This window comes from Pararhizobium mangrovi (assembly GCF_006516965.1).
In the GTDB taxonomy this organism is placed as follows: domain Bacteria; phylum Pseudomonadota; class Alphaproteobacteria; order Rhizobiales; family Rhizobiaceae; genus Pararhizobium_B; species Pararhizobium_B mangrovi.
The window spans coordinates 57,672-171,196 of sequence record NZ_VHLH01000005.1; the positions used below are offsets into that span (position 1 = coordinate 57,672).

Annotated in this window: 100 protein-coding genes and 1 riboswitch (2 of these 101 cut by a window edge); of the genes, 40 read left to right on the forward strand and 60 right to left on the reverse strand. The window is 65.8% G+C overall.

The window, feature by feature from the left end:
- Positions 1–1,294 carry the start of a pyruvate, phosphate dikinase gene (ppdK, locus tag FJU11_RS04290; protein ID WP_141165792.1) on the reverse strand. 1,400 nt of this gene lie to the left of the window's left edge, so only the first 1,294 of its 2,694 coding nucleotides appear in the window; it begins with the start codon at positions 1,292–1,294; its stop codon lies beyond the left edge, outside the window.
- A gap of 248 nt (positions 1,295–1,542) precedes the next feature.
- On the opposite strand from ppdK, the gene FJU11_RS04295 reads away from it, so the two are divergent.
- Positions 1,543–2,688 (forward strand): DegT/DnrJ/EryC1/StrS family aminotransferase, encoded by a 1,146-nt coding sequence (locus tag FJU11_RS04295; RefSeq protein ID WP_141165793.1) that lies wholly within the window; start codon positions 1,543–1,545, stop codon positions 2,686–2,688.
- Positions 2,689–2,691: 3 nt separating this feature from the next.
- Positions 2,692–3,693, forward strand: a complete 1,002-nt coding sequence (locus FJU11_RS04300) for a KpsF/GutQ family sugar-phosphate isomerase (protein ID WP_141165794.1) — start codon at positions 2,692–2,694, stop codon at positions 3,691–3,693.
- Between the two features lie 32 nt (positions 3,694–3,725).
- Here FJU11_RS04300 and FJU11_RS04305 read toward each other — a convergent pair whose 3' ends face one another.
- A complete protein-coding gene (locus tag FJU11_RS04305; RefSeq protein WP_141165795.1) occupies positions 3,726–4,919 on the reverse strand; it encodes an aminotransferase class V-fold PLP-dependent enzyme in 1,194 nt (397 codons plus the stop codon).
- A gap of 89 nt (positions 4,920–5,008) precedes the next feature.
- On the opposite strand from FJU11_RS04305, the gene FJU11_RS04310 reads away from it, so the two are divergent.
- The gene (locus FJU11_RS04310; RefSeq protein ID WP_141165796.1) at positions 5,009–5,791 is read left to right on the forward strand and encodes an IclR family transcriptional regulator; all 783 of its coding nucleotides are present in this window, start codon (positions 5,009–5,011) and stop codon (positions 5,789–5,791) included.
- A 34-nt stretch (positions 5,792–5,825) separates the two neighbouring features.
- On the opposite strand, the gene FJU11_RS04315 is transcribed toward FJU11_RS04310, so the two are convergent.
- Genes FJU11_RS04315 through FJU11_RS04345 form a run of 7 tightly spaced genes read right to left on the reverse strand, consistent with a single transcriptional unit; the run spans position 5,826 to position 12,870 of the window.
- The gene (locus tag FJU11_RS04315) at positions 5,826–6,323 is read right to left on the reverse strand and encodes a RidA family protein (protein ID WP_141165797.1); all 498 of its coding nucleotides are present in this window, start codon (positions 6,321–6,323) and stop codon (positions 5,826–5,828) included.
- Positions 6,324–7,292: an ABC transporter ATP-binding protein gene (locus FJU11_RS04320; RefSeq protein ID WP_141165798.1), complete on the reverse strand. Its 969-nt coding sequence runs from the start codon at positions 7,290–7,292 to the stop codon at positions 6,324–6,326.
- A complete protein-coding gene (locus tag FJU11_RS04325) occupies positions 7,289–8,347 on the reverse strand; it encodes an ABC transporter ATP-binding protein (protein WP_141165799.1) in 1,059 nt (352 codons plus the stop codon). Before FJU11_RS04325 ends, FJU11_RS04320 begins: the two co-directional genes overlap by 4 nt.
- Complete coding sequence (locus tag FJU11_RS04330) at positions 8,344–9,483, reverse strand: amidohydrolase/deacetylase family metallohydrolase (RefSeq protein ID WP_235890805.1); 1,140 nt, start codon at positions 9,481–9,483, stop codon at positions 8,344–8,346. Before FJU11_RS04330 ends, FJU11_RS04325 begins: the two co-directional genes overlap by 4 nt.
- A 4-nt stretch (positions 9,484–9,487) precedes the next feature.
- Entirely contained in the window at positions 9,488–10,348 is an 861-nt protein-coding gene (locus tag FJU11_RS04335) for an ABC transporter permease (protein WP_141165800.1), read from the reverse strand.
- Between the two features lie 3 nt (positions 10,349–10,351).
- Positions 10,352–11,293: an ABC transporter permease gene (locus FJU11_RS04340; protein WP_181408041.1), complete on the reverse strand. Its 942-nt coding sequence runs from the start codon at positions 11,291–11,293 to the stop codon at positions 10,352–10,354.
- A gap of 50 nt (positions 11,294–11,343) precedes the next feature.
- Positions 11,344–12,870: an ABC transporter substrate-binding protein gene (locus tag FJU11_RS04345; RefSeq protein WP_141165888.1), complete on the reverse strand. Its 1,527-nt coding sequence runs from the start codon at positions 12,868–12,870 to the stop codon at positions 11,344–11,346.
- Positions 12,871–13,264: 394 nt separating this feature from the next.
- Between FJU11_RS04345 and FJU11_RS04350 the strand changes: the two genes are divergently transcribed.
- From FJU11_RS04350 to FJU11_RS04385, 8 genes are all read left to right on the forward strand, one after another.
- On the forward strand, positions 13,265–14,470 hold the full coding sequence (locus FJU11_RS04350; protein WP_141165801.1) for an amino acid ABC transporter substrate-binding protein: 1,206 nt from the start codon (positions 13,265–13,267) through the stop codon (positions 14,468–14,470).
- Between the two features lie 116 nt (positions 14,471–14,586).
- A complete protein-coding gene (locus tag FJU11_RS04355) occupies positions 14,587–15,444 on the forward strand; it encodes a branched-chain amino acid ABC transporter permease (protein WP_235890806.1) in 858 nt (285 codons plus the stop codon).
- Positions 15,445–16,386 carry a branched-chain amino acid ABC transporter permease gene (locus tag FJU11_RS04360; RefSeq protein WP_141165802.1) on the forward strand — a complete coding sequence of 314 codons (942 nt, stop codon included), beginning with the start codon at positions 15,445–15,447 and terminating at the stop codon, positions 16,384–16,386.
- Positions 16,383–17,129 carry an ABC transporter ATP-binding protein gene (locus FJU11_RS04365; RefSeq protein WP_235890807.1) on the forward strand — a complete coding sequence of 249 codons (747 nt, stop codon included), beginning with the start codon at positions 16,383–16,385 and terminating at the stop codon, positions 17,127–17,129. The genes FJU11_RS04360 and FJU11_RS04365 overlap by 4 nt, the downstream gene beginning before the upstream one ends.
- On the forward strand, positions 17,126–17,839 hold the full coding sequence (locus tag FJU11_RS04370) for an ABC transporter ATP-binding protein (RefSeq protein ID WP_141165803.1): 714 nt from the start codon (positions 17,126–17,128) through the stop codon (positions 17,837–17,839). The genes FJU11_RS04365 and FJU11_RS04370 overlap by 4 nt, the downstream gene beginning before the upstream one ends.
- A 109-nt stretch (positions 17,840–17,948) precedes the next feature.
- Positions 17,949–19,460, forward strand: a complete 1,512-nt coding sequence (locus FJU11_RS04375; RefSeq protein ID WP_141165804.1) for an aldehyde dehydrogenase (NADP(+)) — start codon at positions 17,949–17,951, stop codon at positions 19,458–19,460.
- A 350-nt stretch (positions 19,461–19,810) separates the two neighbouring features.
- A complete protein-coding gene (locus tag FJU11_RS04380) occupies positions 19,811–21,439 on the forward strand; it encodes an FGGY-family carbohydrate kinase (protein ID WP_141165805.1) in 1,629 nt (542 codons plus the stop codon).
- A 365-nt stretch (positions 21,440–21,804) separates the two neighbouring features.
- Positions 21,805–22,278: a DUF992 domain-containing protein gene (locus FJU11_RS04385; protein WP_141165806.1), complete on the forward strand. Its 474-nt coding sequence runs from the start codon at positions 21,805–21,807 to the stop codon at positions 22,276–22,278.
- 90 nt (positions 22,279–22,368) lie between these two features.
- Here FJU11_RS04385 and FJU11_RS04390 read toward each other — a convergent pair whose 3' ends face one another.
- From FJU11_RS04390 to FJU11_RS04405, 4 genes are all read right to left on the reverse strand, one after another.
- Positions 22,369–23,766, reverse strand: coding sequence for an NAD(P)(+) transhydrogenase (Re/Si-specific) subunit beta (locus FJU11_RS04390; RefSeq protein WP_141165807.1), 1,398 nt, complete (start codon positions 23,764–23,766; stop codon positions 22,369–22,371).
- 12 nt (positions 23,767–23,778) lie between these two features.
- Positions 23,779–24,222: an NAD(P) transhydrogenase subunit alpha gene (locus FJU11_RS04395; RefSeq protein ID WP_141165808.1), complete on the reverse strand. Its 444-nt coding sequence runs from the start codon at positions 24,220–24,222 to the stop codon at positions 23,779–23,781.
- 13 nt (positions 24,223–24,235) lie between these two features.
- Positions 24,236–25,696, reverse strand: a complete 1,461-nt coding sequence (locus tag FJU11_RS04400) for a Re/Si-specific NAD(P)(+) transhydrogenase subunit alpha (RefSeq protein WP_141165809.1) — start codon at positions 25,694–25,696, stop codon at positions 24,236–24,238.
- A 189-nt stretch (positions 25,697–25,885) separates the two neighbouring features.
- The gene (locus FJU11_RS04405) at positions 25,886–26,110 is read right to left on the reverse strand and encodes an aa3-type cytochrome c oxidase subunit IV (RefSeq protein WP_141165810.1); all 225 of its coding nucleotides are present in this window, start codon (positions 26,108–26,110) and stop codon (positions 25,886–25,888) included.
- Positions 26,111–26,481: 371 nt separating this feature from the next.
- Here FJU11_RS04405 and FJU11_RS04410 point away from each other — a divergent pair, with 371 nt between their 5' ends.
- Positions 26,482–27,120 (forward strand): TRAP transporter small permease subunit, encoded by a 639-nt coding sequence (locus tag FJU11_RS04410; protein ID WP_141165811.1) that lies wholly within the window; start codon positions 26,482–26,484, stop codon positions 27,118–27,120.
- Positions 27,117–29,096, forward strand: a complete 1,980-nt coding sequence (locus tag FJU11_RS04415; RefSeq protein ID WP_141165812.1) for a TRAP transporter large permease — start codon at positions 27,117–27,119, stop codon at positions 29,094–29,096. The genes FJU11_RS04410 and FJU11_RS04415 overlap by 4 nt, the downstream gene beginning before the upstream one ends.
- A gap of 100 nt (positions 29,097–29,196) precedes the next feature.
- On the opposite strand, the gene FJU11_RS04420 is transcribed toward FJU11_RS04415, so the two are convergent.
- Positions 29,197–30,318 (reverse strand): TRAP transporter substrate-binding protein, encoded by a 1,122-nt coding sequence (locus FJU11_RS04420; protein ID WP_141165813.1) that lies wholly within the window; start codon positions 30,316–30,318, stop codon positions 29,197–29,199.
- A gap of 207 nt (positions 30,319–30,525) precedes the next feature.
- On the opposite strand from FJU11_RS04420, the gene FJU11_RS04425 reads away from it, so the two are divergent.
- Positions 30,526–31,296 (forward strand): gamma-glutamyl-gamma-aminobutyrate hydrolase family protein, encoded by a 771-nt coding sequence (locus tag FJU11_RS04425; protein WP_141165814.1) that lies wholly within the window; start codon positions 30,526–30,528, stop codon positions 31,294–31,296.
- Between the two features lie 69 nt (positions 31,297–31,365).
- Here FJU11_RS04425 and FJU11_RS04430 read toward each other — a convergent pair whose 3' ends face one another.
- The 4 genes from FJU11_RS04430 to FJU11_RS04445 all read right to left on the reverse strand — a co-directional run bounded on the left by FJU11_RS04430 (position 31,366) and on the right by FJU11_RS04445 (position 35,489).
- On the reverse strand, positions 31,366–31,809 hold the full coding sequence (locus tag FJU11_RS04430) for a hypothetical protein (protein WP_141165815.1): 444 nt from the start codon (positions 31,807–31,809) through the stop codon (positions 31,366–31,368).
- Positions 31,810–32,087: 278 nt separating this feature from the next.
- On the reverse strand, positions 32,088–33,065 hold the full coding sequence (locus FJU11_RS04435) for a 2-hydroxyacid dehydrogenase (RefSeq protein WP_141165816.1): 978 nt from the start codon (positions 33,063–33,065) through the stop codon (positions 32,088–32,090).
- Positions 33,062–34,111, reverse strand: coding sequence for a LacI family DNA-binding transcriptional regulator (locus tag FJU11_RS04440; RefSeq protein WP_141165817.1), 1,050 nt, complete (start codon positions 34,109–34,111; stop codon positions 33,062–33,064). The genes FJU11_RS04435 and FJU11_RS04440 overlap by 4 nt, the downstream gene beginning before the upstream one ends.
- 145 nt (positions 34,112–34,256) lie before the next feature.
- Positions 34,257–35,489, reverse strand: a complete 1,233-nt coding sequence (locus FJU11_RS04445) for an FAD-binding domain-containing protein (RefSeq protein ID WP_141165818.1) — start codon at positions 35,487–35,489, stop codon at positions 34,257–34,259.
- 98 nt (positions 35,490–35,587) lie between these two features.
- Here FJU11_RS04445 and FJU11_RS04450 point away from each other — a divergent pair, with 98 nt between their 5' ends.
- The gene (locus tag FJU11_RS04450) at positions 35,588–36,676 is read left to right on the forward strand and encodes a CobW family GTP-binding protein (RefSeq protein ID WP_141165819.1); all 1,089 of its coding nucleotides are present in this window, start codon (positions 35,588–35,590) and stop codon (positions 36,674–36,676) included.
- A 55-nt stretch (positions 36,677–36,731) separates the two neighbouring features.
- Positions 36,732–37,718, forward strand: a complete 987-nt coding sequence (locus tag FJU11_RS04455; protein ID WP_141165820.1) for a WD40 repeat domain-containing protein — start codon at positions 36,732–36,734, stop codon at positions 37,716–37,718.
- Positions 37,719–37,732: 14 nt separating this feature from the next.
- Here the strand turns inward: FJU11_RS04455 and FJU11_RS04460 are convergent, their stop codons facing one another.
- The 3 genes from FJU11_RS04460 to odc2 all read right to left on the reverse strand — a co-directional run bounded on the left by FJU11_RS04460 (position 37,733) and on the right by odc2 (position 40,691).
- Entirely contained in the window at positions 37,733–38,713 is a 981-nt protein-coding gene (locus FJU11_RS04460; RefSeq protein ID WP_141165821.1) for a DUF6414 family protein, read from the reverse strand.
- 160 nt (positions 38,714–38,873) lie between these two features.
- On the reverse strand, positions 38,874–39,443 hold the full coding sequence (locus FJU11_RS04465; protein ID WP_141165822.1) for a GNAT family N-acetyltransferase: 570 nt from the start codon (positions 39,441–39,443) through the stop codon (positions 38,874–38,876).
- A 114-nt stretch (positions 39,444–39,557) separates the two neighbouring features.
- Complete coding sequence (gene odc2, locus FJU11_RS04470; protein WP_141165823.1) at positions 39,558–40,691, reverse strand: ornithine/lysine decarboxylase; 1,134 nt, start codon at positions 40,689–40,691, stop codon at positions 39,558–39,560.
- A 521-nt stretch (positions 40,692–41,212) separates the two neighbouring features.
- Between odc2 and FJU11_RS04475 the strand changes: the two genes are divergently transcribed.
- Both FJU11_RS04475 and FJU11_RS04480 read left to right on the forward strand, forming a co-directional pair.
- Complete coding sequence (locus FJU11_RS04475; RefSeq protein WP_210242838.1) at positions 41,213–41,782, forward strand: YgjV family protein; 570 nt, start codon at positions 41,213–41,215, stop codon at positions 41,780–41,782.
- A gap of 4 nt (positions 41,783–41,786) precedes the next feature.
- Positions 41,787–42,686: a LysR family transcriptional regulator gene (locus FJU11_RS04480; RefSeq protein ID WP_141165824.1), complete on the forward strand. Its 900-nt coding sequence runs from the start codon at positions 41,787–41,789 to the stop codon at positions 42,684–42,686.
- 37 nt (positions 42,687–42,723) lie between these two features.
- Here FJU11_RS04480 and FJU11_RS04485 read toward each other — a convergent pair whose 3' ends face one another.
- Together FJU11_RS04485 and FJU11_RS04490 are read right to left on the reverse strand one after the other, a co-directional pair.
- Positions 42,724–42,933 carry a hypothetical protein gene (locus FJU11_RS04485; RefSeq protein ID WP_141165825.1) on the reverse strand — a complete coding sequence of 70 codons (210 nt, stop codon included), beginning with the start codon at positions 42,931–42,933 and terminating at the stop codon, positions 42,724–42,726.
- Positions 42,930–43,622 carry a GNAT family N-acetyltransferase gene (locus FJU11_RS04490; protein WP_141165826.1) on the reverse strand — a complete coding sequence of 231 codons (693 nt, stop codon included), beginning with the start codon at positions 43,620–43,622 and terminating at the stop codon, positions 42,930–42,932. Before FJU11_RS04490 ends, FJU11_RS04485 begins: the two co-directional genes overlap by 4 nt.
- A 149-nt stretch (positions 43,623–43,771) precedes the next feature.
- Here FJU11_RS04490 and FJU11_RS04495 point away from each other — a divergent pair, with 149 nt between their 5' ends.
- On the forward strand, positions 43,772–44,965 hold the full coding sequence (locus FJU11_RS04495) for a pyridoxal phosphate-dependent aminotransferase (protein ID WP_141165827.1): 1,194 nt from the start codon (positions 43,772–43,774) through the stop codon (positions 44,963–44,965).
- On the opposite strand, the gene FJU11_RS04500 is transcribed toward FJU11_RS04495, so the two are convergent.
- The 6 genes from FJU11_RS04500 to FJU11_RS04525 form a co-directional block, all read right to left on the reverse strand.
- Complete coding sequence (locus tag FJU11_RS04500; protein ID WP_141165828.1) at positions 44,946–46,733, reverse strand: SLC13 family permease; 1,788 nt, start codon at positions 46,731–46,733, stop codon at positions 44,946–44,948. The two genes, FJU11_RS04495 and FJU11_RS04500, sit on opposite strands and share 20 nt — an antisense overlap.
- Positions 46,734–46,845: 112 nt before the next feature.
- Entirely contained in the window at positions 46,846–48,627 is a 1,782-nt protein-coding gene (locus FJU11_RS04505; RefSeq protein ID WP_141165829.1) for an SLC13 family permease, read from the reverse strand.
- A gap of 55 nt (positions 48,628–48,682) precedes the next feature.
- Positions 48,683–49,549, reverse strand: coding sequence for a MipA/OmpV family protein (locus FJU11_RS04510; RefSeq protein WP_235890818.1), 867 nt, complete (start codon positions 49,547–49,549; stop codon positions 48,683–48,685).
- Positions 49,550–49,692: 143 nt separating this feature from the next.
- Positions 49,693–50,430 (reverse strand): tellurite resistance TerB family protein, encoded by a 738-nt coding sequence (locus tag FJU11_RS04515; protein WP_141165831.1) that lies wholly within the window; start codon positions 50,428–50,430, stop codon positions 49,693–49,695.
- A gap of 213 nt (positions 50,431–50,643) precedes the next feature.
- Entirely contained in the window at positions 50,644–51,297 is a 654-nt protein-coding gene (locus tag FJU11_RS04520) for a 2-dehydro-3-deoxy-phosphogluconate aldolase (protein ID WP_141165832.1), read from the reverse strand.
- A gap of 91 nt (positions 51,298–51,388) precedes the next feature.
- Positions 51,389–52,270: an N-acetylmuramidase domain-containing protein gene (locus FJU11_RS04525; protein ID WP_141165833.1), complete on the reverse strand. Its 882-nt coding sequence runs from the start codon at positions 52,268–52,270 to the stop codon at positions 51,389–51,391.
- Positions 52,271–52,427: 157 nt separating this feature from the next.
- Here FJU11_RS04525 and trhO point away from each other — a divergent pair, with 157 nt between their 5' ends.
- Both trhO and FJU11_RS04535 read left to right on the forward strand, forming a co-directional pair.
- Positions 52,428–53,375, forward strand: coding sequence for an oxygen-dependent tRNA uridine(34) hydroxylase TrhO (trhO, locus tag FJU11_RS04530; protein WP_141165834.1), 948 nt, complete (start codon positions 52,428–52,430; stop codon positions 53,373–53,375).
- A 106-nt stretch (positions 53,376–53,481) separates the two neighbouring features.
- The gene (locus tag FJU11_RS04535; protein WP_141165835.1) at positions 53,482–54,540 is read left to right on the forward strand and encodes an Atu2307/SP_0267 family LLM class monooxygenase; all 1,059 of its coding nucleotides are present in this window, start codon (positions 53,482–53,484) and stop codon (positions 54,538–54,540) included.
- Positions 54,541–54,543: 3 nt separating this feature from the next.
- On the opposite strand, the gene FJU11_RS04540 is transcribed toward FJU11_RS04535, so the two are convergent.
- Positions 54,544–55,911, reverse strand: coding sequence for a GH1 family beta-glucosidase (locus tag FJU11_RS04540; protein ID WP_141165836.1), 1,368 nt, complete (start codon positions 55,909–55,911; stop codon positions 54,544–54,546).
- 318 nt (positions 55,912–56,229) lie between these two features.
- Between FJU11_RS04540 and gltX the strand changes: the two genes are divergently transcribed.
- Positions 56,230–57,699 carry a glutamate--tRNA ligase gene (gene gltX, locus FJU11_RS04545; RefSeq protein ID WP_141165837.1) on the forward strand — a complete coding sequence of 490 codons (1,470 nt, stop codon included), beginning with the start codon at positions 56,230–56,232 and terminating at the stop codon, positions 57,697–57,699.
- Between the two features lie 23 nt (positions 57,700–57,722).
- A complete protein-coding gene (gene lysS, locus FJU11_RS04550) occupies positions 57,723–59,231 on the forward strand; it encodes a lysine--tRNA ligase (protein WP_141165838.1) in 1,509 nt (502 codons plus the stop codon).
- 24 nt (positions 59,232–59,255) lie between these two features.
- Here the strand turns inward: lysS and FJU11_RS04555 are convergent, their stop codons facing one another.
- The 4 genes from FJU11_RS04555 to ribB form a co-directional block, all read right to left on the reverse strand.
- Positions 59,256–59,936, reverse strand: a complete 681-nt coding sequence (locus FJU11_RS04555) for a hypothetical protein (RefSeq protein WP_141165839.1) — start codon at positions 59,934–59,936, stop codon at positions 59,256–59,258.
- A 69-nt stretch (positions 59,937–60,005) separates the two neighbouring features.
- Positions 60,006–60,683: a transaldolase family protein gene (locus FJU11_RS04560; RefSeq protein ID WP_141165840.1), complete on the reverse strand. Its 678-nt coding sequence runs from the start codon at positions 60,681–60,683 to the stop codon at positions 60,006–60,008.
- Positions 60,680–61,624, reverse strand: coding sequence for a carbohydrate kinase family protein (locus FJU11_RS04565; RefSeq protein ID WP_141165841.1), 945 nt, complete (start codon positions 61,622–61,624; stop codon positions 60,680–60,682). Before FJU11_RS04565 ends, FJU11_RS04560 begins: the two co-directional genes overlap by 4 nt.
- Positions 61,625–61,757: 133 nt before the next feature.
- A complete protein-coding gene (ribB, locus tag FJU11_RS04570) occupies positions 61,758–62,885 on the reverse strand; it encodes a 3,4-dihydroxy-2-butanone-4-phosphate synthase (RefSeq protein WP_141165842.1) in 1,128 nt (375 codons plus the stop codon).
- 275 nt (positions 62,886–63,160) lie between these two features.
- Here ribB and FJU11_RS04575 point away from each other — a divergent pair, with 275 nt between their 5' ends.
- Positions 63,161–63,736 carry a biliverdin-producing heme oxygenase gene (locus FJU11_RS04575; protein WP_181408043.1) on the forward strand — a complete coding sequence of 192 codons (576 nt, stop codon included), beginning with the start codon at positions 63,161–63,163 and terminating at the stop codon, positions 63,734–63,736.
- Positions 63,733–66,276: an HWE histidine kinase domain-containing protein gene (locus FJU11_RS04580; protein ID WP_141165844.1), complete on the forward strand. Its 2,544-nt coding sequence runs from the start codon at positions 63,733–63,735 to the stop codon at positions 66,274–66,276. The genes FJU11_RS04575 and FJU11_RS04580 overlap by 4 nt, the downstream gene beginning before the upstream one ends.
- A gap of 22 nt (positions 66,277–66,298) precedes the next feature.
- Here FJU11_RS04580 and FJU11_RS04585 read toward each other — a convergent pair whose 3' ends face one another.
- From FJU11_RS04585 to osmF, 4 genes are read right to left on the reverse strand one after another with little or no spacing between them, the layout of a single operon-like run.
- Entirely contained in the window at positions 66,299–67,054 is a 756-nt protein-coding gene (locus FJU11_RS04585) for an ABC transporter permease (RefSeq protein ID WP_141165845.1), read from the reverse strand.
- Positions 67,051–67,992 carry an ABC transporter ATP-binding protein gene (locus tag FJU11_RS04590; protein ID WP_141165846.1) on the reverse strand — a complete coding sequence of 314 codons (942 nt, stop codon included), beginning with the start codon at positions 67,990–67,992 and terminating at the stop codon, positions 67,051–67,053. Before FJU11_RS04590 ends, FJU11_RS04585 begins: the two co-directional genes overlap by 4 nt.
- Positions 67,989–69,209, reverse strand: coding sequence for an ABC transporter permease (locus tag FJU11_RS04595; RefSeq protein ID WP_141165847.1), 1,221 nt, complete (start codon positions 69,207–69,209; stop codon positions 67,989–67,991). The genes FJU11_RS04590 and FJU11_RS04595 overlap by 4 nt, the downstream gene beginning before the upstream one ends.
- 37 nt (positions 69,210–69,246) lie before the next feature.
- The gene (osmF, locus tag FJU11_RS04600) at positions 69,247–70,161 is read right to left on the reverse strand and encodes a glycine betaine ABC transporter substrate-binding protein OsmF (protein ID WP_141165848.1); all 915 of its coding nucleotides are present in this window, start codon (positions 70,159–70,161) and stop codon (positions 69,247–69,249) included.
- Positions 70,162–70,499: 338 nt separating this feature from the next.
- On the opposite strand from osmF, the gene FJU11_RS04605 reads away from it, so the two are divergent.
- Together FJU11_RS04605 and dxr are read left to right on the forward strand one after the other, a co-directional pair.
- The gene (locus FJU11_RS04605) at positions 70,500–71,351 is read left to right on the forward strand and encodes a TorF family putative porin (RefSeq protein ID WP_141165849.1); all 852 of its coding nucleotides are present in this window, start codon (positions 70,500–70,502) and stop codon (positions 71,349–71,351) included.
- Positions 71,352–71,510: 159 nt separating this feature from the next.
- Positions 71,511–72,674 carry a 1-deoxy-D-xylulose-5-phosphate reductoisomerase gene (gene dxr / locus FJU11_RS04610; protein ID WP_141165850.1) on the forward strand — a complete coding sequence of 388 codons (1,164 nt, stop codon included), beginning with the start codon at positions 71,511–71,513 and terminating at the stop codon, positions 72,672–72,674.
- Between the two features lie 11 nt (positions 72,675–72,685).
- Here dxr and FJU11_RS04615 read toward each other — a convergent pair whose 3' ends face one another.
- Entirely contained in the window at positions 72,686–74,089 is a 1,404-nt protein-coding gene (locus tag FJU11_RS04615; protein ID WP_141165851.1) for an MFS transporter, read from the reverse strand.
- A gap of 97 nt (positions 74,090–74,186) precedes the next feature.
- On the opposite strand from FJU11_RS04615, the gene soxR reads away from it, so the two are divergent.
- From soxR to FJU11_RS04630, 3 genes are all read left to right on the forward strand, one after another.
- Complete coding sequence (gene soxR, locus FJU11_RS04620; RefSeq protein ID WP_328591717.1) at positions 74,187–74,651, forward strand: redox-sensitive transcriptional activator SoxR; 465 nt, start codon at positions 74,187–74,189, stop codon at positions 74,649–74,651.
- A 96-nt stretch (positions 74,652–74,747) separates the two neighbouring features.
- Entirely contained in the window at positions 74,748–75,152 is a 405-nt protein-coding gene (locus tag FJU11_RS04625; protein WP_235890808.1) for a DUF4112 domain-containing protein, read from the forward strand.
- The gene (locus FJU11_RS04630) at positions 75,152–75,733 is read left to right on the forward strand and encodes a glutathione S-transferase family protein (RefSeq protein WP_141165854.1); all 582 of its coding nucleotides are present in this window, start codon (positions 75,152–75,154) and stop codon (positions 75,731–75,733) included. The genes FJU11_RS04625 and FJU11_RS04630 overlap by 1 nt, the downstream gene beginning before the upstream one ends.
- Before the next feature lie 134 nt (positions 75,734–75,867).
- On the opposite strand, the gene hemA is transcribed toward FJU11_RS04630, so the two are convergent.
- The 8 genes from hemA to FJU11_RS04670 all read right to left on the reverse strand — a co-directional run bounded on the left by hemA (position 75,868) and on the right by FJU11_RS04670 (position 86,945).
- Positions 75,868–77,082, reverse strand: a complete 1,215-nt coding sequence (gene hemA, locus FJU11_RS04635; RefSeq protein WP_141165855.1) for a 5-aminolevulinate synthase — start codon at positions 77,080–77,082, stop codon at positions 75,868–75,870.
- Positions 77,083–77,429: 347 nt separating this feature from the next.
- A complete protein-coding gene (locus tag FJU11_RS04640) occupies positions 77,430–78,224 on the reverse strand; it encodes an FAD binding domain-containing protein (RefSeq protein ID WP_141165856.1) in 795 nt (264 codons plus the stop codon).
- A gap of 13 nt (positions 78,225–78,237) precedes the next feature.
- Positions 78,238–80,601 carry a xanthine dehydrogenase family protein molybdopterin-binding subunit gene (locus FJU11_RS04645; protein WP_141165857.1) on the reverse strand — a complete coding sequence of 788 codons (2,364 nt, stop codon included), beginning with the start codon at positions 80,599–80,601 and terminating at the stop codon, positions 78,238–78,240.
- 273 nt (positions 80,602–80,874) lie between these two features.
- The gene (locus FJU11_RS04650) at positions 80,875–81,363 is read right to left on the reverse strand and encodes a (2Fe-2S)-binding protein (protein ID WP_141165858.1); all 489 of its coding nucleotides are present in this window, start codon (positions 81,361–81,363) and stop codon (positions 80,875–80,877) included.
- A gap of 127 nt (positions 81,364–81,490) precedes the next feature.
- Entirely contained in the window at positions 81,491–82,513 is a 1,023-nt protein-coding gene (locus FJU11_RS04655) for an aldose epimerase family protein (RefSeq protein WP_141165859.1), read from the reverse strand.
- 168 nt (positions 82,514–82,681) lie between these two features.
- Entirely contained in the window at positions 82,682–84,769 is a 2,088-nt protein-coding gene (locus tag FJU11_RS04660) for an ATP-binding cassette domain-containing protein (RefSeq protein WP_141165860.1), read from the reverse strand.
- Between the two features lie 184 nt (positions 84,770–84,953).
- Positions 84,954–86,207 carry a sugar ABC transporter substrate-binding protein gene (locus FJU11_RS04665; RefSeq protein WP_181408044.1) on the reverse strand — a complete coding sequence of 418 codons (1,254 nt, stop codon included), beginning with the start codon at positions 86,205–86,207 and terminating at the stop codon, positions 84,954–84,956.
- 282 nt (positions 86,208–86,489) lie between these two features.
- Positions 86,490–86,945 (reverse strand): GNAT family N-acetyltransferase, encoded by a 456-nt coding sequence (locus FJU11_RS04670; RefSeq protein WP_141165862.1) that lies wholly within the window; start codon positions 86,943–86,945, stop codon positions 86,490–86,492.
- A gap of 179 nt (positions 86,946–87,124) precedes the next feature.
- Here FJU11_RS04670 and otsB point away from each other — a divergent pair, with 179 nt between their 5' ends.
- The 3 genes from otsB (at position 87,125) to FJU11_RS04685 (ending at position 90,838) form a co-directional block, all read left to right on the forward strand.
- Complete coding sequence (gene otsB / locus FJU11_RS04675) at positions 87,125–87,868, forward strand: trehalose-phosphatase (protein ID WP_141165892.1); 744 nt, start codon at positions 87,125–87,127, stop codon at positions 87,866–87,868.
- 74 nt (positions 87,869–87,942) lie between these two features.
- Entirely contained in the window at positions 87,943–89,361 is a 1,419-nt protein-coding gene (locus FJU11_RS04680; RefSeq protein WP_141165863.1) for an alpha,alpha-trehalose-phosphate synthase (UDP-forming), read from the forward strand.
- Positions 89,362–89,593: 232 nt separating this feature from the next.
- Entirely contained in the window at positions 89,594–90,838 is a 1,245-nt protein-coding gene (locus tag FJU11_RS04685) for an MFS transporter (RefSeq protein ID WP_141165864.1), read from the forward strand.
- Positions 90,839–90,855: 17 nt separating this feature from the next.
- Here the strand turns inward: FJU11_RS04685 and FJU11_RS04690 are convergent, their stop codons facing one another.
- Positions 90,856–92,676, reverse strand: coding sequence for an ABC-F family ATP-binding cassette domain-containing protein (locus FJU11_RS04690; RefSeq protein ID WP_141165865.1), 1,821 nt, complete (start codon positions 92,674–92,676; stop codon positions 90,856–90,858).
- 10 nt (positions 92,677–92,686) lie between these two features.
- A complete protein-coding gene (locus FJU11_RS04695; protein ID WP_141165866.1) occupies positions 92,687–93,340 on the reverse strand; it encodes a thiamine diphosphokinase in 654 nt (217 codons plus the stop codon).
- Positions 93,341–93,455: 115 nt separating this feature from the next.
- Positions 93,456–93,570, forward strand: a riboswitch (TPP riboswitch).
- Positions 93,571–93,651: 81 nt separating this feature from the next.
- Between FJU11_RS04695 and thiB the strand changes: the two genes are divergently transcribed.
- The 4 genes from thiB to FJU11_RS04715 all read left to right on the forward strand — a co-directional run bounded on the left by thiB (position 93,652) and on the right by FJU11_RS04715 (position 98,722).
- The gene (gene thiB, locus FJU11_RS04700) at positions 93,652–94,662 is read left to right on the forward strand and encodes a thiamine ABC transporter substrate binding subunit (RefSeq protein WP_141165867.1); all 1,011 of its coding nucleotides are present in this window, start codon (positions 93,652–93,654) and stop codon (positions 94,660–94,662) included.
- Positions 94,663–94,675: 13 nt separating this feature from the next.
- Positions 94,676–96,304 carry a thiamine/thiamine pyrophosphate ABC transporter permease gene (gene thiP, locus FJU11_RS04705; protein ID WP_141165868.1) on the forward strand — a complete coding sequence of 543 codons (1,629 nt, stop codon included), beginning with the start codon at positions 94,676–94,678 and terminating at the stop codon, positions 96,302–96,304.
- Between the two features lie 5 nt (positions 96,305–96,309).
- A complete protein-coding gene (gene thiQ, locus FJU11_RS04710) occupies positions 96,310–97,035 on the forward strand; it encodes a thiamine ABC transporter ATP-binding protein (RefSeq protein WP_141165893.1) in 726 nt (241 codons plus the stop codon).
- 226 nt (positions 97,036–97,261) lie between these two features.
- Positions 97,262–98,722, forward strand: a complete 1,461-nt coding sequence (locus FJU11_RS04715; protein ID WP_141165869.1) for a M48 family metalloprotease — start codon at positions 97,262–97,264, stop codon at positions 98,720–98,722.
- A gap of 354 nt (positions 98,723–99,076) precedes the next feature.
- Here the strand turns inward: FJU11_RS04715 and FJU11_RS04720 are convergent, their stop codons facing one another.
- The 7 genes from FJU11_RS04720 to FJU11_RS04750 all read right to left on the reverse strand — a co-directional run bounded on the left by FJU11_RS04720 (position 99,077) and on the right by FJU11_RS04750 (position 108,134).
- Positions 99,077–99,937, reverse strand: coding sequence for an RNA polymerase factor sigma-32 (locus FJU11_RS04720; protein WP_141165870.1), 861 nt, complete (start codon positions 99,935–99,937; stop codon positions 99,077–99,079).
- Positions 99,938–100,277: 340 nt separating this feature from the next.
- The gene (locus FJU11_RS04725) at positions 100,278–100,847 is read right to left on the reverse strand and encodes a CarD family transcriptional regulator (protein WP_141165871.1); all 570 of its coding nucleotides are present in this window, start codon (positions 100,845–100,847) and stop codon (positions 100,278–100,280) included.
- Between the two features lie 446 nt (positions 100,848–101,293).
- Positions 101,294–101,632, reverse strand: a complete 339-nt coding sequence (gene fdxA / locus FJU11_RS04730; RefSeq protein WP_141165872.1) for a ferredoxin FdxA — start codon at positions 101,630–101,632, stop codon at positions 101,294–101,296.
- 179 nt (positions 101,633–101,811) lie between these two features.
- Positions 101,812–102,219, reverse strand: coding sequence for an RNA-binding S4 domain-containing protein (locus tag FJU11_RS04735; RefSeq protein WP_235890812.1), 408 nt, complete (start codon positions 102,217–102,219; stop codon positions 101,812–101,814).
- Entirely contained in the window at positions 102,216–105,554 is a 3,339-nt protein-coding gene (locus tag FJU11_RS04740; RefSeq protein ID WP_141165873.1) for a helicase-related protein, read from the reverse strand. Before FJU11_RS04740 ends, FJU11_RS04735 begins: the two co-directional genes overlap by 4 nt.
- A 543-nt stretch (positions 105,555–106,097) precedes the next feature.
- Positions 106,098–106,823: an acetoacetyl-CoA reductase gene (gene phbB / locus FJU11_RS04745; protein ID WP_141165874.1), complete on the reverse strand. Its 726-nt coding sequence runs from the start codon at positions 106,821–106,823 to the stop codon at positions 106,098–106,100.
- 129 nt (positions 106,824–106,952) lie between these two features.
- Positions 106,953–108,134 (reverse strand): acetyl-CoA C-acetyltransferase, encoded by a 1,182-nt coding sequence (locus FJU11_RS04750; protein WP_141165875.1) that lies wholly within the window; start codon positions 108,132–108,134, stop codon positions 106,953–106,955.
- Positions 108,135–108,516: 382 nt separating this feature from the next.
- Between FJU11_RS04750 and phaR the strand changes: the two genes are divergently transcribed.
- Positions 108,517–109,170, forward strand: a complete 654-nt coding sequence (gene phaR / locus FJU11_RS04755; RefSeq protein WP_141165876.1) for a polyhydroxyalkanoate synthesis repressor PhaR — start codon at positions 108,517–108,519, stop codon at positions 109,168–109,170.
- A gap of 15 nt (positions 109,171–109,185) precedes the next feature.
- Here phaR and ggt read toward each other — a convergent pair whose 3' ends face one another.
- Positions 109,186–110,772 (reverse strand): gamma-glutamyltransferase, encoded by a 1,587-nt coding sequence (gene ggt / locus FJU11_RS04760; RefSeq protein ID WP_141165877.1) that lies wholly within the window; start codon positions 110,770–110,772, stop codon positions 109,186–109,188.
- Positions 110,773–110,900: 128 nt separating this feature from the next.
- Here ggt and FJU11_RS04765 point away from each other — a divergent pair, with 128 nt between their 5' ends.
- Entirely contained in the window at positions 110,901–111,332 is a 432-nt protein-coding gene (locus FJU11_RS04765; protein ID WP_141165878.1) for a GlcG/HbpS family heme-binding protein, read from the forward strand.
- 196 nt (positions 111,333–111,528) lie between these two features.
- On the opposite strand, the gene rpmF is transcribed toward FJU11_RS04765, so the two are convergent.
- The 3 genes from rpmF to mtgA all read right to left on the reverse strand — a co-directional run bounded on the left by rpmF (position 111,529) and on the right by mtgA (position 113,331).
- Positions 111,529–111,714, reverse strand: coding sequence for a 50S ribosomal protein L32 (gene rpmF, locus FJU11_RS04770; protein WP_141165879.1), 186 nt, complete (start codon positions 111,712–111,714; stop codon positions 111,529–111,531).
- Between the two features lie 175 nt (positions 111,715–111,889).
- The gene (locus tag FJU11_RS04775; RefSeq protein ID WP_141165880.1) at positions 111,890–112,540 is read right to left on the reverse strand and encodes a glutathione S-transferase family protein; all 651 of its coding nucleotides are present in this window, start codon (positions 112,538–112,540) and stop codon (positions 111,890–111,892) included.
- Positions 112,541–112,626: 86 nt separating this feature from the next.
- Positions 112,627–113,331 carry a monofunctional biosynthetic peptidoglycan transglycosylase gene (gene mtgA, locus FJU11_RS04780; RefSeq protein WP_141165881.1) on the reverse strand — a complete coding sequence of 235 codons (705 nt, stop codon included), beginning with the start codon at positions 113,329–113,331 and terminating at the stop codon, positions 112,627–112,629.
- A 174-nt stretch (positions 113,332–113,505) separates the two neighbouring features.
- Here mtgA and FJU11_RS04785 point away from each other — a divergent pair, with 174 nt between their 5' ends.
- A protein-coding gene (locus tag FJU11_RS04785) for a polyprenyl synthetase family protein (RefSeq protein ID WP_141165882.1) crosses the window boundary here: on the forward strand, positions 113,506–113,525 show its start. Its footprint extends 892 nt past the window's final position; 20 of the gene's 912 nt are visible here — the first part of the coding sequence; it begins with the start codon at positions 113,506–113,508; its stop codon lies off the right edge, out of view.

The following is a 113,525-nucleotide window of genomic DNA, read 5'->3' on the forward strand; positions in this document are numbered from 1 at the left end:
CCCTCGCCATCGCCTCTTCGCTGGTAAAGACGATCTCGCCGGCAGCCGCCCCCGGCGAAGCGGGCAGGCCGGCGGCGACGACGTCGACGGCCCCGTTGGGATCGACCATCGGGTGAAGCAGATGCTCCAGCGATGCGGGATCGACCCTCGATACGGCTTCTCGCTCGTTGATCAGTCCCTCGTCCACCATCTCGACGGCGATGCGAAGCCCCGCCTGCGCCGTACGCTTGGCGCGGCGCGTCTGCAGGATCCAGAGGCGCCCCTCCTCGATCGTGAATTCGACCTCCTGCACGTCGCGGTAATGCCGCTCGAGCCGGTCGCAGGCCGCCGCAAACGCCTTGAAGGTCTCCGGCATGGCGCGCGCCAGCGAGCGTCCCGCCGGCCGTTCGGCGGAAGAAGGCGCGGCGTCGGTGAGCGCGAGCGGAGTGTGCGTTCCCGCGACCACATCCTCGCCCTGCGCACCCGGCAGGTATTCGCCGTAAAGGCGGCGTTCGCCCGTCGAAGGGTCGCGCGTGAACGCGACGCCGGTCGCCGAATGCCGGCCGCGATTGCCGAAGACCATCGCCTGCAGCGTCACGGCCGTGCCCGGCATCTCGGGAATATCGTTCAGCCGGCGATAGGCGATCGCCCGCGACGACATCCAGCTTGAAAGCACCGCGGAGATCGCGCCGGAAAGCTGTGTATGTGCATCCTGTGGAAAGGGCATGCCGGCTTCGGCCTCGATCGCCGCTTTGAACCGTGCGACCAGGCTCTTCAGCGCGGAGGCGGCAAGCCCCGCTTCGCTCTCGACACCCGCGTCGTGGCAGGCTTCGCGGACGATCTCCTCGAAGACGCCCTGGTCGACCCCCATCACGGTGTCGCCGTAGCGCTGCAGCAGCCTTCGGTAGCTGTCGAAGGCGAAGCGCGGGTCTCCGCTGTTTGCGCCGAGGGCTACGACGGTCTCGTCGTTGAGGCCGATATTCAGCACCGTGTCGAGCATGCCCGGCATCGAGCGCGCGGCGCCGGAGCGCACGGAAAGAAGCAGCGGCGCGGTCGTGCCGGCGAAGCGCTGGCCGGTCTGGGCACCGAGCGTTGCCAGGCCCGCCTTGACCTGGCCCATCAGGCCCGCCGGCAGAACGTGCCCGCCTTCGTAGAACTGGCGGCACACGTCACTCGTCAGCGTCAGCCCCGGCGGCACGGGCAGGCCGATGCGGCTCATCTCGGCGAGCGCCGCTCCCTTGCCGCCAAGCAGCGCGGTCTGGCGGGCGTCCCCCTCCGCCCGACCCCTGCCGAATGCGTAGATCAGCTTCGTCACGCCGGTCTTCCTGTCTCCTCCCGCCCTTCCCTTTTCGCAATAGCGAAAAAGCGCGTCGGGATAAATGGCCGAAATCGCCACCGAACGGCCCCGTTCGTCGTGCATGAAACGGCGTCATGGCACCATATCACGCACCCCGCGGTGGAGCCGCATCGCTGGACCGCGTTCGGCGATGGCGTTAACAGGGGAAACGATGGTCGGCGCGCCCATTCGATCGCGCCCATGAAGTAGCCGCGTGAAAGGACCGTATGTCGAGCGAACCGCCTGCCCCCATCCGCTTCGTCGATCTCGTACGCCAGCAGGAAATCCTGCGCGACAGGATCGATGCCGCGCTCGCCCGCACGCTCGAACACGGCCAGTACGTCATGGGTCCGGAAGTCGGCGAGCTGGAAGCGGCCCTTGCCGCGCACACCGGTGCGAAGCACGCCGTGGCCACCTCCAGCGGAACGGATTCGCTCGCCCTCGTGTTGATGGCCAAGACGGTGCGGCCCGGCCAGGCAATCTTCTGCCCGGCCTTCACCTTCGTCGCGACGGCCGAGGTCGTCGCCTGGCTCGGCGCGACGGTCTTCTTCGTCGACGTTCTCGAAGACACGTTCAACATGGACCCGGCCTCGCTCGAGCGCGCCGTGGAAGAGGCACGCCGCACGGGCCTCGAGCCGGCCGGAATCATCCCGGTCGACCTCTTCGGCTTGCCGGCCGACTACGCCGCGATCGAACCGATCGCCGAACGCGAGGGCCTGTGGGTGCTCTCCGACGCGGCGCAGAGCTTCGGTTCGCGCCACCACGAGCGCCACGCCGGCACGCTCGGCGACGCGGCGGCGACGAGCTTCTTCCCGGCCAAGCCGCTCGGCTGCTACGGCGACGCCGGCGCCGTCTTCACCGACGACGACGACCTCGCCGACACCGTTCGCTCGCTGCTCTTCCACGGCAAGGGCGAGAACCAGTACGACAACGTCCGCGTCGGCATGACCGGCCGCATGGATTCCATCCAGGCCGGCATCCTGCTCGCCAAGCTGTCGATCTTCGACGAGGAGATCGCCGCGCGCAATGCCGTCGCCGCACGCTACAGCGAAGCGCTTTCCGGCGTCGTCGCGACGCCAGGCGTGCCCGAAGGCCTGCATCCGGTCTGGGCGCAGTACACGGTTCGTGCGCCGGAAGGCCGCCGGGAGACGATCGTCAACCATCTGCGCGAAAGCGGCGTGCCGGTGGCGATCTACTACCCGACCCCGCTCAACCGGCAGACGGCCTATCGCGACTATCCGGTCGTCGGCAACGGCGTGCCCGTTTCCGAGCGCCTCTGCCAGAGCGTCTTCAGCCTGCCCATGCACCCCTATCTCGACGAGGAGACGCAGGCCTATATCGTCGAAAAGCTTATCGAGGCGGCGAAGGCCTAGACGATGGCGCCTCCATCCGTCAGCCACGCCGAAAGCAGCGATGAAGCCGCCATCCTTGAGCGCGGCCGCACCGTGCTTCGCCTGGAAGGCGAAGGCCTTGAACGCCTGCGCGACAGCCTCGACGGGAATTTCGTCGCCGCGGTGGCTGCACTTCTCGAACTCGACGGGCGGGTGATCGTCTCCGGCCTCGGCAAGTCCGGCCATGTCGCCGCCAAGCTCGCCGCCACGCTCGCCTCGACGGGAACGCCGGCCTCCTTCGTCCATGCCGCCGAAGCCTTGCACGGCGACATGGGCATGATCTCGCCGCACGACCTCGTGATCCTGATCTCGAACTCCGGCGAGACGGCCGAGTTCATGCCGATCGTGCGACACCTGCGTGCGCTCGGCGTGCCGATCGTCGCCATCTCTTCGGCCGCGCAGTCGAAGCTGATGCGCGGCGCCGATATCGCGCTCGCGCTGCCGGCCGCGGCGGAAGCCTGCCCCGTCGGCATCGCGCCCACGACCTCCACGACGATGATGCTGGCACTCGGCGACGCGCTCGCCATGGCGGTGATGGAAGAGCGCGGCTTCACGCGCGAGGACTTCAAGCGCCTTCACCCCGGCGGCAATATCGGCCTGAAGCTGACCGCGGTCGGCGAACTCATGCACACCGGCGAGCGCCTGCCGCTCGTTCGCGAAGGCACGGCAATGGCCGACGTGATCGTGACGATGACGGCAAAGAGCTTCGGCATCGCCGGCGTCGTCGATGCCGGCGGCGCACTCCTCGGTGCCATTACCGACGGCGACCTTCGACGCCACATCGACGCGCTGTCGAGCGCGACGGCCGGCACGGTGATGACGCGGCCCGCCAAGACCATCGATCCGTCGATGCCCGCCGAGGACGCACTGAAATTCCTCAACCGCGAAAAGGTGACGGCCCTCTTCGTCATCGACGAAACCGACGGCACACGGCGCCCCGTCGGCATCGTCCACGTCCACGATTTCCTGCGCCTCGGCCTGACCTAAGCCCGAAGCCTTTCAAATCCGTAGCCGTTCGCTCAGTCGGGCCAGTTCATATAGGCCCGCACACCCGCATCCCCGTCGTATTTCGGCTCTTCGAGACCTGAACGGGCCGCACGTTCGAGTGTTTCCCTGAGACGCTGCGCGACGATTTCCGCCTGACCGTCGATCAGGTTGCAGGGATCGAGCTGGATCCAGCCGAGCTCGCTCTCGTGCGCCCGCACGATGACGGGCGGATCGCCGGCGGCCATTGCGTGCGCCAAGGCCTTGACCGACGCGCCGGCTTCCCTCGGGTTCATGTGGATGCGCAGGCGGTCGAGCGGGTTGTTCGTCGGATCGGGCACGATCTCGGCCAGAACGCCGGCGAGCCCGGAGGCTGCCTCCTTCCACTGCTCGAGCGCTGCCTGCTCACGGGCACGCACCGCCGCATGGTCGCGCCGTTCCCACGCTTCGAGCGCGGCAATGGTGCCGTAGATGCTTTCCTTGCCGACCTTCATGCCGCGGGCGATCCCCATATTCTGCATGTAGCCGGCCCGGACGAGGTCCTTGCGGCCCGCGACGATGCCGGCCGTCGGGCCGGAAAGAAACTTGTGGGCGGAATAGACGACGATGTCGGCACCGGTCTCGAGGAAGCCCCCGAGATCGTATTCCGAGGCCGCGTCGACGATCACCGGCACGTTGCGCGCATGGCAGATCGCGACGAACCGGTCGAGTGGGATCTGGCCGTATTCGACGACGTGATGCGACACGACGTAAAGCGCGGCCGCGGTTTTTTCGGTGATGGAGCCAGCAAGGCTGTATTCCTGTGCGAGCGTCGAGGTGCCGACGGGCACGACCCTGGCACCCGCAAGCCGGACGGCCTGTTCGACGGGCGCGCCGTAGTGGCACATGTGGCCGAGCTGCATGACGACTTCGTTGGCCATCCCCTCGCTCGAAGGCAGTCGTTCGACGAGGCTCGGCTCGCAGCCCGTCATGGTCGCGGCGACCATCTGCGTGACGCCCGCACTCGCCGAGCAGGTCACGAAACCCGCCTCGCCTCCCGTCAACCGGGTGATCGCTTCGCTCGCCTTGGCCTGAAGAGCGTGCATGTTGACGAAGCGCGGCAGAATCGACGCCATCGCCTCGGCCACTTCCGGGCGCGCGATCGACGCGCCGAGGCCGGTCATCGTGCCGGACGCGTTGATGACGGGCGGAAGACCGCTTTCGGTATAGAAATCCTGCCAGTGCGCCATGGTGGGCCGAGCCTCCTTCAGGTTCCGGTCGGTTGCCGTGTACGGGCTTCCATTGTAAGAGAATAATGACGATGAACGCGCGAGGGACCATGGTGAGAAACGCATCCGCGACGACGCGAAGCCGTACGAGCGGGGTCGATCGCACGCTCCAGATCCTGGACATGCTGAGCGCGCGCGGTACGCCGAGCAGCGCCTACGATATTGCCAAGACGATCGGTGCGCCGGTCTCGACGATCTACGCGCTGGTGGACGATCTCGCAGCGCGCGGCATGCTTTCCAAGCCCGACGACAAGCGGGTCTGGCTCGGTCCGCGTCTCATGCGCTACGGCCTTGCCTACGAAAGCGGTATGGACCTGCTGACGGAGGCCAAGCACGAGATGAACCGGCTCGCGCGCCGGCTCGGCGAGACCATCCAGGTCTGCTACCGCGACGAGGGCGACATGGTCGTCGCCGCCATGGCCGACGGCGACGGGCATTTCCGTATCTCTTCCGACGTCGGTGCGCGCGTGCCCCTGAACTGGACGGCCTCGGGCCGCCTGCTCCTCGGCCATCTGCCGGAAGACGAACGCCTCGCCATTTTCCGCAAGATCGCCCAACCGTCCCATACCGGGCTTGCTGAAACCGATCCCGAACGGCTTTGCGAGCATGCCGCCCGGGACTTTCGCGCGCGGCTCGCCGTTCAGCTCGGCGCATCGGATTTCGCCGTTGCCTGCATCGCCGCGCCGATCCGCGATGCGAGCGGGGCATGCGTGCTGACGATCTCGATCGTGCTTGCCGAGCCGAAGGCGCGCGCCAACCTCGATCGTTACGGCCGGGCCGTGCAGGAAGCCGCAAGCGCGGTCGAGCAAGCCCTCGGTCGTTCGGCCGCCTGAAATACGCTCCGTTCGCCGCATGACCGGCGCCTTCCTACTTGGTGGCGATCTCGACGATCGCCTCGATCTCGACCGTGATGTCGTTCGGCAGCGAGCCCATGCCGACGGCCGATCGCGCATGGATGCCGGCGTGCGAGAGCACCTCGCCGAAGAGATCGGAACACCCGTTCACGACCTTCGGATGATCGGTAAAATCAGGCGCGGCGTTGACCATGCCGAAGATCTTCACCACCCGCTTGATCCGCGAGAGGTCACCGACTTCCTGGCGTATGACGGCAAGGAGGTTGAGCCCGACGAGGCGCGCATGCTCGTAGGCGTCCTCCACCGAAACGGTGCCGCCGACCTTGCCGGTCAGGAGCGTGCCGTCGGTGCGCACCGGTCCCTGCCCGGAAACGAAGAGCAGATCGCCCACCCTGACGGCATTGACGAAGTTGCCGATCGGGGACGGCGCGGAAGGCAGGCTCAGGCCGAGCCGTTCGAGCGCCTCTTCCGGCGTTGCGACGGAAGCGGTGGCGCTGGTCGGGGAGTGCATTCAGATTTCTCCGAGTCGTAGACAGGCGGCGTGATGCCGCGACGATATGGAATGCGGTTCCGGGACCTTCTCAGCGCAGGCATCGATCGCATGCGGGCAGCGGGTGCGGAAGACGCAGCCCGAAGGCGGGGAAAGCGGGCTCGGTATGTCGCCGGCGAGGATCTGGCGCGCCTGCCGGCCTTCGGGATCGATCGTCGGAATCGCCGAAAGGAGCGCTCGTGTATAGGGGTGGCCGGGCAATCGGTAGACGTCGTCGCTCGGCCCGGTTTCGGCAACGCGGCCGAGATAGAGAACGACCATTTCGTCGCACAGATATTCAACGACGCTGAGATCGTGCGCGATGAAGAGGATCGTCAGGCCGCGCCGGTCCCTGAGATCCTGCAGCAGGTTGAGGATCTGCGCCTGGACCGAGACGTCGAGCGCGGAGACCGATTCGTCGGCAATGATGAATTCCGGCTCCACCGCCAGTGCACGAGCGATCCCGATGCGCTGGCGCTGCCCGCCGGAGAATTCATGTGGGAAACGTCCCATATGATCGGCCGAAAGCCCGACCTCCTCGAGGAGCCCCGCAACGATGTCGTCGCGCTCCCGCCGGTTCCGGCCGATGCCGTGTGCGACGAGCGCTTCGCCGACGATCTGGCGAATGCGCATACGCGGATTGAGGCTCGAAAACGGGTCCTGGAAGATGATCTGCATGCGCTTGCGCATGGCCTTCAGTCCGCGCTGGTCGAGGGCCGTGATGTCGGTGCCGTCGAAGACGACGCGCCCGGCGGTCGGTTCGACGAGGCGCAGAAGGCAGCGACCGAGCGTCGTCTTGCCGGAGCCGGACTCGCCGACGAGGCCGATCAGCGACCCGCGCTCGATATTGAAGGTGACGTCGGAAAGCGCCTGCACGTCGCCGGCCGACGTCGGGAACGTCTTGCCGAGCCCTTCGATACTGACGAGCGGTCCTTCGGATCGGGCGTTCATGCCTGCCTCATCTTCCAGCAGCGCGAAAGGTGGTCCGGTCCGCACGGTTCGAGCGAGACGGGCTCGAGACAGGCTTCCTCGCGCCAGGCGCAACGGGTTTCGAACGGACAGCCGGGCGGCAGGTCGTAAAGCGAGGGGACCGTGCCGGGAATGGCGGTCAGGCGCACGCGCTGCCCCTTGTCGTCCCGCTCGCGATTGGCTTCGGGGATCGAGGCGAGAAGCCCGCGCGTATAGGGGTGGTTCGGTGCATCGAAGAGGCGGCGAACCGGCGCCTGCTCCACCGCGACGCCGGCATACATGACAGCCACGTCGTCGGCGATCTCCGCGACGACGCCCATGTCGTGCGTGATGAAGAGGATCGACATGTCGAGTTCGCCCTGCAGCCTTCGCATCAGGTCGAGGATCTGCGCCTGGATGGTGACGTCGAGCGCGGTCGTCGGCTCGTCGGCGATCAGGAGGCTTGGATCGCAGGCGAGCGCCATGGCGATCATCACCCGCTGACGCATGCCGCCCGACATGTGATGCGGATAGTCGTCGATGCGCCGTTCGGCACCGGGAATCTCGACGAGGCGAAGCAGGTCCACGGCCCGCTTGCGAGCGTTCGCCCGGTTCGTCGCCATATGCAGCCAGATCATCTCGGCAATCTGATCGCCAACGGTCTGCAACGGGTTCAGCGAACTCATCGGCTCCTGGAAGATCATCGAGATCTCGCGACCGCGAATGCGACGCATCGTCCGCTTCGATGCGCCCGTCAGGTCGACCGCCTCTCCGGAGGAAAGCCGGTAGAGAATGCGGCCGTCGACGACGCGTCCCGGTTCGGAAAGCAGACCCATGATCGACAGCGAGGTGACCGACTTGCCCGAGCCCGATTCGCCGACGATGGCGAGCGTGCGTCCCTTCTTCAGCCGGAAGCTCACATCGCGAATGACCTTCGCCGTGCGGTTCTTGTAGACGAAATGCGTGCTCAGCCGCTCGACGGCGAGCACTTCGTCCGGCGCGAGCCCCTGCCCGTTCGCCGAAATCCTGTCCGTCGTCGCTTCGTCGCTCCGGCTCATACGGCACCCGCCTTTCGTCCCGCACGCGCCGCCTCGAAAGCCTCGTCGCCGATGACGGCGAAGCGCGGTTCGAAGAAGCGCTTCACACGAAGCGTATGGCCGAGGCTGTCGGTTACGACCTCGTCCGCATCGACGAGGTCGAAGACGGTAAGATCGGCCTTCTCGCCGATTTCCAGACCGTTTCGCGCCGGAAGGCCGAGAAAGCCGCGCGGCGCGCCGCAGATCGCTTCGACACAGTCCTCGAAGCCGAGACCCGCCGCATGCACCTTGGAGACCGTGGTCGCGAGATCGTAGACCGGACCGTGAACGTTACGCCGATGCAGGTCGGTCGAAATCGAGAACGGCTTGAGCCCGTCGGCGATCGCGCGCTCGGCGACCGCGAAGCTGTAGGAGGCCGCGCCATGGCCGATGTCCATGCGCACGCCGCTGGCCGCAAGCTGTTTCGCCATTTCCATGAGCTGCGGCGTATCGGCGATCGAGCCCGACTTCTTGCCGTTGAAACAATGGGTGACGACATCGCCCGGCGTCAGGATGTCGAGCACCTCGTCGATCATCGGCGGCGGCTCGCCGATATGCACCATCAGCGGCAGTTCGGCGATCTCCGCGACGCGCTTGGCGATCTTCACGGGCGTGATGCCCCAGGCGCCGACGATGACGCCGCTCGCGCGTACCTTGATGCCGCAGATCACGTCGCGATTGGCCTCGATCACCGCGAGCGTCCGGTCGACGTCGATCGAGCGCATGTCGATGAGTTCGGACACCCGGTTGCAGGCGACGAGGCCGATCGAGCCGATGTTGAGGAAGGCGCGCACCGTCTCGCGCTGCTTCTCGATCACGTATTCGCGCAGGCCGTGAAAGCTCGCTTCGCCGGCCGAGCCGGCATCGGCCATGGCGGTGACGCCGCCGCTCACCCCCGCCTCGTCGGCACGGATCGAAATGTCGGTGCCACCGTGCCAGACATGGACGTGAAGGTCCGCCCAACCGGGCGACACATAGGCGCCCCCGCAGTCGATCACACGCGCGGCTTCCGGTGCTTCGGCAGCGATACGACCCGCACCGTCGATGCAGATTTCGCCGGTTTCGGTGCCGCCATCGAAACCGATCGGAGAGACGTTCGTGAGAACCAGCCCGGACACGGGTTCAAAGCTCCTTGGAAAGATTGGGATCGAGCGCGTCACGCAGGCCGTCGCCGACGATCTGCAGGGCAAGGACGCACAGCGTGATGGCGATACCGGGAAAGAGGATCATCCAGCCGGCCGACGAGACGTATTTGCGCCCCTCGTTGATCATCGTGCCCCAGGTCGGCGTCGACGGATCGACGCCGACGCCGAGAAAGGAAAGCCCGGCTTCGGCGAGCATCGCATAGGCGAAGGTGAAGGTCGCCTGCACGATGAGCGGCGAGACAATGTTGCGAAGCACGTGGTTGGCGAGAATGCGCCACGTGGAAACGCCGAGCGCGCGCGCCGCCTCGACATAGGTCAGCTCACGGATGACCAGCGTGGAGGCCCGCGCGACGCGTGCTACTCGCGGCGTATAGACGACCGAAAGGGCGATGATGACGTTCAGCACCGAACCGCCGAGAGCGGCGACGAGCGCGATTGCCAGCAGGATGTCGGGAAACGCCATCATGGCGTCGACGACGCGCGAGACCGGCGCATCGAGCCGCCTGAAAAATCCGCCCATCAGGCCGAAGAAGACGCCCGCGACGGTGGAAAACGCCGCCACGCAGAGACCGACGGTCAACGATACGCGGCCGGCGAAGATCACGCGCGAAAAGATGTCTCGACCGTATTCGTCCGTTCCGAAAAGATGCGCCCAGCCCGGCGGCGTAAGACGGCTGGCGATCGCCAGCTTGTTGGGGTCGGCGGGTGCGACGACCGGCGCCAGGATCGCCGCGGCGCCGAGGACGAAAAGGATCGCCAGCCCGATCACCACCGATTGGCGCTGGGCGAGCAGCTTGACGAGGCCGGGGCCGCCGGCATGGGCTGGAGCGTTCGCCATCGGCTAGTATTTCACCCGTGGATCGATGGCGAGATAGAGCATGTCGATGAGGAAATTGATGAGCACGTAAAGCCCGGCGATGACGACGAGCACGCCTTGGATCACGGGATAGTCGCGCCGCAGCACTGCGCCGACGACGAGCGAACCGAGACCAGGAAGATTGAAGACGCGCTCGGTGACGATCGCGCCGGAGATAAGCAGAGCGAAGGTCAGCCCGACGACGGTGACGATCGGGATCAGCGCGCTCTTCAACGCATGGCGAATGACGACGCGCCATTCGCTCATCCCCTTGGCACGCGCGGTACGGACGAAATCGTCGTTGAGCACGTCGAGCATCGCCGCACGCGAAAAACGGATGATGAGCGCGGAATTGACGATGCCGAGCACGATCGAGGGCAGGATGATGAAATGCACACGCTCGAAAAACGTGGCGCTCGGCGATCCGAAGCCCGATACCGGAAACCACCCGGCACCGGTGGCAAGGTACTGCTGGAAGATGAGCCCGAGCCAGAAGCTCGGCACCGAAGCGGCGAGCATCGCCGTCGAAAGCGAACCCTGGTCGAAGAGGCTGCCGCGCGTATAGGCGGAAAGGATACCGACCGGCAGGGCGATCGCGACCGCGATGACGATCGAAAAGAGCGTCAGGAGAACCGTCGGCTCTGCTCGCGCGGCAATGACCTGGGTAACCGGCTGGTTGAAGAAGATGGACTGGCCAAGATTACCGGTCGCGATCTGGCCGAGGAACGAGAAGTATTGCACCACGACCGGCTGGTCGAGGCCCATCCGCGCGCGAAGCGCGACGACGTCGGCCGGCGTCGCCTCGGGGCCGAGCATCAGCGAGGCCGGATCGCCTGGTGCCAGACGCACGATGATGAAGACCGTGGTGAGCACGATGAACATCACCACGATCATGCCGAGGACGCGTTTTGCGACGTAGCGGGCCAAGGGCGCTTCCCTTCGCGAATGGAGGGGCCGGCGAGCCGGCCCCCGTCACCCTACTGGCTGAACTGCGCGTTCCAGAAGAACGGCCATGGTGTCTGCGGAACACCGCTCATCTTCGGGTTTTCGGCCGAAAGAGCACTGAACGAGCCGACCTTGTAGAAGGGCACCTGCTGCCAGACCATCTTCTGAAGCTTGGCGAAGAGCTCCTCACGCTTCTTCTGGTCGGTCGTCGAGGTGAAGTCGGCGAGCAGCTTGTTCTTCTCGGGATCGTCCCAGCCGAGCCTGGAGCTTGCGCTGTACAGGCTCGTCAGCGCCGGCTCCGGCAGGAAGGGCGAGTGCGTGATATAGATGTCCCACAATTTCGGGTTGTCGCGCCGTTCCGTCAGCGTCGCCCAGTCGACGACGTCGAGCTTTACCTTGAAGCCGGCCTGTTCGAGATAGGCCTTGGCGACCTGCGCCATCTGGTAGTGAAATTCGTACTGGTGCGATGTGAGAATGCGAAGCGGCGTGCCGTCGTAGCCGGCCTCCTTCAAAAGCTTGGCCGCCTTTTGCGGATCGGCCTGAGCGTAGAGATCGGATCCCTCTTCATTGTGCCAGACGTACTTCTTCGGGAAGAGCGCAGCGTCGGTGCCGAAGAACTTCTTGTCGCCGAACGCGGCAAGCAGCATGTCGTTCGGCGCAAGTGCGGCTTCCACCGCCTGGCGCATTTTCAGGTTCGTCATCAGCCCGGCCTTCAGGTTGAAGGCGAAGATCGGCCAGCCGAAATTGTTCAGGAGCACCGGCTTGATCTTGTCGCTCTTCTCGAGCCGGTCGTAGGCTTCGGTGGAAAGCCCGTCCGCGTAGTCGTACTGACCCGCGACGGCACCTTCGATGCGGGTATTGCCGTCGGGCACCGGAACGAAGTCGATCTCCGCCGGAATCTGCTTGCGCTCGCCGAACGTGCCGTCGGCCGGCTCCGTGCGCGAGGTATAGCCATCGAAGCGCGTCAGCTTGATGTACTGGTCCGGCTTGTGCTCGGCGAGCTTGTAGGGACCGGTACCGATGAGCTTGGTCAGCTTTTCGCCGTCGATATCCTCCTGAGGCACGATCGCAGCGGCGGAATTCGAAAAGGCGAGAAGCGAAAGCAGCGGCGCATACGCCTTCTTGAGCTTGATGACGACCGTATTGTCGTCGGAAGCCGTCACACTCTCGATCGTATCGGCCACACCCTGGCCTCGGGTCGCGACCTTTTCCCAGAGCTTCAGCGACGCGACAACGTCGTGGGCGTCCATCTTCGAGCCGTCCTGAAAGGTCACGCCCTCACGGATCGGAATGGTGTAGGTTCGTCCGTCGTCGGTGATCTTCGGCATCGACTTGGCGAGCAGCGGACGGACCTTCCAGTGCGAATCGAAGGTGTAGAGGGTCTCGAAGAAGTGCTGCGTGACGATGCTGACGACATCGGCCGTCGAAAGCATGGGATCGAGCGTCGGCGGCTCGCCGATGATGGCGACGGTAACGACGTCGTCTCCCTTCTTCGCGTCCTGGGCGTACGCTTGCATTGCGGGCAAAGCCGTCACGGCCGCCGCAGCGAGAGAAAACATGGCTGCGATACGCATCAGAAGACCCCTTTGTTCCCTTATAACGGAATGTCGCTTATTATTATGGAATGATTGACGCCTTCGCTCGGCCTGTCAAGCGCCATCCGGCCTGAAGAGCGTGGCAGTCCGCATCGCTTTCGTGCCGGACTGGGCGGCTTTTCGGGTCGAGCGAACGTATCGGATCGCTCGCATCCCGACGAACGATACCGACACGACGGAGCGCCGATCGCAAGAAAACCGCGAAGAAGTCTCATTTTGAGTTGCATCGGCGGTGCGAATTTCTGATCTTGCCCGCGAGCAGTCGCGACACGTCGTCTTCAGGGAGGGTCGCGAAGGCAGTTGGCGGCGCCTTGCCGGTTCGGCGAAGGGCGACGTCGCGTCAATCGGGAGGAATTCGATGAAGACATCCGCGCTTCTGGCAACAGTCGCATTCGCGCTAGCCGCTTCGGGCGGCACGGCAACGGCTGCCGACAACGTCGTCAAGCTCGGCGCTTCGGTGCAGCTGACCGGCACCAACGCCAATACCGGGCGCTACTACCAGGACGCCTACCGGCTGACGGTCGACAAGATCAACGATGCCGGCGGCATCAAGATCGGCGACAAGACCTACAAGCTGCAGCTCGACATCCTCGACAACCAGTCCGACGTCAATCTGAGCGTTCGCCAGTACGTGCAGCTCCTGAAGTCCGACAATGTCGACTTCCTGCTCGGCCCGTTCGCCTCGAACTTCGCGCTCAACGACAGTTCGGTCGCGGAGAAGTATCAGGTGCCGATGGTGCAGGGTGGCGGCGCTTCGGGGCAGATCTACAGCCGCGGCTACAAATACATCTTCGGCACCCTGCCGCCGGCCGACGACTACTTCGCCTCGACGATCGACATGCTTGGCAAGGTCGATCCGACGCCGAAGACCGTCGCCCTCGTCGCGGCCGACGATTCCTTCGACGTCTCGGTCGCCGAGGGCACGCGCAAGCACATCAAGGACGCCGGCATGAAGCTGGTGCTCGACAAGCAGTTCCGCGACGGCGGCGGCGAGTTCTCGTCGATCCTCTCGCAGATCAAGTCGAGCGACGTCGACGCCGTGCTGTGGACCGGCCACGAGACGGACGCGCTGAACTTCATCCGCCAGGCGAAGAGCCTCAACGTCAATCCGAAGGACTTCTACTCCTTCACCGTCGGCGTGCCGACGGCGGATTTCCGCCAGGCGCTCGGCAAGGATGCGAACTATGCCTTCGGCATGACGTCCTGGCTGCCGAACGAGTCGCTGAAGGACAAATGGTTCGGCGATGCCAAGTCGTTCGCCGATGCCTACCAGAAGAAGTACGGCTACGCGCCGGATTACCACGCCGCTTCGGGTGCGGCCGACGTGGAGACCTTCGCCTACGCACTGGAAAAGGCCGGCTCGACGAAGCCGGACGCCGTGCGCGACGCGATCGCGAAGTCTGACTTCGACAGCCTCTACGCGCACGTGAAGTACGGCGAGAACGGCCAGATCGACCTGCCGCAGATCGTCGTCCAGATCCAGGACGGAAAGCTCGTGCCGGTCTATACCGACCACATGCTGAACAAGCCGCAATACCCGATCCCGGCGTGGGGCAAGCGCTGACCTTCGTTTCGTGAGACGCTGAGACCCGCCTTCGCGTGCGGCGGGTCTTAACGCCAACGGGGCCACGAAACGCCGCCGCGATCGAACGCGGCATCCTTGGGGGAGAAGAGACAACCGTGCTTCTGGTGCAGATCCTCGTCAACGGCGTGCTGCTCGGCGGGCTTTATGGCCTCATGGGGCTCGGCATGGCGCTCGTTTGGGGCGTGCTCAACGTCGTCAACCTCGCCCATGGCGCGCTGATCATGCTCGGCGGCTACCTGACCTATTACCTCTTCACCGGCCTCGGCATCGATCCGTTCGTGGCGCTGCCGATCGCCGCCCTCGGCATGTTCGTCATCGGCTACTGCCTGCAGCGCTTCATCCTCAACCTCATCGTCCGCTCGGCGATGCTGAACACGCTGCTCATCACCTTCGGCCTCAGCGTCGTCATCACCTATCTGGCGCAACTCCTCTTCAGTGCCGACTTCCGCACCATCAACCCGACCTATTCCGGCGCGAACTTCGCCGTCGCCGGCATCACGATCCCCGTCGTCAGCCTCGCCGCCTTCGTCATCGCCTTCGTGCTTGCCGGCGCCGTCTGGTGGCTCCTGAACGAGATGACGATTGGGCGCGCCATTCGCGCCACGGCACAGAACCTGACGGCCGCGCGGCTCTACGGCGTCGATCCGCGCAACATATACGCGCTGACCTTCGGCATCGGCGCAGCGCTGGCGGGCGTCGCCGGCGGGCTCTTCGGCATCCTCACGCATCTGACGCCCTATGTCGGCGCGACGCTGACGGCGAAATCCTTCGTCATCGCCATCATCGGCGGGCTCTCGAACCCCTTCAAGGTCATTCTGGGCGGCATCGTCATCGGCGTGGCGGAACAGCTCGCCTCGCTCTATCTCGGGCCGACATATATCGACGTCATCTCCTTCGGGCTCCTCGTCGTCGTGCTCGTCGTCAGGCCCGCCCGCTCTCTGAGGGCCGCCTAGATGATCCGCCTCGCCATCATCCTGGTCGGAGCGGCCATCCTCGCCTGCCTGCCCTTCTTCACCGGCGCGGTCTTCATGCAGTTCGCCATCAACGCGCTGATCCTCGCCGTCCTCACCCAGTCCTGGAACATCATCGGCGGCTTCACCGGCTACGTCTCCTTCGGCAATTCCACCTTCTACGGTCTCGGCATCTACGGCACAGCTGTCGCCATGGTGAAGTTCTCGTTGCCCTTCGCCGTCGGGCTCGGCTGCGGCGCGGTGCTCGCCGTGCTCGCCGCACTCCTTATCGGCATTCCGATCCTGCGCCTGCGGGGGCCCTATTTCGCCATTGCCACACTCGGCCTTGCCGCGGCGACCGGCGCCCTCGTCTCGACCATCGACCTCGCCGGCGCGAATACCGGGCTCGTCCTGCCGCTCGTGCGTGCGGACACCATGTTCTACGAACTCGCGCTCGGCCTGCTTCTCGTCTGCACGCTGACGGTGCTGTGGATCGCGACGAGCCGCTTCGGCGCCGGCCTCGTCGCCATTCGCGAGGACGAGGACGCCGCGGCGACGATGGGTGTCAACACGACCGCCTACAAGGTGATCGCGCTGATGATGTCGGCCTTCTTCACGGCGATCGCCGGCGGCATCTACGCCTACTGGATCTCGTTCATCGATCCGTCGAGCGCCTTCGACCCGACCTTGAACGTGCGCATGGTCATCATGGCCGTTTTCGGCGGGCCGGGCACGGTGCTGGGGCCCCTCGCCGGGTCCTTCATCCTTTCGGCGGTCTACGAGGTGCTTTCGAGCTGGATTTCCACCGCGGCGGCCCTTCTCTTCGGCATCGTCATCGTGCTTGCTGTCATCTTCACCCCGCGCGGCATCGCCGACGTGCTCGTCGGTGTACGCCGGCACGGCTGGCGCTACCTGACGCGCAACATCCGGGAGAACCGGCTGTGAGCGCTGCGGAACCGCCCATCCTTCAGGCCAAGGGGCTGACGAAGCGCTTCGCCGGCCTCGTTTCGGTCGACCATGTCGACTTCTCGCTCGCCAGGAACGAGATCCTCGGTCTCATCGGACCGAACGGTGCCGGCAAGACGACGCTCGTCAACATGATTTCCGGCACGCTGCGCCCGAGCGAAGGCGAGCTCGCCTTCAAGGGCGAGCGCATCGACACTCTGCCTTCCTACCGTCGCGCCCATCTCGGCATCGCACGCACCTTTCAGGTCATGAAGCCGTTTCCCGGCCTTTCGACGCTCGACAACGTGGCCGTCGGCGCGATGTTCGGAACCGGCGGCGGCGAGAAGTCGCGGGCGAAAGCGCGCGAAAAGGCCCGGGAATGGCTGGAGTTCACCGGCCTCGGAAACCGCCTCGAAGCCTCGGCGGACAGCCTCGGTGGGCCGGACCGCAAGCGCCTGGAATTCGCCAAGGCGCTCGCCATGGAACCGGAACTGCTTCTCCTCGACGAGGTGATGGCCGGCTTGACCGCCGTCGAGGTCGACCAGGTCGTGGAGCTCATCAAGAAGATCCGCGATCAAGGCGTGACGATCCTCGTTATCGAGCACGTCATCAAGGCGATCCGCAGCCTTTCCGACCGGGTGCTGGTCCTTCATCACGGCGAAGCGATCGCCGAGGGCGATCCTGCGACGGTGCTCGAAAATCCGCAGGTGGTCGAGGCCTATCTCGGCAAGAGGCGGGCATGAACGAAACGGTCCTTTCCATTCGGAAGCTGACGGCGGGCTACGGCGGCGCGCCCGTCCTCTTCGACGTCGATCTCGAGGTTCGCGCAGGCGAGATCGTCGCCCTCGTCGGCTCGAACGGCGCCGGCAAGACGACGCTGCTTCGTGCCGTCTCGCGCGTGCTTCGCGCGGAAGGCGGCATCGCGTTCAACGGCGAGGACATCCTGCCGCTGCCGCCCGAAAAGGTGTTCTCCCGCGGGCTCGTCCAGGTGCCCGAAGGTCGCCAGCTCTTCGGCGCGATGACGGTGGAGGAAAACCTGCGCATGGGCGCCTTCCGGCGCACCGACAAACGAACTCTGAAGGAAAGCTTCGAGCACGTCTACGGTCTCTTCCCCATCCTCGAGGAGCGCCGGCGCGGGCTCGCCGGCAACCTTTCGGGCGGCGAGCAGCAGATGTGCGCCATGGGCCGCGCGTTGATGGCCGAGCCGAAGCTCTTGCTGATCGACGAGATGTCGCTCGGCCTAGCGCCGGTGATCGTCGACCAGCTTCTCGATGTGCTGACGGACATCCGCTCGCGTGGCGTCACCGTCCTTCTCGTCGAACAGGACGTCTTCGCCGCCTTTTCCGTCGCCGACCGCGGCTACGTCATGGAGACGGGCCGGATTACCCGTGAAGGTCCGGTGAGCGAACTCGGCGACGATCCGGCCGTACGCGAGGCCTATCTCGGCGCCTGACACGCCGGTCAAGATCGAGGCCGATGCGTAACAATCCGTCGCGCCGATGGACACAAAGCCGGCCCTTCCGCGTCTTTACCCTGAGACCCGTTTCGAACAAGGAGGACCCATGACCTTTACCCCCCATGGCAAGCATCTGATCGCCGGCGAATGGATCGGCAGCGATTCGACCTTCCGTTCCGAGCCGGCGAGCGGCGAGGCACACACCTTCTCCATGGGCAGCAAGGCGCTCGTCGAACAGGCCTGCGAGGCCTCCGAAGACGCCTTCTGGACCTATGGCTACACGAGCCGCGAGGAACGCGCGCGCTTCCTGGAGACGATCGCCGACGAAATCGAGGCACGCGGCGAGGACATCACGGCGATCGGCACGTCCGAAAGCGGCCTGCCCGAAGGTCGCCTGCAGGGCGAGCGCGGCCGCACGACGGGCCAGCTTCGCATGTTCGCCGACCACATCCGCAAGGGCGAGTATCTCGACTTTCGCCACGATGCGGCGATGCCGGATCGCAAGCCCGCCCCGCGGCCGGACCTTCGCATGCTCGAACGGCCGATCGGCCCGATCGCCGTCTTCGGCGCATCGAACTTTCCGCTCGCCTTTTCGACCGCCGGCGGCGATACGGCGGCGGCACTTGCAGCCGGTTGCCCCGTCGTCGTCAAGGGTCACGACGCCCATCCCGGCACGGCAGAGATCGTCGCCGAGGCGATCCATGCCGCGATCGAAAAATGCGACATGCCGGCCGGCACCTTCTCCCTCGTACAGGGAGGCAAGCGCGACGTCGGCCAGGCGCTCGTCCAGCATCCGCTGATCAAGGCGGTGGGCTTCACCGGCTCGCTGGCCGGCGGCCGCGCACTCTACGATCTGTGTGCGCAACGCCCCGAGCCGATCCCCTTCTATGGCGAGCTCGGTTCGGTGAACCCGATGTTCCTGCTTCCCGAAGCGATGGGCGCGCGCAGCGCGGAGATCGCCAAGGGCTGGGCCGGAAGCCTGGCGATGGGCGCCGGCCAGTTCTGCACCAATCCGGGCATCGCGGTCGTCCTCGAAGAAAAGGCCGACGCCTTCGCGAACGCCGTCAAGGAGGCGCTCGGCGGGACCGGGTCGCAGGTCATGCTGACGGACGGCATCGCCAAGGCCTATCGCGAAGGCCAGGCGCGCATCGCCGGGGGCCCAGGCGTTCAGGAGGTGCTGACCACCAATTGCGACGCGCGCAACGCAACGCCCTATCTCTACCGCGTCGGCGGGAAGGACTGGCTGGATAATGCCGAACTTTCCGACGAGGTCTTCGGCCCGCTCGGGCTTCTCGTCACGGCGCGCGACACCGACGAGATGATCGCCATCGCCAGGAGCCTCGAGGGTCAGCTCACCGTCACGCTGCATCTCGACGATGCCGATCAGGAACTCGGCCGCAAACTGATGACCGTGCTCGAACGCAAGGCCGGCCGCGTGCTCGCCAACGGGTTCCCGACGGGCGTCGAGGTGTCCGACGCCATGGTGCATGGCGGGCCGTTCCCGGCCAGCACCAATTTCGGTGCGACGTCTGTCGGCACGCTTTCCATTCGCCGTTTCCTGCGGCCGGTGTGCTACCAGAACATGCCGGAGGCCCTGCTACCCGAAGACGCGCGCTGAACCAAAGACGGGCCGGCCGATGCCGACCGCGGATGAATGCCGCGGATGAATGCCACGGATGAACGAAAGGACCGGCCGGCGCACATCCTGTTGCCGGCCGGTTCCGTCTTTGCCTACCCTACCGTTTCGTCGGCGCTTCGGTACTCGAAACCGTCCGTGCGGGCATGGTTGGCGCTCGACATCGAGCCGGCTGCCGGGATAGCCTTCGCAAGGCCGCAAGGCACGGAGAGTCTGGTGCCGGGCGCCAAGGGAACGTGCATTCGAACGGTCCGGCGAGATCGGCCGACGCATTGCCGGCGACGCGGCGCTGCCGACTGGCAAGATGGGTGGAAAAAGGGCGGGAAAGACGCATGGCGGAGGTTTTCATCGGGGTCGACGTCGGCACGGGCAGCGCGCGGGCCGGCATCTTCACGGCTGACGGCGCGCTTCTGGCGACGGCAAAGCGCACGGTCGAGATCTGGCGCGAGCCGGGCGAGATCGTCGAGCAGTCGAGCGAGCAGATCTGGCAGGCCGTGTGTGCCAGCGTGAAGGAAGCGCTCGGCCAAAGCGGTGTCGAGGCTTCGAGCGTCGCCGGCATCGGCTTCGACGCGACGTGTTCGCTCGTCGTGCTCGACCCGGAGGGACAGCCGCTCGCCGTCGGACCTTCGAACGATCCCGCACGCAACGTCATGGTCTGGATGGACCATCGCGCCGCCCGCGAGGCTGACGAGATCAATGCGACCGGCCATCCGGTCCTTCGCTACGTCGGCGGACGCATCTCCCCGGAAATGGAAACGCCGAAGCTGCTCTGGCTCAAGCGAAACCGGCCGGACGGCTTCGCGAGCGCCGGCTATTTCTTCGACCTTGCGGACTACCTGACCTTCCGGGCGACCGGCAGCCTGTCCCGTTCGGCCTGCACCGTCACCTGCAAGTGGACCTATCTCGCGCACGAGCGCCGCTGGGATCCGGATTACTTCCGACGGATCGGCCTCGAAGAGCTTGCCGACGAAGACTTTCGCCGCATCGGAACGGACATCGTCGAACCCGGCAGCGCGCTCGGCACCGGCCTGACCGGGGAAGCCGGCCATGCGCTCGGCCTGCCGGTCGGCACCGCGGTGGGTGCCGCACTGATCGATGCGCATGCCGGCGGCGTCGGGACGCTCGGCAGTGCCATCGAGGGTCAGGCGGCCGAGGTCGAAAGCCGCCTCGCCTATATCTTCGGAACCTCGGCCTGCTCCATGGCCTCGACGCGCGAACCGGCCTATGTCGACGGCGTCTGGGGCCCTTATTACGATGCGATGATCCCCGGCCTCTGGCTGAACGAAGGCGGGCAATCGGCCGCCGGAGCGGCGATCGACCATCTGGTGACACTGCACCCGGCCGCGCCCAAAGCGCGCCGGAAGGCCGAAGGCGATGGTCTCGGACTGACCGCCTGGCTCGAACGGCGCGCCCGTGAGGCTGCGACCGGATCCGACGTCGTCTCGCTGGCACGCGGCCTTCACGTCGTGCCGGAATTTCTCGGCAACCGCTCTCCATTCGCCGAGCCGGACGCACGCGCCGTGATCGCCGGCCTCGGGCTCGACGACGGCATGGAAAGCCTCGTCTCGCTCTATGTCGCGGGGCTTTGCGGCGTCGGCTACGGCCTGCGTCAGCTTCTCGACCGGTTCGCCGAAAACGGCGTTTCGATCACCACCATCGTGGCGAGCGGCGGCGCGGCGCAGAGCGATCTCGTGCGCCAGGTGCTTGCCGATACCACCGGCGTGGCCGTGGCGATCGCGAACGCGGAAGAGCCCGTGCTCCTCGGTTCGGCCATGCTGGCCGCCGCAGCCGGCGGGCACGAGGGCAGCGTCGCTTCCGCGATGACCGCGATGTCCGCCCCCGCGCGCCTCTATACCCCGGCGGGCGGCGAGACGGCCACGAGGCACGACGCGCGCTATGCCGCCTTCGAGAAACTGCAGGCCGCAGCACGCGAGATCCGCAACGCGCAAGCCGCGCGGTAGCAGCCCTGTCCCTTCTTTCCGGCACGATACTGGATCCGCGATTGATGCGTGAACGCTCCGGCGGGGCGTCGCTCGAACGATCGTCCGGGAGACGGCGGTTCTTCGAAGGGTAAGCCCGTGCGGTTCACGTGAGCCGATCCGCGGTGCCGTTCCATATCCGCCGGGCGAACCGGGATGGGCTGCGACAGGCGGTAGCACCGCTGCATGGAACATCGCGGCGGCTCCATCATTCCCCGCATGCCGTAGGATACACCCGGTGTTCCAGCACGGAAAATGGTGCTTCCTACCCCGTTGATGGCGTGTGGTCGCCAGCGTCCGAGCGATGCAGGGGCCACGTGCAAACTGCCCAAATGAAGGAGATTTCCATGTTGAAACCGATCGTCGCCGCTTCGTTCGCGCTTGCCGCCATGGGCACCGTCGCCAATGCCGCTCCCGTCAAGATCGGGACGCTTACGTGCACGTCGCAGGGTGGCACCGGCTTCATCATCGGCTCGAACAAGAAGATTTCCTGCACGTACCGCTCCGGCAAGAACGACACGCAGGAGACTTATACGGGCGAAATCAAGAAGTTCGGTCTCGACATCGGCAAGACCGGCAAGTCCGTCCTCGAGTGGGGCGTGCTCGTGCGCGAGAACAACAAGTACCAGCAGGGTTCGCTGGCCGGCACCTATCGCGGCGTCGGTGCGGATGCGAGCTTCGCTGCCGGTCTCGGCGCGAACCTGCTCATCGGCGGCAACAATACCGGCTTCGTGCTCCAGCCGCTCAGCGTTCAGGTGCAGCAGGGCGTGAACCTTGCCGTCGGCGTTACGACGATCACGTTGCACCAGTCGGCCGGCTGAGCCGCACCGCGGTAAAGCACGCATGACGAAAAACGGCCCGCCAAATCCGGCGGGCCGTTTTTTTCCAGGCAACCATCGGAAGCCTTGCCTCTACGCATCGAGCGCCTTGACGATCTCCTCGGTCATCTTCTTGGCGTCGCCGAGCAGCATCATCGTGCCGTCCTTGTAGAACAGCGTGTTGTCGATACCGGCGTAGCCGGCGCCGAGCGAGCGCTTGACGAAGAGGCAGGTCTTGGCCTTGTCGACGTCGAGGATCGGCATGCCATAGATCGGCGATGACTTGTCGTCGCGTGCTGCCGGGTTCGTCACGTCGTTGGCGCCGATGACATAGACGACGTCGGTCTGGGCGAACTCCGAATTGATGTCGTCCAGTTCGAAGACTTCGTCATAGGGCACGTTCGCCTCGGCGAGCAGCACGTTCATGTGGCCCGGCATACGGCCTGCCACCGGATGAATGGCGTACTTCACCTCGACATCCGCTTCCTTCAAAACGTCCGCCATCTCGCGCAGCGCATGCTGTGCCTGCGCGACGGCCATGCCGTAGCCGGGCACGATGATGACGCGAGAAGCGTTCGACATCAGGAAGGCCGCATCGTCGGCCGAACCCTGCTTGACGGTCCGGTCGATGTCGTCCGTGCCGGCTGCCGCCTGATCTCCGCCGAACCCGCCGAGGATGACGGAGATGAACGACCGGTTCATGCCCTTGCACATGATGTAGGAAAGGATCGCGCCGGACGAGCCGACGAGCGCGCCGGTGATGATGAGCGCCAGATTGCCGAGCGTGAAGCCGATGCCGGCGGCCGCCCAGCCCGAATAGGAGTTCAGCATCGAGATGACGACCGGCATGTCCGCACCGCCGATGGGCACGATCAGGAGCACTCCGAGCGCCAGCGCCACAAGCACGATCAGCCAGAAGAGCGTCGCCGAAGCGGTCGAGACCAGCGCGACGATCAGCACGATCAGCAGGACGCCGAGCCCGGCGTTGATCGCGTGGCGCGAGGGCAGCATGATCGGCTTGCCGGACATGCGACCGTCGAGCTTGAGGAACGCGATGATCGAGCCCGTGAAGGTGATCGCGCCGATGGCGACGCCGATCGACATTTCGACGAGCGCCTGGCCGTCGATCGCGCCGACCTCGCCGATGCCGAAGGACGTTGGCGAATAGAGTGCGGCGGCGGCGACGAGCACGGCTGCGAGGCCGACCAGCGAGTGGAAGGCGGCAACGAGCTGCGGCATCGCCGTCATCGGAATGCGCCTGGCGATATACGCGCCGACGCCACCGCCGATCGCGATGCCGAGCACGATCAGCACGAAATGCCCGAAGGACGGCACGGCGAGGAAGAGCGTGGTCAGGATGGCGATCGCCATGCCGACCATGCCGATCGTGTTGCCGCGCCGGCTCGTCGTCGGGTGCGACAGCCCGCGAAGGGCGAGAATGAACAGGACGCCCGAGACGAGGTAGAGGAACGCTGCGAAATTGGCCGACATCGTTTCGCCCCCCTACTTTTCTTTTTTCTTGTACATGGCGAGCATGCGCTGCGTGACCATGAAGCCGCCGACGATGTTCACCGACACGAGTACCAGGGCGATGAAGCCGAGCACCGAGGCGAAGCCGGAAGACGAGATGCCGACGGCGAGCAGCGCGCCGACGACGATGACCGAGGAGATCGCGTTCGTGACCGCCATCAGCGGCGTATGCAGCGCCGGCGTCACCGACCAGACGACATAGTAGCCGACGAAGATCGCGAGCACGAAGATGGCGAAGCGGAAGATGAACGGATCGATCGCCCCGCCGGAGACGCCGTGCGCGGCGGCCCCCGCCGCATCGGCCGTGACCTGCGCATGGTCGGCCGCCCCGTTGGCCACGGACTGCGCCGCGTCGCGCACCGCCTGAACGGCGCCGTCCAGCCTGTCGAGGGCCCGGTCGAGTGCCTCGCTCGCCATTTAGCTCTCCCCTTTACGTGTTCGTTTCGTCGTTGCCGGATCGTGTATCGCCCGGCGTGCCGGTGGATGCGCCGTCCGGCGCGTCACCCGATGGTTCGTCCAACTTCTTCGCCGGAGCGTCATCCGCCTCGCCGGACGTTTCCGCCGGCGTGGCGGTAGCTGCCTCGGTGCCGGACGCCTTTATGTCGGACGCCCTAGTGTCGGACGCTTTCGCACCGGATGTCCCGGCACCGGCCTCATTGGCACCGCCCGTCTTGCGCCCGGCTGGGCGCGATCCCTTGCCGGAACCGGACTTCGCCTTCGCGGCGTCGTCCGTCTGCGCGCTTTCCGGCTCGGCCTTCGCAGCGGACTGGAAGTTTTCGTGCACGACCTTGCCGTCACGCGTCAGCATCGTCGCCTTAACGATCTGATCCTCCGGATCGAGCTTGATCTCCTTCGTTTCCTTGTCGATCAGCGCTTCGAGGAAGGTGAAGAGGTTCTTGGCGTAGAGGACCGATGCCGAGGTGGCGATCCGGCCGGCCATGTTCGTGTAGCCGACGACGCGCACGCCCTCGACATCCACGACCTTGCCGGGCTCGGAGCCCTCGATGTTGCCGCCGCGCTCGACCGCGAGGTCGACGGCGACCGAACCGGGCTTCATCGATTTCAGCATCGCCCGCGAAACGAGCTTCGGTGCCGGCCGGCCCGGAATGAGCGCGGTGGTGATCACCATGTCCTGCTTCGCCACGTGTTCGGCGATCAGTTCGGCCTGCTTCTCCTGGTATTCCTTCGACATCTCGCGGGCATAACCGCCCGCGGTCTCGGCCTGCCTGAACTCCTCGTCCTCGACGGCCACGAACTTGGCGCCGAGCGAGGCGACCTGCTCCTTGGCTGCCGGGCGAACGTCGCTCGCCGAGACCGAACCGCCGAGCCGGCGGGCCGTCGCGATCGCCTGAAGCCCGGCGACGCCAGCGCCCATGACGAAGACGCGTGCTGCCGGCACGGTGCCTGCCGCCGTCATCATCATCGGCATCGCGCGGTCGAATTCCGACGCCGCTTCGATTACCGCCTGATAGCCGGCGAGGTTCGCCTGCGAGGAAAGCACGTCCATCGATTGGGCGCGGGTGATGCGCGGCAGAAGCTCCATGGAAAAGGCGGTGACACCCGCCTTCGCCAGCGCCGCGATCGCCGCATCGTTGTCGAAGGGATTCATCAGCGCGATGACGAGCGCGCCGGACTTGTAGGCCTGCATCTCGGCCGCCGACGGGCGGCGCACCTTGAGCACGACGTCGGCGCGGCCGGCATCCTTCGCCTCGACGAGTTCGGCGCCCGCCTCCTCGAAGGCGGCATCGGGAATACGCGACCCCTCGCCCGCGCCGCGCTCGAGAAGGACGTCGAAGCCGAGCCCCTTCATGCGCTTCACGGTTTCGAGCGAAGCGGCGACGCGCGGTTCCCCGGCGTCCGCCTCACGGGCGACGAAGACGGTGGTTGCCATGAAGCTTTTCCCCCGGATGCATTCTCATCAAGCGTTCCGCGCGCCCCGATGCGGCGCGCCGGTCGATCGGTCCGCAGAGGGACCGCAAGGCAGTTCGTTGTCCCGTCCCCTTCGGGACGTTCCTTCGTCATCCCGGTCCGTAGCGCCCTTCTTTGGGGCGCCGGCCGGTCGGCGGACGGCAGCGCGGCGTCAGCGCAGCAGCATGTATCCGACGGCGGTGAGGATGACGAGCAGGATGAAAGCAGGAATGAAGCCGGCGCCGGCGAGGAAGCCGAAGGCCATCGCGATCAAGAGCGTCGCCACGTGCATGGCGCCGTACTTCGCGATGTTGGTGAAGACGTTGTAGCTCTTCTCGTGCTCCTCGTAGTCCATCTCCGCGCCGAGTTCGGCGGGATGGCTTTGCTGCGCACCCATGACCATCCTCCCGTGAAAGAGTCGGGCCAAGGCTTACACAAGGCGTGCCCCGAAGGCAACACAATGTCGCAGGGCGCAATGCCGCAGACCGACTGTCCCCGGCTGGCGCGCAATACCGATTTCGAAGCATTGTTGCGTGCGGACGGACGAACCCTTCCGCGAATACTTTTTGCACGCTCCACTTTCGCAACGATCGCACATCATGTATCGCGGCGCCGGGTCGGACCGTTTCCCGAAGCCTCGGGATGTATCGGCCGCTGCCCGGCGCGATCGTCGTATGCCGACGCAACGCCGGTCGCGAGGACACCATCCACAAGCCACGACGGCTCGAAGCGAGCGCGAAACCGCTCCGCGAAGGGCGGAAGAAACCGATGAACGCATTGCTTGCCGTCAGCCGTACCATCGATCGCGTGACGACGCTCGCCGGCAAGTCCGTCGCCTGGCTGGTACTCGCCTCCGTGCTCGTCAGCGCGGTCAACGCCGTCGTGCGCAAGGTTTTCGACATGTCGTCGAACGCTTGGCTGGAACTGCAGTGGTACCTGTTCGGCGCCGTCTTCATGCTGGCCGCCGCATGGACGCTGAAGCGCAACGAGCATGTGCGCGTCGACGTGATTTCCGGCTACCTGCCGCGGCGCGCGCGCACCTGGATCGACTTCCTCGGCCACCTGTTCGTGCTCCTGCCCTTCACCGGCGTGATGATCAAGCTCCTGACGCCCTACGTCATCCGCTCCTTCGAAAGCGGCGAATATTCGCCGAACGCCGGCGGCCTCATCCTGTGGCCGGCGAAGGCGCTGCTGCTCGCCGGCTTCGTGCTGCTCTTTCTCCAGGCGATCTCGGAACTGTGCAAGAAGGCGGCCATCCTCTTCTTCGGCGCGCCCGACGAGGAGATCGAAGAGGAAGGCGCACACCCGACCATGGAAGAGGTGGAGGATTTCGAATCCGAAGCCGCCTATGGCGACGAACTCGGAACGCGGGCCGGCCGCGCCGCGAACGGGGGGACCGGCTCGTGATCCCCTTCATTGCGGAAAACCTCGCGCCGATCATGTTCGCGACGCTGGTGCTGTTGCTCCTGCTCGGCTACCCGGTGGCCTTCACGCTCGCCGGCACGGGGCTGTTCTTCTTCGCGATCGGCGTCGAACTCGCTCCCTATTCGGGCGACCAGATCCATCTGTTCTGGCCGCTCCTGCAGGCCCTGCCGAACCGCTTCTTCGGCGGTGTGATGGCGAACAGTACGCTGCTTGCCGTGCCCTTCTTCACCTTCATGGGCCTGATTCTCGAGCGATCGGGCATGGCCGAGGATCTGCTGGAGACGATCGGCCAGCTCTTCGGTCCGGTGCGCGGCGGGCTCGCCTACGCCGTGATCTTCGTCGGCGCCCTGCTCGCCGCGACGACGGGCGTCGTCGCCGCCTCCGTCATCGCCATGGGGCTCATCTCGCTGCCGATCATGCTGCGCTACGGTTACGACCGGAAGCTTGCCGCCGGCGCCATCGTCGCGTCGGGCACGCTGGCGCAGATCATTCCGCCCTCGCTGGTGCTGATCGTGCTTGCCGACCAGCTCGGCCGGTCGGTCGGCGACATGTATTCCGGCGCGCTCGTGCCCGGCCTCATGCTTTCGAGCTTCTACGTGCTCTACGTCGTCGCCATCACCTTCGTGCGCGCGCGTTCGGCGCCGGCCCTGCCGCCAGAAGCGCGCACGCTCGGACGCGGCATCCTCTCGCTTCTCGTGGCACTCGTCGCCGCGGTGGTGATCGCCTACGCCGCGACGCGCTATTTCGACGGGCGGCTCGCACGCGGCGCCGGCGTGTGGGGCGCGGTCACCGGCATCCTTGCGATCTACGTTGCAGCACTCGTCAACAAGGCGATGAAGCGCGGCTTCATGTCCTATCTCGCGCAGCAGGTGATCATCGTCATGATCCCGCCGCTGGCGCTGATCTTCCTCGTGCTCGGCACCATCTTCCTCGGCATCGCGACGCCGACGGAAGGCGGTGCGATGGGCGCGGTCGGCGCGCTGGTGCTTGCCTTTTCCAAGCGCCGCTTCTCGCTCGACCTGCTCGTCCAGGCGATGCAGTCGACGACGAAGCTTTCCGCCTTCGTGCTGTTCATCCTGATCGGCAGCCGGGTCTTTTCGCTCACCTTCTACGGGGTCAACGGACATCTGTGGGTGGAGCACCTGCTGACGAGCGTGCCGGGCGGCGAGACCGGCTTCCTGATCGCCGTCAACGCCATCGTCTTCGTCCTCGCCTTCTTCCTCGACTTCTTCGAGCTCGCCTTCATCATCGTGCCGCTGCTGGCGCCGGTGGCGGACAAGCTCGGCATCGACCTCATCTGGTTCGGCGTGCTTTTGGCGATCAACATGCAGACGTCGTTCATGCATCCGCCTTTCGGCTTCGCACTGTTCTACCTGCGCTCCGTCGCGCCGCGCACGGACTATATCGACCGGGTGACGGGCGAACGGACCGCCGGCATCCGCACGAGCCAGATCTATCTCGGCGCCATCCCCTTCGTGTGCATCCAGATCGCGATGATCGCCATCACGCTCGCCTTCCCCGGCATCGTGATGCGCTACAAGGCAACGCCCGAACCCGCACCCGCCGCAAGCGCGCCGGCCACCCCGGGAAAAACGTCGAAGCCCGCATCGGGTGGCTCGTCAGGCAATGGCGGCAACGAATTCGGCCTGCCGCCGCTCGGCGACGACAGCGGGTTCGGCTCCGGCGGCGGCAATGGCAATGGCAACGACACCGATACGGGCCTGCCCGGTCTCGGCCCGCTCGAGGGCAACGGCTCGAACGACGATTCCGGCCTCGGGGCGGCACCGGATTTCAGCGCCGGCAAGGATCGGGGACAGGATGGCTCGGGGCTCGACCAGCCCCCATCCTTCGGTGACGGCGATACCGATAGCCCTTCCAGCGGGAGAAAGAAGAACACGCCGAACGGCAACGCCGATCCCGGATCGGACGATCTTTCGGCGCCGCCCTCCTTCAAATGAACCTTTCGACGGGAAAGAAAAAGCCCGGGTACCGCGAGGCACCCGGGCTTTCCATTCATGGTCGGCTCTTGCCAAGCCGGCGATGCACCGAAGGGTAGGTTCAGCCCTTGACCTTGAGCGCCCCCTCGCGCTGCTTGATCATCATGAAATGGTCGAAGCCGTACTGGGCGACCTGCTCCCACAGGAACGCCTCGTTGCGGAAGTCGGTCATGGAATCGTAGAGCTTCTTGAAGTCGGCGTTCTTGGCGCAGAGGTCGTCGTAGATCCCCTGCGCGGCGTCGAAGGCGGCGTTGAGGATATCGTTCGACATCGGCCGCAGAACGGCACCGTCGGAGACGAGCTTCTTCAGCGCCGGCGGATTGCGATAGTCGTAGGTCGCGAGCATCTCGCTGTTGGCAGCCGAGGACGCGGTCTTGAGAAGCGTCTTGTATTGGTCCGGCAGGTCGTTCCACTTGTCGAGATTGACCATGGTGTGGAGCGCGGCACCGCCCTCCCAGAAGGCCGGGTAGTAGTAATACTTCGCGACCTTGTAGAAGCCGAGCTTCTGGTCGTCGTAGGGACCGACGAATTCCACGGCGTCGAGCGTACCCTGTTCCAGTGCCGAATAGATGTCGCCGGCGGCGATCTGCTGCGGCACGACCCCAAGCTTTTCCATCACCTGCCCGGCGAGACCGGCGATGCGCATCTTCAGGCCCTTGAGATCGTCGACCGACTTGATCTCCTTGCGGTACCAGCCGCCCATCTGCGCGCCGGTATTGCCGGCCGGCATGGCGTAGACGTTCGCTTCCTTCTTGAAGAAGTCGTTGAGCAGCGTCATGCCGTCGCCTTGATAGAACCAAGCGTTTTCCTGACGCGCGTTCAGGCCGAACGGCACCGCGGTGCCGAAGGCGTAGGCAGGGTTCTTGCCGACATAGTAATAGGGTGCGGTGTGGCAGAGCTCGACGGTGCCGTTCGAGGCAGCATCGAGCGCTTCGAGCCCGGGCACGATCTCGCCGGCGGCGAAGACCTGGATGTCGAAATTGCCGTCGCTCGCCTCGCGGATGCGCTTGGTCATCTCGACCGAGGTATTGAAGATGGAGTCGATCGACTTCGGGAACGACGAGGTCATCCGCCAGTTGATCTTGGGATTGGACTGCGCGAGCGCGGGTGCGGCAAGCGACGATGCGGCGGCCGCACCGAGCCCGGCCGTACCGGCCTGCTTGAAGAATGAACGACGATCCATGGGTACCCTCCCCGGTTTTCTTGTCGGTTCTGCGCACGCCTCCCTCCCGAATGGCGACCGGCGTGCGCGCGTGCGGCACTCATAACCATTTCGCCCGCGCACTGGCAAGCACGCCGCCGCGCGTGGCCAGCCTTGAATTTTACGGCCGGGCGCGCCAGAAATCCGCCGGTACGCCGGAATTCCGCCCGTACGAAGGAGACCCGCCGAATGACCATGCCGCTCGTCGCCGTACCCGCCGATTTTCGCCGCTTCGAACGTTACGACTGGCACGCCGTGCCCGCGCAATATCTCGACGCGGCACGCATCGGAGCCGGCTGCCTTCCCCTCGTTGTGCCCGCATTCGAGGCCGGCATCGATATCGGCTCGGTAATTTCGCGCGTCGACGGCGTGCTCGTCACGGGCGCGAGGAGCAACGTCCACCCGTCCCGCTACGGCGAGGCGGAAACGGAGGCGCATGCCCCCTTCGATCCCGCGCGCGACGCGGTCAGCCTGCCGCTGATCACCGGCGCGATCGAACGTGGCATGCCGCTGCTCGCCATCTGCCGGGGCATTCAGGAACTGAACGTGGCGCTCGGCGGTTCCCTCGATCCGCGCGTGCACGAACTCACCGATCGCAGCGACCATCGCGAGGAGCAGAGCGACGACAACGACGTGCGCTTCGCCATCCGTCAGGATGTTTCGGTGGAGGCGGGAGGGTGTCTCGCACGCGTGGTCGGCGCGGGCACCATTCGCGTGAACTCTCTCCACAACCAGGGCATCGCTCGCCTGTCCGACCGGCTCAGCGCCGAAGCGCATGCGCCGGACGGCACCATCGAGGCGGTGTCGGTGAAGGATGCGGCAGGCTTCGCCCTTGGCGTCCAGTGGCATCCCGAATACTGGGTGCGCGACGACGGCCCGTCACGAGCGATCTTCGAAGCGTTCGGCAAGGCGGTACGCGATTATGCCGACGCCAACCGGCGGGCCGAAGCGGCGGAATGAAAAAGGGCCGCGCCCGGCTGGCGCGACCCCTTCGGAAAATCATCGGGCCGGAACCGATCCGGCAACCGTTCAGTCGTCGGGAAAGACGCTGACCATCGCGCCGTTGGCGTCGACCGATTCGTAAGCCGCGCCGTCGCCGACGGCCATGGCGAGAACCGTGTGGCCCTTGCTGTCACGCATGGCGAAGCTGCCCTTGCCGGTCTCGTCGACGGAGACGACGCCGCTCAGGCCCGGCCAGACCTTGTCGCATTGCGAGCCGGCGCTCAGCCGTTCGCCGCTGGCCGTTTCGCCGAGGCGCTTCATGTGGCAGCTCTCGTTGCGAGCCGGATTCGAGACGAGGTAGCGTGCTGCCTCGCGCGTGGCGGGCTGACCCGGTCCCCGGCCTTCCGGCATCAGGGATGCGGTCGCGATCGAACTGGTGACGATCGTGTCGGCTTCGCCCGGCGACCATGCCAGCCGTGCACCGGCGGCGGCGATCCCTGCGAAGACGACAAGTGCGAGAATCCGTTTCATGTCAAACGTTCCCCTTCGTGTCTGCTGACCGTTTCGATAGAATGAAGTGTAAAGATTGATGGACCGTTAACCAACCCCCTGCCTTCCTTCGCGCGGCCCGACCCCTCAACCCGCTGATATACGGGGCTTCGAGCGGAACGAGAGCGGCGTTCCCGGCCCGATCGAAGGTGCGGCACCGGCTTCGCAAAGGGCCGACGCGGCGCGTCGACGCCAGCGCCATCCCGCGCACGAAGCGAGCGTGATGGAAGGGTCCCCGCAAGGCCAGCCTTACGGACGATTCAATGGCGCGTGGAAACGAGTTCGCCGCTTTCGGGAACGGGCGTGACCGGCCGGCGGCGATCGAACCAGCCGGCGAGATTGTCGACGAGAAGATCGGCCATCGCGTTGCGGGTATGCTGCGAGGCCGACGCGACATGCGGCAGCAGGCTGACATTGTCGAGCTTCGTCAGGCCTTCGGGCACCTTCGGCTCGTTTGGAAAGACGTCGAGACCGGCCGCGGCGATCGTGCCGTTCGAAAGCGCGGTTTCGAGTGCGTCGCAGTCGACCGTCGAACCCCGACCGACATTGACGAGCACGCCGTTCGAACCGAGCGCCGAAAGGATCTCCGCGTCCACCGCCCTGTCCGTCGCCGGACCGCCCGGCACGATGACGATCAGCGTGTCGCAGCGTTCGGCCAGATCCTTCAGGCTCTCCGCGTAGGCGTACGAAACGTCCTCGCGCTTCGAGCGAGAATGGTAGAGGATCTCGACGCCGAAGCCTTCCAGCCGGCGCGCGATCGCCCGGCCGATACGGCCAAGCCCGAAGATGCCGACGGTGCGCCCGCGCAGGGTGAGCGGCGTCAGCCGATACCCGCCTTCGCTCGCCCAGCGTCCCGCGCGCAGATAGGTTTCCGCCCTCGGCAGTTCGCGCACCGTGTTGATGAGGAGACCGATCGTCGTGTCGGCGACCTCGTCGGAAAGCACGTCCGGCGTGTTGGTGACGACGACACCGCACCGTGCGGCATGCCCGGCATCGACCGGATCGTAGCCGACGCCGAAATGGGCGATGATCTCCAGATTGGGCAGCGCATCGATGAAGGCCGCGTCGATACGCGTCGAGCTCGCGATACCGCGGATCGAGGCTGCGAGTTCCGGCGTGATGAGTGCCGCGTCCGCCGTCTCGATGGCGACGGCTGCGAACTCCGCCTCGACACGCTCGCGGACCCGCGGATGAACCTTTCCCGGGATGAGGATTGTCGGTTCGCTTCCCTCGCTCACGCCTGTCTCCCTTCGCGCCCGTGCAGGACCGCAAGCTTGAGCGGCCCGGTGGATTGGCGGATGCGCATCTCCGGCTTGATGAGATGCAGACCGTTCGGTTCGGACGAACCGCTCAGTTTGTCAAGCAGCGCCCGCGCGGCGGAGCGGCCGACATCGGCCTGCCGGTTCCACACCGTCGTCAGCGCCGGCGTCGCGATCGCCGCCTCCTCGAGATCGTCGTAGCCGGTGACCGAGACGTCGCGTCCGACGATCGCCCCGGCACGGGCGATGCCGCTCATGAGGCCGATCGCGACGAGATCGTTCCAGCAAACGGCCGCCGTCGGCTTCTGCCGCATGGAAAGGAAATGCACCGCCGCCTCGAAGCCGCCCTGCTTGGTGCGCGGGCCCGGAATGCGCAGGCTCTCGTCCACCGGAATGCCCGCCCGGTCGAGCGCATCCGTATAGCCGCGATAGCGGTCGCGCCCCGTCGAAGTATGGTCCGAGCCGCCGACCATGGCGATGGTGCGATGGCCGAGCCCGATCAGATGGTTGGTGGCAAGCGATACCCCGTATGCGTCGTCGCCGCGAAAGGTCGGCACGTCCACATTGTCGACCGAACGGGCGACGAGGATCGCCGGCATGCCGTTTTCCTCGGCGAGGCGAATATCCGCCGCCGGCGTGCCGATCGCCGGCGACATGATGACGCCGTCGCCGCCGAGCTGCAGCAGGGTCTCGATGAAGTTGCGCTGCTTTTCAACCGAATCGTAGTGGTTCGACAGGATGAAGGTCTGGCGCGAGCGATCGAGCTCGCTCTCGATCGCACCGAGGATTTCTGCGTAGAACGGATTGATGATGTCGCGCACGACCACGCCGATGATGCCGGAACGCCGGGTGCGCAGGCTGGCCGCCCGCCGGTTGTAGATGTAGCCGAGCGCGCGCGCCTTTTCCTTGATGCGCTCGCGCGTGGTTTCGGCGACGAGCGGACTGTCGCGAAGCGCGAGCGAGACCGTCGCCGTCGATACGCCGAGTGTCTCCGCAATGGTGGAAAGCTTGATCTTCTGCGCCACTCGATCCCCACGGGCGGGATGCCGCCGGGATGCGGCGGTCGGTTTAAAATATTCGATTAAAGAATTTAGTCGGGATCGACAAGACCGCTTTGATCGCGAACGGAAAGTTTGCGAACGGCCCTGCTCGGCGAACGTCACCCGCCGTTCAGCGAACGAAGGGAATGCCGGCCGCGGAGACGAAATGCGGGATGGTCTTGGAAAAACGGAAATATCCCCGCGTCGCGAACGGCCACGCCGTGCGGTCCCAGGCGCGCGAGAGCCTTTGAAGGGCGATGCCGCGCTCGCACAGTCGCGCTTCGAGAAGCTTAAGCCAGTCGGCGACGGGTCCGACCGGCGCGTATGCGCTGACCACGCGGCGCGCCCCGCTCTCCTCGATCGCAACGATGAGCGCTTCCATATCGCCCACTCCGAAGACGGGTGCCTCTTCGGCGCCCGCCTGCCGCAACGCCTCCTTCAGCGCGCCGTCGGCGAAGGCGCGTGCCGGCTCGCCGATCGCAAGCGGCGAGCGCCAGTCTTCGAGCAAGGCGCCGGCGGTCCCGGCGATCGAGGCCGGCAACCCCGGTAGCGACGAAACCCGACAATCCTCCGCCGTCACCAGAAGGAATGCCGGTCCCTCGCCCGCCTCGCCGCGCCATGCCAGCGCTTCGGCATCCGGATGCGGACCTTCGTCGTCGAGCGGCTCGGGGTCTTCGGCAAGGCCTTCCGGCCGGAAGCGGCCGCCGGAGCATTCCTCGATCGCGTCCGGAGTGGCGACATAGTGCTTGCCGCGAGAATGCAGCCCCGCGACCCAGCGCCAGGAGAGCGTGTTCGACGCCGGATCGCCGTCCATCAGGTGCCGGAAGAAGAAGTCCGCGCCAAGCGTCCAGGGCAGGTCCAGCGTGAAGATCCAGATCGAGGCGAAGGACATGCGTGCATGGTTGTGCAGATAACCGGTCACGACGAGCTCGCGTGCCCACGCATCGAAGGCGTCGATCCCGGTTTCGCCGGCCAAAGCCCTCGCATAGGCATCGCCGAGCTTCGTGTCGCTTTCGGTCCGCGCGAGCGCATCGTCGCGTTCCTCTCGATAAGCGTCCCAGACCCGGGGGCGCATTTCGAGCCAGCCCTTGAAATAGGTGCGCCAGAAGATCTCGCGGACGATGGCACCGCTTTCCCACGGCCCGAAACGATCGATCGCCTGCCGGCAGACCTCCTCCTCGGTGATCAGGCGGCGCCGGACCCAGGGCGATAACCGCGAGACGCTCGCCGGACGGTCCGGCCCGAGATCGCGGTTTCGATGGCGCGCATAGGCAGAACCCGCCTGCGGCAGAAAGCGCGCGAGCCGTTCGAGCCCCGCCGCCCGCGTCGGCTCGAAGTCGATCGCGCTTCGTGGTTCGTCCATGCCGGTCTTCCTTGCTCGCGCGACCGGCGGCGGTGGCGCCGCGCCCGGTCATCGCCTATATCGGGCACAGTTATGTAGTAACGTGAAAGCCGAAGGCCATGAACGATCTCGTCGCCGAAGCGGGCGTGAAGACGCTCCCCGTCACCGTGCTCACGGGCTATCTGGGCTCGGGCAAGACGACCCTCCTGAACCGCATCCTCTCGGAGAACCACGGCAAGCGCTACGCCGTCATCGTCAACGAGTTCGGCGAGGTCGGCATCGACAACGACCTCATCGTCGAGTCCGACGAAGAGATCTACGAGATGAACAATGGCTGCGTGTGCTGTACTGTGCGCGGCGATCTCGTGCGCGTCGTGGAAGGGCTGATGCGCCGGCCCGGGCGCTTCGACGCGATCGTCGTGGAGACGACGGGCCTCGCCGACCCTGCGCCCGTCGCGCAGACCTTCTTCATGGACGACGACGTGCGCGCCAAGACGCATCTCGACGCCGTGGTCGCCCTCGTCGATGCGAAGCACCTGCCGTTGCGGCTGAAGGATTCGCGCGAGGCGGAGGACCAGATCGCCTTTGCCGACGTCGTCGTGCTCAACAAGACCGACCTCGTGACGCCGGAAGAACTCGCCGACGTCGAGGCGGCGGTGCGCGCGATCAATCCGTCGGCGCGCATACACCGGACGGAGCGCGCCGGCGTGCCGCTGGAAGAGGTGCTCGACCGTGGCGCCTTCGATCTCTCCCGCGCCCTAGAGAACGATCCGCATTTCCTCGACGCGGAGGATCCCGACCATGTCTGCGGCCCGGACTGCGACCACGACCATCATCACGACCACGGGCACGATCATGCGCACGGCGACGCGCATCATCATCACGGCGCGGTCTCTCCAATCCACGACGCGACGGTGACGTCGATCTCGCTTCGCGGCGGCACGATGGACCCGAAGCGTTTCTTTCCGTGGATCCAGAAGGTCACGCAGACGGACGGGCCGAACATCCTGCGGCTGAAGGGCATCATCGCCTTTGCCGACGACGACGACCGCTATGTCGTGCAGGGCATTCACATGCTGATCGAGGGCGACCACCAGCGCAAATGGAAGGAGGACGAGAAGCGCGAAAGCCGCATCGTCTTCATCGGCCGCGAGCTCGACCGCGAGAAGCTCGAACGCAGCTTCATGGCCTGCCAGGCGCAGGCCTGACCGGCGCACCCTGCCCGCTATCGCGAACCCACCTTCCCCAGCCCGAGACCGCACCATGCCGAGCGTCGCCCCCTTCGACATCGACGATTATTGCGTCGCCGCCGCCTTCCTCGGCGACACGCCGGTCTTTGCTGCGGCCGGCGGGCTCGTCCACCGGCTCGACGGCACGGGAAAGGCGAGCGAGGCGCATGACGGCCTGCTCTGCGCCTCGCTCGATGCCGACAACGCCCGACTGATCTGCAGTGGCGAGGACGGTCGCGTCACCGCGATCGCGGCCGACGGAACGGTCGAGGAACTGGCTTCGATCGGGCGCAAATGGATCGCTCAGGTCGCCGCCGGCCCGCGCGGTGCGATCGGCTTTGCCGTCGGGCGAACGGCCTATGTGCGCCTTCCTGACGGCACCCTGAAGGAGATCGCCGAGGAGCGCACCGTCGAGGGAATCGCCTTCGCGCCGAAGGGCCTTCGCGTGGCGCTCGCGCGCTACAACGCCGTGGCGCTGCACTTTGCCGCTGCCGGCGGCAAGCCGGTCGAACTGGAATGGAAGGGCGCGCATACCGGCGTCACCTTTTCGCCGGACGGCCGCTTCGTCGTCTCCGCCATGCAGGAAAACGCGCTGCACGGCTGGAAGCTTGACGCCAAAGGCTCCGACAACCGCCACATGCGCATGACCGGCTATCCGGCCAAGGTGAAGTCGCTTTCCTGGTCCGCCAAGGGCAAATGGCTCGCTTCCTCCGGCGCGCCGGCAGCCGTCGTCTGGCCGTTCTCAGGCAAGGACGGCCCGATGGGCAAGGCCCCGCTCGAACTCGGCACGCGCGGCGATGCCCAGGTCGTCGCGGTCGCCTGCCACCCGGCCGAAGACGTCGTCGCCATCGGCTATTCCGACGGCATGGTGCTTGCCGCCCGCCTTGCCGACAAGAAGGAAGTCCTTCTGCGCCGCCCCGGCAAGGGCCCGATCACCTCGCTCGCGTGGTCCGCCGACGGCAAACGCCTCGCCTACGGCTCCGAGGCCGGCGACTGCGGGGTGGTGGATATCGCGGGGTAGCTGCCGCGAGAGTTTCATCTCAACAATGGGCCAAGACTTCGATACACGACAAGCGGCATCAAGCTTCGGAAGCTGGATGGTCGGCCTGCAAGATTCCTACTTACTGTAACAACACCTCGAACCATATCATAGACTGGAAGTTGACTTAAGCCAAAATCGCCGAAGTCGGTAAGCTTATGCTCTTTCGACGAGTTATCTTCGCCGTCGACAACACAAGCGACTGACCACTTTCCCTCAATATCAAAACCATATTTGAGGATCGTATCTCCCTGCGTATGAAGCAGGGATTCCTCTCTTAATGTAAACCAGTATATGTCTTCTTCCGATTGAAGCATTGCAATTATAGAAAACGGAGCTTGCCGCGCGAACTCCGCTATTCCTTCGGCGAGCAATCGACCAAAGTTTGGTGAATTTTCTAACCTGTCTTTTCTCTTATCTTTTAATTTTTTAATATCAGAATTTATCTTACTAGTATCTCGATTGCGACTCTTAGAATCTTCCAGTTCACCAATCTTCCGGTCTATTTCTTTTATCTCTTCAAAGAAAAAGGAAGGGTTGTTAGAGACAAACTCTACCGCAGCATCCATGAGTGAGCGGTTACTAGCAGCTTTTCGAAACGGCGTTAGATCGTATATCGAAAGATTTCCTGATACAATTTGCAGAGTTCCAATTGAACTACCTGAATACGACGTTTGAGCCTGAGCATCGTCAACATATTGAACCAGAGCTTTTGCTTGAGCCCATTCGGGATTTTTCATCAGCTTTTCGGATGTAGCATTAGCACTCGTGCGCTCACCTGCGGCTGAGATACCTAGCAACGATAGAATTTTAGCGCTCGGTAAACCAACGGACCCAGATCGAGAACCGCTCGTTTCACGTGTCGTTTCTTCACGCTCGACCAAACCCTCAGAAAGAAATTGCGCTAAGAAACTCGCGACCTTAGGGCGGTCAACATACATGAAATCCAGCAACTGGTCCGCGTAATCCGTCATCATAAGTGCCTTTCTGCATTCAACGATAATTTTTTAGAAAACGTAAAAACAGCATATACTCTGCACTTATACTTAAGTATAAATTTCCGAATTATGTTTTTTACTATTTTTTCATTTGCGTACAGTTAATTATTACGTCTTCGTGCTTTTTCTTCCCTATAGATTACGCCGCATCCGCTGCCTGATATCTAACGTTACGTACGCCCGCCGCCACAAGCATTCCGCTTGCACCCTCCAGCGCCTCCTCGACCAGTTCAAGCCCGAGAAACCGTGCCCGCTCGAACGGTCCCGGAATCGTCAGCGTCGCCGCTTTTTCCGCCGAGAACCCAAAACGGGCGTAGTAGGGCGCGTCGCCGACGAGGAGGATCGCGCGGTGGCCGTGGGTCTTGGCTTCGGCGATCGCGTGGCACATCAGGGCCGAGCCGATGCCGAGGCTCGCGGCTTCCGGGGCGACGGCGAGCGGGCCGAGAAGGAGCGCTGGAACGGGTGTGCCGGTCTGGTCGATGCCGGCTTCGACGTGCCAGAGGCGGACGGTGCCGATCAGCGTTCCGGCTTCGTCGCGTGCCGCAAAGGCCAGCCCTTCCGCCGGCATGCGGCCGCGGCGCAGGGTTTCGGAGGACTTGCGGAAACGGCCCTCGCCCATGGCGCGGTCGAGCAGCGCCTCGCGCGCGGGCACGTCGGCCGCGGTTTCGGAGGCGATGGTGAATTCAGTGGTCTGAAGCAGCTCGGTCATGAGCCTGATCCTCGGCAAGCGAACGCAATCCGGCGAGAGCGGAATGCGGGATCCGTGTCCCGCATTCCGCGCCGTCGAAAGGACCGTGGACGCGCCCTTGTCGGGCGCGGCCGGTCAGATGACGTAGGATCGCAGCGGTTCGAAGCCGTTGAAGGCGACCGAGGCATAGGTCGTCGTGTAGGCGCCCGTGCCGCCGATCAGCACCTCGTCGCCGATCGTCAGCGAGATCGGCAGCGGATAGGGCGTGTTCTCGTAGAGAACGTCGGCAGAATCGCAGGTCGGGCCGGCGATGATGCACGGCTCCATCTCGTCGGCATCCCGGTCGGTCGTGATCGGGTAGCGGATCGCCTCGTCCATTGTCTCGGCCAAGCCACCGAACTTGCCGATGTCGAGATAGACCCAGCGGTTCTCGCCGAGGTCCGACTTGCGCGAGACGAGCACGACTTCGGCCTTGATCGCACCGGCATTGCCGACCATGCCGCGGCCGGGCTCGATGATCGTCTCGGGAAGCTGGTTGCCGAAATGGTCGATCAGTGCGCCCTTGATCGCCTGGCCGTAGGCCTCGGCGCTCGGCACGTCCTTGAGGTAGCGCGTCGGGAAACCGCCGCCCATGTTGACCATCTCGAGAACAATGCCCTGGCGGGCGAGCTTGTCGAAGACGTATTTAGAGTCGGCGATCGCCGCGTCCCAGGCGTCGAGATTGGTCATCTGCGAGCCGACGTGGAACGAGACGCCATAAGACGTCAGGCCGAGCTGGTGGGCATAGACGAGCACGTCGACGGCCATCTGCGGCACGCAGCCGAACTTGCGCGAGAGCGGCCATTCCGCCCCCTCGCCGCTCGTCAGCACGCGGCAGAAGACGCGAGCGCCGGGTGCGGCACGCGCGATCTTTTCCACTTCCTCGTGGCTGTCGACGGCGAAGAGCGAGACGCCGAGCGCATGGGCGCGGGCGATGTCGCGCTCCTTCTTGATCGTGTTGCCGTAGGAGATGCGCGTCGCGTCCGCGCCGGCTTCCATGGCAAGCTCGATCTCGCGCACCGAAGCGGTGTCGAAGTTGGAGCCCATGTCGGCGAGCAGCTTCAGGACTTCCGGAGCCGGGTTCGCCTTGACGGCGTAGAAGATCCGGCTGTCGGGCAGCGCGCGCTCGAAGGCGCGGTAGTTGTCACGCACGACGTCGAGGTCGACGACGAGGCAGGGGCCGTCCGGGCGGGTGGTACGGATGAAATCGCGGATACGGTCGGTCGCCATAGGCGTTGCTCCCATTCCATTTGACCGGCGTTTCGGCCGGCCGACAAAGGGCGTGCGAAAGACCTTGCGGTTCCGGCCTTTGGAGACCCCGGAACGCGCGCGATCGCTCGACGCGACGAAAGGACTTCAACGCTTCGAAAAACGTCGGTCCGCTTTGTCTGCCTTGGATTGGATGGGACGGACCCAACCGCACTCTCGGCAATGAAGGTGTGCCTCTGCAGTAACCCCGGCTGGTGGAAAGCCGGCAGACACCAGAAAGGCCCGCACCGTCGTTGCTTCAAGATGTCCTCGCCCTCTCCGATCGGCCGGAGAAGCGACTGGAGGGGTTAGCTCCAGGTACCTTGCCGGGTCCCTCACCATGACGAGGGATCGGCGGACACCCACAGGCACGTGCGACTTTGGGCAAGGGCGAGATAATGAAAATCGCCTGCCGCTTCAAGCTCTTTCTGCGCCACCCTTGAAAAAGGGTTCAGGCAGAGGGAAAACGGCAACATGAGGTTGTTCGTCGATGGGGAAGCGCAGTGCCAAAGATCCCGTTCCTCGACACGTCGACGCCAACCGCGGTGGCCGGTCAGTGCGTGGGCCTCGTCGCGCTCGTGCTGTGTCTGGCGGCCTTCGCGAGCCGAAGCGACGAGCGGCTTCTCGCCGTTCTGATCCTTGCGAACGTCGCGTTCACCCTACAATACGTGCTCTTCGGAGCCTGGGTCGGCGCCGGCATTTCCGCTCTCGTCATCCTGCGGATCGTCTTTGCCAGACGCTTCAAGGGAAGCGTTGCCGCCATGGCCGGGATCATCGCGGCAAACGTGGCGATCGCTGCCTTCGCATGGCGCGGACCCGGCGATCTTCTGCCACTCGGCGCCGGCATTTCCGGTGCCGTCGCCATGTTCATGGCACGCGGGATCACGATGCGCGTCATGCTGATCGTCGCCACCCTTTGCTGGATCGGCACCAACGCATTGGTCGGCTCTCTGGGTGCCATGATGGCGGATATCGCTATCCTCGCAACGAACCTCGTGACCATCGTGCGGCTGGTGTCGGAACGAACCCGCTCCGGCCCACGCATCGGCCCTGCCACGAAGAAAAGGGTGTGAGACCATGGATACGCTGACGCGAATGCGCGCCTATATCGAGGTCGTCGACGCCGAAGGCTTCACCGCCGCCGCGCGCAAGCTCGGCCGATCGAAGGCGCTGCTTTCGAAATACGTGCGCGAACTCGAGGACGAACTCGGCGCATTGCTTCTCAACCGGACGACGCGTCAGTTTTCACTTACCGAAGCCGGACGGACCTACTACCACCGCGCGAACGATCTGGTGCGCGAGATCGACGAGCTTGCGGACCAGGTGCGCGAAGGCAACTCGGACCTCAAGGGCAAGCTGCGCATTTCCGCTCCCCGGACCTTCGTCGACGCCGAAATCGGCCGGTCGCTGATCGATTTCGCGGACCGGCACCCCGACATCGTCCTTGCGATCCATGCCGACGATCGCTTCGTCGATCTCGTGGAAGAGGGTTTCGACGTCGCCATCCGCATTTCGCAGCTCGAGGACTCCGGGCTCATCGCCCGCAAGCTCGCCCCGTTCGCGCTCAGGCTCTGCGCGACGCCGGCAATTCTCGAGCAGCATGGGCTGCCGACGCATCCGCGCGATCTCTCCCGCCTGCCCTGCGTGGTCGACACCAACAGCCGATCGCTGAACAACTGGCGCTTCGTGGACGAGGACAGGACGCCCTTCACGGTGAACGTCGACGGCCGCATCGAGGTCAACAGCCCCATCGCCTCCATGCGGGCCGCCTGCGCCGGGCTCGGCTTTGCCGTCATCCCCGATTTCATCGCCGACGGGCCGATCGAGACGGGGGCTCTCACGAGCGTCCTCGAATCGTTCACGCCGGCCGATCGCGGCATCTACGCGATCTATCCGCACCGCCGCTACCTGCCGGCGAAGACGCGCACCTTCGTCGATGCGCTGACGGAATGGTTCAAGGCGAACGACCGGACGTGATCGGCGGCTTGCCTTCTCGCGCGACCCGCCATGCGCTTCAGGGTCGCCGCCTGCGACGCTGGTAGCGCGCGCGCAGCCAGAAGAGCACGAAGAACGCCCCGACATAGGCGATGGCGACGGCAAGCGCGAGCCATGGCGAAAAGGTGCCGAGCCACTGCATGATCGGCGGCAGGACGAACCAGCCGCCGAAGGCGAAGAAGCAGATGATCGCCGCCGCGATGAGGGCCGAGCGGTCCTCCCGCTTCATGCGTCGGGCCCAGCGATACGCGCCCGGATCGCCTCCAGCCGCTCGCGCTGCCGGTTCGCCGCGTCGAAATTGCCGGGCGCCAGCCATTCGCGCAGGGCTGCGGAAACGAGCGGCCATTCATGGTCGAGCACGGAAAACCATGCCGTGTCGCGGTTGGCACCCTTGACCACCATATGCTGGCGAAAGACGCCCTCTTCCGTGAAGCCGAAGCGTTGCGCGGCGCGGCGCGAGGGCGCGTTCGCCGCGTTGCACTTCCATTCGAACCGGCGATAGCCGAGATCCTCGAAAACGTATCGCGCCATCAGGAAGAACGCCTCGCTGGCACCCGCCTTGCGGGAAAGCCCGGGTCCCCAATAGACGTTGCCGATCTCCGCGACGCCGTTTGCCGCGTCGATGCGCATCAGCGCCTGCCGGCCCAAAGCGCGCCCGCTCTCGATTTCGACGACCGCGAAGAACAGGGTATCCTCGCTCGTCTCGGCGCGCTCCATCCAGACTTGAAAGGCCTCGCGGCTTTCGGGCGGGTGTTCCGGCAGCCAGGCGAAACGATCCCGGGCATCGGCCACGCTCGATACGGCGAAGAGATCGTCGCCGTGCCGGGAGGCATCGAGTGGTTCGAGACGGACATATTCGCCCTCGAGCACCCTTCGCTGCGGCCGTTCGCAGCCCGTCCATCCGCTGAGGTCCCGCATGTCTTCGTTTTGCCCTTCATGGAAATCGCGCGGCGGATAGGACAGGAGATCGCTCCGCGAAGCAAGCCTCCGCCCTGCCCTGTCGAAGGCGGATTGGGTCGTGCGCACGTTCGGGCTATGGAAGAAAGCGTCACACCGGGGAAAGCCGCATGCTTCACGTCAATTCCGCATTCGACCGCATCGGCGAGGAAAACGCCTTTACCGTTCTGGCGCGGGCGAACGCGCTCGCGCGGCAGGGGCGCGACATCGTCAATCTCGGCATCGGCCAGCCGGATTTCCGAACGCCGGAACACATCGTCGAGGCCGGCATCCGGGCGCTGCGCGACGGCTACCACGGCTACACGCCTGCCGAGGGCATGCCGGAAACGCGCGAGGCCGTCGTCCGCCGGACGCTGACGACCACCGGCATCGAGATTTCCCCGCAGGACGTAATGATCATGCCCGGCGGCAAGCCGACGATGTTCGCCGCGATCGCGCTCTTCGGCGAACCGGGCGCGGAGATCTGCTATCCCGATCCGGGCTTTCCGATCTATCGCTCGCTGATCGACTATACCGGGGCGAAGGCCGTGCCCGTGCCGATCCGCGAGGAGAACGGTTTTGCCTTCTCGGCGGAGGAGACGCTTGCGCTGATCACCCCGCGAACCCGTCTCCTCATCGTCAACTCGCCGGCCAACCCGACGGGCGGCGTCACCCCGCGCGCGGAGATCGAAAAACTCGTCGCCGGCCTCGAAGCGCATCCGCACGTCGCGATCCTTTCAGACGAGATCTACGACGCAATGACATACGACGGCGAGGCGCATACCTCGCTTCTCCGGTTCCCTTCCATCCGCGACCGGCTGATCGTGCTCAATGGCTGGTCGAAGACCTGGGCGATGACCGGCTGGCGCCTCGGCTGGTCGATCTGGCCCGCCGCGGGCGCCGGAGCGCGTCTGAAGGAGGGCGCACGCAAGCTCGCCGTCAACAGCTGGTCCTGCGCGAATGCCGTGACGCAGATCGCCGGCATCGCCGCGATCGACGGGCCGCAGGACGACGTCGAGGCAATGCTCGCCGCTTTCGATCGGCGGCGAAAGCTCGTCGTCGAACGTGCGAACGCACTGCCGGGCGTCACCTGCACGACGCCGAAGGGCGCGTTCTATGCGTTCGCCAATATTGCCGGCACGGGATGGAAGGCGAAGCCGCTCGCCTCGAAGCTTCTGGAGGAAGCCGGCGTCGCCCTCATCGCCGGGCCGGATTTCGGCGTTCACGGCGAAGGCTATCTGCGCATCTCCTACGCCAATTCCGAGGAGAACATCGAGCGCGCACTCGCGCGGATCGGCGACTTCCTTACGAATGAAGCCCCATGAAGGCGACGATCGCCACGCAGGTCGCGACGCCGACGACGAGGTTCATCGGCACGCCGATCTTCAGGAAATCGGCGAACCGGTAGTTCGCCGCGCCGTAGACGAGCGTGTTCGTCTGGTAGCCGATCGGCGTCGCGAAGCTGGCGCTGGCGGCGAACATGACGGCGACCACGAAGGCGCGCGGGTCGAGCCCCATATGCTTGGCAAGGCCGATCGCAAGCGGCGTGACGATAACGGCGATCGCGTTGTTGGTGACCACCTCCGTCAGGAACGAGGTCAGCACGTAGAGCGCGATCAGCGTCACGAGCGGTGGCAGGCCCGAAAGGGTCGGCGACATCAGCGCGACCAGATATTCGACGGCGCCGGTCGAATCGAGCGCCTGCCCGATGATCAGCATGGCGAAGATCAGAACGAGGATGGAGCCGTCGATCGAGCTCCAGGCTTCGTCGCCGTCGATGCAGCGCAGCATCAGGATCGCCGCCATGGCCATCAGTGCGAGCGCCCCGATCGGCAGCACGTCGAAGGCGGCAAGCGCGACGACGCCGACGAGCGCAAGGATGGCGAGCGGCGCCTTGCCGCGGCGAAAGCCGCGCGGCCCGGTCGCCGAAAGCAGGATCAGGTCGTTGTCGCGCGAAAGACCGGCATAGGCGGCTTCGGGCCCCTGAAGAAGAAGCCGGTCGGCAGCGCGCAGGCGCAGGCTTTCGAGATCGGGACCGGCCATGTGGCGATGGCGGTTCACGCCGAGTACGCGCACGCCGTAGCGTTGGGCAAGCGAAAGTTCGGCGAGCGAAAGGCCGACGCCGCTTCGTCCGGGCGATACGATCGCCTCGCCGGTGACGACCTTGTCCGCGCCGACGAGCCCGCGCCTGGAACCGACGAGCAGACCCGGATTGGCGGCGAGCGAGGTCAGTTCCTCGCCAGTCGCCGCGACGATGACGACGTCGCCGCGTTCGAGGACGACGTCGGCGAGCCTGTCGCGCAGAAAGGTCTTGCCGCGCCGGATCGCCCTGACGTTCACGCCGTCATGGGAAAAGGCGGACGTCTCGCCGAGCCGGCGCCCTTCATAGGCGCTTTCGCCGCGAAGGAGCACGTCGCTGAGATAGAGGTTGGCGACGCCCCCGGCCGGATCGACGAGCGAAGGCCGGTCGGGCAGGAGCCAGCGGCCGAGCAGCACCATCACCGCGAGACCCGCAAGGGCCGCGACGATGCCGACCGGAGTGATCTCGAAGATGGAGAAGGCGGCGAGCCCCTCCTTGCGCGCGACGCCGTCGACCAGAAGGTTCGTCGAGGTGCCGATGAGGGAACACGTTCCGCCGAGGATCGCGGCATAGGACAGGGGAATGAGCAGACGCGTCGGCGCGATGTCGATCGCCCGCGCGAGCCGGGCGACGACGGGGATCATGACGACGACGAGCGGCGTGTTGTTGACGAAGGCGGACGCGACGATCGTCGCGGCCAGCATGACGGCCACCGCGAACATCGGGCGTCGCGTCGCCCGCGTCAACGTGGCGTTGGCGAGCGTCTCGATGACGCCGGTACGCACGAGCGCGCCCGAAAGCACGAACATCGCCGCGATGGTGATCGGCGCGGAATTGGAAAAGACCTTCATCGCGTCGTCCGTCGAGACGAGGCCGAGCAGCAGGCAGAGACCCGCGCCTCCCGTCGCCATGACGGCCGGCGGATAGCGTTCGGTGAGAAAACCGACGAAGACGAGCCCGAGAACGGCAAGCGCGACGGCCACGGAATGGTCGGCGATGAACGGGACGGGCATGCAGCAACGTGCTCGTCGAGCGCTTCAGCCGCGGCGGGCCCTCCCGCCCCGGTTCTCGGTCTGATCGAGACTAGCCGATCAAACCGGGCAAATTCGAGGCGCGGCGCGCGCCCTACAACCCCATGAAGAGATAGATCGCCGTGCAGCTCGAAAGCCCGACGATGATTGTCATCGGAATGCCGATCTTGAGGAAGTCCACGAAGCGGTAGTTCGCCGCGCCGTAGACGAGCGTGTTCGTCTGGTAGCCGATGGGCGTCGCGAAGCTCGCGCTGGCGGCGAACATGACGGCGACCACGAAGGGGCGCGGATCGACGCCGAGCTGCTTTGCCAGACCGATCGCGATCGGCGTGACGATGACGGCGACGGCGTTGTTCGTTACGAGCTCGGTCAGGCAGACGGTCACGAAATAGAGCACGTAGAGCGTGGCGGCAGGCGGCAGCGTTTTCATCAGCGGCGTGATCGCGCCGACCACGGCCTCGACGGCGCCGGTCTTCTGGAGGCCCGTACCGACGATCAGCATGGCGAAGATCAGCACGAGGATCGAACCGTCGAGCGAGCCCCAGGCCTCGTCGCCGTCGATGCAGTTGAGAAGCAGGATCGCCGCCACCGCGATCAGCGCCAGCGGGCCGATCGGCATGAAATTGACGGCCGAAAGCGCCACGACGGCGAAGAGCGCGAGGATGGCGATCGGCGCCTTGGAGCGTCGGAAGGCGCGCGCACGCGGCGCGCTCAGCGAAATCAGATCGGCCTCGCGCGAAAGCGCCGTGAGGTTTTCCTCCGGGCCACGCAGGAGCAGGCGGTCGGCTGGGCGCATGCGCACGCTCGCCATGTCCGGCCCGGCTATGTGGCGGTGGCGGTGGACGCCGAGAACGCGCACCCCGAAGCGCCGACCGAGCCCGAACTCCGTCACCGTCTGGCCGATGCCGCCGTGACCGGGCGCGACGATCGCCTCGACGGAGACCATGTTGTCGGATGCCGGTACGACCGTTCGGCTGCCCACGCGCAAGCCTTCGAGTTCGTTCAGCGTCAGAAGTTCGGTCTCGCTCGCCTGGACGACGAGGATGTCGCCGCGCTGAAGGACGACCTCGTCGAGTTCGCTGCGCAGCGTCTCGCTGCCGCGCTTGACCGCCAGCATCGTGATCGCGTCGCGGGTCAGTTCGGCGATCCGGCCGATCGCCCTTCCGGCAAACGGGCTCTCGCCGCGAACGACGATGTCGGAAAGATAGGTCGCCTCGTCCTCGGCATCGTAGGCGCCGGCCGCCATGCGGTGGGGCAGGAGAAAGCGCGCGAAGATCGACATGCCGACGAAACCGGCGATCACCACGACGATGCCGATCGGCGTGATCTCGAAGATCGAGAACGGCCTGAGCCCGTTGCCGCGTGCCACGCCGTCGACGAGCAGATTGGTCGACGTGCCGATCAGCGTGCAGGTGCCGCCGAGGATCGCGGCGTAGGAAAGCGGAATGAGAAAGCGCGTCGGCGCCGTTCCGATCGTCTTTGCGAGCCGGATGAAGACCGGAATGAGAACGAGCACGACCGGCGTGTTGTTCATGAAGGCGGAGGCGGCCGTCGTCGCCGCGAGCATGAAACCGGTGGCCGGCACGGGATGGCGGTTCGCGCGTTTCATGACGAAGCTGCCGACGGCCTCGAGCACGCCGGTGCGCACGAGCGCGCCCGTCAGGATGAACATCGCCGCGATGGTGATCGGCGCCGAGTTCGAGAAGACGTCCATCGCCTCGTCCGGCTGGACGTATCCGAGCACCATGAAGGTTGCCGCCCCGCCGGCGGCGACGACGGCCGGCGGGTAGCGTTCGCTCAGGAAGCCCGCGAGCATGAGCGCGACGATCGCGAGCGAGACGATGGCCGCGTTCGTTGCGATGAAGTCAGCGATCATCGTCGCGCTGCGGCCGTGACGGTCATGAAGACGTGCGCGCGGGCGGCAGACGCGATCAGTCCGTGCGCCCGAACGTGTAGGTCAGGCCGACGAGCGCCGAGAACTGGTCGGCATCGGCCGTTACCGGGCTGTCGGCGGCATCGCCCACGAGCCGGCTGTAGCCGAGCGTGCTGCGTGCGGACCAGCGCTTCGAGAGCCGGTACTTGCCCTCGATCTGGAAGGAGATGTCCTTGATGCCCGCGTCTGCATCGAAACGGTCGAGGCCGGCATCCGATCGCGCGCTCTGGGCCGACGTGACGGAGAAATATTTGTCCATGTAGTCGCCGGAGGCGTAGGTGGCGCTCAGATACGGCGACAGGACGAGCCGGTCGGTGACCGCGAAATCGGCGCCGACGCCCGCCTTCACCGTATAGGCGCCGCTCGCATCGCCGGTGATCTGGTCGCCGAGTGCGACGTCCACGAAGAACGGGTCGAAATGATATTCGGCGAAGCCGCCGAGGATGACGCCGCCGTCGACGTCGCCGAGCCCCTTGAGACGAGCCCCGTCGCTGTCGTCACGCCCGAAGGTGTAGCCGGCGAGCGGTCCGATATCGAGATCGCCGTAGCGCAGCACGGCGTAGCGCACGTCGTCGAGACCGCGGAAGGAAAAGCGCGAGCGCGTCTTCGGATCGTAGTTGTCGCCGTAATAGTGCGGGATGACGATCGGGAAGCCGAGGAAACGGTATTGCGAAGAGCCCTCGTATTTCGGCTTGGTCAGACCGATGGCACCGACCTCGAAGCCCCAGTTGCCCTTGTCGTCGACGACCGGCGCGGCATAGGATGCCGGCGCTTCTTCCGTCACGTCGGCAGCGCGCGCGGCCGGCACCGCGGCGAACGAGACCGCCGCCGTTGACGCGGCCAGAAGCAATGTGATGACCTTCACGATACTCAACCCTTCTCCGACGCCTCGAACGGGCGCGGTATCCAATCATTCGAATGGAAATGTCCGGGTTCGTGCCATCGTGTCAAGCTGCGTCGCCATCCCCGGCACCTGCCGGGGATGTTTCGCGAAGCCACTGTGGCATTTCAGCTTTCGGCGGAAGATACCGTCGCCTCGATATGCTCGACGAGATCGTCCGGCAGGCCGAGACGGCCGGCGAGCAGATCGAGATAGCCGCGCTCGGCGCGCGTATCCGGTTCGACCGCCAGACGCGAGGCGGTATAGAGCTCGACCTTCTGCTCCTCGGTCTTCGCGCCGGAAACGAGCGTATCGATATCCGCAGGCTCGTCGATCTCCTTTTGAAGGAACGATCGGGCGTCGCCTTCGAGATCGCTCTCCTCGAGGCGGCCGAGGATCCGCTGGCGTTCCTGATCGTCGATATGCCCGTCCGACGCGGCGGCCGCGATCATGCCGCGAACGAGAAGGAGCGCGAATTCCGGCTCGGTGTCCTCGGCATCGACGTGGAAACCCGTCTCACCGCGCGCCGGCAGCTTTTCCGGCGCCTCGCCGGCATTGCCGGCACCCGGCCGGTTGCCCGACTTGTAGTTCTGATAGGCGTGGTAGCCGAGCCCGGCGATGGCGGCCATCCCGCCGTATCGAAGGGCCGAACCGGCGAGCTTGCGGCCGAACCCGGTCCCGAGCAGGCCAGCGGCGAGCAAGCCCGCCTTGCCGGGATTGCGGCGGATCATGTCCATCGCCTGCGTGCCGAGATTCTGCAGATCGCCCTGCCCGCCGGCGCCTCCGGAAGGATTGGTATTGCCGGTGCTGCCGGCGGCAGTCTGGCCGCCGACGAGCTGGTCGAGAAGCCGCTTCGCATCGAACATGTCCGTTTCTCCATTGCCTCGAACGAGGGTTGATGAGCACGAAACGGACATGGGGATCGAAAGGCGCGCGCGCCATCCGACGCCCTGAATTTCACGCGATCGGCGAGCGATTCCCAGAGCATTTTCCAGCCGGACTGACCCAGTCCGGCGTCGTAAACGATGAGCAAACCGAAGGGACAGAGCGCTGGACCCGATTCAGTCAGGTCCAGCGCTCTAGACGGAAATCGTGCCGGTGCCGAGCGTCGCGGCCTCGCTCGAAAGCCCGGTGATCGCGTCCCAGTCGCCGCTTGCGACGAGGTTCTTCGGCGCGACCCACGAGCCGCCGACACATACGACGTTGGGCAATGCGAGATAGTCCGGCGCGTTCGCCGCCGAGACGCCGCCGGTCGGGCAGAACCTGACGCCGGCGAGCGGCGAGGAAAGCGCCTTCAGATACCCGGCCCCACCCGCCTGTTCGGCGGGGAAGAACTTCAGCATGGTGTAGCCTTCCTCGACAAGCGCCATCACCTCGCTTGCCGTCGCGGCACCGGGAAGAAGCGGAACGTCCGATTTCGACGAGGCGTCGAGCAGTTCCTGTGTCATGCCGGGGCTGACGATGAATTTCGATCCGGCCGCTTCCGCCTCGCGGTACTGCCTGGCATTGAGGATCGTACCGGCACCGACGATCGCTTCGGGCACTTCCGCGGCGATCGCACGGATCGCGTCGAGGGCCGGCGGGGTGCGCAGCGTGATCTCGATCGCCTTCAGCCCGCCGGCGACGAGCGCCCGCGCCAGCGGCACGGCGCTCCCGGCGTCGTCGACGACGATCACAGGCACGACGGGCTGTGCCTGCAGCATGGAAACGAGCGTATCGGTGGTTCGGGCCATGAGCGCGCTCCTGAGTTTCGAGGAGCGTTCGCTTTAGCCACGGCGCCCGGCGATGTCCATCCGTCGCAGGGCGCCGTGACCCGGTTAGGCGCTACGCCGTGCGGGCGATACCGAAACACGCGGCCAGGCGCGAGAGTGCGGTGGCAAGGCAGGACAGCACCGACGAACGCTTCCCCTTCAGCGCCGCGAGCGTCCGCGGCCCGGCGATCCCGTCGGCCGCGAGGTCGTTGGCATGCTGGAAGCGTTTCACGGCGCGCACCGTCGCGGAACCGAAGATGCCGTCGGCTTCGAGCGCGGCGCCTTGGCTTGCGAGCGCCTGCTGGAGGCGCGTGACGGCGGGACCTCTCGAACCGCGCTTCAGCAGGGCCGCACCCTCGCCCGCACCGCTTCCCGCACAGGCCGCCTCGTAGGCCTCGCGGAGCTTGCGCGCATAGGCGTTCCGACGAAAGCCCGGGCCGTTATAGCCGCGGGCGAAGCCGGTCCAGTCCTTCCTCGCGAGCGCCGCCATCAGCCCGGCATCGGCGATGAAGGCGAGCATCCCGCGAAGCTGGCCGGCGAGCCCGGCGCGCATGTCCTCCACGAACGCCTCGACGCTCCCATAGCCGAGCGCGCGCCAGTGTGCGCCCATGACCTGCCCGACCCCCCAGGAGGCCGATTCGTAGGCCGCCGCCCGGTCGAGCTTCGCCGCCCGGCGCAGGAGCGACCAGCGCGCCGCCTGTCCCGGCGGGTTGGCAACGACACCCGCCCCGGCCGCGCAAAGCCCGGCCTTGCGGGCAGCGGCACGCACCTCGTCCCGACACAGCCGGTCGAAATAATGCCCCTCCCAGCGGATCAGCGGCTCGCGCCGACCGTCGACCTCCGTCGTCACCCGGCCGCCGCTTTCGACCGCGACCACCGCTTCGAGCGCGGCCGGCTCCAGCCCGTGCATGCGTGCGGCCGCCGCGATCGTCCGTCTCGCTTCGTCGTCCATCATCGCCGATCTCCCTTCGCGTTTCGGTGCGCTCCATGGTGCACCGGCTGGCCGATCCGGGGACGCGGTATCGCCGCTTTGGAGAACGCTGGAAGCACGGAACCACCCGCCGGACCTGGCGGCGATTGCGCGAAGGCCGGCGAGCGATTAATTCGCACGCATGAGCACAAAGGTTTCCCCAACCGCGGCAACCGCGACGGACGGCGGCGATTTCCTCGTCGCGGCATTCTATCACTTCGCGCGCCTGCCCCATTTCGCCGACCTTCGCGCGCCGGTGCTGGCACTTGCCCGCGAGAATGGCGTGCACGGCACGATCCTGCTCGCCGAAGAAGGCGTCAACGGCACGATCGCCGGCCCGGACGAAGGTGTGCACGTGGTCCTCGACTTCCTGCGGGACGACACCGCGCTTGCCGGCCTTCGGCACAAGGAAAGCCGCGCGGCGACGATGCCGTTCCTAAGAACGAAAGTCAGGCTCAAGCGAGAGATCGTCACCATGGGCGTTTCCGGCCTCGATCCCGAAACCGGTGCGGGCACCTATGTCGAGGCAAAGGACTGGAACGCGCTGATCTCGGACCCGGACACCGTCGTGATCGACACCCGGAACGCCTACGAGACTGCGCTCGGCACGTTTCGCGGCGCGCTCGATCCCGGGACCGAGAGCTTTCGCGACTTTCCCGAATGGGCGCGCGGGAGCGAAGCCCTGAACGGGCGCAAGAAGATCGCCATGTTCTGCACCGGCGGCATCCGCTGCGAAAAGGCGAGCGCGTTTTTGAAGGCGGAAGGTTTCGAGGACGTCTTTCATCTTCAGGGCGGCATCCTGAAATATCTCGAGGAGGTGCCCGCCGACGAAAGCCTGTGGGACGGCGCCTGTTTCGTGTTCGACGAGCGCGTGTCGCTGACGCACGGCTTGAAGGAAGGCGGACACAGCCTCTGCCGCGCGTGCCGCCGCCCGCTGACGCCGGAAGACCGCGCTTCGAACGCATTCGAGCCCGGGGTTTCGTGCCCGCATTGCTTCGGCGAACGCGACGAGGAAGATCGCCAACGCTATCGCGAGCGCCAGCGTCAGGTCGCGCTCGCCGCCACGCGCGGAAAGGCGCATCTCGGCTGAAAGACCGCGCATCGCTGGAAGGACTGTTCACCGCCTGCGATTGGCGCGAGGCTCGTTTCGTCGTTACTTCCATGCGGGAACCACGCGCAACGCATGGAGTGCGGTCATGGAATTCGGTCTCTACACCTTCGCCGACGTCGGCACGAACCCGGTCACGGGCGAGCGGGTCGACGCGGAAAAGCGGCTGAACGACCTGATCGAGGAGATCGAGCTTGCCGATCAGGTCGGGCTCGACCTCTTCGGCCTCGGCGAGCACCACCGGCCGGACTATGCCTCGTCCGCGCCCGCGGTCGCGCTTGCCGCTGCCGCCATGCGTACGAAGTCGATCCGCCTGACGAGCGCCGTTTCGGTCCTCAGTTCCGACGACCCGATCCGCGTCTTCCAACAATTTTCGACGCTCGACAATCTGAGCCACGGGCGCGCGGAGATCATGGCCGGGCGCGGCTCGTTCATCGAATCCTTCCCGCTCTTCGGCTACGACCTCGCCGATTACGACACGCTCTATTCGGAAAAGCTCGACCTGCTCCTGAAACTCAACGAAGGCGAGCACGTCACGTGGCCGGGCGGGCGGCATACCGCCCCGATCGATGGGCGCGGCGTCTATCCCCGGCCGGTGAACGGCAGCCTGCCGCTGTGGATCGCCGTCGGCGGCACGCCGCAATCGGTCGTGCGGGCGGCGCAGTTCGGCCTGCCGCTCGCGATCGCCATCATCGGCGGCGAACCGCGCCGCTTCGCACCGCTCTTCGAGCTTTATCGGCGGGCAGCGAGAGAAGCGGGTCACAACGCGGCGAAGCTGAAGACGAGCCTCAACGTTCACGGCTTCGTCGGCAAGACGCGCGAGAAGGCGGCCGAGACCTTCTACCTTCCGCAGGCGGAAGTGATGAACCGGATTGCCGAGGAACGCGGCTTTTCGCCGATGACGCGCCCGCATTTCGAGGCTCTTTCCGGACCGTCCGGCGCGATCTTCCTCGGCAGCCCGGCCGAGATGGTCGACAAGATCCTCGCCCACCACGAAATCTTCGGCGGGTTCGACCGCTTCGTGATCCAGATGGCGATCGGCATCATCGACCATCGCGACTTGATGGAGGCGATCGAACTCTACGGAACGCGCGTGGCGCCGGAAGTCCGAAAGGCGCTCGCCGGGGAGACGATCCCGGCTGCGTGATCTTCAGCCGTTCGCCGTGCGGTGCGCCTCGATCAGATCGCGGTACCAGACAGCACTTTCCTTGGGCGTGCGCTCCAGCGTTTCGTAGTTCACGTGGACGAGGCCGAAGCGCATCTTGTAGCCCTCGGCCCACTCGAAATTGTCCATCAGCGACCAGCAGAAATAGCCCTTGAGCGCGATGCCGTCGGCAGCGAGATCGGCGACGACCGACAGGTGATCCTCGAGATAGGTGATGCGCGGCGCGTCGTGGACGATGCCGTCCGCGTCCGGGCCCATATTGTAGCAGGCGCCGTTCTCCGTGATGTAGAGGTCCGGCAGGTCGTAGCGCTCGGCAAGCTTGCGGATGACGAAGGAAAGCCCGTCGGAATCGATCTCCCAGCCGATATCGGTCTTCTCGGGCTTGACCGGTGCGCCCTCTTTCGTGCGCGGAAAGACGGCGTCGCTCGATGCATCGTCGTGCACGCGCATCGGGAAGTAATAGTTGATGCCGATGAAATCGAGCTTCTGGGCGATCGTCGCCATGTCGTCCGGCTCGATCGCCGGCATGCGATCCGCGAACGCTTCCATGAAGCTTTCGGGATAGGCACCCTTGAACGCCGGGCCGAAGAAGCTGCCATTGTGAAAATCGAAGCCGCGTTCGGCCGCCGCTCGGTCTTCATCGCTGTCGCTTGCCGGGATCACCGCCATCGGGTTGTAGACGATACCGACCGGCAAATCCGAACGCTCGCCGCGGATCGCCTGCACGCCGAACCCGTGCGCGAGATTGGTCGTGTGGAGGGCGGCCAGCGCCGCATCCATGCTGCGCTCGCCTGGCGCATGCACGCCGTAGAGATGCGAAAGCCAGACCGAGCACCATGGCTCGTTGAAGGTCGCGATCGCATCGAGCCGGTCTCCGAGCCGCGCCGTCACGATGCGCGCATAGCGCTCGAACGCGTGGGCGGTGGAGCGTGCCGCCCAGCCGCCATCGCCCATCAGCATCAAGGGCAGGTCCCAGTGATAGAGCGTGGCGAAGGTCTTGATGCCGCGATCCCGGCAGCCGTCGAGGAGGCGGTCGTAAAAATCGAGCCCCGCTTCGTTCACCGGTCCGACACCTTCGGGCACGATGCGCGGCCAGGCGATCGAGAAACGATAGGCTTCGATGCCGAGCGAGACCATCAGGTCGAGGTCGTCCTCGAGCCGGTGATAGTGGTCGCAGGCGACCTCGCCCGTATGCCCTTCGTAGACGCGCCCCGGCATCTTCGAGAACGCATCCCAGATCGAGGGTTTGCGACCATCCTCCGCGACCGCGCCTTCCACCTGATAGGAGGCCGTGGCGACGCCGAAGAGGAAATCCTTCGGGAAGCGTTCGGCGAGTGTCTTCGCATCGGGCATGGTCGTCTCCTCCGGTTCGACGCGTACTGCAACGATGCAGGTGTTGAACCGCAACGGATACCGGATCAAGGGAAACGAGCATCAAGGAGCGAATTTTCGCGCTGGACGTGCCCCGCGGAATGGCCGCAGGCCGGCACGCAAAGACCGCGCTCGGCCGCTTCCCTTGACCGAAAAAGGCGAATGTGCCCTATGCACCGCACACACGAAACCTCGCAACACGCATTCTTCTAAACGCTGCAGCCGCGGCTTGGCCCGCCCAATCACGGCTCGGGCCCGACACCGCCGGCGCAGCCGCGCAACCGAAAACGACAGGACATCATGGCTGACACGACGCCCCGCATGCGCATCGCCCCCTCGCCGACCGGCGAGCCGCATGTCGGCACGGCCTATACGGCCCTCTTCAACTGGCTGCTGGCGCGCCATCTCGGCGGCACCTTCATCCTGCGCATCGAGGATACGGACGCCACGCGCTCGACGCGCGAATACGAGGGCAACGTTCTCGACGCGCTGAAGTGGACGGGCCTCACCTGGGCGGAAGGCCCGGACGTCGGCGGCGACTACGGCCCCTATCGCCAGAGTGAGCGCAAGCATCTCTACGGCGAGCACGTCGAGGCGCTGCTCGACAAGGGTCACGCCTTCAAGTGCTTCTGCTCGGCCGAGCGGCTGGAAAAGATGCGCGCCGACCAGCGCGCCAAGAACGAGCCGCCGCGCTACGACGGGCATTGCCTCGGCCTTTCCGCCGAGGAGGTGAGCGCGAAGGAAGCCGCCGGCGAGACGCCGGTCGTGCGCATGAAGGTGCCGGCCGAAGGCACCTGCCGCTTCACCGACTGGGTCTATGGCGAGGTCGAGATCCCGTGGACGTCCGTCGACATGCAGGTCGTCATGAAGGCCGACGGCATGCCGACCTACCACGTGGCGAACGTCGTCGACGATCATTTGATGAAGATCACTCACGTCGCGCGCGGCGAGGAATGGGTGTCGTCGACGCCCAAGCACATCCTGCTCTACGAGTATCTCGGCTGGGACGTGCCGGAATTCATCCACCTGCCGCTGATGCGCAACGCGGACAAATCGAAGCTTTCCAAGCGCAAGAACCCGACCTCCATTTCCTACTATTCCGCGCTCGGCTTCCTGCCTGAAGCGCTGATGAACTTCCTCGGCCTGCTCTTCATCCAGATCGACGAGGGCGAGGAACTGTTGGACATGGACGGGCTCGCCGAAGCTTTCGATCCGCATACCCTGTCGAAGAGTGGCGCCGTCTTCGACCTGCAGAAGCTCGAATGGCTGAACGGGCGCTGGCTGCGCGAGAAGCTTTCGGAAGAAGAGTACCTCCACCGCGTGCTCGCCTGGGCGGGCGAACGTGACAGGCTCAAGCAGGGCCTAGCGCTCGCGCAGTCGCGCATCGGCAAGCTTTCCGACCTGCCGGACCTCGTCTCCTTCCTGTTGAAGAGCGAAGCCGGCGTCACGCCGGAAAGCTTCGACGGCATGAAGAAGATCACGCGTGCCAATGCGCTCGACGTGCTGAAGGCCGTTCAGCCGGCGCTCGACGCGTTGCCGGACTGGACCACGGAAGCGATCGAGGCCGAACTTCGCCGGCTCTCCGAAGAGGACATGGGCAAGAAGCTGCGCCTCGTCGTGCCGCCGCTCTTCGTCGCGGTCTCGGGATCGGCGCGCTCGCTGCCGCTCTTCGATTCCATGGCGTTGCTCGGCCGCGCCGTCACGCGCCAGCGCCTCAAGGCGGCGATCGCCGTGCTGGAACCCGCCGTTTCCGCAGAAGCCGCAGAATAACGAACAACACGGACGATTTCGCGATGAGCGCCAACACCGACGAGACCCTTTCCTCCGACGCCAGCGAAGTGCGCACGCAAAAGCTCGCCAAGCTGCGCGAGACGGTGGGCGACGTCTATCCCGCGCACTTCCACCGCTCGATCACGAACGGCGAACTGGCCGCGAAATACGCCGATCTCGAAGCCGAAACGGAAACCGACGACGAAGTCACGGTCGCCGGTCGCATCTATTCGATGCGTAATTCCGGCATGTTCATCGATCTCCACGATGCATCCGGCAAGATCCAGGTTTTCACGCACAAGGACATCGCCCCGCAAGAGGTCCGCGATCTCCTGCCGATGATCGATCTCGGCGACATTATCGGCGTCACCGGCAAGGTGCGGCGCACCAAGCGCGGCGAGCTGACGGTCAACACGACCGGCATCACCATGCTGACGAAGACGCTGAAGCCGATGCCGGAGAAGTATCACGGCCTCGCCGACATCGAGACGCGCTACCGCAAGCGCTATCTCGACGTGATGAGCAACGAGGAATCGCGCACCCGCTTCCGCCAGCGTTCGCAGATCGTCTCGGCCGTACGCCGCTTCATGGAGGACGACGGCTTTACCGAGGTCGAGACGCCGATGCTGCAGCCGATCTACGGCGGCGCGACGGCCGACCCGTTCCGCACGCATCACAACACGCTGAAGATGGACATGTTTCTGCGCATCGCGCCGGAACTCTATCTCAAGCGCGTGCTGGTCAGCGGACTGACCGACAAGGTCTTCGAGGTGAACCGCAACTTCCGCAACGAGGGCGTGTCGACGCGGCACAATCCCGAGTTCACCATGCTCGAATGCTACTGGGCCTATGCCGACTACGAGGACATCATGGACCTCGTGGAGCGCATGTTCGCCCATCTGGCGACGACGCTGCACGACACGACGGACGTGGCGTTCGGCGAGCAGCAGATCTCCTTCGCCGCCCCCTTCCGCCGCCTGCCGATGCCCGACGCCGTGCAGGAAGCGACCGGCGTCGACTTCCTCGCGATCACCTCGGACGAGGACGCGCGCGCGGCCATCGCCGAGATGGGGCTGGAACCGGAGGAAGACGACATGAGCTGGGGCGAGTGCCTGGCCTTCGCCTTCGAGGAGAAGGTCGAGGCGACGCTGATCCAGCCGACCCACGTCATCAACTTCCCGAAGGACATCTCCCCCTTCGCCAAGGAGGTGCCGGGCGAGCCGCGCCTCGTCGAACGCTTCGAGACCTATATCAACGGCTGGGAAATGGGGAACGCGTTCTCCGAGCTGAACGACCCGGTCGAGCAGCGCCGGCGCATGGTCGAGCAGGTGGAACAGGCGCAGGAGCGCGGCGAGGCCGCCCGCGTCCTCGACGAGGATTTCCTCGAAGCCATGGACCACGGCATGCCGCCGGCCGGCGGCCTCGGCATCGGGCTCGACCGGCTGATCATGCTCCTGACGAACGCGCCCTCGATCCGCGACGTCATCCTCTTCCCCGCTCGCAAGACGCGTCCCGATACACAATCGGCCTGATCGTCGGGTCCGCCCCGGGGAGCGTCAGTGACCGCCTTCATGGCCGGAAGGCGCTGGCTCCGACGGTTCATGCCCCTGCGCGGCGCTACGGCCCGCGCCCTTCGCCGCATCGGCATCTTTCGCCTCACCAGCCGTCGGGGTACAGCCCGTCGGCTCGGGATCCTTCGCGACGATCTTCACAAGCTGATCCTCGTCCGGCACCTTCGTCTTGCCGTAGAAGTCGCCGTCGGCGGACGGACGCGCATCGACGTACCGCGCCTGGAAACGCCGCGTTCCGGGCGCGATGCGATCGGGATGCGGTGCGTAGACCACGCGCGCGCCGACGGCCGTGTCACGCATGAGGATGCGCCGTTTCGGCCCTTCGGTGTCGCCGGCGACGACAAGAACGAGATCGACGGGATGTTCCGCGGCCTCTGCACGGGCGGCATCGAGCGTCGCGCGCAGGCGCGCCGGGCCGTCGGACGGCGCGATAGCGATATAGGCGCGGGTCCATACGTTCCCGTCCTGCGCACGGAAGCGGACGCGCTCGATCAGCGTGCAGGCGGGGCGCAGGTCGCCCCTGTCCTTGCCGATGAACGGCATCTTCGCACCGGCGACATAGGCGCCGGCCGCCGAGACGCTGACGAGGCAGAACCCGCCGACGGCGCAAACGAGCACCGTTCGCGGCAGGCGCACGCGCCGCGTCTTGCCTTCGCTGTCAGCCATGCCGCTCCGGCATCCGGTTTGCGTGATCCGCGGAGGCCGCACGCTATCCCGGCTTCCATTACGGAAGGCTTAAGCGGGCTCCCGCCCGGAGGCTTCGCGCGCGTCGTCCTCGAAGGTGCGCGTCGCCGCCTCGGAGCGCTCGTCGCCGGCCATCTCGGCTGCGACGGACGGCGAAAGCGTGAACGTGTCGAAGCCGCGCGCGAGAAGCGTGTCGACCTGCGCCGCGCCCCTGAGGCTTGCGACGAGGATGCGCGGGCCCTCGCCGCCCGCAATCGCGCGCATCGCATCGAGCGTGCCGTCGGCATCGAGGCCCGCCTCGGACATGCGCCCGTAATACGGTGCCACGTAGGAAAGCCCGAGGGCTGCCGCCGCGGCGCACTGGCGCGCCGTGTAACAGGCCGTCAGCGTCACCCGGCACTTGCCCTCGCGAAGCACGCGGGCGGCGGCGAAACCTCCCGACGTCGCCGGCACCTTGACGGTCACGATCGGCGAGAGCGCCGCGAGCGCACGTCCGGTTTCGACGAACCGTTCCCGCTCGCCACCCCATGCCTGAAGGTGCAGTTCGTGAAAACCGAGGCCGTCTGCTTCCTCGGCGAGGTGTCGCATGGTCTCGAGCGAACAGGTAAGCCCCGCCTTGCGCAGGATCGATGGATTGCACGTCGCGCCGTGAACCCATCCCTCGTCGGCGAAGCGCGCCCATTGCTTCACGTCCGCGCTGTCGATGAAGAAGCGAAGCGGGCGGCTCATCGGCCCTGCCCGTGCACGGCGATCTCGTCGAGACGCGGCAGATCCGCGCCGCGGCGCGAACAGGTGACGGCCGCCGCTGCGATCGAAAAGGCAAGGATCGCATCGAGATCGGCATCGGCGGCATTCTCGGCGGAGAGGTAGCCCGCCGAACCGAGCCAGTGCAGCATTGCTGCGGCGAAGGTGTCGCCGGCGCCGACGGTATCCACGACCTCGACCGGGCGTCCTTCGGCTTGCGCCGTTCGCCCGTTCGCGGAAAACGCCATCGCCCCCTTCGGGCCGCGGGTGACGAAGACGAGCGATGCGCCGCCCGATATGCGATCGGCCGCGAAGCTCTCCGCCGACATGCGGGGATAGAGCGCCGCGATGTCCTCGTCGCTCGCCTTGATGCAGTGCGCCGCCGCGGAGAAATTGCCGAACTGCTCGCGCCAGCGATCGAGATCGGGCTCGATGCTGGGGCGGATGTTCGGATCGTAGGAAACGAAGCGACCGCCCCGTTCGCGGCGTACCAGCGCCAGAAGGCTCGCGGCCGTCGGGTCGGTGACGGTCGAGTACGAGCCGACATGCACGCAGGTCACCTCGCGCGGCAGACTTTTCGGCAGTTCGGCGAGCGTCATCGACCGGTCGGCGGTCTCGGAAATGTAGAATCCGTAGTCGGCCGAGCCGTCCGCCCTCCGGCTCACCAGCGCGAGCGTGCTGTTGCGCGTGGTCGGAACGAGCAGATTGCTGGAAACCCCGTTTTCCTTCAGGAATTCGGCGATGCGCTGGCCGAAGGTGTCGGAGGAATTCTTGGCGAGGTAGCCGGTCTGATTGCCGAGGCGCGCGAGCCCCACCGCGACGTTCAGCGGCGAGCCGCCGACATGGCCTTCCAGCGCGATCCGCCCCTTGGTTTCCGGCGGCAGCGCGAAGAGATCGAACAACGCGTCTCCACAGCTGACGAACACGGCATGCCTCCCGCTCGAACTACAACTTCACACCTCGCATCGGGCTCTAGAACATTTCGCCGTGCCACGGAAGCGGCGCCGTCGAAAGAACGGCGCTGGCAACACGGCATCCCGGCGACGGACCGTTCCCGCCTCAGCGATCGACGATGATGGTCTTCGCCACGGCGATGCCGAAACCGGCGAGGCCCACATAGGTTCGCTCACCGGTGGCGATCTCGGCGATCGAGCGGATGCGCAGATCGCGCAGGATCTGCGCCCCGACGCCCACCTCGCGCCAGCGGCGGCGGCGTACGAGCGCGCTCTGGTGATGCTCGTCCTCTCCGCCCTCGCCCGTCGAGCCCGGCTCGTCGAACTCGTCGGCGCTCGCCGTTCGCAGGAGCATCAGCACGCCCGCGCCGGCTTCGGCGATCGGCTTGATCGCGTTCTGCGCCCAGGAGCGCGCCGAGCCGAGCGTGCCGAAATAGTCCTCGACCGGCTGCTCGCGGTGAATGCGCACCGGTACGTTCTCCCGATCCGCCACGTCGCCGAAGACGGCGACGACGTGCTGGATCGCGTCGAAGGGCGTTTCGTAGATGCGGATCGTGCAGGGGTGGCCCGCGACCGTGCTCGCCATCTCGCGCGCGCAGGTCACGAAGGATTCGCGCCGCACCCGATACGAGATCAGGTCCTCGATCGAGATGATCGGCAGGCCGTGCTCGCGCGCGAAGACCTTCAGTTCGGCGAGCCGTTTCACCGTCCCGTCGTCGTTGACGATCTCCGCCAGCACGCCGATCGGCTCAAGGCCCGCAAGCGAGGCAAGATCGGTGCCGGCCTCGGTGTGGCCGGAGCGCACGAGCACGCCGCCCTCGCGCGAGATCAACGGGAAGATGTGGCCCGGCCGGATGAAGTCGTCGCCGCCGCAATTGTCGTTGGCGAGCGCGCGGGCGGTGGCGGCGCGCTCGTTGGCGGCGATCCCCGTCGTCATGCCGACCTTGTAGTCGACCGAAATGGTGAAGGCCGTGCGCATCGGGTCGATGTTGTTGGCGACCATCGGCGGCAGGTTGAGCGTGTGCGCGCGCTTCGCCGTCAGCGGCACGCAGATGATGCCGCTCGTATGGCGGATCATGAAGGCCATGTTTTCCGGCGTCGCCTTGGCGGCCGACATGATGAGGTCGCCTTCGTTCTCGCGATCGAGATCGTCGACGACGACGACGAGCTCGCCGCGCGCGATCGCCGCGACGGCATCCTCGATCGCATCGAGCTGTGGCTCGGTCTCGTCCATGGTTAGCGCCTTTCTCGTCAAACGGCCTGCGGCCTCCGCCTTTTAAGAGGCGAACGGGCAAAAGAAAAGCGCTCCGCTTGCGGTTCGCCCGATGGCGGACGTCGAGCGGCGGCGGCCATCATATCGGCATTTTGTCTTGATCATGAACGTGATACAGTGGATACGATCATCTTGGCGGGACACGAATTGGCATCGCCGGAAGGCGTCTTCCGGTACCGGCGATGGTGAATCGAGAGAAAATCAGTCTGTTGAACCACCCGATGCGATCCGGTGCCATGAAGGCCACGCATGCCCGCCACGACGTGCGTCGGCGTCTGCGTGCGCAAACGCGTGCCGAGCACGACGCGGTGGATGCGGCATTCGCCGTCTCGCCGCATTGGGATGACACGGCCTACCGCACCTTCCTGCGCAAGCATGCGCGGATCGTCCTGCCCGCCGAAGCCTATCTCGCCCGCCATCCGGACTTCGCCGATATTCCGAACGCTTCGGCGCGCCTGCGCGCGGAAGGCCTCGCCGCCGACCTCGCCGATCTTCGAAGCGGCGTGCCGCAGCCGATGCGCCTGCAGTTGCCGGAGGGGCGCGGCGGCCTGCTCGGTGTCGCCTACGTCATGGAAGGTTCGCGGCTCGGCGGCCGACTGATCGCCCGGCAACTGGCGGCGGCGTCGCCCCACCTGCCCTTTCGCTTCCTCGATCACGGCGACGCGCTCGCCGACTGGGCGAGCTTCCTCGCCTGGATCGACGCCGGCGAATGGTCCGACGAAGAGGTCGACACCGCGATCGATGCCGCTCGCGACATCTTTTCCATCTACGCGCATCTCGGCGGCGCCGAGGAAAAGGCAGGCGCCGCATGACCTATGTCACGCTCGAAAACTGCGATCGCGAACCGATCCATCTCCTCGGCCGCGTCCAGTCCTTCGGTTTTCTCATCGGCTTCGATCAGGAATGGCGGGTCTCGCATATCTCCGAGAACGCCCGCACCTTCCTGCCCAGCCTCGACGAGAGTGCGCTCGGCCAGGAAGCGCGCGTGCTTCTTACGCCCGAGATCGTCCATACGATCCGCAACCGGCTGCAATACCAGCGCCCCGACAGCGGGCCCGAGGTGATCGGCGATCTCGCGCTGCCCGGCGCGACGCAGCGCTTCGACGCCGCGGTCCACCGTTCGGGCGACACGGTCGTGCTCGAATGCGAGCCGGCGATGGATCCGTTCTCCGAGACGGAACTGAGCGCCGTTCGCAACGCCGCCGCCCGCTTTGCCAACGCGACCGGCATGAAGCGGCTGATGAACGACGCCGTGCGCCTCGTGCGCATGACGACCGGCCACGACCGCGTCATGTTCTATCGCTTCCTGCCGGACGACAGCGGCGAAGTGGTCGCCGAAGCGCGCGGGACGGACCTCGAGGCCTTTCTCGGCCTGCGCTATCCGGCTTCCGACATTCCGAGCCAGGCACGCCGGCTCTACGCCAAGAATCCGATCCGCATCATCGCCGACGTCCACGACGAAGGCGCGACGATCGAGGCCGCCTCGAACGTCGCCGACCCGGTCGTCGACCTTTCGTCGAGCGTCATCCGCTCCGTCTCGCCGATCCATCTGGAATATCTGCGCAACATGGGCGTGACCGCCTCGATGTCGATCTCCATCGTCATCGACGGCAAGCTGTGGGGCCTCATTGCCTGCCACCACTATTCCGGCCCCTACATGCCGCCGCTCAGCCGGCGCAACGCGTCGGTCCTGCTCGGCCAGATGCTTTCGCTCGCGCTGCAACGGCGCCTGAGCAAGGACGAGCAGATCCACGACGAGGCCGTGCGCCGCGTTTCCAACGAGATCTCGCGGGCGGTGACGAACCATGTTCCCACCCGAGAAGCGCTCTATTCCTGTGGCGAAGAGTTCGAGCAGATCCTGAGAGCCGACGGCTTCGCCTTCCTTTACGAGGGCGTCGTCACCCGCCACGGCAGCACGCCTTCGTCCGACAACGTCTCGGCGCTCGCGAAGGCGGTCAATACCGGCTCGGACAACGACATCGTCGCGACATCCGAGATCGGCACGCTTTTCGGGTCGATCGACTGGACGAAGGAATCGACGGCCGGCGCCGTCATCATTCCGATCTCGCGGACGCCGCGCGATTACCTCATCTTCTTCCGCGACGAGGTTCGCCAGCAGGTCGTGTGGGGCGGCAACCCGGACAAGCCGATCGAATACGGGCCGAACGGCGCGCGCCTCAGCCCCCGCAAGAGCTTCGAGGCCTGGCAGACGACCGTCGCCGGCAAGAGCGAAGACTGGCTCCCCGCCGATCTGCGCGCGGCGAGCCACCTGCGCATCACCCTTCTCGAGGTCGTGCTGCGTCTTGCGGAAGAAGCCGCGCTCGAACGGCGGCGGGCTGCAGAAACGCAGGAACTCCTCATCGCCGAACTCAACCACCGCGTCCGCAACATTCTCGGTCTCGTGCGCGGTCTGGTCTCGCAGTCGCGCGACCCGTCGCTGACGATCGAACAGTTCGCCGCGATCATCGACAGCCGTCTGCATGCCCTGGCGCGCGCGCACAACCAGATCACCAAGACCAACTGGTCGAATTCCTCGCTGAGCGGCCTCATCGCCGCCGAGGCTGAATCCTATCTGCTCGACCGGCGCTCGTGGCTAACGGTCGGCGGCGACGACGTGCTTTTGACACCGACCGCGTATTCGACCGTCGCGCTCGTCATGCACGAGATGGTCACCAACGCCGCCAAGTACGGCGCGCTGACGGACGAACGCGGCCGGGCGAAGGTGATGCTGACGCTCAAGGACGGCGGCGTCGCGATCGACTGGACGGAAAGCGGCGGCCCGCCGGTCAAGGCACCGACGCGACGCGGTTTCGGCTCGACGATCATCGAGCGCTCGGTGCCCTTCGAACTGCAGGGCGAGGCCGACATCCGCTACGATCTCGAAGGCGTATCGGCGCGCTTCTGGATCCCCAATCGACACTTCACCGTCGCGGAAAAGACGGCCGCCGGCAAAACCGAGAATCCCGCCTCGCCCGACGAGGCCGGTGCATCGCCGGCGACGCACGCCGTTCCGCAGCGCGTGCTGATCGCCGAGGACAACATGCTGATCGCCATGGAAGCCGAGGACATGGTCCGCGACCTCGGCGCCACCGAGGTCGTAATCGTTCCCTCCGTCGCCGGCGCCATGCAGGAGATCGAGCAGCGCGAGTTCGACTTCGCCCTTCTCGATGTCAATCTCGGCGACGAGACGAGCTTCGTGATCGCCGAAACGCTGATGTCCCGCGGCGTACGGATCGGCTTTGCGAGCGGCTACGGCGACGATGCCCGCACCCCCGCCACCCTCGTCGACGTCCCCCGCATCTCGAAGCCCTACTCAAACGACGCGATCCGCGAACTCCTGCTCGGCAAGTAGGGTTCGGCGGCGAATAGTCGTCTCAGCCGGCCTCTTCCTTCGGGGCCATGCGGCGGGCGGCCAGTCTTTCGAGGCCCGAAAGGGCGTCGTAGATCAGCACGGCCAGCGCGCCGACGATCAGGCCGCCCTGCAGGACGAAGGCGATGTTGTTGGACAGCAGGCCGGCGATGATCACTTCGCCGAGCGTCTTGGCGGCGACCGTGGAGCCGATGGTGGCGGTCGCGAGCCCGATGACGACCGAAAGCCGGATACCGGCAAGGATGACCGGGAACGCAAGCGGCAGCTCGACGCGAAGCAGCCGCTGGAAATTGGTCATGCCGCTGCCGCGGGCGGCCTCCATGACGGCGTTGGGCAACGTCGTCAGCGCCGTGAGCGCGTTTTCGAAGATCGGCAGCAAGCCGTAGAGGAAGAGCGCGATCAGTGTCGGCTTCTGGCCGAATCCGACCGCCGGCACGGCGAGCGCGAGCACCGCAACCGGCGGAAAGGTCTGGCCGACATTCACCAGGCTGCGCGAAAGCGGCAGGAATTCGCGACCCGATGGACGCGTCACCAGGATCGCCAGCCCCACAGCGACGATCGTCGCGGCGACCGTCGCCGTCAGGACGACGCGCAGATGCAGGAGCGTAAGCGTCAGCAGGCTGCCCTGATTGTAGATCGGCGGGGCATTGTTTTCCGTCAACGGCTTGAAGACCGGCGCGAAGACGTTCGGCTCGGTAATGAAGACGATCAGGAGAACGAGCACGGCAAGCCGGATCGCCAGCGGCAGGAAGCGCTTCATGCCGCCGGCCGTGCCGCCTGCTCGAGCAGGGCTTCGCGGGTCACGCGCCCGAGCGGTGCACCGGCGGCGTCGACGACGGGAAGGGCGTTGCGGCCCGACCACAGGAGTTCGGCGAGCGCATCCCGGCGTGTGGCGCTGACGGGAAGCGGTTCGCCCTCGGCGGCACCGTCTTCGACCACGGCTTCGAGCGCGCTCAGCGAGAGATAGCGGAAGGGCCGGTCCGCCGAACCGATCAGCGTCTCGACGAAGTCCGTCGCCGGATTGGCGAGGATCTCGGCGGGCTCGGCGTATTGCAGGAGCTTGCCCCCGTCCATGACCGCGATGCGGTCGCCGAGATGGATCGCCTCCTCCATGTCGTGGGTGACGAGCACGATCGTCGTGCCGAAGCGCTGCTGGATCGTCATCAGGTCGTCCTGCGCCTTGGCGCGGATGACCGGGTCGAGCGCGCCGAAGGGTTCGTCCATCAAAAGGATGTTCGGCTCGGCGGCAAGCGCGCGCGCCACGCCGACGCGCTGTTGCTGACCGCCGGAAAGCTCGTGCGGATAGCGATCGCGGAAGGCCTGCGGGTCGAGCTGGTAGAGTTCGAGCAGTTCGTCGACCTTGGCGTCGATGCGCGCCTTGTCCCAGCCCGAAAGCACAGGCACCGTGGCGATGTTCTGCGCGACGGTACGGTGCGGAAAGAGGCCGTGACCCTGGATCGCGTAGCCGATGCCGCGCCTCAGTTCGTGAGCCGGCATCTCCCGCGTGTCCTTGCCGTCGATGCGGATCACGCCCTCGCTCGGTTCGACGAGGCGGTTGATCATACGCAGCAGCGTCGTCTTGCCCGAACCCGAGGTGCCGACAATGGCAGCGATCGTGTGCGGATCGACGGTCATCGAAACGGCGTCGACGACCGGCGTACCGGCATAGCGCTTGGTCAGCGATTCGATCTCGATCATGCGGACGCTCCTTCGCGGCCCGTGCGATTGGAAAGTTCGATCAGAGCGTCGAGGACGATCGCCGCCGCGAAGGCGAGCGCGACCGTCGGCACGGCGCCGAGCAGGACGAGATCCATCGCGGTCTGGCCGATGCCCTGGAAGACGAAGACGCCGAAACCGCCGCCGCCGATGAGTGCTGCGATGGTGGCAAGGCCGATGTTCTGCACCAGCACGATGCGGATGCCGGTCAGGATCACCGGGAAGGCGAGCGGGAACTCCACGCGCATCAGCCGCTGGCCGTCGGTCATACCCATGCCGCGCGCCGCGTCGTTGGCCGCGCGCGGTACACCGGCAAGCCCGACCACGGTGTTGGCGACGACCGGCAGCAACGAATAGGCAAAGAGCGCGACGAAGGCCGGCGCCGTGCCGATGCCGCTGACGCCGATCGCCGCTGCGCCCGGCACGTTCGCCGCGACCCAGCCGAGCGGCGCGATCAGGATGCCGAAGAGCGCGATCGAGGGAATGGTCTGCAGGATGTTGAGCACGTTGAGAACGGAGGCTCGCACGGGCGGAACGCGGTGGCAAAGGATGCCGAGCGGCACGCCGGCCACGACGGCTGCGGCGAGCGAGCCGAAGGCGAGCAGCACGTGCTGACCGGCCTGCTGCCAGAAGGTATCGGCCCGTCCCGCATATTCCTTCATGATCGAGAGCTGGTCCCAGCTTCCCGAGGCGATGACGAGCGCCAGCGCGCAGGCGGAAAGGACGAGGACGCCGATGCGTGCGAGCGGCGGCAGGCGGAGCCGCGTCAACGAATCCGCCGTCAGGATGGCGAAATCGAAGACGAGCAGCCAGAAGCCCCAGGCCGGCGAGATGCGCGCGTAGCTGTTGCCCTCCGGCGTCAGATAGGCGGCCGCGTAGCCGACGAGAAGCGCGAGCGCGAGCACGGCCGCAAGGCTTGCCGCGAGGCGAAGCATGGCATGCGTGCGCAGGAGCGCGACGAGTGCGGCAAGCGCGACGACGACGAAGAGCAGCACGGCCGCCCAGACCGGCAGGGCCGTCGCGATGGAACGTGCCTCGCCGAGCACGATCCGGTTTTCCCGGAACGTGACAAACGGCCCGACAAGCGCGCCGATCGCCGCGAGGAGTGCGACGACGACGCCGAGCTTGTCGACCCGTGAGGCGAACCAGGATTGCCGGGCCGTCACCTGCGGCCCGGCATCAGCATCGATCGTCGCCATGCCCTTCAGTGCCTCGCGGCGACCAACGGTGGCCGCCCTATTTCTTCAAGAGGTCGTTCTTCTGCAGGAAGTCCGCGGCAACGGCATCGGCCGGCTCGCCACCGAGCTGCACGCGACCGTTCAGCTTCTGCAGGGTTTCCAGGTTCAGCTTCTTGAAGACCGGCTTCAGGTAGTCCGCGATCTTCGGATACTTCTTCAGCACCGGTTCGCGGATGATCGCCGTCGGCTGGTAGACCGGCTGGACGTGCTTGTCGTCCTTCATGACCACGAGGCCGGAAGGCTGGATGCCGCCGTCCGTGCCGTAGACCATCGCCGCGTTGGCACCGTTCGTCTGACGCGCGGCGGCGGCGATCGTCGCCGCGGTGTCGCCACCCGAAAGCGTGATGAGCTGGTCGGAGTCCAGATCGAAGCCGTAGGCCTTTTCGAAAGCCGGCAGCGCCGCGGCCGAATTGACGAATTCCGAAGATGCCGCAAGCTTCACGTTACCGCCGTTCTTCACGTATTTGGCGAAATCGGAAAGCGTGGAGATGTCGTTCTTCTCGGCCACCTCCTTGCGCAGGGCGATGCCCCAGGTGTTGTTGGCCGGGGCGGGTGTCAGCCAGACGATGTCGTTCTTGTCCTTGTCGAGCTTCTTTGCCTGCTGGTACGCCTCGTCGGCGTTCTTCCAGATATCCTTGTCCGCCTGGTTGAAGAAGAAAGCGGCATTGCCCGTATATTCGGGATAGATGTCGATCTCGCCGGCGACGATCGCCTTGCGCACCACGGGCGTGCCGCCGAGCTGCAGGCGGCTCGTGGTGGGGATGTCGTGAGCCTGCAGGACCTTCAGGATGATGTTGCCGAGCACGGCCCCCTCGGTGTCGAGCTTCGACGAGACGACGACGGCCGCGCTTGCGGAAGTGAGCCCAATCGCAGTCGCGACGGCGGCGGCCAGAACGGTTTTCATCAGGGACATGCGCTTCTCCGGTATCTCCCAGCGACGGTCTGTCCGTCGCACCATGCGGCAATGGTAGGCCGCAGACGCCGTTCGTCTAGAAAAAAATCATACATGGGTTAAAAGCGTGAATATTATCTGCTTTTCGTGACAAAAACCGGCATTTCATGACCCTTCGGTTTGGTCCGTCTTCGGCACTCGATTGAAATCGCCATCGCCACTCCAAGCCCCGACGGCGCGTAGAGGGATCGTGACAATTGCGCAACAGTTCCGTGCGGATCGGATTGCCGGCGGATTGCGGGCTACACCTGCGCGTGATCGCCAGCCACTGTGGCCGCGTCATCGAGAGAGGGACCGACATGACGCTTATCGTATCACATACCGTTCGTCGCGCAGCCGCCATCGCTGCGTTTTCGGCATGTCTCGTGGGGACGGCATTTTCCGCCGCTTCGGCTCAGAGCCAGCAGGACGCGAAGAACCAGTCGACGACCGAAGGGGCGAACCAGGCCGGCCAGGCCTCCGATCCTCTCGCCTACGATCCGGACAAGTTCGACATCAAGGCGACGTTCACCGGGGTGACGGACTACGTCTCCCAGCGCGGCTTCTCGCAGACCGATCAGGACCCGGCGCTGCAGGGAACGCTCGACGTCTTCTACGGCGACTTCCACAGCGGGTTCTTTATTTCGAACGTCGATTTCGGCGCGCCGGAACCGGACATCGAGTTCGACCCCTACGTCGCCTGGCGCCCGACATTCGGGCAGTTCAGCGTCGACGTCACCGCCTACAGCTACCTCTATCTCGATGCGCCACAGGACGATTATCCGGAGGTCTTCGCGACCGGATCCTACAAGATCCAGGATCTCGCGACCGTCGGCGCGACATTCGCGCTCGGGCCGGACTATTTCGGGGCCGACGACACCGGCTATTTCTACCGCGCCAATCTCAGCGTGCCGCTCCCCCATGATTTCACGTTCTCCGGTTCGTTCGGCTATCAGGCGTTCGCGAACAACACCTCCACCGAACATCTCGTCTGGGATGCGGGCGTCTCGTACAAGTTCAACGACAATGTGAGCTTCTCGCTCAGCTACCACGACACCGACATCGACCATTCGAAGTGCACCGGCATCTTCCAGTGCGGCCCGACGGTCGTCGGCGCGATCAACGTGACCACGAGCCTCAGCGAGCTGCGCAAGAAGTTCAAGGATCAGTAGCGATCCGGCAGCGTCCGCCGAAAGCTGCCGGCCTTCCGGTGCTGGCCGGCGGCTTTCGACGGACCCGCGCGACCGGCTCCGGCCGTCATCGTGTGGTCCGTTCGCTCGCGCGGCAAGGCCTTTACGGCGCAATGCTTTCGGTCGATATAGTCCGACGCAATGAGCAAGCGGCGCATCACCATCCTCGGGTCCACCGGATCGATCGGCCGGAACACCCTCGACGTCATCCGACAGGCAGGCGGGCGCGAAGCGTTCGACGTCGTGGCACTGACGGGCCACGCCAACCTGGCATTGCTTGCCGAACAGGCGATCGCGACCGGCGCGGAATGCGCGGTGACCGCCGATCCGGCAGGCTACGACGAACTGAAGGATCGCTTGGCGGGCACAGGCATTGCCGTCGCCGCCGGTCCGCACGGCTTGATCGAGGCCGCCGAACGACCTGCGGACCTCGTGATGGCGGCGATCGTCGGCAAGGCCGGCCTTGCGCCCGCGCTCGCGGCCGCCGCGCGCGGTGCAGACATCGCCCTGGCCAACAAGGAGTGCCTCGTCACGGCCGGCGATCTCTTCGTCGCCGCCGTTTCGGCCGGCGGCGGCCGGCTGATCCCGGTCGACAGCGAACACAGCGCCATCTTCCAATCGCTCGACCGCGACCAGCGCCATGCGCTCGAGCGGATCATCCTGACGGCTTCCGGCGGCCCGTTCCGCACCTTCACCCGCGAACAGATGAAGGCCGCGACGCCCGCCGACGCGCGCGCACATCCCAACTGGTCGATGGGCGAGAAGGTCTCGATCGGCAGCGCGACGATGTTCAACAAGGCGCTCGAGATGATCGAGGCGAAGCATCTCTTCGCCGTCGAGCCCGATCAGATCGAGGTCGTGGTCCACCCGCAATCGATCGTCCATTCCATGGTCGCCTATTCCGACGGCGCGGTGATGGCCCAGCTCGGCGCACCGGACATGCGCACGGCGATCGGCTACGCGCTCGCCTATCCGAAACGCCCTGCCCTGAACGTCGAACGGCTCGATTTCGCGAAGATCGCCCGGCTCGATTTCGAAGCGCCGGACGAGGCCCGGTTCCCGGCCCTTTCGCTGGCGCGCACGGCGCTCGAACGCGGCGGGCCGCAGGGCGCGATCCTCAACGGTGCGGAGGAAACGGCTTGTCGCGCCTTCGTCGAGGGTCGCCTCGGCTTCCTGCGCATGGCCGATATCGTCGCCGACGTGATGGACGCGATGGCGAACCATGACGATGCGTCGACCATGGAAGCGGTGATCGCCGCCGACGCCGAAGCGCGCGACCGCGCCGCCGAACGCATCGGCCGGTAACCTTTCGTTCCCTATCGATGGCACAGCCGTGCAAAGCGGACGACCGCCACGATGCCGACGAGCGCGAAGGGAAACGTCGAGGCGAAGAGGCCGAACCCTTGCGCGAAGGTGAGGGCCCGGTCGCCGACACTTTCGAAATCGCCGGCGTTGGCCGCGATCCCGGCGACGGCGGCGCCGAGCGCCGTACCCACGCTCTGCATGACGGTGATCGCGCCGGAGCCTCGTGCCCGGCTCGCAGCGTCGAGCGAACGGATCAGGCGTTCGCCGAGCACCGGACGGGCGGAACCGAACCCCGCCCCCATCACCGCCCCTGCCAGAACGATTGCAACGAGCGGACCGTGACCGATCACGACCGCCTGAAGGATGACCCCCACGGCGATCGCGACGCTTCCGGCAATGAGGATCGTCGTGCGACGCGCCTCGTCCGCCCGTGACACGACGAAGGCCGCGATCGTCCAGGCGACGGCGTCCGAAACTCCGACATAGCCCGCTTCGACCGCGCTCAGCCCGTATTGCGTGACGAGGATGGTCGGCGTGTAGAGGCTGAAGGCGACCCCTGCCGCGGACGTCGCGCCGTAGGCGACGTAGCCCGCACCGGCGAGCGACCGGGAGAGATCGGCAGGAAGCAGGCCGGTTCGTGCACGCTGATCGAGCCGGACGGCGAGGGCGAGCGCGACGAGCCCGCTTAGCGCGAGGACGATCGCGGCCGCGACCCCCGCCACGACGCCGGCGCTCGCAATCGCGACGATGCCGGCGACGACCGGGATCAGGGCCCGGATGGAGGCCTCGGATTTCGCTCCCGCCGATTCCGCCTCGGTGCCGAACAGGCATGCGGAAAGAAGCGCGAGCACCGCGGCCTGCGCGGCGAAGAACACGAAGACGCCCGGCCAGAAGCCCGCGTCGGCGAAGATGCCGCCGAAGAGCGGGCCGGCAATCGTCGCGATGCCCCAGATGCCGGCCGAGATCGCGAAGATGCGTGAAAGGTGGCGCCCCGGCAGGCAGACCGCTGCGACCACGTAGCCGAGGCCGCCGAGCCATCCCGCACCGAGCCCCTGCATGGCACGCCCCGCGATGAAGACGCCGATCCCGTTCGCGGATGCCGCAACCATGCATCCGACGGCGAAGAGGGCGGAAGCGAACGTCATCGCCTTCGCAAGACCGAGCCGTTCGGCCGAAACGCCCGAAAGAGCAGCGGCGGTGACGATCCCCACGGCGAACGCGGCGCTGACCCAGCCGAACCACTGATAGGCCGAAAAGCTGGCTCCGACGCTGGGCAGGATCGTCGCCGTGACCAGCGAATTGGATGCGATCAGCCATTCGGAAAGAAAGACGACGACGAGATACGGCGCATGGGCGCGCGTGAAGAGGTCTTCTCCGGACGAGCGTTCCTCGCTCGCCGATACGCCGTCAGCCATGCCGCCGCTCCCATTCGTCACGCACCCCCTGGCGCGCGATCGGAAGCCCGGGCTATAGGACCTCAACCTAAGGTGAGGTCAAGCGATGAAACCGGTCATGCGCGAACTTTCCGTCGGCGAGGTTTCCCGGCGAAGCGGCATCAGCGTCTCCGCCCTGCATTTCTACGAGCGCAAGGGGCTGATCGCCGCCGAACGCAGCGCCGGCAACCAGCGCCGCTATCCGCGCACCGTGCTGCGCAGGCTCGCCGTGATCCGCGCGGCGCAGCTGGTCGGCATTCCGCTTTCGGCGATCGCCAGCCGGCTCGATGGCGCGAGCGAAAAGATGAGCCAGGTGGACTGGTCGAAGCTCGCACGCGATTGGCGAGCGGATCTCGACCGGCGCATCACGTTGCTTCGGGATCTGCGCGACCGGCTCGACGGCTGCATCGGCTGCGGCTGCCTCTCGCTCGACGAATGCCCGTTGCAGAACCCGCAGGATCGTCTGGCGGAGCTTGGACCGGGCGCGCATCGCCTGCGCGGTCTCGATTCCGAAGAACGGGAAGCCGACACCGATCGGGGCTAACGCACCGACGATCGACGGCATTGGCATGTCGGGAACGATTGTTTCCGCCGCAGTCATTCCCATCTAAGGGCAAGGTCCAGGACGCGAGGAGATATCGTGGTCGACATCCATTCGCAGGCAGACGAGGCCTTTCGCGCACGCGAAAGCGAAATCGAGCGGCTCGACAAGCTCGCGCATTTTCTGGATACGCGCTGGGGAATCCCCGGGACGCGGTTCCGCTTCGGCGGCGATGCGGTACTCGGGCTTATCCCCGGCATCGGCGACGGCGCGTCCGCCCTGATCTCGGCCTACATGATCTGGCGCGCGCATGGCCACGGTGCACCGGGCTCGCTGATCGCCCGCATGGCCGCCAACGTCGCCTTCGACACGGTCGTCGGCAGCGTGCCGATCGCCGGCTCCGTCTTCGACGTCTTCTTCCGCGCCAACACGCGAAACATGGCGCTCCTGAAAGAGCATCTGGAAAAACAGCAACGCGCCGCACGCGGTGGAACTAGCGTGTGATGCGTCTTTATTATTCTCGAAACTCGCCATACGCACGAATTGCACGCATGGCAGTCGTCGAGTGGGAGATCGCACCGGTCGAACAGATCGAGGTCGTGACCCGGGCGCCGGACAATCCTCTTCTCAAGGTCAGCCCGACTGCGCGCGTGCCGTGCCTCGTCGATGGAGAACGCGTGATCGGCGAGGCACGCACGATCTGCGCCTATCTGCAGAGCATGGATGCGGACCATCGATCCACAGCCGATTGGGACCGCATCGCCTTCGAAAGTACGCTTACCGGCTTTCTGGATGGACTTGCCGTATGGATTCGCGAAACGCGCCGTCCGGAGGATTACCGGTCTTCCGCAGTGATCGAACATGAACGGGCCAAGACCCTTCGCTGCCTCGAATGGCTCGATGGACGGGTTGCATCACCGAGGGGTACGGCGTTGGATTTCGGTGATATGACGCTCGTTTCGGCACTGCACGTCATGGAGTTCAATCGTCTTGTGCCCGACTGGCAGTCCGGGCATCCAGTCCTCGGAAATTGGCTCGATCAGCTCGAGGGCCGGCCATCCGTATCGACCACCCAGCCGCGTTGAGCCTTCCCGAAAGATGAAAGCTAGGACTCGTCGCCGTCAATGAGAGATGGCCCAGATGCCGAGTTGCGTCGATCCCGAAGGTCTTGCCTGACCGGAGCGAACGTCTCGCCCATCGGAATATTGACCGGTCCTGCTTAAGCGACCGCCCGTGCCAGCGCGCATTGCGACCACAGATCGTGAAGGGCGCCGACCAGATGCTCGATGTCGGCGTCCGAATGGAACGGCGTCGGCGTGATGCGAAGGCGTTCCGTCGTCTTCGGCACGGTCGGATAATTGATCGGCTGGACGTAGATGCCGTAGTGGTCGAGGAGCAGGTCCGAGATCCACTTGCACTTCGCCGCGTTGCCGACCATCACCGGCACGATATGGCTTGGGTTGTCCATGTGCGGAATGCCGCGCCGGTCGAGCATGGCGCGCACCTTCTTCACCCGGTCCTGATGGCGGATCCGCTCGAAGGGGCTCGCCTTAAGGTGGCGGATGGACGCCGTCGCGCCCGCGGCGAGCGCCGGCGGCAGCGCGGTGGTGAAGATGAAGCCCGACGCGAAGGAGCGCACGAAGTCGCAGAGCGCCGTCGAAGCGGCGATGTAGCCGCCCATCACGCCGAAGGCCTTGCCGAGCGTGCCTTCGATCACCGTCAGGCGATCCATCACTCCGTCCCGCTCGGCGATGCCGCCGCCGCGCGCGCCGTAGAGACCGACGCCGTGGACTTCGTCGAGATAGGTCATCGCGCCGTATTTTTCGGCAACGTCGCAGATGTCGGAGATCGGCGCGATGTCGCCGTCCATCGAATAGACGCTTTCGAAGGCGACAAGCTTCGGTGCCGCCGGATCGGCGGCGGCGAGCTTGGCTTCGAGATCGGCGACGTCGTTATGCTTCCACAGAACCTTTTCCGCGCGTGAGTGACGGATACCCTCGATCATCGAGGCGTGGTTCATGGAATCGGAAAAGACGATGCAGCCCGGGATCTTCGAGGCGAGCGTACCGAGGGCCGCCCAGTTCGAGACGTAGCCCGAGGTGAAGATCAGTGCGGCTTCCTTGCCGTGAAGATCGGCGAGCTCATGCTCTAGAAGCACGTGGTAATGGTTGGTGCCGGAAATGTTGCGCGTACCGCCCGCGCCCGCGCCCGCTGCGTCGATCGCATCCTTCATGGCCGTGCGCACCGCCGCGTTCTGGCCCATGCCGAGATAATCGTTCGAGCACCAGACGGTGACCTCGTGCGTGCCTTCGGGCGTATGGCGCGTCGCCTTCGGGAATTCACCGGAGTGGCGCTCGAGATCGGCAAAGACGCGGTAGCGGCCTTCGTCGTGCAACCCGTCGAGCGCGCCGCGAAAATACGCTTCGAAATCCATCAGACCGTTTCCCCGCACGCTTCGACGGCCATCCTGCCGTCTTTCATCCTTTTTGCATCGAACCTTACAGCCGTCCATGCGACCGAGCGTCCGGACACCGACCCAGTGCCTTGACGCCATCCGGTTCCTGCACCCCATTTAACGCATGTGTCGCGTTTTCCTAGAGCCGTTCTAAGCTACGCCATCGAACGGCGCTGGAACACCCGCATTTTGGCAAAAAACGTCGCAGGTGACTACTTTTTTTGACACTCGGCCGTAAAGCTCGATTGTCACATGCGACGTAAGCTTCTCTCGCGTGGAGAAAGTGGTGTGCCCCACAGGCATTCTCCGATGGCACGAAGAAACGTTCACGCCTTGGCGAGCGCGCGTTTGGCCATTACGCGAACGAGATTGGCGCGGTATTCCGGGCTGCCGTGAAGATCGCCCAGCATCTCGGAGGGATCGAGCGACAGGCCTTCGAGCGCCGAGGCTTCGAACCGCTGTGCCAGCGCCTCTTCCGCCGCTTCCCAGCGAAAGGCGCCGTCGCCGCCCGCACCGGTAACGCCGACGCGTACGGTCTCGGCCGACTTCGCGACGAAGACGCCGCACATGGCGTAGCGCGAGGCGGGATTGCGGAACTTCTCGTAGCCCGAGCGCTCCGGCGCCTCGAAGCTGACCGCGGTGATGATTTCGTCGTCCTCGAGCGCCGTCTCGAAGAGCCCGACGAGAAACTGGCCGGCCTCGATCTCGCGCTTGGAGGTATGGATCGTCGCGTCGAGCGCCAGGATCGCCGCCGGATAGTCGGCGGCCGGATCGTTGTTGGCGAGCGACCCGCCGAGCGTGCCCATGTGGCGCACCGCCGGATCGCCGAGCACGCCGGTCATCTCGTGCAGGCCCGGACAAACCGCGGCGATCTCCTTCGAGGCATGGATCTCCGCATGGGTCGTGCCCGCGCCGATCTTCACGCTGCGCCCGTCGACGCTGATGCCCTTCAGCGCGTCGATCCGGCCGAGATCGATCAGATCGCTCGGCGCGGCGAGCCGGGCCTTCATGGTCGGCAGCAGGGTCTGGCCGCCGGAAAGCAGCGCCGCCTCGTCGCAATCGCCAAGCAGCTTGACGGCCTCGTCGACGGAGGAAACCCGATGGTAGGTGGTCGAATACATGTGTTTCGCTCCCTTATGCGAAGGCGTCGGGCGTCGTGCCGTTGATCGCGGCCCAGACGGATTGCGGCGTGGCCGGCATGGTGAGGTCGTTGTGCCCGACGGCATCCGTCAGCGCGTTCATGAAGGCGGGCGGCGAACCGATCGCGCCCGCCTCGCCGCATCCCTTGATGCCGAGCGGGTTGCTCGTGCAGGGCGTCTCGGTCGTCGAAACCTTGAAGGACGGCAGGTCGTCGGCGCGCGGCATGCAGTAATCCTGATAACTCGCCGTGACGAGCTGGCCGGACTCGGCATCGTAGAGGCAGCCCTCGAGCATCGCTTGGCCGATGCCCTGAGCGATACCACCATGGACCTGACCCTCGACGATCGTCGGATTGATGATCGTGCCGAAATCGTCTGCTGCGACGAACTGGATGATCTCGGTCCGGCCCGTTTCAGGATCGACCTCGACCTCGCAGATGTAGCAGCCGGCCGGGAAGGTGAAGTTCTGCGGATCGTAGAACGCACCTTCCTTCAGCCCGGGCTCCATGCCGTCCGGCAGGTTGTGGCCGGTATAGGCGGCGAGCGTCACCTCGTTCCAGGCAAGCGAGCGGTCCGTGCCGGCGACCTTCAGCGTGCCGTCCTCGATGACGATGTCGTTCTCGTCGGCCTCGAGCTGATGGGCGGCGATCTTCTTCGCCTTCGCCTCGACCTTGTCGAGCGCCTTGGCGATCGCCGACATGCCGACGGCGCCCGAGCGCGAGCCGTAGGTGCCCATGCCCATCTGCACCTTGTCGGTGTCGCCATGGACGATCGAGATGGAATCGATCGGCACGCCGATGCGGCCGGAAACGAGCTGGGCGAACGTCGTCTCGTGGCCCTGCCCATGGCTGTGCGACCCGGTCAGCACCTCGATGGTGCCGACGGCGTTCACCCGCACTTCGGCCGATTCCCACAGCCCGACGCCGGCGCCGAGCGATCCGACCGCCTTCGAAGGCGCGATGCCGCAGGCCTCGATGTAGCAGCTCATGCCGATACCGCGCTTCATGCCCCGCTTTTCGGCCTCCGCCTTGCGCGCAGGAAACCCTTCGTAGTCGGCTTCCTTCAGGGCGGCGTCCAGCGAGGCGTCGAAATCGCCGGTGTCGTAGTTCATGATGACCGGCGTCTGGTGCGGGAACTCGCGAACGAAGTTCTTGCGCCGGAACTCCGCCGGCGAAAGGCCGAGTTCGCGCGCGGCCGTCTCCATGATGCGCTCGACGACATAGGTCGCTTCCGGCCGCCCCGCCCCGCGATAGGCGTCGACCGGCGCCGTGTTCGTGTAGGCCGTGCGCACATTGGCGTGCACGGCGGGAAAGGCGTACTGGCCCGAAAGCAGCGACGCGTAGAGATAGGTCGGCGTCGCCGAGGAAAAGAGCGACATGTAGGCGCCCAGATTGGCGACGGTGTCGACCTTCAGCCCGGTCACCTTGTGATCGGCGTCGGTCGCGAGCTTGACCGTCGTCACGTGGTCGCGCCCGTGCGCGTCGGCGAGGAACGCCTCCGTGCGGTCGGCAACCCATTTGACCGGTACGCCGGTGCGCTTCGAGGCCCACAGGCACACGATCTCTTCGGGGTAGATGTAGATCTTGGACCCGAAGCCGCCGCCGACGTCCGGCGCGATGATCCTGAGCTTGTTTTCAGGCGCGACGTTGTAGAACGCGCTCATGACGAGGCGTGCGACATGCGGGTTCTGGCTCGTCGTCCAGCAGGTGTAGTGATCCTCGGCCGCGTTGTAGACGCCGAGTGCGGCGCGCGTTTCCATCGCGTTCGGGATCAGCCGGTTGTTGACGATCTTCATCTCGGTGATGTGCGCGGCGTTCTTCAGCGCCTCGTCCGTCTCCTCGCCGTTTCCGAGTTCCCAGTCGAAGATGAGATTGTTTTCGGCTTCGGGATGGATCTGCGGCGCGCCATCCTTCAGCGCATCGACGGCGCCGGTGACGGCAGGCAGTTCCTCGTAGTCGACCACGACCGCATCGGCCGCATCGCGCGCCCGCGCCTTGCTGTCCGCCACGACGACCGCCACCGCGTCGCCGACATAGCGCACGCGATCCTCGGCAAGCGGGCGCCAGCGGCCCATGTTCATGGGCGAACCGTCCTTCGAATGGATCATCCACCCGCAGATGAGATCGCCGATCCCGTCCTCGGAGATCTGCTTGCCGTTGAGGATACCGATGACGCCGGGCATCCCCTCGGCCGCGGACGTGTCGATGCCGTTGATCTTCGCATGGGCATGCGGGCTGCGCACGAAGGCGGCGAACTTCATGCCGGGCACCACCATGTCGTCGACATAGCGGCCCTTGCCGGTGATGAACCGCTTGTCTTCCTTCCGCGCCACGCGGGCGCCGATGCCTTCGATACCCATGATGTTTCCTCCGCTCTGTTTCGCTTGCGGCCGTACCGCGCCTCAAGGCGCTGGCCTCCGCGGGGGCGCGCCATCGGGCGCGACGGCCGGTCGGCCTTGCCCTGGTCGGGAAGTTTCCCTCCCGGTCGTTTCGCTCGCGGCCGTACCGCGCCTCAAGGCGCTGGCCTCCGCGAGGGCCGGTCGGCCTTGCCTCACTTCGCTCGGAACGGCTCCTTCCGAACGTTGTTTTATGCGGCTACGCGCTGCCCGAGGCGGGCGCGGCGGCTGCCGGGGTTACTCGGCGGCCTCGCGCATGCCGCTCATCTCTTCGTTGGCGGCGAGGATCGCCTTGACGATGTTCTGGTAGCCGGTGCAGCGGCAGATATTGCCTTCGAGGTCGTGGCGCACCGTCTTCTCGTCGAGATCGCCGTCGTGTCGGCGGATCATGTCGATCGCCGTCATGATCATGCCCGGGGTGCAATAGCCGCACTGGAGACCGTGATGCTCTCGGAACGCCGCCTGGACGGGATGCAGCTCGTCGCCCTTCGCCACGCCCTCGATCGTCGTGACGGCGGAATCTTCCGCCTGAACGGCGAGCATGGTGCAGCTCTTCACCGCGCGGCCGTCGACATGCACGACGCAGGCACCACACTGCGAGGTGTCGCAGCCGACATGCGTGCCCGTCAGGCCGAGATTTTCCCGCAGGAACTGGACGAGCAGGGTCCGGTCCTCGACCTCCCCGCTTACTTCGCGCCCGTTGACCGTCATCGTTACGTTCGACATTGCGTTCTCTCTCCCTGGGGCGTTTGGTTCGGCATCATTTTCCTTTTTGTCCTCGCATGCAAGCACGCCGTTGAATACCGGCCCACACCTTTCGGTGTTCGTTCCGATGCACGCGAAGACAGGCGGATCAGCCGCGGCTGAAGGCGTATTCGGTATGCTGGACGAGGCGTTCGCCGGGACGCAGCACGACGCTCGGAAATGCCGAATGGTTCGGCGCGTCGGGCCAGCCCTGCGCTTCCAGGCAGAGACCGGCGCACGGGCCGTAGGGCATGCCGTCGAGGCCGGGCGCATTCTCCTTGAGCTTGAAGCCCATGTAGAAGACGAGCCCCGGCTCCGAGGTCGAAACGTCGAGCCGCACGCCCGAGCGCGGGCTGCGCACGCTCGCCACGCGTCGCACCGGACCGCGCTCGCGCGACAGGCAGAAGGCGTGGTCGTAGAGCACTTGCTCACCGTCCTCCTCCAGACGGATCGGGCGCATGCGGCGGAAATCGAACGGCGTGCCGTCGACGGAACGGATCTCGCCGGTCGGGATCTGGTCGGGACGCGTCGGCAGATAGGCTTCCGCCGCCATCTCAAGCTCGTGGTCGACGATGGAGGCCGAATCATCGAGCGTGAAATAGCTGTGATTGGTGAGGTTGACGATCGTCGGGCGATCGGTCTCGGCCGTCAGCGTCACCGCCAGCGCACCGGCCGGCGTCAGCGTATAGGTGCAGCTCAGGCGGCAGTCGCCCGGATAGCCGGCATGCCCGTCGGGGTCGTCGAGTTCGAGGCGGACGCTGTCGCCCGAAAGGTCGGCGATCGTCCATACGCGGCGGCTGGTGCCGCGCGTGCCGCCATGCAGGTGGTTCTCGCCCTCGTTCCGGTCGAGCTGGACGGTTTCGCCATCGAGGGTGAAGCGGCCGCGATCGATGCGACCGGCGAAGCGGCCGGGCGTCGCGCCGAAATGCGGCGAGAAACGCTCGTAGCTCGCGAAGTCGGGGTAGCCGAGCACCAGCGGATGGGCATGGCCCGAAAGGCGCAGATCCTGCACCGCCGCGCCCCAGGTGATGATGTTGGCCGTCAGGCCGCCGGCCGAAAGCTGGACGCGGTGAACCGGCTCGCCCGTGCTCGTCGTACCGAATGGATGTGCTCCGTCGGTTCCTTCACCCATGTGTGTCGCTCCCGTTGGTTGATTGCGGCGACGATCCGCCGTTCGTTCGCCCGTACCGGCAGGTCGAGGCGGCATCCGCGCTCGCCGTGCCGCACGATCGGCTTTGCCGGCTTCAAGCCCGCAGCCGGCGCATGGTTCCACGCGCCGGCATCGAGGAGCGTGGTCGGACTAGCGAGCGCCACCGCCGCGACGGCGCACCACGACGTCGACCGTGATCGACGCGACGAGCACGACGGCGGTCGCCATGAACTGAACGGCGGCGGAAAGGCCGAGAAGTGCCATGCCGTTGACGATGGACGCGATGACGATACCGCCGAGCACGGCGTGCAGCGGATGGCCGCGACCGCCGAAGAGGGACGTTCCGCCGATGACCGCCGTCGCCACCACGTAGAGAACGATGGTGCCGCCGTCGAAGCTCGTCGACATCGATTGCAGGCGCGAGGCGTAGATGATGCCGCCGACGCCGGCCGTCATGGCCGCGAGCACGAAGGCGGCCGTTCGGATGTTGGCGAGCGAGATGCCGGCGCGCCGCGCCGCCTCCGCATTGCCGCCGATGGCGTAGATGTAGCGCCCGAAGCGAGTGCGACCGAGCACGGTCGACCACAGCACGAGCACGGCGAAGACGATCGGGATCACCCATGGCATGCCGGAGAAGGGAAAGGCCGGATTGCCACGCTGGATGTTGCAGATGACGACCAGCACGATGCCGGCGAGTGCGGCCGCGGCGATCTTGACGACGACGAGCCCGTCCGGCGGCGTGACGAGGCCGCTCTTCTTGCGCTGGTTGTGGCGCAGCGTCGTCGTCGCGGCGTAGACGACGAGCACGACGATCATCAGCGTCCAGCCGACGAGCGGCGACAGCGTGCCGTTGGCGAGGTTGTTGATCGTCTGGTTCGGGATCGGGATCGTGCCGCCGGTGCCGAGCAGGACGATCATGACGCCCTGGAAGCCGAGAAGGCCGGCAAGCGTCACGACGAATGACGGCAGCTTGAGGCGCGTGATGAGCGAGCCCTGGACGAGGCCGATGAAGGCCGTCACCACGAGGGCGGCAAGGATCGCGGCCCACCAGGGCCATGCCATGCCGGGCTGGACGAGCTCGGTCACGACGACGCCGCCGATGCCGGCGACGAAGCCGAGCGACAGGTCGATCTCGCCCAGAAGCAGCACGAAGACCTGCCCCATGCCGATCAGCATGAACACCGAACCCTGAACGAGCAGGTTGACGATGTTGCCGGCCGAAAGGAAGTTCGCGTTCTGCGACTGGAAGATGGCGCCGATCAGCACGAGGCCGAGAACGACCGGCAGCACGCCGCTCTGGCCGGCCTTGATCCGCGACCACGCGCTCTTGAGATATTCGCCGAAGCTCTGCGTGCCGGAATGGGTGGAGATATAGGTCTCCACGGCTTCCGATTTCGGCGTGTTGTCTTCGTGCGCGTTGACGTCGTCGGCCGCCTTTTCGAGCTCTTCGGCGCCGGTCGCCTCGTGCTTCTTCTCCGGCACGGTGCGCTCGGTTCGCCCGCTTGTCATCAGGTCGACGATCATCGACTGGTCGAACTTCGAGGCCGGGCCCTCGGCGACCATCTGGCCGAGCCTGAGGACCGCGATGCGGTCGGACACGGCGAAGACGTCGTTCATGTTGTGCGAGATCATGACGACGGCGAGGCCCTGGTCGGCGAGGCGGCGCACCAGCGCCAGCACCTGGCGGGTCTGCGCCACGCCGAGGGCGGCGGTCGGCTCGTCGAGGATGACGAGCTTGGAATTCCACATCACCGCCTTGGCGACGGCGATCGACTGGCGCTGACCGCCCGAAAGCGAATCGACGTCCTGGCGCACGGAACGCACGGTGCGCACGTGCAGATCGGCGAGCGTGCTGGTCGCCGCGCGCTCCATCTCGTCCTCGTCGAGGAAACGCTTCGAGACCCGTTCGCGGCCGAGGAACATGTTCTCGACGACGTCGAGATTGTCGCACAGCGCGAGGTCCTGGTAGACGATCTCGATGCCGAGGGCGGCGGAATCCTTCGGGCTGCGGATATGGACCTTCTCGCCTTCCCAGAAGATGTCGCCCGAACTCGCCTCGAAGATGCCGGCGATGGTCTTCGTCAGGACCGACTTGCCCGCCCCGTTGTCGCCGACGAGTGCGGTGACCTTGCCGATGGGAACGTCGAAATCGACGCCGGCAAGCGCCTGCACCGCTCCGAAGTGCTTCTCGACGTTTCTGAGCCGCAGGAGCGGCATGCCGGTTTCGTCTTCACTCATGATACACGCAAATCCCAAGGCCTGCGGGCGACGCAGCACTCGGGAGGCCGCCGTTCCGCAACACATGAAAACATGGATTCGAGACCGCCGGGCCGGGCTCGGCCACGGCGGTCCCCAAACGTCTCGTCACACGGTGCGGCACGTTACGCGCCGCACCGGAAGGATCGAAAGGCCGGATGCGACCTTACTTGGAGGAGGTCGAGATGCCGGCCTTCTTGCAGGCGTCGGCGTAATTGCCGGCACACAGCTTGGACGGATCGACGAAGTTGTCCTTGACGACGGTGTCGTTCATGTTGTCCGGCGTTACCCAGATCGAGCTGACGAGCACGGACGGAACGGCGTTGCCGCCCTTCGAGTCCTCGGTCGAGCCGCTGACGAGGCCCTGCGGGGGCTTCTGATCGGCCCGGAGGTAGAGCGCCAGCGCGGCAGCCGCCTGCGCTTCCTTGTAGATCGGCTTGTAGACCGTGCCGCACTGGTAGCCGGCGAGCACGTTCTGCAGACCCGTCAACGTGGCGTCCTGGCCGGTCGTCGGGAACTTGTTCGCCGGCACGTTGATCGACTTGAGGTAGGAGATCACCGCGTTGGCGTTGTCGTCGTTCGGCGTCACCACGGAATTGATGTTGTTGTGCGCCGTCATCTGCTGCTCGAAGGTCGTCCGCGCCTTGGACGGATCCCAGGTGCCGGCCGGCTCGCCGACCTTGGTCCAGTCGCCGCCGTCGAACTTGGACTTCAGGACGCCGTTGTAGCCCTTGGCGAAGAGCGTGGCGTTGTTGTCCGTCGCCGCACCGTCCATGATGAGCACGTTCGGGCTCTTCACGCCCCAGTCCTGCACGCACTTGACGAAGCCCTGGCCGATCTTCTTGCCGACGTCCTCGTTGTCGAAGGAGACGTAGTAGTCACGATTGCCGCCGACCGTCAGGCGGTCGTAGTCGATGACCGGAACGCCGTGTTCCTTAGCGTAATTCTCGACGGACGCGCCGACGCCCGAGGAGATCGGGTCGACGAGCAGCACCTTCGCCCCTTGGGAGATCGCCGACTGCGCCTGGGTGAGCTGGGTCGATTCCGACCCTTGCGCATTGGTGATCGTGTAGTCGTCCTTGGAAAGGCCGGCCTTGTCGAACGCCTTCTGGAGGTAGGGCGCGTCGAACGAGGTGTAGCGTGCCGAGGTCGTGGTCTCCGGCAGAAGGATGCCGATCTTGCCCTTGCCGTTCTTGGCGACGTCCTGAAGCTTTTCCATCGCGGAGAAGCTGGAGTCGAACGAATCGGACGAGACCGCGCCGGAGCCCGATGAACTGTCGCTCTGCATGGAGCTGGAATTCGACGAGTCGCCGTTGTCGCTCTGCGCCACGGCGACGGCGGCAGAGGCGCCGACCATCATGCCGGCGAAGGCAAGCATGCTGACACCCTTCTTGAGGTGCGAAACTGTAAGCACGTTCATGAGTTCCTCCTTGTGATAAACTCCCGAATCCCGCCGCTCGCACGACGGGAAACCCGCTTCCACCATCGCTGGCAACCAAAACGGGCGGAATGACGCCGAGTCGTATACCGGCAGCACCCTGCGATGTCGATTATAAATCGGTTGAATTGGTCACGCCGGTTAACGGCCTGCGGCGAAAAGGCGCGAAAGTCCGGCACCGGTTCCAACGAGGCGGGCACGACCGAAACCCACCGAAACGGGGCAGGACGGGGCCGTGCAGGGGCGCGCGGCAGAGCGCCGGTGCTAACGCGGCCGCTGATATTTGACGAAAGGCGTGGCCTCGCCGATGCGATCGTAGAGCTTGCGCGCGCGATGGTTGAAGTCCTGCGTCAGCCAGTAGACCGAAGGCGCGCCCTCGGCGTCCGCGCGAGCGTAGACCGCCTCGATCAGCGCCCTGCCGACGCCGGTTCCGCGCGCCTGTGGATCGCAGTAGAGATCCTGCAGGTAGCACACGTTCTCGCATCGCCAGCAATGGCGATGGAAAAGGTAGTGCACGAGACCAACTGCCTCGCCGTTTCGTTCGGCGATCAGGCCGCACGGCTCGAATGGCCCGTCGTCCCCGGTAATCCGGCGAAAGGTTTCGGCATAGATGTCCTCGGCCACTTCGCTCTCGTAGAAGGCGAGGTAGCCGGTCCAAAGCCGCCGCCACTCCGCCTCGTCGGCAGCGTCGAGAGGGCGTATGCGAAGGTCGTCGGTCATCGGTCTCCGTCATGATTTCGAGCGCACCGGACGGTCCGGGCGCCACCGGGAGAAAGCCTAGTTGCCGTCCATCTTCCGCACAAGCACCGCTTCCGCACGAGCCGAGCGGCGTGCGGACGATGGACGACGTTTTCGAAAACCCATTTCGCCTTTCCGGCAAGCGGAGTAGGCTCACGCCCATGACCGAGGCCGCTCCCCCGTTTCCCGATCCCGCATCCCACGCGATCTTCCTCGATTTCGACGGTACGCTCGTCGATTTTGCCGAGGATCCCGAGGCCGTGACGCTCGATACGCCTGTCCGCGAAACGCTCGACCGGCTGCACACCCGCTTTTCCGGCGCGCTGGCGCTCGTGAGCGGACGCGCCGTCGCCTCGCTCGATCGGCTGACGGCACCGCTTCGCCTGCCGGCGGCCGGCGTCCACGGGCTGGAGATGCGCGTCCGCGATACCGTGACCACCAACGAGGAGGAGGCGGCACGGCTGAAGCCGGCACGCGCGCTTCTCGAGCGTGAGATGGGCGACGGCGAGCGCATCCGCGTCGAGGACAAGGGAGGCGCGATCGTGCTGCACTATCGCGGCGCGCCCGAGGCGGCCGACCGCGCGCGTACGCTTGCCGAGGCCGCGGCCGGTGAGGACGTGGGGCTCGTCGCCACGTCCGGCCACGCGATCGCCGAGATCCGCCCGAAGGCGATCACCAAGGCCGGCGCGATCGCCATGTTACTCGACCATGCGCCGTTCGCCGGCCGGCTTCCCGTCTTTCTCGGCGACGACGTGACCGACGAGGACGGCTTCAGGGCCGCGCAGGACGCGGGCGGCTACGGCATCAAGGTCGGCGAGGGCGAAACCGCGGCGCGGTACCGCCTTGCCTCGATCGCCGCAGTCCACGAATGGTTGGCATCCGGATGCGCCGAGACCGGCGCATAAGAACGTCCGCACGGGCGGAACCTCGCTTTCGCCCGGCGCGTTGATCGCGGCAGCAAGGGACGGGAAACGCGCATATGGACACGAACAAGGAAAAAGGCCGCCTCGTCGTACTTTCCAACCGGGTCGGCCCGCTTTCCGACTCCGGCAAGGCGGGCGGGCTCGCCGTCGGTCTCGGCGATGCGCTGCGCCGGCGCGGCGGCATCTGGTTCGGATGGTCCGGCAAGACCAGCGAACAGGGCACGTTTTCCGCCTTCGACCGCGAGACCGAAGGCGACGTCGAACTCGTGCGCGTCGACATGACGGAGCAGGAGAATACGGATTTCTACGGCGGCTACGCGAACACCACGCTGTGGCCGCTCATGCACTACCGGCTCGATCTCGCCGGTTTCGAGCGCCGGTTCGAGGCCGCCTACCGCCATATCAACCAGCGCATGGCTGCGCGTCTTTCCACGCTGCTCGAGGAAGACGACGTCGTGTGGGTGCACGACTATCATTACCTGCTCGTCGGCCACGAACTGCGCGAGACCGGCTTCAAGGGGCCGATCGGCTTTTTCCTACACATCCCCTTCCCGCCCCCGGAGATCTTCGCCGCCCTGCCGAACGCCAACTCGATCGTGCGCGGTATGGTCGACTACGACGTGATCGGCTTCCAGACGGAGCGCGATTGCCGCAATTTCTGCCGCTACATCACCGACGAACTCGGCGGCGAACAGGTGGACGAGGCACGCGTTCGCCTCGGCGACCGGACGATCATCGCCAAGGCCTACCCGATCGGCATCGACGCGGAAGGCTTCGAGAAGCTCGCCCGCAGCGCCGATGCGCTGGCGCTTCGCAAGAAGCTCTACACGATGCTCGAAGGGCGCCATCAGGTCGTCGGCGTCGACCGTCTCGACTATTCCAAGGGCATCCCTGAGCGCCTGCGCGCCTTCGACGAGCTGTTGCAGACCTACCCGGAAAACCGCGGCAAGGTCACGTTGCTGCAGATCGCGCCGCTCTCGCGTGCCGAGCTGGAAAGCTATCGGGATCTCAGACGCGAGCTCGAGGAGCTTGCCGGCCACATCAACGGCGCCTTCGGCACGCTCGAATGGACGCCGATCCGCATCATGACGCGCGGTTTCACGCGCCGGGCGCTGGCAGGCATCTGCCGGGCCTCGCGTGTCGGTCTCGTCACCCCGCTCCGCGACGGCATGAACCTCGTCGCCAAGGAGTACGTCGCCGCGCAGGACCCGGAAAATCCCGGTGTCCTCGTTCTCTCGCGCTTTGCCGGCGCGGCCCGCGAGCTGCAGGCCGGCGCGCTGATGGTCAACCCGCACGATCCGGGCGACGTCGCCGGGGCGCTGCAGACGGCCGTGACCATGCCGCTTGCCGAACGCCAGCGCCGCTTCGAGACGATGCGCGAGCCGGTCTTCCGGACGACGGCGCAGAGCTGGTGCGCCGATTTCCTCGCGGAACTCTACGCGTTTCGCGCGGGCGACCGCTCGGGCGCGGCATAGGCGACGGCACGCGTCGAACGGCTGGATCATATCCCGCCGGCATCCTCAAGCACGGAGAGCGGCTTCGGCCTGCGAACCGGATCCCGAAGCCCGGATGTCATCGGGATCCGGCATTCGAGTTCTCGCGTCGGCCGGTGTCGCATGGCAGCTTTTCGCGTAGCGCGGTTGCCGCAGCGCAGCATCGGTCTATTCTTCCCGTTCGACCGACCGATCCCTTCCGAGCGCAGCCATCATGTCCGAAGCCGCACAATGCGTGGACGACCGTGCATCGCATGACGAACGCACGCTGAGTTCCGCCGAGACGCTGCTGATCGCGATTGCCTGCGGCGCGCTGGCGGCGAACCTCTATTACGCACAGCCGCTCGTCGATCTGATCGCCCCGTCCGTCGGTCTCGGCAACGCGGCGGAAGGCATGATCGTAACCGCGACGCAGATCGGCTACGCGGCCGGGCTGATCCTGCTTCTGCCGCTCGGCGACCTTCTCGACAGCCGCAAGCTCGTGCTGGCGACCATGCTCGTCAACATCGTCGCCATTCTCGGCATGGTCGCGACGACGAGCGAGGCGAGCTTCTTCGCCGCGATGCTCTTCGTCGGCGCCAGTTCCACGGCGGCGCAGCTTCTCGTGCCCCTTTCAGCGACGCTGACACCGCAGCACCGACGCGGTGCCGTCGTCGGCCGGGTCATGAGCGGGCTCCTGATGGGCATCCTGCTCGCGCGCCCGGCGGCAAGCTTCCTCGCCGACCATATCGGCTGGCGGGGGGTGTTCGTCGCCTCGGCCGGCCTGCTCCTCGTCATCGGCATCTTCCTCATGCGCATGCTGCCGAGCCACCAGTCGCAGACGCGCCAGTCCTATGGAAAGCTGCTGCGCTCGCTCGCGACCCTGCTCGCCACCGAGCCGGTGCTGCGCCGGCGCGCCTTCTACCATGCGATGATGTTCGCCGCGTTCTCGATGTTCTGGACGGGCGCGCCGCTACTCCTGCTTTCCGACGCCTACGGCTTTTCCAACAGCCAAGTGGCGCTCTTCGCGCTCGTCGGCGTCCTCGGGGTGTTCGCCGCACCCGTTTCCGGTGCGCTCGCCGATCGCGGCCATGGCTATGCCGGCACGATCGCCGCGCTATCGATCGCCATCGCGGCCTTTGCGCTGGCGATCTTCGGCAACCATTCCCTGCTCGCCCTTCTTGCCGCCGGCGTGCTGCTCGATCTCGGTGTCCAGGGCAACATGGTCATCAGCCAGCGCGAGATCTTCGCGCTCGATCCAGAGATCCGCAACCGGCTGAACGCAGTCTACATGGCGACGTTCTTCTGCGGCGGCGCGGTCGGTTCCGCACTGGTCAGCCCGCTGATGCACTATTTCGGATGGAACCTCTTCGCGATCGTCGGCACGGCGTTTCCCGTCGTCGCGCTCGTCGCCTTCTTCCTCTTCGAGCCGAGCCCGAGCGAGACGCCGCGGGCAGAAACCGCAAGCGACGTCGCTTAGAGACTTTCAGGCGGTGCTCACGCTCCCTCGATCTCCTCGCGCAGCATTTCCAGTTCCAGCCATTCCTCTTCCATGCGCTCGATCGCCTCGCGCTTTTCGGTCAGCCGTTCGGCGTGGTCGTTGAAGGCCGCCGGATCGCTGGCATAAAGGGCCGGATCGGCCATCTCCGCCTCGATCTCGCCGATCGCCGCTCGCTCGGCCTCGATGCGCTCCGGCAGGGTCTGCAGCGCATATTTCTGCTTGTAGGAAAGCTTGCCGGCCGTTGCGCCCTTCGGTCTTTCCGCCTTGGCGTTCGAAGAAGCACTTTTGGCGGCCTGCCGGCGCGCCTGTTCCGCGCCCTTGCGCTGGGCGAGCATGTCGGAATAGCCACCGGCATATTCGGTCCATCGCCCGTCCGGGTTCGCCGCGTCGGCCGGCGCCAGCGTCGTCGTCACGGTCCGGTCGAGAAAGTCGCGATCGTGGCTGACGAGGATGACCGTTCCGTCGAACCCGGCGACGAGTTCCTGCAACAGGTCGAGAGTCTCCATGTCGAGATCGTTCGTCGGCTCGTCGAGCACGAGAAGGTTCGCAGGCCGGGAAAGCATGCGCGCCAGGATCAGCCGCGCGCGCTCGCCGCCCGAAAGCTCGCGGATCGGCGTGCGCATCTGCTCAGGCTGGAAGAGGAAATCCTTCATGTAGCCGGTCACGTGGCGCTGCTCGCCATTGACGACGAGGCTGTCGCCGCGCCCGTCCGTCAGATAATCGGCGAGCGACTGTTCGAGCTTGAGATCGGCCCGCTTCTGGTCGAGCGTGGCGATCTCGAGATTGGTTCCGAGCCGGATCGAGCCGGCATCCGGTTCGAGCGTGCCGATGAGCATGGAAAGCAGGGTCGTCTTTCCCGCCCCGTTCGGTCCGACGAGGCCGAGCCGGTCGCCGCGCGAAAGCCGGATCGAGAAATCTTTCACGATGGGCCGTTCGCCGTAGACCTTGGCGATGTCGAGCGCTTCCACGACGAGCTTGCCGGATTTCTCCGCATCCGACGCGCTCGCATTGATCGTCCCTGTCGGACCGCTATGCTCGCGGCGCTGCTGGCGCATCTGCTGCAATTCGGCGACACGGCGCTGGTTGCGCTTGCGGCGCGCCGTCACGCCGTAGCGCATCCAGTGTTCCTCGCGCTCGATCGCGCGATCGAGCTTCGTCTGCTCGACCTCTTCTTCTTCGAGCACCTTGTCGCGCCACGCCTCGAAACCGGAAAACCCCTCCTCGAGCCGGCGCGCCACGCCGCGATCGAGCCAGAGCGTCGCCTTCGATACCCGCTCGAGGAAGCGACGATCGTGGGAGATCACCATCACGGCGGAGCGGCTGCGCGCAATCTCGCCTTCCAGCCATTCGATCGTCGGCAGATCGAGATGGTTCGTCGGCTCGTCGAGAAGCAGGACGTCCGGCTCCGGCGCGAGCACGCGGGCAAGGGCCGCACGTCGCGCCTCGCCGCCGGAAAGCCGTTCGGGATCGGCATCGCCGGAAATGCCGAGCTGTTCCAGAAGATAGGTGACGCGGAAGGGATCGTCGCCCGGGCCGAGACCGGCTTCGGCATACTCCCGCACGCTTCCGCAGCCGGCGAAATCCGGCACCTGTTCGAGGTAGCGCACCGTCGCGGAAGGATGCCGGAAGATCTCGCCGGATTGCGCTTCCGCGATCCCGGCAGCGATCTTCATCAGCGTCGACTTGCCGGAACCGTTGCGTCCGACGAGGCAGATCCGTTCGCCCGGTTCGACCTGGAAGGAAACGCCGGCGAGGAGCGGCGTGCCCCCGAAGGTCAGCCGTATGTCGTCGAGCTTGAGGATCGGCGGAAGAGCCATGGCGCGCGGATCAGCCTTTGTCGTTCGGATCGGGGCGGGTGACGAGAAGCGCGGTGCCGGATCGAAGCGTGATCGCGACCGGCCCCAGCGCCTTGTTGGAGATCGTGCGCGAGGAGCCGAACGGCAAGGTGTAGTCGTCGAGCGGAAAGCGGGCGCCGTCGATCGTCAGGCCGTTCAGTTCGCTGAAGCCGACGATCGAGAAGACCGTTCCCGCGGTAAGCGGCACCTCGATGCGGCCGGGCGAAAGCGCGACGGCATCCTCCCTTCCCGAGGTGAGTTCGACGTTCCATCCTTCGGCGCGGAGGCGGCAGGCAAGCACGCAATGGAGGAGCGCATGGTCGGACCGGTCTCCGCCGAGCCCGCCGGCGAGAACGAGGTCGCCCGCCCCCCGCTCGATCGCGGCGCGCACGGCAAGCTCGCCATCGGTCTCGTTCTTCGCCGTCGCGAAGGACTGCCGCTCGACATCCGGCCACGCGGCCGACAGGTCGGGAGACGCCGAGTCGAAGTCGCCGATCCACAGTTCCGGCGTGACGCCGAGCACTTCCGCATGGCGCATGCCGGAATCGGCGGCGACGCTACGCCATCCCGCGACCCGTGCGCGAAAGGCCGGCGTTACCGTCAACGGACCGCCGAGAAGGACGAGGAAGGGCAAGCGTGCGTTCATCCTCGCGCCATAACAGGTTTCGCGACGCTTGCCATCGCCCTAGCCATCGCCCCGGGCAATCGCCGCGAGCGATCCGCTCTTGCCGCACCGCGTGGCGATCGCTATGTCTCGCATGCAAGCTCTAACGGGGTGCCGTCATGCCGCAAGGCAGGATGGCTGAGAGGCGCAAGCGCCAACCCGAGGAACCTGAACCGGTTCGTACCGGCGGAGGGATTAGACACGTGCGCCAGCGCACCTCCTTTCCAGCCATACGGCGAGCGGTTCGACCACCGAAGGCCCCGAACGGGCCGGAAACAGGGAGGTCGCACACCATGCGCCCGATCACACTCTTCACCGCGGCGGTCCTTTCGATCGCCATGTTCGCCGGCACAGCACGCGCGGCCGACAAGCCGGTGCTCACCGTCTACACCTATGACAGCTTCACCGCCGACTGGGGGCCCGGTCCGAAGGTGAAGGCCGCCTTCGAGAAGACCTGCGGCTGCACGCTCGAATGGGTCGGCGCCGAGGATGGCGTCGCGCTCTTGAACCGGCTGCGGCTCGAAGGCCAAAGCAGCAAGGCCGACGTCGTGCTCGGCCTCGACACGAACCTCGTCGCCGCGGCGAAGAAGACGGGCCTCTTCGCGCCTGTGGATATCGACCGCAAGGCGATCGACGTTCCCGGCGGCTTTTCCGACCCGGATTTCGTGCCGTTCGACTACGGCTATTTCGCCGTCGTCTACGATTCGAAGACGATCAAGAACCCGCCGAAGAGCATGAAGGAACTCGTCGACGGCGATCCCGACACCAAGATCGCCATCGAGGATCCGCGCACCTCGACGCCCGGCCTCAGCCTGCTCCTGTGGATGAAGAAGATCTACGGCGACGATGCCGGCAAGGCCTGGTCGAAACTGTCCAGACGCGTCCTCACCGTCTCCCCGAGCTGGTCGGACGCCTACGGGCTGTTCACCAAGGGCGAGGTGCCGATGGTCCTATCTTACACCACTTCGCCCATGTACCACATGATGGAGGACCACACCGACCGGTACCGCGCCGCGCATTTCAGCGAAGGGCACTACATGCAGATCGAGGTCGCCGGCATGCTGAAGAACGCCGCGCAGCCGAAGCTCGCCGAAGCGTTCCTGCAGTTCATGGTCTCTCCCGCCTTTCAGGACGTGATCCCGACCACCAACTGGATGCTGCCGGCCGCGCACATGGACAAGCCGATCCCCACTGCCTTCGAAAAGCGGGTCAAGGTCGAAAAGCCGTTGCTCTACGATCCGCAAACCGTCGCCGAACACCGCAAGGCCTGGATCGACGAGTGGCTGGCGGCGATGAGCAAGTAGCCCGTCGCGCACCATGCTGACGAACGGTGAACGCCGGCGATGGATCGTCGGCGGCGGGCTGGCGCTGGCGCTGATGGCGGCACTGGTGCTTGCCGCCGTTGTGCCGCTGCTCGTCGCGACGGCCGGCGGCGCGGAGGCGCGTTCGGCGACTTTCGACACGTATATCTGGCGGGTGACGCGGTTCACGCTTCTGCAAGCCGGGCTTTCGACGCTGCTCTCGGTAGCGCTCGCGATACCGGTGACGAGCGCGCTCGCCCGCCGGCGACGCTTCTTCGGCCGCGAGTGGCTCGTGCGGCTTCTCGCCGTGCCGCTCGGCCTGCCGCAGATCGTCGCCACGCTCGGGCTTCTCGCCGTCTGGGGGCGGCAGGGCCTCGTCAACGAGGCGCTGCTTGCCGCGGGCGCCGGCTATCCGGTTTCGATCTACGGGCTGCCGGGCATCCTGCTCGCCCACGTCTTCTTCAACATGCCCCTCGCCGCACGCCTCATGCTCTTCGAGGTCGAGCGCACGCCCGGCGAATACTGGGCACTCGCCGGTCAGCTTTCCATGCGCCGCAGCGCCGTCTTTCGACTGATCGAGTGGCCGGCGATCGCGCGCGTTCTGCCGGGCGCGGCCGGCCTCGTCTTCATGCTGTGCGCGACGTCCTTCACCATCGTGCTGCTGATCGGCGGCGGACCCGGAGCGACGACCATCGAGGTGGCGATCTATCAGGCGCTGCGCTTCGATTTCGACCCCCCGCGCGCGGTGGTGCTCGGCCTCTTCCAGATCGTGCTCACCGGCCTCGTGCTCGTCGCCCTGAAATGCCTCGGCGGACGGGCCGAACATGGCGGCACGAGCGGGCGTGCCGTGCGCCGGCAGGAGCCGGACACGGCACTCGCGCGCACTGCCGACGGCACGGCGATCGCCCTCGGCGCCGCCTTCCTCCTCGCGCCGATGGCGGCCATCGCCGTCGACGGCCTGCGCGCGGACCTCTTGCGGCTTCTTGGCGAAGGCGCGGTCTGGCGCGCGATCGGCACCAGCCTCGCCATCGCCTTCGTCGCCGGATGCCTGGGTGTCCTGCTCGCCCTCGTCCTGGCGGCGGCCCGCCATGCAGCCCTTCCGCTGGCGATGCGCCATGCGAGCGCTCGTGCCTTTTGCGCAAGCACAGGTGCGGCCTCCTCGCTCATCCTGCTCGTGCCGCCGATCGTGCTGGGTGCCGGATGGTTCGTGGCCCTTCACGGGGTCACGGACGTCTTCGCACTGGCACCGGTGGTCGTGGTTATCATCAACGCGATGATGGCGCTGCCCTTCGTGGTGCGCGTCGTCGAGCCGGCGCTTGCCAGCCACCGCGCGCGCACCGGCCGGCTGGCGCTTTCGCTGGGCATTTCCGGCTGGCGGCGCATGCGGCTCGTCGACTGGCCGGGGCTGCGCCGGCCGCTCTTCGTCGCGCTCGCCTTCGCCATGGCGCTTTCGCTCGGCGATCTTGGTGCCATCGCGCTCTTCGGCGGCCAGGGAACGACCACCCTTCCCTACCTGCTCCTTCAGCGCATGGGCAGCTATCGCACGGCGGACGCGTCCGGTCTCGCCCTTCTGCTCGCCATCGTCTGCCTGGCGCTGATGACGGCCGGCTCGCTTGGAACACGCGAAGAGGAGCGACCGTGGTGAACCAGATGCAATCCGGCGGTGCGACGATCGTGCTCGACGGCGTCGAACTCGGTCTCGGCGACTTCGCGGTTTCCTTCGACCTCGATCTGCCGGCCGGCGGCCTGACGGCGATCACGGGGCCATCGGGTGCCGGCAAGTCGACGCTTCTGTCCCTCGTCGCCGGCTTCGAACGTCCCGCACGCGGCCGCGTGGCCCTCGGCGGCCACGACGTGACGCGGCTCGGGCCCGGCGAGCGTCCCGTCTCGATGGTCTTTCAGGAAAACAATCTTTTTGCCCATCTCGACGTCGGCACAAACATCGCGCTCGGCATCGACCCGAGCCTGAAGCTCGGCAAGGCCGACCGCGAGCGCATCGACGACGCACTCGCGCGGGTCGGGCTCGACGGATACGCCCGGCGCAAACCGGGCGAACTCTCCGGTGGAGAACGCCAGCGCGTGGCGATCGCCCGCTGCCTCGTGCGCCGCCGTCCGATCCTGCTTCTCGACGAGCCCTTCGCGGCGCTCGGGCCGGGATTGAAGGCGGAGATGCTGCGTCTCGTCGCGGCGCTCCATCGCGAGACGGGAATGAGCGTGGTGATGGTCACCCACGAACCCGCGGACGCGCAGGCGATCGCTCAGACGGTCGTCTTCGTGAAGGATGGCCGGATCGTTGCCGATGGGAACGCACGCGACTTCTTCGCCCGGACCGACGTTCCGGGTCTCGCCGCCTATCTCGGCAAAAATGACACATGAGGACCAAAACACCGGCAGGACCGGCGACCCGGCACTGACATTGGCCGGCATCTTCGCGTAGAAGGCGAACGAGCGGCAGGAACCGGCGGCGGGACGACGCGCCGGCCCCGAAATCTGGATCCCTATCGGCACGACTTTCGCAGTGAACGTGAGACTGTCTGGAGCAAACAGCACTGCAGCCCTTCGAACGGGCTTCCGCCGGTCGGCATCGTGCCCGACGGGCCTTTTGCGTCATGCTGCCCTCGCCGCGATCATCTGCCTTTCGGCAGGATGCCAGTCCTTCCTCGACCGCAGCGATGCCGCGGACGTTTCGGTGCACCCTTCGAAGACGCCGCAGATCGTTTCCGAGGTTTCCAAGGCGGATCCGAAGGCCAAGCTCGGCGCGCAGGAACACCCGCGCATCCTTTCGGCCTATGGCGGCGCCTATCACGACGACGATCTGGACCGGCTGGTCGCGCGGATCGTCGGCGCATTGACGGCCGTGTCCGATAATCCGGACCAGACCTACCGCATCACCGTGCTCGACTCGCCTTCCGTCAACGCCTTCGCACTGCCCGGCGGATACATCTATGTCAGCCGCGGATTGCTGGCACTCGCCGACGACGCTTCGGAGGTGGCAGCCGTGATCTCCCACGAGATGGGCCACGTAACGGCCAATCACGGGATCGAACGCCAGCATTTCGAGGAAACCCAGCACCTCAACCAGCGCGTGGTCGACGAGGTGCTCTCGAACCGGCTCGAGAGCAACGCCATGCGCGCGCAGAACAAGCTTAAGCTCGCTGCCTTCTCCCGCCAGCAGGAACTGCAGGCCGACCGCATCGGCGCCCACATGCTCGGCCGCGCCGGCTACGACCCCTACGCGGCGGCCCGCTTCCTGAAGACGATGGCGGAATACGCCGACTTCGTCGCATCGGATCCGAACCGCGACTCGAGCCTCGATTTCCTCTCCTCGCACCCCAACACGCCGGAGCGCATCAAGCGCGTGCGCGCATACGCCGAGGAGTTCGGCAAGCCTGGAACCGTCGGCAGCCGCGGACAGGATTATTTCCTCGACGGGATCGAGGGGCTGCGCTTCGGAGACAAGCCCAAGGACGGCTATGTTCGCGGACAGGTCTTCCTGCACCCCGATCTCGGCATTCGCTTCGCCGTTCCGAAAGGCTTCACGCTTCGCAATACCGACAACGCGGTGCTGGCCTCCGGCCCTGACGACCTCGCCGTGCGTTTCGACGCCGTGGACGCCGACGGCAAGGGGTCGCTGGAAGACTACGTCGACAGCGGCTGGATCAACGGGCTCGATCCAAGCTCGATCAAACACACGACGATCGCTGGTATGCCCGCCGTAACGGGCCGCGCGATGGCCGATCAGTGGCAGTTCGACGTGACGGTGATCCGCTTCAACGGGCGCATCTATCGCTTCCTCACCGCCGCTCCGCGCGACAGCGACCGGCTCGAGGACGTCGCAAATGCCGTGCGTTCGAGTTTCCGACGCATGACGCAGAGCGAGATCGCGTCCGTCGGACCGCTTCGCGTGCGCGTCACCCGCGTCGCGCCGGGCGATACCGTTGCGACCTTCGCCGCACGCATGCAGGGAACGGTGGACAAGGAAAGGCTGTTCCGAATCCTCAACGGCCTCGGCCCGACCGAAACCCTGAAGCCCGGCGAGCGGGTCAAATACATCGCACAGTGACCGCAGTGTAAGCGCCTACACCCCTTGTGGGCGGCGTTCGCAGAGCAGCGGACGCCTGTTGTCGCGTCCAGTTTGGCGGAACGTCGGGAGCCGGGCCCGTTGACGCGCTAGCCGAGCGGCAGCGATGGACGCACTTCGACGTCAGATCGTTCACGACATCATTCCAACGCGACGCCGTTCCCCTCACGATCGAGGGAATACCGCCGAACCGGGAAATGTGCGTGTGCACCAAGCGTTGGTTGAAGCATTGCCGATGAAAGCCGGATTGGCTTTCACGTACCGGGACTGCGGTTGAACGGGGCCACAAAGCACGTTCGGCGAACGGATGTTCGTCGGACGTGCGCCGTCGTCTTCCTACATGCTGCCGATCGCCGGCTGCTGCTCGACGAGGGCTGCCTTGAGCTTCTGCAGCGCCCGGCTTTCGATCTGGCGTACGCGCTCCTTGGAAATGCCGAGCGCGGCACCGAGCGATTCGAGCGTCGCACCGTCTTCGGCAAGCCGACGCTCGCGGATGATGCGCAGTTCCCGCTCGTTCAGCGATCCCATTGCCGTCATCAGCCATGCCGAGCGGCGTTCGTCGTCGATCATGGAACCCACCTGCTCGTCCGGCAGGGGATCGTCGCTCGGCAGGAATTCCATGCGGTCGGAACTGCCCGAGTCCGAATCCGTCATCGGCGCGTTCAGCGAGGTGTCCGGTCCGGAAAGCCGTGCATCCATCGACGCGACGTCCTTGATCTGGACGCCGAGCGCGCTCGCGATCTCGGCATGCATGGCGCTTTCGCTCAGCTTGCCCTCGCCCTGCGAGAGCTTCGCGCGAAGCCGGCGGAGATTGAAGAAGAGCGCCTTCTGTGCGGAGCTGGTTCCACCGCGCACGATCGACCAGTTGCGCAGGATGTAATCCTGCATGGACGCTCGGATCCACCACGTCGCATAGGTTGAAAAGCGCACGCCCCGTTCCGGTTCGAAACGAGCGGCAGCTTCGAGGAGCCCGACATGGCCTTCCTGGACGAGATCGCTCATCGGCAGGCCGAAATTACGGAAACGCGATGCCATGGCGATGACGAGGCGCATATGTGCCGTCGTGATCTTGTGCAGCGCCTGCTGGTCCTGCGCGTCCTTCCAGCGAACGGCGAGGTCATGTTCTTCCTCGCGTGCGAGGTAGGGTGCGGACATCGCCGCCTTGATCATCCGCCGTCGGGCCGAAACTTCCTTCATGGGACTTCTCCACGCTAGCCTGTCGCTTACCTGTGCTGTCGAACTTCGGCGCGACGACCCCCGTCCCGATTCGTTCCCAGCGACCCGGATGCCTAAGCACCCATTCGCGGAACCTACGGGGAACGCGAAGGTTCCCCATGGTCCGATCGACACCTTCACAACGGTGTGTTCAAGCTTTGCCGCCGAAACAGGGTGTCAAAGGGGTGGGCGGCCAGCCGCTTCGCTCACCTTCCTCGTCACTTCAACGAACGGGACGGATCGTTGGATCCATTGCCCGATCGACAAAAAGCCCGGCACGAATGCCGGGCTCCCATTCACGCTCGCCGATGTGGTCGCGCCGTCAAGCGGCCGCATCCTGCGTTTCCTCGTCGTTGTTCGCCTTGCCGCGCTTCGGCCCCTTGCCGAGATGCGTCTCGACGAGATTGACGGCTTCCGTCTCCGAAACCTTGCGCACGGCGGCGATCTCGCGCGTCATGCGGTCGAGAGCGGCCTCGTAGAGCTGGCGCTCGGAATAGGACTGCTCCGGCTGGTTCTCCGCGCGGTAGAGATCGCGCACGACCTCGGCGATGGAGACGAGATCGCCCGAATTGATCTTGGCGTCGTATTCCTGCGCGCGGCGCGACCACATGGTGCGCTTAACACGCGCGCGGCCTTCGACGATCTTCAACGCACGATCGACGAATTCGGTCTCGGAAAGCTTTCGCATGCCGATATCCATCGCCTTGGTAACGGGCACCTTCAGACGCATCTTGTCCTTGTCGAAGTCGATAACGAAGAGTTCGAGCGTGTGACCTGCGACCTCCTGCTCCTCGATGGCGACGATCTCGCCGACGCCGTGCGCCGGGTAGACGATCGATTCACCGGTCTTGAAGCCCTGCCGCTGGGACGACTTTTTTTGCTGGGTGGTCATGCTTTCTTGAACTCCCTGTTACTAGACGGCCGGACGAAAGCGCTGAGCGCGCCGCCGGCCGGACTGAAGCTTGAGACCTGCTGAACGAGCCTAGATGCCGGGATCCGGCATGATGCGGTGGCAAAGACGGCGAGAAGAGGCGAAAGATGCCTCGAACGGGGGCAGCCAGGGACTGCCGATCCACTCATTCCACTGCATGCGCGCGCACCGGTTTTTCGGATTTTTGGGCGTCGCGAAAGTCGGTTCGCGACACGTTTACGTCAGCCTGAAAAGGTCTAGCACAAAACGCGCCGCAAATCAATTATTTGGAGATGGTTGCGCAAACGCAACGACCGCCGGCGTCCTGCACCGTCGGAACTGCGGCATCGCGCCGCACTGCAGCATCGGCAGGGAAGCTTCTCCCGGTGCCGAACCCCTCGCCACGGGGGCCATGACGGCGAAGCGATCTAGTCGCCTTCGCCGGGTGCGGACGAGAAGAACTTCTCGTACTTGTTCTCCACGCCGTCGTGCTCTTCGGCATCCGAAGGCGGATCACGCTTGATCGTGATGTTCGGCCACTTCTCGGCGTATTCCGTGTTGACCTTCAGCCACTGGTCGAGGCCCGGCTCGGTATCGGGCTTGATCGCCTCGGCGGGGCATTCGGGCTCGCACACGCCGCAGTCGATGCACTCGTCCGGGTGGATGACCAGCATGTTCTCGCCCTCGTAGAAGCAGTCGACCGGACACACTTCCACGCAATCCATGTACTTGCAGCGGATGCAGTTGTCGGTGACGAGATACGTCATGGTTCACTCCGCACGAATGCTGTGGCGTTTCGGCGTCGGGGTAGCGAGTTTGGCTGGGCTTGGCAAGAACAAAGCCGGCGTGCCGAAAGGCCTATGCGGAACCCGATTCCACGTTTGCGGCAAACCGCGCAATCGGGCCGAAAAACCGCTTACCGAAGCCCCTCGAAAGGGGCGGAACACTATTCGTCGTCGCCGCGCATGCGGTCGAGCTGCCGGCGTTCGCGCTTCGTGGGCCGTCCGCTTCCCACTTCGCGCACCGGCACGGGCGAGGACGCCTGCCGCTCGCTTCGCGAGGGTGCCGGTGGCGTCAGATCGCGGTAGAGTTCGCGCGCTTCCGAATAGGGCCCCCGCCGGGTCCCCGGTGCGACGACCTCGAGCACGCGCACGTCGCGATCGAGAGTGATGGTGAGCACGTCGCCGACCTTCACCGCATGGCTCGGCTGACCGATCTTCGCGCTGTTGACCCGCACGCGCCCCGACTGCGCGAGCTTGGCCGCGAGCGATCGCGACTTCGTCACGCGCGCGAAGAAGAGCCATTTGTCGACGCGCTGGCCCGCCTGGCTGGCCGGCACCCCGTCACCGCTCACTTCTTGAGCTGCTCCTTGAGCGCGGCGAGCTTGGCAAAGGGCGAATCCGGGTCGATCGGCCTGTCGCGCTGCGGCGAAGGCTGTCCGCGACCCTTGCCGCCCGGCGCGCCGGCATGCTTCGGCTTGCCGCCCTGCCTGCCTTCACCCTTGCCCGGCTTGCCCTTGCCGCCGCGCGGCTTGCCTGCGCCGCGATTGTGGCGCTCGTTTTCGCGCCCACCTGCCTCGCGGTTACCGGGATCCTGATGACCCGCCTCACGATTTCCGGCCTCGCGATTTCCGGCTTCGCGCCCGCCCGCTTCGCGGCGTCGCGGACGGCCGCGCTGCTGTTCGTTGCGTCCGAGCGGTCGCCAGAGGAGAACCGGCTTTTCTTCCGCCGTCCCGGTATCCGAAGTATCGGATGCGGACCCATCGGGATCGGATGCATCGTTCTGCGATGCACCGACTTCCACGGACGCGGCATCCGGCGATGGGGTCTCCGCCGCCTTCGCGCCAGCCGACTGCAGAACGGTCTCGCCGCTCGCCTGCTCCCGGTCGATCTCGCCGTTTTCAAGCGGAGCGGTGGTTGCGGACACTGCGACCGCTTCCGCGGGATCGGCCGGCGCATCCTCGACGCCGGTCGCCGGCGCAGCTTCTTGCGAAACCGTTCCGGCGTCGGCTTCGCTCGCCTGCGCAGCTTCCGCCGGTTCTTCGCCGGCAGCGGCATCGCTGGTCGTCGCTTCGCTCGCAGCCGGCTCGGTGGGCGCAGCCGCATCCTGCGAACCGGCAGCCTGCACCGGCTCGTCCGTCGTCTCAGGTTCCCCCGTCGCATTCACTTCCGGCGACGGCGGAGCGGCCTCGATATCCATCTCGGCCAGATGCGCCTTCGCCGTTTCGGCCGGCACGGGTTCGGCGCGGTAGCCGAGCCCCTTGAGGATCTCTTCCATGTCGTCCGGCGTCGCGCCGAGGATCGAGAGCATCGCCGGCGTCGTCACGAAACGGCGCCCGTCATAACCGCCTTCAGGACGCCGGTTCTGTCCGGGCTTCCACTGCAGGGCCGGGCGGATGAGATCGGAAAGCCGTTCGAGAATGTCGATACGCACGGCCCGCTTGCCGAGAAAGCGGAAACCGGCCAGCCGATAGAAGTCGCGCGTGACCTGGAGGTCGGTGACGACGGAGGTCCGTCCGGCCGCAAGCGTGGCGATGACGTCGCCGTAGCCGGGCTTTTCCATCGCGTCGTTCTTCAGCGCCCACAAGAGCGTGATGAGTTCGGCGGGTGCGGGCTTGAGAAGCGTCGGCACGAAGACGTGATAGGCACCGAAGCGCACGCCGTAGCGGCGCAGCGATGCGCGCGCCTCCTGGTCGAGCGAACGGATTTCCTCGGAGACGTCGCGCCGGAACAGCACACCGAGCGCCTCGACGAGCTGGAAGGCGACGCCGCGCGCGAGCCCCGTCAGGTCGTCGGCCTGGGAAAGCTGGTCGAGCGGCTTCAGCAGCGTGGCGATGGTGTGGTTGACGTATCGCTCCACGCGCGCGGCCACCAGATCGCGCGCGGCACCCTGCAGCGGCTCGTCGGCAAGCAGGATAACGCGCGGACGCAGCACGCTTTCGGAAGCCGCAAGCCTTCCCACCGGCTCGCCCATCCATCGGACCGTCGCGTCGGAGCCGAGCGCGAAATCGTTGTTGCCGCTCGCGTGAAGGCGCGCGGCACGCGCCTCGTACTCGTTCGCGAGCGCCTTCTGTGCGGCGGCGAGCACCGCCTTGGCGTCGGGCCCGTCGGCGTTCTGGTCCGGTACGAACCGGAAACCCGAGAGGTGGCCGACGGCATGCCCCTCGACCTCTACGGCCCCGCCCCCGCTGATTTCCGCTTCAAGCATCGCATTCTCTCTCAAGCGCTTCATGAGCACGGATGTCCTGCGGTCAACGAAGCGTTTCGTCAACCTCTCGTGGAGCGCGTCGGACAGTCGATCCTCGATTTCGCGCGTCTTTTCCTGCCAATGCGCCGGATCGGCCAGCCATCCGGGCCGATGCGAGACGTAGGTCCAGGTCCGGATCTGGGCGATCCGGCCGGAAAGCGTCTCGATATCGCCTTCCGTGCGATCGGCACGGTGCACCTGTTCGGCAAGGAAATCCTCGCTCACCGTCTTGTTGTCGACGAGGTCGGTGAAGATCGTGCCGATCAGCTCCGCATGCTGGGCCGGGGTAATGCGCCGGTAGTCCGGCAGGGCGCAGGCTTCCCACAGCTTTTCGAGCCGCGCGGGGCTCGAGGCGCGCTCGGCGATCTCGGGAAAGCGGGCGAGATGTTCGAGCGCCTGCTGGTCGACGGCCGGCAGCGCGCGCGTCAGCCCGGCGACGGCAGGCGTCGCGTCGAGACTGGCACGCAGCGCGTCGAGATTGGCGAAATCGAGCCCCTTGCTACGCCATTGCAACACCTTCACCGGGTTGAATTCGTGCGCCTCGATGCGCTGGACGACATCGTCGCCGATCGGTTCGGTGCGTCCGGTCACGCCGAAGGTGCCGTCGTTGACGTGGCGACCGGCCCGCCCGGCGATCTGTCCGAGTTCGGCCGGGTTCAGGGGCCGGAACTGATACCCGTCGAACTTGCGCGTCTGCGCGAAGGCCACGTGGTCGACGTCGAGGTTCAACCCCATGCCGATCGCGTCGGTCGCGACGAGATATTCCACGTCGCCGGACTGGTAGAGGGCGACCTGGGCGTTGCGCGTGCGCGGCGAGAGCGCGCCCATGACGACCGCCGCACCACCGCGCTGGCGGCGGATGAGCTCGGCGATGGCGTACACCTCGTCGGCGGAAAAGGCGACGATCGCCGTGCGCCGCGGCAGCCGCGAGATCTTGCGCGATCCCGCCCACAGGAGCTGCGAAAGCCGCGGCCGGCTAACGACGGTGATGCCCGGCAGAAGCTGTTCGAGAATACGCCGCATCGTGTCGGAACCGAGCAGCAGCGTTTCGTCGCGCCCGCGAAGATGCAAAAGCCGGTCCGTGAAGATGTGGCCGCGTTCGAGGTCCGCGGCGATCTGCACCTCGTCGATGGCGACGAAGGCGGCCGACGTCTCGCGCGGCATCGCCTCGACCGTGCATACGGAAAAGCGTGCACCGGCCGGCGTGATCTTCTCCTCGCCGGTGACGAGCGAGACCTGGTCCGCGCCGACGCGTTCGGCGACGCGTTGATAGACCTCGCGCGCAAGCAGGCGCAGCGGCAGGCCGATGACGCCGGAGCGGTGCGCGATCATGCGCTCGATGGCGTAGTGCGTCTTGCCGGTATTGGTCGGACCGAGGACAGCGGTGACGTCGCGTCCGCTGAGGATAAGGGGATCGCCCGGCGCGGGCGCAGAATGAAGCATCAGATCGGCGATCGTCGGTTCGTCGGGCCCTGCCCGCCAAGGGTATTGACCCGCCATGCGGATCGCAAGGGCGGGCGATGCCGTGCCGACACCGTTAAGGGATGGAACACATACGGAACGAAACGGCGACGAATCACTGACTCGTCCGGATTCCGCTTTCGTTCACGGCAACATATAGGGTCCCCTCGAAGGTGTGGCACCATATGCGGAATCACTTTCGTACGGGTTTCCAAAGTTCCGGGCCGAAACGTTAACGCCCGCATTCGATCGCTCCGGAAGAGTTGCGGGATGGCGGCAGCGGCGGGCGGACATCGGGTCGGAGTGCAGATCGTTGCGGGGGCCAACCGGGACCGAAGGGCCCCGATCGTTAAGAATCGGATCAGATACGGAACGAACGGGCGACGAATCACAGACCTGACCGTCTTCCCGTTTCGTTCACCACACGATCATGGGGTCGTGCGGCACGCAAGCCACAAGAAACGCCGGTTCGGGCACCGTCCTGTCGGTGCCCGAACCGTGAAAGGTTAACGGCAAACCCCGATTTCAGGCCATGTACTGGCCGCCATTCGCGGTGAAGGTCGAGCCGGTGATGAAGCCGGCTTCGTCGGCGGCGAGGAACACGACGCAGCGCGCGATCTCCTCCGGCTCGCCCAGGCGGCCGACCGGGATATAGGGCAGGATACGCTTGTCGAGCACTTCCTGCGGGACGGCGCGCACCATCTCCGTGCCGATATAGCCCGGCGCCACGACGTTGACCGTGATGCCCTTCGCCGCGCCTTCCTGCGCAAGAGACTTCGTCAGGCCGATGGCACCGGCCTTGGCGGCGGCGTAGTTCGCTTGGCCCATCTGCCCCTTCTGGCCGTTTATCGAGGAGATGTTGACGATGCGGCCGAACCCCCGCTCGCGCATGCCGGGCCATACCGGATGGATCATGTTGAAGAAGCCGGTCAGATTGACGCCCATGACCGTGCTCCACTGCTCGGGCGTCATCTTGTGGAACATCGCGTCCTGAGTGACGCCGGCATTGTTGACGAGGACGTCGACGGGTCCGATATCGGCTTCGACGCGGGCAATCCCCTCCTTGCAGGCGTCGTAGTCTCCGACATCCCATTTGTAGACGGGAATGTCGTGTTCCTTCCCGAAGGCGTTCGCCTTTTCCTCGTTGCCCGAAAAGGTCGCCACCGGAGAATATCCGGCCTCCTTCAACGCAATCGAGATGGCCGCGCCGATGCCGCGCGTGCCGCCGGTTACGAGTGCTACCCGTGCCATGATCAGATGTTCCTCCTCTTGATGGACGATGGTCTCACGGATCCCCAACGGATGCCGTGACGTCGGATACGAAAACGGCGCGGGGTTCGCCGCGCCGTGTGATTTCGGTTCTACGGGCCAAGGGCCGCCTCACGGACGTTCGACGCACATGGCAACACCCATGCCGCCGCCGATGCAAAGCGTGGCGAGGCCCTTCTTCGCGCCGCGCCGCTTCATCTCGTAGAGCAGCGTGGTGAAGATGCGCGCGCCCGAAGCGCCGATCGGATGGCCGAGCGCGATGGCGCCGCCATTGACGTTGACGATCTCCGGATCCCAGCCGAGTTCCCTGTTGACTGCGCAGGCCTGCGCGGCGAAGGCCTCGTTCGCCTCGACGAGGTCGAGGTCGGAGGCCGACCAGCCGGCCTTTTCGAGCGCCTTGCGGGAGGCGGGAATAGGGCCGGTCCCCATGATCTTCGGATCGACGCCGGCCGTCGCCCACGAAACGATGCGCGCCAGCGGCTCGATGCCGCGGCGCGAAGCTTCCTCTTCGCGCATGATGACGGTCACCGCAGCACCGTCGTTGATGCCGGACGCGTTGCCGGCCGTCACCGTGCCCTCCTTGTCGAAGGCGGGGCGAAGCTTGGCCATGCCCTCGACCGTCGCGCCCGGGCGGATATGCTCGTCGTTCTCGACGACCGTGTCGCCCTTGCGTCCCTTGACGGTGAAGGGCACGATCTCGTCGGCGAAGCGGCCGTCGTTCTGCGCGGCTTCGGCCTTGTTCTGCGACTTGGTGGCGAAGGCGTCCTGCTCCTCGCGCGTCAACTGGAACTTCTGCGCGACGTTCTCGGCGGTATTGCCCATGTGGTAGCCGTTGAAGGCATCCCAGAGACCGTCCTTGATCATCGTGTCGACCATCTTGAAGTCGCCCATCTTCACGCCGGAACGCAGATGTGCGCAATGCGGTGCGAGCGACATCGATTCCTGCCCGCCGGCGACGATGATCTCCGCGTCGCCCATGGCGATCTGCTGCATGCCGAGCGCGACGGCGCGCAGGCCGGACCCGCAGACCTGGTTCAGCCCCCAGGCCGTCTTACTCTCGGGAACATTGGCGGCAATCGCCGCCTGGCGCGCCGGGTTCTGGCCTTGCCCGGCGGTAAGGATCTGGCCGAGAATGACCTCGTCGACGTCTTCGGCTGCGACGCCCGCGCGCTCGAGTGCGGCGGTGATGGTCGCCGCGCCGAGCTCGTGGGCCGGCACGCTCGCGAACGCGCCGTTGAAGGTGCCGATGGCCGTGCGCGCGGCACTGGCGATAACGACGGAAGGCATGGACATGGACGTCTCCGATCCCGGTTCTGCGTGACCTGTTTAAGATGGATCGTGGCGCAGCCCACACGGCAAGTCAAACGCATGTTTTCGGCTCCGGCACCGCGGTCGTCAGCCAGCCGATCGAGCGTCGGTCGCGCTCGCTTCCATTCCCGTTCCAATTGAAGCGTCCGGTACGACGACAGGCTGCCCGGACGGCGCGAAGCAAACCGCACCGGCCCGAACTTGCCTCGGCACAACGTTCTCCCGAGAACCAGATTTCCGGCAATCGTTCGTCGTCACTTACATATTTTGCTGCATTGCGGCAAAACGAAAGCGTTTGTCAGCGCCCGATCTTTTCGCCTAGTGTTCGCGCTACGGGAGAGTTCGGGAAGCGACGGAGGTTCGCGACATGGCGAAGAAGAACGACGGCAACACGGTCATCAAGAAATACGCGAACCGGCGGCTCTACAACACCGGGACGAGCAGCTACGTGACCCTCGACGACCTCGCCGTCATGGTGAAGAAGGGTGAGGACTTCGTCGTTCAGGACGCCAAGTCGGGCGAGGACATCACCCATGCGGTGCTCACCCAGATCATCTTCGAGCAGGAATCCAAGACCGGCAACACGCTGCTTCCCGTTTCCTTCCTGCGCCAGCTCATCTCCTATTACGGCGACCAGATGCAGATGGTCGTGCCGAGCTATCTCGAACAGTCGATGGCCGCCTTCACCGCCCAGCAGGAACAGATGCGCGAGCAGCTGACGAAGGCGCTCGGCGACAATCCGATGGCCCGCAACATGCAACTGCCGATGCAGATGGCCGAGGAGCAGGTGCGCCGCAACACCGAAATGTTCTCGCAGGCGATGCGCATGTTCTCGCCCTTCTCGCTCGCCGGCGGAACGGGCACCGGTTCAGGCGGCGGAGCGAAGCCGGACGGCAGTAGTGCGCCATCCTCTTCCAGCGCGGCGACCAGAAGCGAGCGCGGTGCGGGTGCCGGCGATCTCGACGAGCTCAAGCAGCAACTTCGCGACCTCCAGAACCGCCTCGATTCGATGGGGCGGTAGCCCTTTTTTCCAAAATCAGTAGCCGACGGCCTGCCCGTCCTTGCGCGGATCCGAACCGGCGGTGAAGAAGCCGCGTTCGCGATCGATCGCGATCATCTGGCCGCCGCCCCACGGCGAAGCGGCTTCGGCAACGCCGTGCCCCATCGCGCGCAGCCCCTGCGCGACGCCAGCGCTGACGCCGGCCTCGAGGCCGAGCGTGCCCTCGCCGTTCCAGAAGACGCGCGGATGATCGAGCGCTTCCTGCGGGTCCATGCCGTGGTCGAGAAGGTTCGAAAGAACGTGACCGTGGCCCATCGGCTGATAGGCGCCGCCCATGACGCCGAACGAGACCGCCGGCAGGCCGTCCTTCATGACCATGGCCGGAATGATGGTGTGCAGCGGACGCTTGCCCGACGCGATCGCGTTCGGGTGGCCGGTTTCTACCCGGAAGCATGCGCCCCGGTTCTGCAGGACGACGCCGGACTCCGGCGTGACGATCTGCGAGCCGAAGGCGGCGAACACCGAGTTGATGAAGGAAACCGCCATGCCGTTCCCGTCGACGACCGTCAAATAGGTCGTGTCGGCGTTCGGGATCTCGGGCACGCGGATTTCCGGGTTGCGGCGTTCCGGATCGATCTGCGCGGCGAGTTCTTCGGCGTAGTCGCGCGAGATCAGGCGTTCGACCGACACCGTCATGTGATCGGGGTCGGCGAGCATGGCGTCGCGCACCGAATAGGCAAGGCGCGCGGCTTCCACCTCATGGTGGTAGCGCTCCAGGCTGTCCGGCGCCATGCGCCGCGTGCCGAGCCGATCCAGAAGGTTGAAGAGGATGAGCGCGACCATGCCCTGCCCGCTCGGCGGCAGTTCGAGCACGCGGTAGCCCGCGTAGTCGACGCCGATCGGCTCGACCCAGTCGGCCGTCACCGCCGCCAGATCGTCCTTGGCGAGGAAGCCGCCCTTTTCCTGCACGGTTTCGGCGATCTCACGCGCGACCGCGCCTTCGTAAAAGCCCGCGGCGCCCTTCGCGGCGATCGTCGAAAGCGTCCCGGCGAGTGCGGGAAACCGCATGCGGTCGCCGGCCTTCGGTGCCGCGTCGTTTACGAGCAGATGGCGACGCGCACCGGCATCCCGCTTCAGCGTCTCGACCTCGTCCTGCCAGTCGTCCGCCACGCGCGGCGCAACGGCGAAGCCGTTTTCCGCATACCCGATCGCATCGGCGAAAAGCCGCACGAAATCGAGCTTTCCGAACCGCTGGTGCAACGTTTCCCACGCCTTCACCGCGCCCGGCACCGTGACCGCATGGGGCGAATGGTGCGGGATCGTGTCGAAGCCGTTGTCGGCGAACCAGCCCTCTTCGATCGCGCGTGCCGAACGGCCGGAACCGTTCAGCCCGTGGACCGTGCCGTCCGGCTGCGCGACGATCGCGAAGCAATCGCCGCCGATGCCCGTCATCTGCGGCTCGACCACCGCGAGCGTCGCCGAGGCGGCAAGTGCGGCGTCGACGGCATTGCCGCCTTCGCGCAGCACGGCAAGCGCGGTCGCACTCGCCAGCGGATGCGAGGTGGCGGCAGCGCCGTTCTCGGCGATGACGGGCGAGCGACCGGGCAGATCGAAACGGCGCATGGCATTCCTCGACGACAGGGATGGAGCGAGCGGGTCGACGGCAATCGAGACAGGCAAGGGTGGATCGCCGCGCGCAATCCCATATGTGCATACAGGCAAGCCAACCGCGACGCAAAGAAAGGCAAGCGATGAGGGAAATTACGCTGAACCGGGCCAACCGCATCATCAACGCGGCATTCGCCGAAGGCAAGAAGCGCGAGCTGAAGCCGCTCGCCGTGGTGGTGCTCGACGCCGGCGGCCACGTGAAGGCGGTGCAGCGCCAGGACGGCGCGTCGATGCTGCGTTTCGAAGTGGCCTCGGGCAAGGCCTACGGCGCGCTGGCACTCGGCGTCGGCTCGCGATGGCTGCACAACCAGGCGGCCGAGAGACCGCACTTCCTGGAAGGGCTTTCCGGCGTGTCCGGCGACCGGGTCGTGCCGGTGCCGGGCGGCGTTCTCGTGCGTGACGGGCGCGGTGCGCTCCTTGGCGCCGTCGGCATTTCCGGCGACAGCTCCGACAACGACGAGGCCTGCGCCATCGCCGGGATCGAGGTCGCGGGCTTTACGCCACAGGCCGAATGAGCGGCCTTACGTATCAGGCCGAATAAGCGGCCTTACGCGTCAAGCCGAATGAACGGCGAGATTGACAAGCCGACCAGGCGGCAGACGCAAAACGCCGATCAGGCGGCAAACGCAAGACGCCGATCAGGCGGCAGACGCGAAAAGGCCGGCGCACGGGCGCCGGCCTTCGATCAACGCGGCGAAGAGCGGAACGCTCTTACGCGGATTCCTTCGGCGTCAGAACCTGCCGGCCGCGATACATGCCCGTCTTCAGGTCGATGTGGTGCGGGCGACGGTACTCGCCGGAATCCTTGTCCTCGATGTAGGACGGCGCCTTCAGCGCATCGGCCGAACGGCGCATGCCCCGCTTGGACGGGCTCGTCTTTCGCTTCGGTACAGCCATCGTGTTTCAACTCCGCTCGAAAATGGATCGCGTCCGCCGGGCCGCGATCGGCGCCGGGTGCCACGCGCGGCAATGCCGGAAATCGCGCGCTCTATAGCCGCTGAAAGGCCGTTTGGCCAGTGCCCGATCGCATTTTTTGCGACAAGGCGACGGTTCGCGCCGACGCAACGCGGTTTCACGCCTCGTCGGCGGCGACCGTCCACGGTTCCTCGCGGGCGGCTTCCTCCCATGCCTTCCAGGCCGGCAGCGCCTTGATGGTTTCCATATAGCCTCGCGCTGTCTCGTCCTCGCTGAGGCGGTACACCTCGAAGCGATTGACGACCGGCGCGTACATGGCATCGGCCACACCGAACAAGGGGCCGAACAGGAACGGACCACCCGACCGCTCGAGCAGCGTCTTCCATATCGTCTCGACGCGTGCGACGTCCGCCTTCAGCGCATCGCTCATCGTCACCGCGCTCGGCTCGCGGCGCATGTTCATCGGGCAGTTGGCGCGCAGGGTCGCAAATCCGGCCGCCATCTCGGCCGACACGCACCGGGCGAGCGAGCGGCTTTCCAGATCCTCCGGCCAGAACCGCATCTCGGGAAAGTAGTCGGCGAGATGTTCGAGGATCGCCAGCGATTCCCAGACCGTCGCGCCGCTGTGGTCGAGCACCGGCACCTTGCCGGTCGGCGAGAACTCCCGGAACTTCGGATTGCCGCCGTCGTCGTCGAAGGGAACGAGCACCTCCTCGAAGGGCAGTTCCTTCACCGTCATCGCGATCCACGGGCGGAACGACCACGAGGAATAGGTCTTGTTGGCGATGTAAAGCGTCATTGCACTCATGGCGTGCCTCCTCGCGGGTCAACGTCTCGGGCGCGACCATACCCTCCTTCACCAGCCGTGCGAAGGCAATGGCGGCGCCAGTTCGATCACGGATAGAGACAGGTGATGTAGGCGCCGGACTGGCGTGCGCGCGTTTCGATCGTGCGGGCAAGGCGTTGCAGCATCCGCGAGGGATGCGCCGGATCGCGGCCCGGCGGGTTCGGCAGGGTGACGGCGAGCAGCGCGGCCTGCCGGCGGGTCAGATGCGCGGCGTCGGTGCCGAAATAGTGCCGTGCGGCCGCCTCGACGCCGTAGAGGTGCGGCGCGAACTCGGCGATATTGAGATAGATTTCCATCAGCCGCCGCTTCGACCATACGGCATCGGAATAAAGCGCGAGCGGAATTTCCAGCCCCTTGCGCACGTAGGAATGGCTCGGCCAAAGGAACAGGTTCTTCGCCGTCTGCATGGGAATGGTGCTGGCGCCACGGTTCGTTGCCCCGTCCATGGTGCCGTCGATCACCGTATCGAGCGCCTTCCAGTCGACGCCTTCATGGGCGCAGAAACGCCCGTCCTCCGACATCATCACCGACTGGACCAGCACCGGCGCGATACGCTCGAAGGCGACCCAGTCGCGCGTGTAGCCGGTGCCGGTCGCAAGATCCGAAAGCATCAGCGTCGAGACCGGATGGACGGACGGACGGGCATAGAGGAAGACGAGGCCGTAAGGGGCGACGAGCACGACCAGCACGATCGCGAACGCCGCACCGATCAGCCGTTTCGGCATGCGTGCCAAACGCCTGGCTCTGCTCATGCCTCGTTCGAAGCCGGGTTGCGACGCATGATGGCGACCCGTCTCCCCTGTCCCCGTGACCCTATGGCCTGTCCTCTTAAAGGGTTTCACTTCCACACGAAAGCGCCGGACGGCAACGCCCTTGCGTCGATGTGGCGATTGCCGCTTGCGGACGCGCATGTCATGTAGCCGTCGATGACCGATAACGCTGCAGA

What these genes read in the sequence shown, in the direction of transcription:
- FJU11_RS04295 (WP_141165793.1), top strand. Translation starts at nt 1,543, where the DNA reads ATGTCGAGCGAACCGCCTGCCCCCATCCGCTTCGTCGATCTCGTACGC.
- FJU11_RS04300 (WP_141165794.1), top strand. Translation starts at nt 2,692, where the DNA reads ATGGCGCCTCCATCCGTCAGCCACGCCGAAAGCAGCGATGAAGCCGCC.
- FJU11_RS04305 (WP_141165795.1), bottom strand. Translation starts at nt 4,919, where the DNA reads ATGGCGCACTGGCAGGATTTCTATACCGAAAGCGGTCTTCCGCCCGTC.
- FJU11_RS04310 (WP_141165796.1), top strand. Translation starts at nt 5,009, where the DNA reads ATGGTGAGAAACGCATCCGCGACGACGCGAAGCCGTACGAGCGGGGTC.
- FJU11_RS04315 (WP_141165797.1), bottom strand. Translation starts at nt 6,323, where the DNA reads ATGCACTCCCCGACCAGCGCCACCGCTTCCGTCGCAACGCCGGAAGAG.
- FJU11_RS04320 (WP_141165798.1), bottom strand. Translation starts at nt 7,292, where the DNA reads ATGAACGCCCGATCCGAAGGACCGCTCGTCAGTATCGAAGGGCTCGGC.
- FJU11_RS04325 (WP_141165799.1), bottom strand. Translation starts at nt 8,347, where the DNA reads ATGAGCCGGAGCGACGAAGCGACGACGGACAGGATTTCGGCGAACGGG.
- FJU11_RS04335 (WP_141165800.1), bottom strand. Translation starts at nt 10,348, where the DNA reads ATGGCGAACGCTCCAGCCCATGCCGGCGGCCCCGGCCTCGTCAAGCTG.
- FJU11_RS04345 (WP_141165888.1), bottom strand. Translation starts at nt 12,870, where the DNA reads ATGTTTTCTCTCGCTGCGGCGGCCGTGACGGCTTTGCCCGCAATGCAA.
- FJU11_RS04350 (WP_141165801.1), top strand. Translation starts at nt 13,265, where the DNA reads ATGAAGACATCCGCGCTTCTGGCAACAGTCGCATTCGCGCTAGCCGCT.
- FJU11_RS04360 (WP_141165802.1), top strand. Translation starts at nt 15,445, where the DNA reads ATGATCCGCCTCGCCATCATCCTGGTCGGAGCGGCCATCCTCGCCTGC.
- FJU11_RS04370 (WP_141165803.1), top strand. Translation starts at nt 17,126, where the DNA reads ATGAACGAAACGGTCCTTTCCATTCGGAAGCTGACGGCGGGCTACGGC.
- FJU11_RS04375 (WP_141165804.1), top strand. Translation starts at nt 17,949, where the DNA reads ATGACCTTTACCCCCCATGGCAAGCATCTGATCGCCGGCGAATGGATC.
- FJU11_RS04380 (WP_141165805.1), top strand. Translation starts at nt 19,811, where the DNA reads ATGGCGGAGGTTTTCATCGGGGTCGACGTCGGCACGGGCAGCGCGCGG.
- FJU11_RS04385 (WP_141165806.1), top strand. Translation starts at nt 21,805, where the DNA reads ATGTTGAAACCGATCGTCGCCGCTTCGTTCGCGCTTGCCGCCATGGGC.
- FJU11_RS04390 (WP_141165807.1), bottom strand. Translation starts at nt 23,766, where the DNA reads ATGTCGGCCAATTTCGCAGCGTTCCTCTACCTCGTCTCGGGCGTCCTG.
- FJU11_RS04395 (WP_141165808.1), bottom strand. Translation starts at nt 24,222, where the DNA reads ATGGCGAGCGAGGCACTCGACCGGGCCCTCGACAGGCTGGACGGCGCC.
- FJU11_RS04400 (WP_141165809.1), bottom strand. Translation starts at nt 25,696, where the DNA reads ATGGCAACCACCGTCTTCGTCGCCCGTGAGGCGGACGCCGGGGAACCG.
- FJU11_RS04405 (WP_141165810.1), bottom strand. Translation starts at nt 26,110, where the DNA reads ATGGGTGCGCAGCAAAGCCATCCCGCCGAACTCGGCGCGGAGATGGAC.
- FJU11_RS04410 (WP_141165811.1), top strand. Translation starts at nt 26,482, where the DNA reads ATGAACGCATTGCTTGCCGTCAGCCGTACCATCGATCGCGTGACGACG.
- FJU11_RS04420 (WP_141165813.1), bottom strand. Translation starts at nt 30,318, where the DNA reads ATGGATCGTCGTTCATTCTTCAAGCAGGCCGGTACGGCCGGGCTCGGT.
- FJU11_RS04425 (WP_141165814.1), top strand. Translation starts at nt 30,526, where the DNA reads ATGACCATGCCGCTCGTCGCCGTACCCGCCGATTTTCGCCGCTTCGAA.
- FJU11_RS04430 (WP_141165815.1), bottom strand. Translation starts at nt 31,809, where the DNA reads ATGAAACGGATTCTCGCACTTGTCGTCTTCGCAGGGATCGCCGCCGCC.
- FJU11_RS04445 (WP_141165818.1), bottom strand. Translation starts at nt 35,489, where the DNA reads ATGGACGAACCACGAAGCGCGATCGACTTCGAGCCGACGCGGGCGGCG.
- FJU11_RS04450 (WP_141165819.1), top strand. Translation starts at nt 35,588, where the DNA reads ATGAACGATCTCGTCGCCGAAGCGGGCGTGAAGACGCTCCCCGTCACC.
- FJU11_RS04455 (WP_141165820.1), top strand. Translation starts at nt 36,732, where the DNA reads ATGCCGAGCGTCGCCCCCTTCGACATCGACGATTATTGCGTCGCCGCC.
- FJU11_RS04460 (WP_141165821.1), bottom strand. Translation starts at nt 38,713, where the DNA reads ATGATGACGGATTACGCGGACCAGTTGCTGGATTTCATGTATGTTGAC.
- FJU11_RS04465 (WP_141165822.1), bottom strand. Translation starts at nt 39,443, where the DNA reads ATGACCGAGCTGCTTCAGACCACTGAATTCACCATCGCCTCCGAAACC.
- odc2 (WP_141165823.1), bottom strand. Translation starts at nt 40,691, where the DNA reads ATGGCGACCGACCGTATCCGCGATTTCATCCGTACCACCCGCCCGGAC.
- FJU11_RS04480 (WP_141165824.1), top strand. Translation starts at nt 41,787, where the DNA reads ATGGATACGCTGACGCGAATGCGCGCCTATATCGAGGTCGTCGACGCC.
- FJU11_RS04485 (WP_141165825.1), bottom strand. Translation starts at nt 42,933, where the DNA reads ATGAAGCGGGAGGACCGCTCGGCCCTCATCGCGGCGGCGATCATCTGC.
- FJU11_RS04490 (WP_141165826.1), bottom strand. Translation starts at nt 43,622, where the DNA reads ATGCGGGACCTCAGCGGATGGACGGGCTGCGAACGGCCGCAGCGAAGG.
- FJU11_RS04495 (WP_141165827.1), top strand. Translation starts at nt 43,772, where the DNA reads ATGCTTCACGTCAATTCCGCATTCGACCGCATCGGCGAGGAAAACGCC.
- FJU11_RS04500 (WP_141165828.1), bottom strand. Translation starts at nt 46,733, where the DNA reads ATGCCCGTCCCGTTCATCGCCGACCATTCCGTGGCCGTCGCGCTTGCC.
- FJU11_RS04505 (WP_141165829.1), bottom strand. Translation starts at nt 48,627, where the DNA reads ATGATCGCTGACTTCATCGCAACGAACGCGGCCATCGTCTCGCTCGCG.
- FJU11_RS04515 (WP_141165831.1), bottom strand. Translation starts at nt 50,430, where the DNA reads ATGTTCGATGCGAAGCGGCTTCTCGACCAGCTCGTCGGCGGCCAGACT.
- FJU11_RS04520 (WP_141165832.1), bottom strand. Translation starts at nt 51,297, where the DNA reads ATGGCCCGAACCACCGATACGCTCGTTTCCATGCTGCAGGCACAGCCC.
- FJU11_RS04525 (WP_141165833.1), bottom strand. Translation starts at nt 52,270, where the DNA reads ATGATGGACGACGAAGCGAGACGGACGATCGCGGCGGCCGCACGCATG.
- trhO (WP_141165834.1), top strand. Translation starts at nt 52,428, where the DNA reads ATGAGCACAAAGGTTTCCCCAACCGCGGCAACCGCGACGGACGGCGGC.
- FJU11_RS04535 (WP_141165835.1), top strand. Translation starts at nt 53,482, where the DNA reads ATGGAATTCGGTCTCTACACCTTCGCCGACGTCGGCACGAACCCGGTC.
- FJU11_RS04540 (WP_141165836.1), bottom strand. Translation starts at nt 55,911, where the DNA reads ATGCCCGATGCGAAGACACTCGCCGAACGCTTCCCGAAGGATTTCCTC.
- gltX (WP_141165837.1), top strand. Translation starts at nt 56,230, where the DNA reads ATGGCTGACACGACGCCCCGCATGCGCATCGCCCCCTCGCCGACCGGC.
- lysS (WP_141165838.1), top strand. Translation starts at nt 57,723, where the DNA reads ATGAGCGCCAACACCGACGAGACCCTTTCCTCCGACGCCAGCGAAGTG.
- FJU11_RS04555 (WP_141165839.1), bottom strand. Translation starts at nt 59,936, where the DNA reads ATGGCTGACAGCGAAGGCAAGACGCGGCGCGTGCGCCTGCCGCGAACG.
- FJU11_RS04560 (WP_141165840.1), bottom strand. Translation starts at nt 60,683, where the DNA reads ATGAGCCGCCCGCTTCGCTTCTTCATCGACAGCGCGGACGTGAAGCAA.
- ribB (WP_141165842.1), bottom strand. Translation starts at nt 62,885, where the DNA reads ATGGACGAGACCGAGCCACAGCTCGATGCGATCGAGGATGCCGTCGCG.
- FJU11_RS04575 (WP_181408043.1), top strand. Translation starts at nt 63,161, where the DNA reads ATGAAGGCCACGCATGCCCGCCACGACGTGCGTCGGCGTCTGCGTGCG.
- FJU11_RS04580 (WP_141165844.1), top strand. Translation starts at nt 63,733, where the DNA reads ATGACCTATGTCACGCTCGAAAACTGCGATCGCGAACCGATCCATCTC.
- FJU11_RS04585 (WP_141165845.1), bottom strand. Translation starts at nt 67,054, where the DNA reads ATGAAGCGCTTCCTGCCGCTGGCGATCCGGCTTGCCGTGCTCGTTCTC.
- FJU11_RS04590 (WP_141165846.1), bottom strand. Translation starts at nt 67,992, where the DNA reads ATGATCGAGATCGAATCGCTGACCAAGCGCTATGCCGGTACGCCGGTC.
- FJU11_RS04595 (WP_141165847.1), bottom strand. Translation starts at nt 69,209, where the DNA reads ATGGCGACGATCGATGCTGATGCCGGGCCGCAGGTGACGGCCCGGCAA.
- osmF (WP_141165848.1), bottom strand. Translation starts at nt 70,161, where the DNA reads ATGTCCCTGATGAAAACCGTTCTGGCCGCCGCCGTCGCGACTGCGATT.
- FJU11_RS04605 (WP_141165849.1), top strand. Translation starts at nt 70,500, where the DNA reads ATGACGCTTATCGTATCACATACCGTTCGTCGCGCAGCCGCCATCGCT.
- dxr (WP_141165850.1), top strand. Translation starts at nt 71,511, where the DNA reads ATGAGCAAGCGGCGCATCACCATCCTCGGGTCCACCGGATCGATCGGC.
- FJU11_RS04615 (WP_141165851.1), bottom strand. Translation starts at nt 74,089, where the DNA reads ATGGCTGACGGCGTATCGGCGAGCGAGGAACGCTCGTCCGGAGAAGAC.
- soxR (WP_328591717.1), top strand. Translation starts at nt 74,187, where the DNA reads ATGCGCGAACTTTCCGTCGGCGAGGTTTCCCGGCGAAGCGGCATCAGC.
- FJU11_RS04630 (WP_141165854.1), top strand. Translation starts at nt 75,152, where the DNA reads ATGCGTCTTTATTATTCTCGAAACTCGCCATACGCACGAATTGCACGC.
- hemA (WP_141165855.1), bottom strand. Translation starts at nt 77,082, where the DNA reads ATGGATTTCGAAGCGTATTTTCGCGGCGCGCTCGACGGGTTGCACGAC.
- FJU11_RS04640 (WP_141165856.1), bottom strand. Translation starts at nt 78,224, where the DNA reads ATGTATTCGACCACCTACCATCGGGTTTCCTCCGTCGACGAGGCCGTC.
- FJU11_RS04645 (WP_141165857.1), bottom strand. Translation starts at nt 80,601, where the DNA reads ATGGGTATCGAAGGCATCGGCGCCCGCGTGGCGCGGAAGGAAGACAAG.
- FJU11_RS04650 (WP_141165858.1), bottom strand. Translation starts at nt 81,363, where the DNA reads ATGTCGAACGTAACGATGACGGTCAACGGGCGCGAAGTAAGCGGGGAG.
- FJU11_RS04655 (WP_141165859.1), bottom strand. Translation starts at nt 82,513, where the DNA reads ATGGGTGAAGGAACCGACGGAGCACATCCATTCGGTACGACGAGCACG.
- FJU11_RS04660 (WP_141165860.1), bottom strand. Translation starts at nt 84,769, where the DNA reads ATGAGTGAAGACGAAACCGGCATGCCGCTCCTGCGGCTCAGAAACGTC.
- FJU11_RS04665 (WP_181408044.1), bottom strand. Translation starts at nt 86,207, where the DNA reads ATGAACGTGCTTACAGTTTCGCACCTCAAGAAGGGTGTCAGCATGCTT.
- FJU11_RS04670 (WP_141165862.1), bottom strand. Translation starts at nt 86,945, where the DNA reads ATGACCGACGACCTTCGCATACGCCCTCTCGACGCTGCCGACGAGGCG.
- otsB (WP_141165892.1), top strand. Translation starts at nt 87,125, where the DNA reads ATGACCGAGGCCGCTCCCCCGTTTCCCGATCCCGCATCCCACGCGATC.
- FJU11_RS04680 (WP_141165863.1), top strand. Translation starts at nt 87,943, where the DNA reads ATGGACACGAACAAGGAAAAAGGCCGCCTCGTCGTACTTTCCAACCGG.
- FJU11_RS04685 (WP_141165864.1), top strand. Translation starts at nt 89,594, where the DNA reads ATGTCCGAAGCCGCACAATGCGTGGACGACCGTGCATCGCATGACGAA.
- FJU11_RS04690 (WP_141165865.1), bottom strand. Translation starts at nt 92,676, where the DNA reads ATGGCTCTTCCGCCGATCCTCAAGCTCGACGACATACGGCTGACCTTC.
- FJU11_RS04695 (WP_141165866.1), bottom strand. Translation starts at nt 93,340, where the DNA reads ATGAACGCACGCTTGCCCTTCCTCGTCCTTCTCGGCGGTCCGTTGACG.
- thiB (WP_141165867.1), top strand. Translation starts at nt 93,652, where the DNA reads ATGCGCCCGATCACACTCTTCACCGCGGCGGTCCTTTCGATCGCCATG.
- thiP (WP_141165868.1), top strand. Translation starts at nt 94,676, where the DNA reads ATGCTGACGAACGGTGAACGCCGGCGATGGATCGTCGGCGGCGGGCTG.
- thiQ (WP_141165893.1), top strand. Translation starts at nt 96,310, where the DNA reads ATGCAATCCGGCGGTGCGACGATCGTGCTCGACGGCGTCGAACTCGGT.
- FJU11_RS04720 (WP_141165870.1), bottom strand. Translation starts at nt 99,937, where the DNA reads ATGAAGGAAGTTTCGGCCCGACGGCGGATGATCAAGGCGGCGATGTCC.
- FJU11_RS04725 (WP_141165871.1), bottom strand. Translation starts at nt 100,847, where the DNA reads ATGACCACCCAGCAAAAAAAGTCGTCCCAGCGGCAGGGCTTCAAGACC.
- fdxA (WP_141165872.1), bottom strand. Translation starts at nt 101,632, where the DNA reads ATGACGTATCTCGTCACCGACAACTGCATCCGCTGCAAGTACATGGAT.
- FJU11_RS04740 (WP_141165873.1), bottom strand. Translation starts at nt 105,554, where the DNA reads ATGCTTCATTCTGCGCCCGCGCCGGGCGATCCCCTTATCCTCAGCGGA.
- phbB (WP_141165874.1), bottom strand. Translation starts at nt 106,823, where the DNA reads ATGGCACGGGTAGCACTCGTAACCGGCGGCACGCGCGGCATCGGCGCG.
- FJU11_RS04750 (WP_141165875.1), bottom strand. Translation starts at nt 108,134, where the DNA reads ATGTCCATGCCTTCCGTCGTTATCGCCAGTGCCGCGCGCACGGCCATC.
- phaR (WP_141165876.1), top strand. Translation starts at nt 108,517, where the DNA reads ATGGCGAAGAAGAACGACGGCAACACGGTCATCAAGAAATACGCGAAC.
- ggt (WP_141165877.1), bottom strand. Translation starts at nt 110,772, where the DNA reads ATGCGCCGTTTCGATCTGCCCGGTCGCTCGCCCGTCATCGCCGAGAAC.
- FJU11_RS04765 (WP_141165878.1), top strand. Translation starts at nt 110,901, where the DNA reads ATGAGGGAAATTACGCTGAACCGGGCCAACCGCATCATCAACGCGGCA.
- rpmF (WP_141165879.1), bottom strand. Translation starts at nt 111,714, where the DNA reads ATGGCTGTACCGAAGCGAAAGACGAGCCCGTCCAAGCGGGGCATGCGC.
- FJU11_RS04775 (WP_141165880.1), bottom strand. Translation starts at nt 112,540, where the DNA reads ATGAGTGCAATGACGCTTTACATCGCCAACAAGACCTATTCCTCGTGG.
- mtgA (WP_141165881.1), bottom strand. Translation starts at nt 113,331, where the DNA reads ATGAGCAGAGCCAGGCGTTTGGCACGCATGCCGAAACGGCTGATCGGT.